The sequence below is a fragment of the Thalassospira marina genome (assembly GCF_002844375.1).
Taxonomy (GTDB): domain Bacteria; phylum Pseudomonadota; class Alphaproteobacteria; order Rhodospirillales; family Thalassospiraceae; genus Thalassospira; species Thalassospira marina.
On record NZ_CP024199.1, the window covers coordinates 3,406,037 to 3,521,379 of the forward strand.

The window sequence follows — 115,343 nt, forward strand, 5'->3', positions numbered from 1 at the left end:
CCTGCATGATTTTGGCGATGTCGGCCTGGCTGATGGTGCCCGTGCCGCAAAAACCGGTTTTGCCTCGATGCGCTGGATGCTTGAAGCCGCAGGCTTTGAAACCGGCGGCATACAGGGCAGCTTGCGAGTCGCCGGTATGGGGGCCATTTATGCCCGCAGTTTTCGCCAATGGCTGGATGATGAAAGCCCCGATTACGGGCCGACAATGGCATTACTGGATAAAAGCCTGAACCAGGCCGGTGGCTGGGATAGCAGGCTGGGCAAAGGCCTTGCCCGTGTTGGCACCCTTCGCAGCAAATTTGCCCAACGCTGCCCCAAAACGGCCACAGATCATGGCGAAGCTGTCGCCGACTAAAAACCAGGGTGCCTTTCCGGGCGCCTTTTCCATCCGCCGGACGATCCCCCAATATCCTGATCGTTCGTCATTTCCCGATGATGCGATCCGCAAACTGCCTGCCTTGCCGGGCTAAAGGTGCAACTGCACCCTTAGGTTACAGCGTGACACAAAAATATAACCCAAGATTTTTTGTGCAGTGCAAAATAACCCTTGACCCACGCGCAGCATTCAGGCACATTGCAGTTGAAATTGTGCGGCGCACAATAGCGCCTCATTAGATAACTCGCCGCATTGAAAATGGAGTGCCACTCAATGACCGCCGCAAAAAAAGCTACCAACCCGTTCTTCGACGTTGATTTCACCAAATTCACCAGCGACTTCAAAGTCCCGGGTGTTGATATCAACGAAATGATGGCCTTTCAGCGCAAGAATGTTGAAGCCCTGACCAAAGCAAACAAAATTGCTTTTGATGGCTTCCAGGCTGTTGCACAGCGCCAGAGCGAAATCTTCAAGACCATGATGGAAAAAGCAACCACTCAGGGTAAAGATTTCTCTGCTGCTTCGGGCGAAACCCCGATGGCTGCTGCTGCCAAACAGACCGCTGCTGCGAAAACCGCCTACGAGGAAGCACTTGCCAATGCCAAGGAACTTTCCGGCATCGTCAGCAAGTCCCAGGAAGAAGCTCTTGGTCTGCTCCAGACCCGCTTCACCGAATCCCTCGACGAACTGAAAGTTGCGATCGAAAAGACCGAAGCCGCAGCGAAGTAAGTTGATCCAAGTTTCTGATAACTTCCCGTTATCAAACTTCCGGCAGGGCCTTTGGCCCTGCCGTTTTTCTTTGTGCGCCTCGAAAGCCCAGTGCCCAAATCGTTCTTGCAATCAGGCGATTGCCTGACAGCACCTGAATTTTGCTCAAACTCCTGTTTATGCCAATCATGACCAAGGGCCTTTGCAGCATGTCACTGCACGCGGTACTTTGACGGCAAACATATGGAGGTCCGCATGAGCGAAATCAGTTTCGATGATTTCATGAAAGTCGATATTCGGGTTGGCACCATCATTGATGCCCAGCCCTTCCCCGAGGCCCGCCGCCCCGCCATTAAGATGTGGGTGGATTTTGGCGCAGAAATCGGTATCAAAAAAACATCGGCGCAAATCACCAAATATTACACGCCCGAAAAGCTTATCGGTTCGCAGGTGGCTGGCGTGGTCAATTTCCCACCCCGCCAGATCGGCCCCTTCATGTCTGAATTTTTATGCCTCGGCTTTTCCGATGGCACTGCGGACAAAGGCATTGTGCTAATCCGCCCGGAACAGGAAGTCCCCAATGGCGAAAGGCTCTGCTAGGCGCAGGCCCCAATATACGCCACGCCGGCAGGATTTTACCGAACAGACAAAAAAACAGGCCAGTGCTTTACGCCCCGGCCTGTTTTCATTTGAAAGCCCTTTGCCTTTAACGCGCCAACACCATCGCGGCTTCACGGGTGCGGCCAACTGACCCGGCCACCTGCATCGATCCATTTTTGATCTGGTTAATCGTGGTCGTAAAACTTTCGACCGAAACCGCCATCGACTGCATATTGACCGACACCTCACCCGTCACCGCACTTTGCTCTTCCACCGCTGATGAAATACTGGTGACGTTATTCACGACACCTTCCACATCATTGCGAATGGCCCCCAGAACACCGGCAACCTCCTTGGCGATCGCCTGCACGCCGCCAATATCTGCCGATATCTGTTCCGTCGCCCGGGCGGCCTGTTTGGCAAGGTTCTTTACTTCATTTGCTACAACAGCAAAGCCTTTTCCGGCCTCGCCCGCGCGGGCAGATTCGATTGTCGCGTTCAGCGCCAAAAGGTTGATCTGGCTGGCAATATTCTGAATCACTTCAATAATGCTGCCCATCGATGAAACCACATCATCCATGCGATCGGTCGAAGCACCAGCCTCAACCGCCTTTTCAAAAACCTGATCGGTAGATAACCGCGCAGCTGACATGCTGCGTGAAATTTCAGTAATGGATGCCAGCAATTCTTCGGCACTCGCCGCTACCGCCTGCACATTGGCCGATGTTTCTTCCGATGTTCTCGATGCAAAGCTGGCCTGATCATCAAGCGAATTCAGGTTCTGGTCGATCTCGGCAAAATTGACATCAATCATCGATTTCAGATCAGACAGAAGCTGGATCTGCTCGGTAATATCAGTTGCGTATTTAACCACCTTATAGGGCACGCCATCGGGGTCGAATATCGGGTTATAGGATGCCTGGATCCATACTTCACGCCCACCCTTGGCAATGCGCTTGAACTGCTGGGCAACAAATTCACCCTGCCCCAGCGCCCGCCAGAAGGCCTGGTAATCGGCACTGCTGGCATAGTCTGCCTCTAAAAAAATACGGTGGCTTTTCCCTTTGATTTCAGCCAGCGAATATCCCATCACCGACAGGAAATTCTCGTTGGCATCAAGGATATTGCCTTTCAGGTCGAACTCGATCACGGCCTGGCTGCGGCGAATGGCATTTACCTTGCCTTCCTGGTCGGCATGGCGTTTCTCGCGCGCCGTAATATCCGTCGCCAGCTTAACAATTTTCAGCACATTGCCATTCTGGTCACAAACCGGGTTATAGCTCGCCTCGATCCAGACCCGGCTGCCATCCTTGGTATAACGGGGAAAGGCGGCCTGCTGAAACCGGCCTGCTTTCAAATCAGCCCAGAACGCTTTGTATTCGGGGGTACGAACCAGCTTTTCATCAACAAATATCGAATGATGTTTGCCTGTAATTTCTTCAAGACGATATCCCATCAGGCCAAGGAAGTTTTCATTTGCCCGAAGGATCCGTCCCTCTACGTCAAATTCAATCACTGCCAAAGATTTCTCCAACGCCAGGAGGGTTTCTTTGGCCAGAGACGCTTTATCGGACGAGAAGAAATTAAAGCAGGACATGACATACCCCATCTACTATCGCGCCGGAGCTTTGGATCATTCCATCTCTGGCAGTGCTATCGCTTGAGGGGAAAGCTAATACAGTTGTATAGATCGCCATATCCGCAAATGGGGATAACAGTCACAATTGCCTGAAAACCGTGGAATTCTTGAGACAAATCGGCGCGTTTTCAAACGGTTATCGCGCATACAAAATGGAAAAACCCGCAAAAACACAAAGGGCGCCGCTTGAAACGACGCCCTTTTGCACTCAAAACAAAGATGTCAGAGATTACTTCTCGACAAACGCCTTTTCGATCACGAAGTGACCCGGCTCGTTCATATTGCCTTCCTTGCCGCCCCATTCCAGAAGCATGGCACGGGTATCGGCAATCATCTGCGGGTTGCCACACAGCATGAAACGATCATTTTCAAGAGACGGCTTTTCCAGCCCCAGATCGTCATAAATCTTGCCCGATTCCATCAGTTCGGTGATGCGGCCCTGATGGGTGAATTCTTCACGGGTGACGGTCGGGTAATACAGAAGCTTGTTCTGAACCTCTTCGCCGAAGAATTCATTGTGCGGCAATTCATTATGGATGAATTCCTGATAGGCCAGCTCGCGCACTTCGCGGCAGCCATGCACCAGAATCACCTTTTCATAACGTTCATAGGTTTCGTAATCACGAATGACGCTCATGAACGGGGCAAGGCCTGTACCGGTGGAAAGCAGCCACAGGTTTTTGCCCGGCAACAGGTTATCATGGATCAGCGTACCGGTCGGCTTGCGCCCGACCAGGATTTTATCGCCAACCTTGATGTGCTGCAGGCGCGAGGTCAAAGGACCATTCGGCACCTTGATCGAGAAGAATTCCAGTTCTTCATCATAATTGGCGCTAACCATCGAATAGGCGCGAACAAGCGGCTTGCCCTCGACTTCGAGTCCAATCATGGCGAACTGACCATTCAGAAACCGGAAACCCGGGTCCCGCGTGGTTTTGAAGGTGAACAGGGTATCCGTCCAGTGATGGACGTAAGTGACGGTTTCTTCGTTAAAATTGCTAGCCATAGCGCTGCATCAATCCGTTTCGACAGTAGCTTTCAATCGACCGTGGCGGGAAAGAAATACACGGTTCCCGGCCCAGTATGGATGCCAAGTTGCCGCGATTTAACATCAACCCACCGTATATCGCAAGAAAACATTCAACACAGGTGTATTTTTATCGAAATCAACTTTGATCCATATCAATTTTATGTAAAATATTGTCTGACAATATTGTAAGTATCAAACGATAAAGCTGCCCGCAATATGTGGCGCACCTGCCGTGATGGCAAGTCAAACCCGGCCCGTCTGGCCCAATTGAATGGAAAAACACCCATGCCCGCACAGAACAGCGCCCCAGCCGTCGCGCAAGTCTGCCAGACAATCACCCGCGCCATTCGCGAAGGGCGCCTTGCACCGGGCCAGCGTTTGACCGAGGCCGAATTCACACAACGCCTTTCTGTCAGTCGCCCCACCGTGCGCGAGGCCTTCCGCCTTCTCTGCAGTGACGGGCTTTTGCTATCCGAACCACATCGCGGGGTTAGTGTCCGCCAGTTAACCCGCCGCGAACTTGACGACCTGTTTGTCATTCGCGCCAGTCTGGAGGCATTGGCCGTTCGGCTTGCCGCGCCGATTTTGCAAAAATCCCCCGAAACCCTGCTTGAAATACAAAAGGGGCTGGATGATGCCGAACAGGCGGGCGATCTGGCAGAAATGTCCAAATACAATATTGCCTTTCACCAGCATTTTGCCGATGTCAGCGGCAATGTACTGCTGCAATCCCTGCTCGGCCGCCTTGCCAATTCCGTTTACTGGCTGCAATTCCGTGTGCTGATCGCCGATGAACAGGTGCTGCACACCAATGCCCAGCATCAGGAAATCACCAAAGCCATCCTTGCGGGCAAAGGCGATGACGCCGCCGATATCATGGCCGATCATATCGACCGTTCCCGCCAGCTTGTACAATGGCTCGACGATTCCTATTTCGCCCCACCGAAATAACCGCCCCACCACTTCCCGTTCATTTAAAACCACACCAGTACTGCCCATGGCGCCCTGCGCCAGCCGCCTGCACTTCTTCTGCTGCCTGATCCTCGGCGATTAGGTCAATAGATGCGATGAACCAGCATCATGTCGCTATCTGATCTCGCTTTGGGCACGAACCTCAATCGACCCGCCTGCCCGTTAATCTTGAGCACTCGTCTATCTACGTGTCTGTAACCTTCCCCCTTCCCCGAACAATCGCCCATGCTGCGCATGTCGCCGCCTGTTCGCGAAAGACAGAAACGCGGTTCACGGTATGACAAGACACCTCAAATACGCCGCGACCTTGCACAAGCCCCGAAAGCCGATTAGGATTGTCAGACAATTTTACATGACAATCAGGATGCGCCATGACCGCCGAAACATCATCGCCCGCATACACCCCCATTCCCCTGCCGGATTATCAGGAAAAACCGCTTGATCAGATGCGCGCGGATGCGCAGGCTTTTTATGATGAAATTCGCACCCGCCACACCATTCGCGAATTTTCGGACCGTCCTGTTCCCCGCGACATTATCGAAACCTGCCTGAAGGCCGCAGGCACCGCGCCAAGCGGGGCCAATCATCAGCCCTGGCATTTTTCCGTCATTGGCGATGCCAGCATGAAACGCAAAATCCGCCTTGCGGCAGAGGAAGAAGAACGCGCCTTTTATGCCGGGCGCGCGGGTGATGAATGGATCAAGGCGTTAGCACCGCTTGGCACCGATGACAGCAAACCGTTTCTGGAAATTGCGCCCTGGCTGATCTGCATTTTCGGCGAGCGCAAAAGCCGTTCGACCGATGGTGAAATGCGCAAAAACTATTACGTGCCGGAATCAGTTTCCATCGCCACCGGCTTTTTGCTGGCCGCCCTGCACCGCGCCGGTCTGGCAACACTTACCCACACCCCCAACCCCATGAGCTTTCTGAGCGAAATCTGTGGCCGCCCCGCCCATGACAAACCCTACATTTTGCTGGTAACCGGCTATCCGGCGCAGAATGCCACCATCCCGCAACATGCAACGCTTAAACGCGACCTGGCCGATATCGCGACATTTTACTGAAACAACAAAGGCGGCACCGCCAATGGCCATGCCGCCTTTGTAACCCGAAAAATAGGGCGTCCGGTCGATCTTGTTAGACCGTGCAGGACCTCAACCGGCCTTAACGATGCCCGATTGGCAACACCAGGCGCACCCGAAGGCCACCACCCGGCGCATCTTCCAGCAGCACATCGCCGCCATGCCCACGGGCAGAATCCCGGGCAATCGTCATGCCCAGACCAACCCCGCCAGTTGCCTGATTGCGCGATTCCTCAAGCCGGTAAAATGGCTTGAACACTTCTTCACGTTTTTCAACCGGAATACCGGGACCGTCATCATCAAACAGCACTTCAAAATCATTGCCGCGCCGCCCGGCCCGGATCGAAAGGTTCGATGCATACCGCCCGGCATTGCCAATAATATTGGCCACACAGCGTCGGACCGACTGCCGGCGAATTTCCATCATCTGGTTATCTTCGATATGAAGGTCAATCTGCTGGCCTTCGCGCAGGGCCTCGCCCACCAGCTCGGTCAGCAATTTACCGATATCGGTTTCAACCGCCTGTTCGCCTTCCTCGCCACGGGCAAATGCCAGATAGGCATCGACCATGCGCTCCATATCCAGCACATCCTGTTTCAGCGCATCAACGCCCGGCGATGATCCCTGCATCGCCAGTTCAAGCTTCATGCGGGTCAAAGGTGTGCGAAGATCATGCGAAACACCGGCCAGAAGGGCCGTTCGTTGCGACAGGTGGCGCTGAATACGATCACGCATCGACATGAAGGATGCAGCGGCCATCCGCACTTCGGATGCGCCCTCGGGCTTGAAATCGTCAACATTCACACCGCGCCCGAACTGGTCAGACGCCATGGCAAGCTTGCGGATCGGCCGCACCTGGTTGCGCATGAACAAAACGGCGACCCCATACAGGATCAATGCCGATCCCGCGATCCACATAAAGAAGATATAGGTCGTCGATGTATAAAGACGCTTGCGCGGCGCAACGACCGAAAGCACCCCGTCCTTCAACTGAATCCGGATTTCAAGCATCCGGTCATCAACCTCAAGATCAAAGTAAAACGGCCGGTCAATACGTTCCTTCAGCGCGGTAAACAGCTCTTCCGATACCAGCCCGTAGGGCGGCTGGGTGATCTGCTTTTCCAGAATCGCGTCAGGTTCAAAAACGATATCAAGCTGCATGCGCCGGCGCGCATTATCCACCATCGCATCAAAATGGCTATCATCGGGATACTGGCCGATATAATCGACCACATAGGCAACATCCCCCGCCAGACCACGGCTTAGCTGTTTGGCAATGGTGTCCCAGTGGCGTTCAAAAAATATCAGAACCGTGACGATCTGCAGCAGCAGCATCGGCGTCATCAGGATCAGCAGGGACCGGCCCAAAAGGCCCGTCGGCAGCAGGGATTTGACCCATCCGGAAAGTGCGTTGCCCAAAACCGTCACCCTTTATCGATTTGATCGACCATTAATCGCTTCACCGCAATGCAGCAGTTCAATCTGTATAAAGGACATATCCCCGACCACGTACTGTCTGCAAGTATCTTGGCTGTTTTGGGTCATCTTCAAGCTTGCGACGCAAACGGGTTACCTGGACATCAATGCTGCGCGAGGCCGCAGGATCACCACTGCCATTGCCCCCCGTCAAATCAAAAAGCTGTTCTCTTGTGGTGGTTTGCCCGGTGCGGCGTGCCAATGCAACCAGCAGGTCCTGCTCGGCTGTGGTCAGGTAAATATGGTCTTCCCCGCGTTGCAGGACCATCTTGTCCATATCAAAGCGAAAATCGCCAAAGGCCACTTCCGATGCGGCATCTGGCGTTATCTCGTCGGTTTCCGGCCGGGTGCTGTAACGGCGCAAAATGGCTTCGATGCGCAAAACCAGTTCGCGCGGCTCAAACGGTTTAGCCAGATAATCATCCGCCCCGGCTTCAAGGCCAGCGATGCGGTCTTCCGTTTCGGAAAGGGCAGTCAGCATCATGATCGGCACGGTCATGCCGCGATCACGAAGCGATTTGGCCAGATCAACGCCCTTTTCGCCAGGCATCAAAACATCAATCACCAGCAGGTCAAATTCCAGCCCTTCCAGGCGGGCACGTGCCTCGGCAGCATCGCGGGCAACGGTAACCATGAAACCGTTTTCACCCAAATACCGTTTCAGCAAATCACGCAGGCGGTCATCATCATCCACGACCAGAATATGCGCAGCCCCGATTTCGACCATTCAATCCATCCAACACGATTACCGCAATGTTCATGCAGCCTGCCCGCACCATACTATCTGGCTGCGAATCCGGTTTTGCAAAAACATTCGCGCGCGATTTAATAGCGATGCCAATATAGGGGCAATGCATGAATAAAGGCTTTGCCCGGCGAAAAATATTTCGCCAAAGCCCGCCTGTCACCCCATCCGGCGGCGCAGGCCATTTGGCAAAAGCTCGTCCTCAAACCGGGCGCGGTCATTGGGCCCTAACATGCCCAGCATCACCTTGCGAAACCCTTCCACCGCCTCGGCACCGGCTTCGCGATAGGCGTTGGCAATCAGCACACGCTGGTTTTCCGAAAGCTTGCGTTCCAGTTCCTCGCCCTTTTCCGTCACGGTCAAAAGCCGCTGGCGACGGTCCTGCACACCGGTTTTCTGTTCGATAAACCCTTCACGCACAAGCTGGCTTAGCACCCGTGACAGGGATTGCTTGGTAATTTGCAGGATTCCCAAAAGGTCACTGACATTGATGCCGGGATTACGGCTGACAAAATGTATGACCCGATGATGGGCGCGCCCGAAATTATATTGCTCCAGAAGCAAATCGGCTTCGGCCGTAAAATCACGATAGGCATAAAACAGCAGTTCCATGCCCTGACGAAGCTCTTCCTCGCGCAGGAAAAGCGGATTGACCTTGCGTGTCGAGATATCTGCCATGCTGTTCCGTTATGTCAGTTATATTGACATATTAATCTATGAATGTTACTTCGGCTACATGTTTAGGGACATAAAGTTACGTTCAAGCGACCCTTTTAAATGGAATTTGGCAAATGACGACTCCCACCTTTGATAACCGCGACGGTTTTATCTGGTTTAACGGCGAACTCAAACCCTGGCGCGAAAGCACCCTGCATGTGCTCAGCCATGCCCTGCATTATGCCAGCGCTGTATTTGAAGGGGAACGTTCTTATAATGGCAAGGTGTTCAAACTTGCTGAACATGGCGAACGCCTGATCAAATCGGGCAAAATCCTCGACATGACCATTCCTTACAGCTCCGCCGAGCTGGACGCCGCCGTGATGGAAACGCTCAAGGCAAACAACATTTCTGATGGCTATGTGCGCCGCATTGCCTGGCGCGGTAGCGAAATGATGGGTGTTGCCGCCCAGACCACCAAAATCAACGTTGCCATCGCAACCTGGCAGTGGCCGAGCTATTTCAAACCGGAAGAACGCCTCAAAGGCATTCGTCTTGACCTGTCGAAATGGGCACGCCCGGCACCAAACACCGCGCCGACCGATGCCAAGGCCGCCGGCCTTTACATGATCTGCACCATGTCCAAACATGATGCAGAACGCAAAGGCTACGCCGATGCCATGCTGCTTGATTACCGCGGTCATGTTGCCGAAGCCACCGGCGCCAACGTCTTCTTTGCCAAAGACGGCAAATTGCACACCCCGACCCCGGATTGCTTCCTGAACGGTATCACCCGCCGCACCGTGATCGACCTTGCCAAGGCACGCGGTATCGAAGTGATCGAACGGACAATCCTGCCCGAAGAAATGGCCGACTTTGAAGAATGCTTCCTGACCGGCACCGCTGCCGAAGTCACCCCGGTTTCGGAAATTGGCCAGTACAAATTCACCCCGGGCCAGATCTGCAAAACCCTGATGGAAGACTACATGGCCCTGGTTACCGGCCAAAAAGAAGCTGTCGCTGCTGAATAAACCCGCGTTTGCCGGTTCCATAAACATCAAGCCCGCCCTGGGATTTCAGGACGGGCTTTTCTTTTTTTCGTCGTAGCTTCTTTATGCCTGCGGCTTGGTGATCAGGCGCTCAATGCCGTCTGATCTTTGGCATCCAGAGCAAAATGCGCTGCCAGATGTGCACGCAGGCGCACCACGTCATTTTCAATTTGCGGTGCCTTGATCACGTCATAGCAGGAAAATGACGGTACGATTTCCGCCCCGCAAAACCGGTAACAGGCGGCGATATGCAAAAAGGCATCATCCGCCGTTTTACCCTGATACAGCACCTGGTCCGGATTCCCAAATGCTGCCTCGGGCGCATTCCAGGTCAGCGACATCATGAATTTTTTGCCCTGCATATTGCCGCCCATCCCATATTGACGCGACGGGTCCTTGCGGCTGCGGCCGTCATCGGTAATCAGCTTTTTCTGCGCCAGCCCGTCATTAAACACCTCATCAAGGTATTTTTTGTGAATCCAGGGCGCACCAAACCAGTTCACCGGGCATTGCAGAACAATCACATCCGCCCAGACATGCTTGTCCACCTCTTCGCCAATGTCATAGCCCCCGTCGATATGTGAATGCAGCACGTCATGCCCGGCACCGGCAAAGCTGGCGTCAATTTCATTGGCCAGGTGCCGGTTCAGCGTCCCTTCGGACCAGCCCTCGTAACGTTTATGCGCATTGATAATCAGAATATTCGCCATGTTTATCTCCATCCTTGTCCGCAACTTGCGGCGATCCGTTGTGATGAAAACAAGGTAAGGGCATTGGCCAAATTCTGTTTGCCGGTTGTGATGCCAGTTTTGCCCAAAACGCCGAGAGTGCAAAAAACACCCTCATCCATGCTATGGTTCGCAGGCAATATCCTTTATCTATGATGGCAGGCACAAAGCAGCGATTACCCTGTCAGGCGCAAAGGAAAACATCATGTCCGAGGATGCCCAAAAGCTGGCAAAAGCCATTGCAAAGATTGCCCAAAAGGACGGGGAATATCCCATCCTGCAATCGCATATGCGGCTTTATCGCAGCTCGGACCCGTCCCGCCCCATGCCCTGCATGTATTTTTTCGGCCTGGGCATCACGGCATCGGGCCGCAAGGATATCATGATCGGCAATACGGTTTATCCAATGCAGCCCGGCCAGGTCATGCTGCCGCCCGCCGACCTGCCGGTTATTACCTCCGTCACCCATGCCACGCCCGATCAGCCCTATCTGGGTTTATGGATCGATCTTGACATCCGCCTGATGGGCGAACTGGCAATCGAAATTCCGGCCCCCAAACCTGCACCGGGTGACGAACTTTCCTGCGTGAATGTCATCACCCTTGATAGCGGCATTAACGATGCCGTTATCCGCCTGCTTGAACTGCATGAAACGCCGGAACTGGCGACGCACCTTTTGCCCGTGATCCAGCGCGAAATCACCATTCGCCTGTTGCACGGCCCGCTGGGTGCCTGCCTGCGCCATCATCTGGCCCAGGAATCACCAATACAGCGCATCACGCGCATTCTGTCCTGGCTGCGTGAAAACTTTACCCAGGACATAACCGCTGCCAACCTTGCCACCCGCGCCAATATGAGCGGCTCGACCTTTCGTCAGCATTTCAAATCGGTCACGGGTATCAGCCCGCTGCAATATCTAAAACAGATCCGCCTGCTTGAAGCACGGCAACTGATGTTGAATGACCGCGTTGATGCTGGCAGTGCCGCATTCCATGTCGGTTATGAAAGCGCATCGCAGTTCAGCCGGGAATATACCCGCATGTTTGGCGCACCGCCCATTCGCGATATTCGCCGCCTGCGCGAAACCGTGCATAGCGCCAGCGAAATTTCCACCCAAAGCGAAATCATCCCTGCGCGACATACTATATAATATAAGTATCACCACATATTGCAGTGCACCGCGCCAAAGCCGACGCCCGGCAGCGCCCCACATCAGTAACGACATGTCTGGACGGACAAACACGGCCCACGCCGCAAACCACATCCGCGCCAGCCTGTTCTCCTATTTGGGTTCAGACCCTACATAAACAGCACGGGGCCGGATCAACTGACCCTGACGGCGCTGTTCAAGGGCGTGGGCGATCCACCCAACGGCGCGGCCCAGCGCAAAAACGCAAAATGCGGCACCTTCCGGCAGCTCCAGATAACGGCGCATCGCGACCAGGGCAAAATCAATGCCCGGTGCCTTCCCGGTTAACGCCGTCATGGTTTCGGAAATATCGGCGGCCATCAGAAATTCAGGTTCAATCAATTCCAGCAGGGCCTTTGCCCGCACATCCCCGGCCGGATAAAGCGGATGCCCAAAACCGGGAAATTCCACCCCGGCTGCCAGTTGGCGGCGCAACTGCGTCGCCATGTCGCGTGGATCAAGGGCCTGCCAGGCGGTTTCTATCCGTTCTGTCATGCCGCCATGCAAACCACCACTCAGGGCGGCAAGCCCGCCAATAATTGCCATGCGTAAACTGGCCTCGGTCGAGGCGACACATCGGGCCGTAAAGCTTGATGCATTCAATTCATGATCAGCACACAAAACAAGCGCACGACGCACCAGATCGGCCCCAACCGCATCAAGCCCCCAGGCGCGCGCCAATTGCATATGCAGCGGGTAACGCCCCGCATCCTGCCCGGTGACACAGGCAAATAACGCCCCTAACAATCGCGCTGCCCCCGCAGCAAGGCGCGTTTCATCCTGTTGCCAAATACCGGTTTCACCATCTTCCGATGCAATGGCAAACAGAGGCAACAAGGCCTCGATCACCGGAATTGTTGCGTAATGCTTTTTTAATGCCCTCCATCCATCGGGCAAAGCTGGGGATGAAACAGAGAATTTGCGAAAACCCGGCAAATCCCAAAGCAGGCTTGCGACCTCTTCCAGGCTGGCCTGGTCAGCAAGCGCGACGGCATTATGGCCGCGATAATAAAGCTGCCCGTCACGGATCAGCGTAATACCCGATTCGAGAACCGGCATCCCCCAATCCAGGGTCGATTTGGCAATATCCACCGGCTTGCGCCCGCGCCTGCGCTTTCCCGCCAGTTCGGCCACATCGCCACGGGCATAACGATGGCGGCGGCTATCATCTGCAACCGGGTGGGCACGTAAAAGACCACGGCTGACATAGGCATACAGCGTTGCCCGCGACACGCCAAGCTGATCAGCCGCCTGTTCGGCATTTATGAAACCGGATGAATCGGATCGTTGTTTTGCCATAACCAATATATGTTGATTTATATAATCAATATTGACGATATATTGAAACTGGCGTGCTGTATAGGCCTGTTTCCCCGGCAATACCGACCGATCAGGAGGCCGCCATGACACCCCCCAATGCGACGTCCCGCGCCGAAACACCCGGCAGCACAAATTCCGTGCAGCCTGATAGCGCACCGGAACACCCAAACCCGTTTGCTGCTTTTGCCCGCGCCATCTGGGCGGCGGTTGGGGGTGATCCGGCCCTTCTTGCCGCCCTGTCACAAACCAGCCCCGGCGCCCTGCCGTCAGCCTTTGCGGTAACAGACCTTGCCGCGGCTTCCGTCGGTTGTGCCGGTCTGGCAATTGCCGAGCTTTCGGGCCTGATACGCGCACAGGGGCGAAATGCCGCACCTGTGACGCCGGTAACGGTTGACCGGCGGCTGGCATCGGCCTGGTTTTCATCGGGTTATCGCCCGGCTGGCTGGGAACCAGCCGCAAAATGGGATGCAATTGCCGGGGATTATCCGGGGCAGGATGGCTGGATCCGCCTGCATACCAATGCCCCGCATCATCGCCGTGCCGCCCTTGCAGTACTGGGCATCACGACCGAGGATGCAACCCGGCAAACCGTTGCCGCCACCGTGGCAAACTGGCCGGTCACGGCCCTTGAAACCGCGATTGTCGAAAAAGGCGGCTGTGCCGCAGCCATGCGGTCACTTGGCGAATGGCAACAACATCCACAGGGCAAGGCCGTTGCCAGCGAACCGCTGGTTCACGCAGACGCCAGCCCCCTGCCCGCCGCAGAACGCGGCGAAAATTCGCAATTCCGCCTGACCGGCACGCGTGACCGCCCGCTAGCCGGGGTAAAGGTGCTGGATCTAACCCGCATCCTTGCCGGGCCGGTAGGCACCCGTTTTCTGGCGGGGTTTGGTGCCAATGTGCTGCGCGTTGATCCGCCCGGCTGGGATGAACCCACAATCCTGCCCGATATTACCGTGGGCAAACGATGCGCCCGGCTTGATCTGATCAATGATCAGGACCGCGAAACATTTCGCAGCCTGCTGGCTGAGGCCGATATTCTGGTGCATGGCTATCGTGCCGATGCGCTGGAACGTCTGGGACTGGGCACCCGGGCACGCCGTGCCCTTAACCCCGGCCTGATTGATGTGGCACTGAATGCATATGGCTGGTCCGGCCCGTGGCAGTTCCGCCGTGGTTTTGACAGCCTGGTGCAAATGAGCAGCGGCATCGCCGATCATAGCATGAAAATATACCAAACTGAAAAACCCAAACCGCTGCCCGTACAGGCGCTGGATCATGCGGCGGGGTATATTCTGGCAACCTGTGCCATCCGCGGCCTGATCGAACGCCACCAAAATGGACATGGCCTGCAATACCGCACCTCGCTGGCCCGGGTTGCGGCATTGCTGTGCCAATATCAGCCCACCTTGGCCAAGGGCACCACACCGCCCGCCTTTACCGACCTTGCCGATGACGATTACAGCCCCACCATTGAACCATCGGGCAGTGGTAATTTGCAGCGATTGCGCCCGCCGCTGGAAATGGATGGCATCCCCATGGGCTGGACGATCCCGGCCGGTCTTTTGGGAACAAGCCCGCCAACATGGTAATAGCAGCCCACATCACATACGCAAAAGGCCTGAATCCCGCAGGCCTTTTGCGTCATTACCCAATAATCAGGATACCCGTGGCTTAGGGCCAGTTGGCCATTGGCGGCAGCGACATCAGGATGGCTTCGGTATTACCGCCCGTCATCAGGCCAAAGCGCGTACCACGGTCATGAAGCAGGTTGAATTCAACATACCTGCCACGTTTGACCAATTGTGCCTCGCGCTGATCCATTGACCAGTCATCGTTGTAATGGCGTTCAACCAGGGCCGGATATACATCCAGAAATGCTTTGCCCACATCCTGGGTAAAGGCAAAATCAGCCTCCCAGTCATTTTCCAGATAATCATAGAAAATGCCGCCAACGCCGCGCGCTTCGTTACGGTGCGGCAGCCAGAAATATTCATCGCACCATTTTTTGAAACGATCGTAATAATCCTCGCCATGCGCATCGCAGGCGGCCTTGAATGCGCCGTGAAAATCGGCGGTGTCGACTTCATCGGGAAAAACCGGCGTCAAATCCGCCCCGCCGCCAAACCATGCCTTTGATGTCACGATATGGCGGGTATTCATATGCACAGCGGGCACCAGCGGTGAACAGGGATGCGCCACCAGCGAAATACCGGCAGCCCAGAAATTGGGACTTTCCGTCGCGCCGGGGATTTCCTTGCGGAATTTTTCGGAAAATTCGCCATAGACGGTGGAAATATTCACACCCACCTTTTCAAAAACGCGGCCCCGCATGACCGACATTTCGCCGCCACCCTGATTTTGGCCACGTTCCCAGCGGGTCCGTTCAAACCGGCCTGCCGGGCGGTCGGCCAGCGGGCCGCCATAGGCATCTTCAAGCTGTTCAAACCGTGCGCAAATCTGGTCACGCAGGGATTTGAACCAGTCAGCGGCCTGCTTTTTACGCGCTTCGGTCTGGCGTGCGGTTTCGTCACTCATTCAGGGCTTCCCGGAAAACTGTTGGTCTGACGCATGGCTTCACCAACGGTCATAGCCGCCGCCATCGCCACATTCAAGGATCGCATGCCCGGACGCAACGGAATAACCACCCGCGCATCGGCCGTTTCATGAACCTGGTCGGGCACCCCGCGGCTTTCCGCCCCCAGCATCAAAATATCGTCAGGACGAAATTCAAAATCGCAATAGGGTACGGCCCCCTTGGTGGTCATCAAAACCAGGCGACCGGGCAGATCGCCATTCTTGCGCGCTTCCTGAAATGCCTGCCAGTCGGCATGGCGCTGGTAACTTGCCGCTTCCAGATAATCCATCCCTGCACGCTTCAAACTGGCCGAAGTCAGCAGAAAACCACAGGGTTCGATGATATCGACGCCAACACCCAGGCATGCCGCCATACGCAAAATTGTCCCGGTATTTTGCGGAATATCAGGCTCAAACAGACAAATTCTCATGATCGATCAACAGACTCGCGCAATTTTGTATAAAAGCGCCATGAAAAATGTTACCAAAAGTTTCATAGCGTTACAGGAGTTTCCCGCTTCTGGAGCCGGGTCTTTAATTAAGTAGCTTGTTATAGCGGGTATCACAAAGTGGTGCCAGCGCTAGGAAAAGCCTTGTTTGTCGTAGGGTTTTTAGAGTGCTTCCAAAACCACAGCGTTTATTAATACGCACCTTTCCCGCCAACTTCTCCTTAACAAAGGCCATTATTGTTAGTATACGAAATTCGATTCAGGCCTGAAGGCCAAGGGGACAGAAAACTTTTTTCGAATTGAAGTAAGTCAATGATCCCGGCGGTAAATTCAGGCATTCCGCATGCCTGTTTTGGGGGCAGAAAGAGGAATACATCATGTCGCAAACGGTGCAATCATCCGGGGAGAACCCGGACGAGAACCGCAGGGATTTCCTGACCCTTGCGACCACAGCGGTCGGTGTCGTTGGCACCGGCATGGCACTGTGGCCGTTCGTGGACAGCATGAACCCGTCCAAGGACGTTCTGGCGCTGGCCTCGGTCGAAGTAAACCTGTCAAATATCCCGGTCGGACAGGCCATCAAGGTGATGTGGCGCGGTAAACCCGTGTTCATCCGCCACCGCACCGAACGGGAAATCAAAGAAGCTGAAGACGTGGCATTGAACCAGCTGGTCGATCCCGAGACCGATGATGCCCGTGTTCAGAAAAAAGAATGGCTGATCGTCGTCGGCGTTTGCACCCATCTGGGCTGCATTCCGATGGGTACCGCAACCGGGGAACCGCGCGGTGACTTTGACGGCTGGTATTGCCCGTGTCACGGGTCGCACTATGACAGTTCAGGCCGTATCCGCAAGGGTCCGGCACCGAAGAACCTGCATGTGCCGACCTATACCTTCCTCACCGACACGTCGGTCAAGATCGGCTAAGGGAGTGTAAGATGAGCGCGCCTGTATGGAATAACAAAGTGGTAAAGTGGGTCGACGACCGTCTTCCGGTCTTCTCGATGCTGCATCATTCCGCTTATGAATATCCGACGCCGAAAAACCTGTCCTATATGTGGAATTTCGGTTCCCTGGCCGGTTTTGTTCTGGTGACCATGATCCTTACCGGGATCTTCCTGGTGATGAACTATACGCCGCATGCCGATATGGCATTTGATTCCGTCGAACGCATCATGCGCGACGTGAATTATGGCTGGCTGATCCGCTATATGCACATGAATGGCGCATCGATGTTCTTCATCTGCGTCTATATCCACATTTTCCGTGGTCTTTATTACGGGTCATACAAGGCCCCGCGTGAAGTTCTGTGGTGGATCGGTATTCTGATCCTGCTTGCCATGATGGCAACGGCATTCATGGGTTATGTTCTGCCCTGGGGCCAGATGTCATTCTGGGGTGCAACGGTTATTACCAACCTGTTCTCGGCCTTCCCGATTATTGGCGATCCGCTGGTAACCTGGCTGTGGGGTGGTTTCTCGGTTGGCAACCCGACCCTGAACCGGTTCTTCTCGCTGCATTATCTGCTGCCGTTTGTCATTCTGGGCCTTGTGGTCCTGCATGTCTGGGCGCTGCATGCAGTCCGGTCGAACAACCCGACCGGCGTTGAAATCAAAACGCCGCAGGACAGCATTCCCTTCCATCCCTACTACACGATCAAAGATCTGTTCGGGATGGGGATCTTCCTGATCATCTATCTGTATTTCGTGTTCTTCGCGCCGAACTTCTTTGGCGAGCCGGACAACTACATCATGGCGAACCCGCTGTCGACGCCAGCCCACATCGTTCCGGAATGGTACTTCCTGCCGTTCTACGCGATCCTGCGCTCGATCGACTTTGAATTCCTCGGCATTCCGGCAAAACTGCTGGGCGTGCTGGCGATGTTCGCGGCCATCATCGTGCTGTTTGTCATTCCCTGGCTCGACCGTTCCAAGGTACGCAGCTCGCGCTTCCGCCCGGTTTACAAATGGTTCTTTGTGCTTCTGCTCATTGACTGCTTTGTACTTGGCTATTGTGGTGCGAAGGCCCCGTCTGATCCGTTCATGGGTCTGCATGGCCTGCAGGTGATCACGGTTGGCCAGTTGGCAACCCTGTATTACTTCCTGCATTTCCTTGTCGTCATGCCTGTGGTTGGTAAATTGGAACGGCCAAAACCGCTTCCGGCCAGCATCAGCGAATCTGTTCTCAAGGGAGGTGCAAATGCGTAAATTTGCTCTCACCGCAATTGCTGCTGCTTTCGCGCTGACCGCTTTTGCCAACAATTCGTCCAAGGCATCCGAAGGCGTGGTTCCGCCGGATATGGAATGGAGCTGGGAAGGCCTTTTTGGCACCTATGACCGTGCGCAGTTGCAACGCGGTTTCCAGGTGTTCAAGAATGTCTGTGCAAGCTGCCACAGCATGCACTATCTGGCATTCCGTAACCTTGAAGGTATTGGCTTTAACGAAGACCAGATCAAGGCGATCGCGTCGGAATATGAAGTCGAAGACGGCCCCAATGACGATGGTGAAATGTTCACCCGTTCGGCCAAACCGTCTGACCGCTTCCCGTCGCCGTTCCCCAATGCCAAGGCTGCTGCCGCATCCAATGGCGGGGCTGCTCCGCCCGATCTGTCTTTGATGGCCAAAGCCCGCCCGCACGGCCCGGATTACATCCATGCCCTGCTGACCGGTTATGAAGAAGAGGCACCGGAAGGTGTCGAAATGGCCGAAGGCAAGCACTACAACCATTACTTCCCGAGCCATCAGATTTCGATGCCCCCGCCCCTTTATGGTGATGACGTCGAATATACCGATGGTACCGAAGCAACGGTTGACCAGGAAGTGCAGGACGTTACCGCATTCCTGAACTGGATTGCCGAACCCGAACTTGAAGCCCGCAAAGCAATGGGCATGAAGGTTCTGCTGTTCCTGATCGTGCTGACCGCGATGCTTTACGCCGTGAAACGCAAAATCTGGGCAAAGATCGAACATTAATTCGGTCCTGATGCCTTGAAAATCAAAGGCCGCCGGCTTCATGCTGGCGGCCTTTTTTATTTTCTTTCAAAAATATAATGCCGTGATAAAGAGGATCGACCCGGTTGCGCGTCCCGACCATTGCGTATCCCCGTCACCTGACGATTGCCTGCTTTATCTATCCAACCAGTTTCCAACCGCCCCAACCCGTTGCCCGGTTTCGGCCCATTTCCACGGTGTTCCATGTCGCTTGACCAATATGGCCTGTATCTTGTTGCTGTTCTGATTGCCGTTTTAACGCCCGGCCCGGCAGTTATGCTCGGTATCACCAACAGCATTCGCCACAACACCATGACATCGATGGTCGGCGCGCTGGGCTGTGTGACGGCGACCGGCCTGATGGGCGCACTATCGGCCATGGGACTGGGTGCCATGATCATGGCATCGGCCATTCTGTTTGATATCATCCGCTTTGCCGGTGCGGCCTATCTGATCTGGCTGGGGATCAAAATGTGGAAGGCAAGCGGCAAGGTTGCGGTAAATGTTTCGACCGAGCAGGCTGTGCCCCATCCCGGCTATATGCGCACCTATCTGCGCGGTTTCATTATTTCGGCCAGCAACCCCAAGGCAATTGCCTTTTTCACGGCTTTGTTCCCCATGTTCCTGGACCCGAATGCACCGCTGATGGCGCAGTTCACCATCCTTGATAGTACTTTCGTGATCCTGTCTTTCTCGTCGATCATGGGGTATTCGCTGCTGGCTGCGCGCAGCAAGGATTTCCTGCTAGGGTCCGCGCGCAAATGGTTTGACCGAGTTGCTGGCAGCATCTTTGTCAGCTTTGGTCTGGCACTTGCAGCCAGCCACCGCTAATCGCCTTTCAGGACAGGCAGGGCTATCGCCGCCGTCAGGCCGCGGCCATAGCCAGCAGCGGTTACTGCGCGCCAAACGCTTAAGTCAGTACATCACGTAATGCTGCAATATCTGGTCGATCACGCCATCTTCGTGCATCTGGCGCAAAACAATATCCAGGGCAGCGGCAAATTCGTCACGATGGGGCCATTTGGCAGTGTCATCGGGTGTATAGGCAATCGCCCCCTGATGGCGCCCCAAAACCGCTGTTTCGGTTAACTCGCGGCGGACTTCGATTGTTTCGGTGCCAATTTCGCCCAGGCTGGTGGCAATGGCCAGCCGGTCATTGACGTAACAATCAATGCGCCCCGCGAGCAAACGGCGCAAATTGATCTCGGTGCTATGCGCCTCTTCCAGTGTGATTTCATGGCGATCGGCCATTTCAAACAGGTCCTTGCCCGCCAGCCGGTAGCCCGACGTATTGCCAAACCGTGCGCCGATATAATCGAACGGGTAGCTTAGCAATGTGCGATGGCTGACAAATTGCCGGGTGCATAACACAACGACGGATTCATCAAGGATCGCTTCGGAATAACGGTCCACCCAGTCGCGTTCGGCATCCATATAGGGCGGGTAAAACGCCATGATTTCCCCACGCTGAAGCATTTCCATGCCGCGTTTGAACGGGACACCGGCAAATTCGATTTCATATTGCGGCAAACGCATTGCCGCCTGGCGCAGAATGTCGGTATAGGCCCCAGCCATGACCGCGCCATTCAAATAGGCGTAAGGCGGGTCATTTTCCTCGCCATAAAGAACAACACGCTGGCGTGGAGTGCCAATGCTGTTTTCAGCCTGTGCCGATACAGGCTTTACGTGAATTAGAAAAACTCCAAGAAGCAGCAAAAAGACAAGCGCAGGGCGCATTGACATGACAATGTCCGATTCCGGTGAAGGGCATATGGGGAAGACGGCGCATCAAATATCAGCAAAACCCGGTAGGGACCACTGCGATCGACGAAACCGAGCCATGCACAACTGAAAGGTGATATGACATAACCACACCCCATATTGCGTCCGGAATTTTAAGGAAAATCCCCTTGCCTGCCCTTGGAAACCGGCCGTTTTACGCCATCAAAATGCAAAACCGTAAGGTGTTAGGGAAAATACGCAGCGGCCAAACTGCCCTGTGCGAACGCCCTTAACATTGCCTGAAAATGGTGCATTTTGCCCCATCCGCATGGTTGCACACCCATGCTGTTTGACCGCTATCAGCCCCCGATAATGCCGCATCACGGCACGATCGGGTAATACATCCAACAGGCTCAGTCACATTTTTTGCGGGAAAAGCATGTACAGCGGTTTGTGGCTGCGGTGTCGTCTGGCACCCCGTCGCGGCGTACCAGCACCTCGTCATGGTTATCATGGCTGGTGCCCACATGGTTGCCATCGACCGGGCGCATTGGCGGCACAGCAACGGGGATATGCACCAGTTTGCGTTTATGCTGCGGCGTCCCTGTGCTGGCATAAAGCTGCTTTCCGGCCTCGACAATGCTTACACCGGCAAAGGCCTTGAACAGCCGTGACCCGACATTTTCAATGCCCTGCGACCAGCGCAGCAAAAAGCGGTTGCGCGTGGGGGGCAAGAACAGGGCGCGGCTATGCTGCACGGGTAGGAACATGTTTTCGCGCATCAGGTTTTGCAACTGGCTGACGCTGTAGGGATGGCCAAACCCAAATGGCGTATTTTCCGACCAGCTCCAAAGCGAGCTTCGATTGGGGGTCAGCACCACAATCCGGCCATTGGGGGTTAGAACGCGCCAGCATTCGCGCATCAGGCGACGTTGCGAGTCGGAATGCTCGACAAGATGCACCAGCAAAATACGGTCGACCGAGCTATCGGGCAAAGGCAGCATAGTTTCTTCGGTCAGGGCGACACAATTGGGTTCGCCTGCGGGCCAATGCACGCAGCCCTGCGGAGCAGGCATAAAGGCCATAACCCGTTCGGCCTCGCCCAGAAACGGGCGAAGATACGGGGTGGCATAGCCAAACCCCAACACCCGCATGCCCCGCACATCCGACCACATCATGCGCAACCGGCGGCGAATAAGCCGTCGGGCGGCCTGACCCAGGCTGGTGGCATAGAACCGGTGTAAATCAACAACATCCTGACGCATGGTCAAACCCTATCATTGTCGGCCAGAAGGGCGAAACAAATTGCAGCACAATTGTCTCCCCGCCACCAGCCTGTTAGGCTTTGGCATATTTTCAAACAAACGAGGCCCAATATGTCGGCAGGTGACATCATCCTGATCCCGAACCGGTCAGACAATTACATCTATCTGCTGCGCTGTGCCAATAGCGGTGTCACCGCTATTGTTGATCCGGGCGATGCAGAACCCGTAATCGAAGAACTTTCCAAACGTGGCTGGTCGCTTGATATCATTTTAAACACCCACCATCACAATGACCATGTTGGCGGTAACGCGGAACTAAAGGAAAAGTTCGGCGCAAAAATTATCGGCCCGGCAGCGGAGGCCGATAAAATCGCCAATCTGGATGAAACCGTTGCCGAAGGCGACGTCGTCCGGGTTGGGGAACTCGAAGCCAGAATCTTTGATGTTCCGGGCCACACGGCCGGGCATATCGCATTTTATTTTCCCGCCGTTTCTGCCCTGTTTTCCGGTGACAGCCTGTTTGCCCTTGGCTGTGGGCGCCTGTTTGAAGGTACTGCCGAACAGATGTGGCATTCGCTGGTCAAATTCCGCACCCTGCCGGTCGAAACCCGGCTTTATTGCGGCCATGAATATACCCTGACCAACGCGCGATTCGCCCTGACAATCGAACCGGAAAACGCCGCCCTTCAGGCGCGCGCCAGTGCGATTGAAACTCTGCGCAAGGCTGGCCGCCCGACAATCCCCTCCACCCTTGGTGAAGAAATCGACACCAACCCCTTCCTGCGTGCAGATGTCCCGGTTGTCTGCCGCGCCATGGGCATGTCCGGCGCCCCGGCGGAAATCGTCTTCACCGAAATCCGCCATCGGAAGGATAATTTCTAATTCCAGGTCGCCGTAGCGAACCAGTGGGAAATTAAGGCTCCACCTGCTTGAACAGAACATTCTGATCAAGCAGGTAGCGCGAAAATAACGGCAGGCTGGCCGCGCCAATCGCGCGTGCGCCACTGCCCACGGCGCCGGGTTCAACGCGGGGCATGGCGATGCCCTGCAGGTCCAGCCCGTTAAATTCGCGGCGAATGGCATTGACGATTTTTTCGCGCACAAAGGCCGGGAAGCCGCCATCAACAATAACGGTTTCAAAATCGATCACGGAACAGACCGACGTGATTGCCAGTGCCAGACTGCGCGCCGCCTGCGCGATCCATTGGTCAAGTTGCAGACTGATTTCGCGCCAGCTTTCGGGGTCACGCCACAGGCGGGTGGGGTCAATGCCCGCCCCGTGCAGCATTTCTTCAAGGGCAAAAAGGCTTGCCTGATCAATCAACTGCGAGGGTTTACCCGCCTGATCAACCACCGGCATGGAACCAAAGGCCCCCGCATTACCGGTGCGCCCGGCATATACCGCCTGGTTTAACACCACACCGCCACCAATGAAGGACCCGATAAAGAAATAGGCGAAGTCGGCATAATTCGCACCCTGCCCGAATACCAGTTCGGCACCACAGGCGGCCGTGGCATCATTTTGCAAAAAAACCGGGAAAGGTACGATTTCACCAATCACCTCGGCCAGGTCGATATCGCGCCAGGCCGCCATGTCCTGTTCCGGCGCGCCCATTTCATCAACCCAGTTCCAAAGTTCAAACGGCACGGCAATGCCAAGCCCGGCGATCCGCCCGCGTTGCGATGGTGTCAAACGGGCAATCAGGCCGCTTGTGGCATTGCGCACAAACTGGCGGATATTATCGGGTGTCGGGTATTTATAGGTTTCAATGCTGCTGTCGCGCACCGTGCCAACAAAATCCATTAACACCAGTTCGGCACTGCGCCGACCAATTTTCAGACCAAAGGAATAGGCCCCATCGGGGTTAAGTGCCATGGGCACCGATGGTTTGCCAACCCGCCCGCGCACCGGTTCGCCGCGCATCAAAAGGCCGTCTTTTTCAAGGGCGCGAATAATCACCGATGCGGTTTGCGCCGAAAGCCCGGAAAGACGGGCGATATCGGCCTTGGACAGCCCTGCTGTGCGGCGCACAAGTGACAATAACAGGCGTTCATTATAGGCGCGGACCCGCACCTGATTGGCGCCACCGCCAGCATGCGTCCCCGCCAAGGCAGGCGGCATCCCCGGTATTTCATCAACCGGATCAATATGTTCGGGCATTAATGGTTCCTCCCATACGGCGCATTGGCCTTTTTATTGTGCTGCGTAGCATCGTCAATTCTAATTAATAAATCAAATGGATTTATTAATTGACAGCCCCCGTGAATTGGTGTGGTGTATAGACAGACGCGCCGCATCAAAGCTGCAAAGAACAGCCGCGACGGATGTCTTTTGATTAAAAATTGACAAAAATGCCAGCAATCAGGGAATTCCCTGGGAGGAAACAGATGAAAAAAGCACTTCTTGGCGCCACCCTTGGTGCGCTTGCCCTTTCCATTGCCGTTCTGCCGACCCACCAGGCCAAAGCCGCCGATATTGGCGCTTGCCTGGTCACCAAAACCGACATCAACCCCTTCTTCGTGAAAATGAAAGAAGGTGCGACGGCCAAGGCAAAAGAACTGGGCATCAATCTTTCGACCTATGCCGGTAAAATTGACGGCGACCATGAAACCCAGGTCCAGGCGATTGAATCGTGCATTGCATCGGGCGCAAAGGGCATTCTGCTGACCGCATCTGATACCAAGGCCATTGTCCCGGTCGTTAAAAAGGCCCGCGATGCCGGTATCCTTGTGATCGCACTTGATACCCCGCTTGAGCCGATTGACGCTGCTGACGCCACCTTTGCCACTGACAATTTCAAGGCGGGCGAGCTGATTGGCGAATGGGCCAAAGCCAAACTGGGTGACAAGGCATCGGATGCGAAAGTAGCCTTCCTGGACCTTTCGGCCAGCGCCCCGTCGGTTGACGTTTTGCGCGACCAGGGCTTCATGAAGGGCTTTGGCATTGATGTTAAAGACGAAAACAAAATTGGCGACGAAGACGATGCCCGCATTGTTGGCCACGATGTGACCAGCGGCAACGAAGAAGGCGGCCGCAAGGCGATGGAAAACCTGCTGCAGCGGGATTCCGGCATCAATGTTGTTTACACCATCAACGAACCGGCTGCTGCTGGCGCCTATGAAGCGCTGAAATCGTTTGGCATGCAGGATGGCGTGCTGATCGTTTCGGTCGATGGTGGCTGCCCGGGTGTTGAAAACGTAAAAGACGGCGTTATTGGTGCCACCTCGCAGCAATACCCGCTTCTGATGGCATCCAAAGGGATCGAGGCCATCAAGGCATGGGCTGATTCGGGCAAAAAACCGGAAAACAGCGCAGGCCTGAACTTCTATAACACCGGTGTTAACCTGGTGACTGACCAGCCGGTTGACGGTGTTGAATCCATCAGCGTGAAAGAAGGCCTGGATCGCTGCTGGGGTTAATCCTGCCTGACTGACCAAATGCCGGGGCAATGGCCCTGCCGTGCCCCGGCCCATAAAAATCAATCCTTACCATGTCAAACGGTCCCGCTGCCATCAAAGACAGGGAAAACCCTGCAAGAATGCCTGTGTGCCTTTGCATCGCAAGGCCACACAAACGGGACCCCGGAGGAAGCGATGAGCGACGAAAACCGTACGCCACGCAAAAAGCAGGATTTCGAAGAAACGCTGGTGCGCAGCGACAAAAATGTCGCATCCTTTGCCCCGCAAAAGCGTAACTTCCTGCAATCAGCCCAGCATCTGTTACATGGTCATCCCACAATGATCCCCGTCATTGTGCTGATCCTGTCGATCATTATTTTCGGTGCCCTTGCCGGGCCCAAATTTTTCTCGCCCTTCAACCTGTCGCTGATCGTGCAGCAGGTATCGATCATCGGTATTCTGGCAGCCGCACAAAGCCTGGTCATCCTGACGGCAGGTATTGACCTGTCGGTCGGGGCCATCATGGTGCTGATGTCGGTTGTGATGGGACAGCTTGCCGTTTCGGCCGGTATTCCCACCCCCATTGCCCTGTTGCTGGGGTTTGCAGGTGGGGCGCTGGCAGGGGGCATGAACGGGTTTCTGGTCACCCGCATCAAACTGCCGCCCTTTATCGTTACCCTTGGGTCATGGAACATCTTTTTTGCGCTTAATCTATGGCTGTCCGATGCCCAGTCCATTCGCAGCCAGACGCTGGATGAAGTCGCCCCGCTTTTGAAATTTTTTGGCGAAAGCATCGCCATTGGCGGCGCACGGGTAACCTATGGGTCGATCCTGATGCTGCTGATTTTTGCGGTATTGTGGTTCATGCTTAATCACACGGCGTGGGGCCGGCATGTTTATGCCATTGGCGATGACAAGGAATCCGCCGAGCTTTCGGGCATTCGCACCAATCGCACCCTGATTTCGGTTTATATCCTGGCGGGTGTTGTCTGCGCGATTGGCGGCTGGGCTTCTATCGGCCGTGTGGGTTCGGTATCGCCGCAAAGCTTCCAGGAAGCCAACCTGCAATCAATTACCGCTGTGGTGATTGGCGGTATATCCCTGTTTGGCGGGCGCGGGTCCATTGCCGGGCCGTTGATTGGCGCGCTGATCGTTGGTGTGTTCAATTCCGGCCTGCGCATGGTGGGGGTTGATGTTCTATGGCAACTTTTTGCCATTGGCTGGCTCACCATCATTGCTGTCGCGATTGACCAGTGGATCAGAAAGGTATCGTCATGACCAACACACAAAGCACCCTTCAGCCGGTTCTGTCCGGGCGCGGGCTGGTCAAGCGTTATGGTCGTGTCACGGCCCTTGATCATGCCGATTTTGACCTCTATCCCGGCGAAATCCTGGCTGTTATCGGCGATAACGGTGCAGGCAAATCATCGCTGATCAAGGCGCTTTCCGGTGCCATTACCCTTGATGAAGGGGAAATTCTGCTGGAAGGCAAACCCGTCAGCTTTTCATCGCCAATGGATGCCCGCGATGCGGGGATTGAAACGGTTTATCAGACCCTTGCCCTGTCCCCGGCCCTGTCGATTGCGGACAACATGTTTATGGGCCGCGAACTGCGCCGCCCCGGCTTTGCCGGCAAGTTCCTTAAAATGCTGGATCATCCGGCAATGCAGCGCGTTGCCCGGGAAAAGCTGAATGAACTGGGCCTGATGACCATTCAAAACATCAACCAGGCGGTAGAAACCCTTTCGGGTGGGCAGCGCCAGGGCGTTGCCGTGGCCCGTGCAGCAGCTTTTGGATCGCGCGTGGTGATCATGGATGAACCAACGGCTGCATTGGGCGTCAAGGAAAGCCGCCGCGTTCTGGAACTGATCCAGGATGTGCGATCACGCGGGATGCCGATTGTGCTGATTTCGCACAATATGCCCCATGTGTTCGAGGTGGCAGACCGCATTCATATCCACCGGCTGGGCAAACGGCTTTGCACCATCAAACCCGATGATTACACCATGTCAGATGCCGTTGCCTTCATGACAGGGGCACTCGAAGCCCCCGAAATGGCCCAAACCGCCTAACCCGTGATCAGGAACCCCGGAAAGAATGACCATCGATCTTGATCAAATCGCTTCGCTTATTGCTGCCCGTCGCTCCGGTGAAGGCCGGATGATGGTGGCAATCGCCGGCGCCCCAGCTTCGGGCAAGTCAACCCTGTCCGAACGGCTTCATCACCATCTGGGGGGTGATGAAGCCGGGGTTGCCGTCGTTCCCATGGATGGTTTCCATTTTGATGATGCCATCCTGCGCGAACGGGGTGACCTTGCCCGCAAGGGTGCGCCCCATACATTTGATGTTGGCGGTTTTGCCCGTTACCTTGCCGCCATTCGCGAAGATGACGAGGATATCTTTGTTCCCGTCTTTGATCGCAAGCTGGAGCTTTCACGCGGCTCTGCGCGCTGTATTGGCAAACACCACCGCCTGATCCTGGTCGAAGGCAATTACCTGCTGTTAAAACAGGCCCCCTGGAACCGCCTTGCCAGCCTGTTTGATTTAAAACTGATGCTTGATGTGCCAATGGGCGTTCTTGAACAACGCCTGATCCAGCGCTGGCTTGATCATGGCTTTGACCAGAAATCTGCCACCAGCCGCGCGCTTGAAAACGATATTCCCAATGCACGCGTCGTCCAAAGCCAGTCCGGCGGGGCAGACCATATCCTGCAGCTTACGCCGGAATATCCGGCGTAAGTTATAGCACCCGTGCTTCACCCAAAGGCCGGGCCAGTGGTTTCATAACATTGGTGACCCAGTCCAGCACTGCGCGAATATGGGGCAAATGCGCCATATCCTGATGCACCAGCAGCCATATTTCCCGCCCGGCCGTTACATCATATTGCGCCAAACGGTGCATACCGGTTGCCTGCGCCCCGATACATACCGGCAAAAGGCAGCAGGCATCGGCTTCCTTTGCCATGCCTGCCAGCATCAGGGACCGGTTGGCACGGCCAATGACCCTGCGATTGCCAAAGGCATTGCTTAGCCATTGCTGTTCGGGTTTGTCGGCAAAACCTTCGGTCAAATCGACCCACGGGGATATATGTGCGTCCATATCCGGCCGTGCGCCATAAATAGCAAATTCCATAAAACCGATCCTGCGGCTGCGAAAGGCACCGCTTTCGGGCAGGGCCAGGCGAATGGCAATATCGGTTTCGCGCTGCGCAATGTTCAGGTTGCGGTTATGCCCCGTCAGTTCCAGTTGCAAGCCGGGATAACATTGATGAAATCCGCCAAAGGCTGGCACCAGCACCCCTTCTAAAATGGCATCCACCGCCGAAAGCCGGACATTGCCCGTAAGCGCGGTTTTATCATCCGCCCCATCCCCTCCGGGCATTTTGCCCATAAAGGCCGCCAGGTTTTCTTCCATCAACCTTGCGGTTTCCAGTAATTGCCGCCCCTGCCCCGTCGGGCTTAGCGCCCCTTCATCACGACGCAATATGGGGTAACCCAGCACTTCTTCCAGCCGGGCGATGCGGCGGCTGACTGTCGTCTGGTTAATTCCCAGTTCGCGGGCAGCTGCGCTCATATTCCCCGCCCGGCATAATACCGCAAAGGTCCGCAGGCCATCCCAGTCCGGTGTTTTCATGCCAATCCCCATATCTGCAATTTTGCAGATTATAGCGGCATATATGCGTATTTAAACTGCATTCATGCAGCGTCAATATCACGGCATCACATATAGGGAACCCAACATGACTGCAAAAACAATCCTGTCGCTGGCCAATGCCCACCCCACCATCGGCACGCCGGAAAATGCCGCACTGATCATTATTGATGCCCAGGAAGAATACCGTTCAGGCGCGTTGCCCCTGTCCGGGCTGGACGATGCCCTGGCAAATGCCGCGTCCCTGCTGGATCATTGGCGCAACAAGGGCGGGATGGTCATTCACATTGTTCATCACGGCGCACCGGGTGGTGCGGTGTTTAACCCCGATGGCGAATATGTTGCCATCCTGCCCGAAGTCCGCCCGCAGGAGGGCGAGGAAGTACTGGTCAAAAACGTGCCCAATTCATTTGGCCATACCGGGCTTGATGACATTTTGAAAAAGGCCGGTTTGAAAAACATCGTCCTGGCCGGTTTCATGACCCATCTTTGCGTGTCCACCACGGCGCGCATGGGGCACCAGGGCGGATATGGCGTTACTGTTATTGCCGATGCCACAGCCACCCGCGACCTGCCGGTTCCGCCAACCCTGAACACAGCGACAAACGCCCATGACCGCGCATCGGTCATTCCGGCCGAAATCCTGCATAAGGCCGAACTGGCGATGCTGGGCGATATCTTTGCCACCATTGCCCGCACCGATGCCGTTATTGCCGCCTGAATTGCGATAAATCCAAACAAAAATGCCGCGCAAAGCATCTGCGCGGCATTTCGTTTTTCTGCATCCCGGCAGCACCGGCCGCCAAGGGTTTAACCTTCGGGATTCAACCTTCAGCAAGCACCAGATCATCGGAATGGATAATGGCGTTACCCCGGCTAAAACCCAGGATAGGTTCGATATCGTGGCTGTTATGGCCCAAAAGTTGGCGGGTTTCCTCGGCGGAATAGGATGAAATACCGCGCGCGATTTCCGCCCCCTCGGCCGAAAGGACACGCACCGCATCCCCTGCCTTAAAGCTACCCTGCAATGAGGCAATACCGGGTGCCAGCAGGTTTTTACCCGCACGAATGGCGCGTTCCGCCCCGCTATCGATCACGATTGCCCCGCGTGCCGAAAGCGATGTTGCAATCCAGTGGCGGCGTGCGGCAAGCGGCGTTTCGGATGGCTGAAACAGGGTATGCGGCCCGCCTTCAAGCTGGGCTTTTAACGGGTGATAAATGGTGCCCCGTGCAATCATCATGCGGCAACCGGCCTTCATGGCAATTTCGGCAGCCTGAAGCTTTGTCACCATCCCGCCAGAGCTATACATGGTCGGCGCAGCACCGGCCATATCCATGATTTCCGGGGTCAGTTCACCCACTTCGGGGATCAGAACGGCATCCGGGTTCTTGCGCGGATCAGCGGTATAAAGCCCGTCAATGTCTGAAAGCAGCACCAGCATATCGGCCGAAATCATATGCGCGACCTTGGCTGCCAGCCGGTCATTATCACCAAAACGGATTTCCGCCGTTGCCACGGTATCGTTTTCATTGATCAGCGGAATCGCACCACGGGCCAGCAACGCGTTCAACGTGCCACGCGCATTCAGATAGCGGCGGCGCGCTTCCATATCTTCCAGGGTCACCAGCACCTGTGCCATCACCAGGCCATTGCGATGCAGGGCTTCCTGCCACACCTGCGACAGCGAAATCTGCCCGGTGGCGGCAGCAGCCTGTTTGTCGGCCAGGCTGATCGTGCGGTGATCCAGGCCCAGAATGCGCCGCCCCATGGCAATCGCCCCGCTGGAAACGATAATCACCTCTGTCCCGCGTTCACGCAGGGCGGCAATATCGTCTGCCAGGGCTTCAAGCCAGGCCCGGCGCAGCTTGCCGGTGGTTTCATCCACCAGCAGGGCCGAGCCAACCTTGACAATCAGGCGTTTTGCATCGGCAAGGCTCAAGGCTGGAACCCCTCATAATCCTGGTTTTCTTCGGCACGGCGCCGGCGCTCGGCGAGAATTTGCTCGCGCAATTTACGGTGAATATCGGTCACCCCCTGCTGGGTCGCGCCCGAAACCACAAACACTTCCTTGCCAATACCCTTTTTCAGAATCTGGCGCTGTTCCTCGACCATTTCCGGCAAAAGCTGGTCTGCCTTCGACAGGGCGACGATTTCCGGCTTTTCGATCAGCTCGTCGGCATAGTTTTCCAGCTCTTCGCGCACGGTGCGATAGGTGCCGACCGGGTCTTCATCGGCACAATCGATCAGATGCAGCAAAACTTCGCAGCGTTCGATATGGCCCAAAAAGCGCGTACCAATGCCCTTGCCTTCCGATGCGCCTTCGATCAGGCCGGGAATATCGGCCAGCACGAACTCGCCATCATCAACGCTGACAACACCAAGCTGCGGATGCAGGGTGGTAAACGGGTAATCGGCAATTTTCGGTCGCGCGGCAGATGATGCCGCCAGGAAGGTTGATTTACCGGCATTGGGCAGGCCGACCAGCCCGGCATCGGCAATCAGCTTCAGGCGCAGCCATACCCACATTTCTTCATTCGGCCAGCCTTCTTCGGCACGGCGCGGGGCCTGGTTGGTTGACGATTTGAAATGCGTGTTGCCACGCCCGCCATCACCACCATGGCACAAAACAAACTGCTGGCCCGGCTCGATCATATCGACAATCAGGGTCTCGCGGTCTTCTTCAAGGATCTGCGTTCCGACCGGCACCTTGATGGTTACCGATTTACCGGCACGCCCCGTCCGGTTGCGGCCCATGCCATGCATGCCGATTTCGGCCTTGAAATGCTGCTGATAACGGAAATCGATCAGGGTATTGAGGTTTTCTTCCGCCTCAAGAATCACATCGCCGCCCCGGCCGCCATCGCCGCCATCCGGGCCGCCATATTCAACGAACTTCTCCCGCCGGAAGCTGACTGATCCGGCGCCGCCGCGACCGCTTCGCACATAAATCTTTGCTTCGTCCAGAAACTTCATAACCAGTCCTTTGGGATCAATTCAATTGGGGATTATCCCCATTTCCACCCGCATGCGGGCATCACAATATTTTGCCTGAAACATATAAAACAGGGGAGGAATGATTGCTCATTCCTCCCCTGAAAATTCTTGGCACGTTGTGCCCGGAACGGGAGGCTTACGCCTCGGCCGGGACGACGCTTACAAAGGTGCGACCCTTGAAGCCCGATTTGAACTGGACGCTACCGCCAGCAGTTGCAAACAGAGTGTGGTCTTTGGCAACGCCAACATTGTCACCTGCATGGAACTTGGTTCCGCGCTGACGAACGAGAATGTTACCTGCAACAACCGCCTGGCCACCGAATTTCTTGACGCCGAGGCGCCGACCTTCGGAGTCGCGACCGTTACGGGAGCTACCACCAGCTTTTTTATGAGCCATGAAACCCTCCTAAAACTGCATCCGCCTGATAAATCAGACGTTGATGCCCGTGATGCGCAGAACGGTCAGGTTCTGGCGATGACCATTTTTGCGACGGTAGTTGTGCCGGCGCTTTTTCTTGAAAACGATCACCTTGTCGCCCTTGGCCTGTTCCAGCACTTCTGCAACAACAGAAGCACCCGAGACCAACGGAGCACCAACCTGCGGCGCACCGTCGCCAGCAACCATGAGAACCTGATCCAGGGTCACGGTTTCACCAGCTTGGGCAGCGATCTTTTCGACTTTGATAACGTCGTTGGCGGCAACCTTGTACTGCTTGCCACCAGTTTTGATGATTGCATACATCGTAATAGTTCCTGAAAAAAGAATTCGGAAACGCAAACGCGCAGCCCGGTGTCGCTGCTAACTGAGACCGGACCGCTGCGAGAGACGGGTGAATTACCTTTTTACCCCTCAAATGTCAACTCCAAAGCGGCCTGATCCCGGCATATCGCTGCGCTTTACACGCATGGCAAACCTGCAACCATCAAACCAGCGATCCCAAACAGTGCCCTTCACCAGCCCCACCAGCACAAACCGCCTTTAACGCAAACCATAGCCAGCCCTGTCAGATCACAACACCAACGCGTCCAGCAGGAGCACATATAACATACGCCGAACCGCCCCGATGCCGACCTCCGCGCCTGCCCAGCCCCGGCCCGGCCCGGCAGCGCCCAAATCAAGATTTTCACATCAAGAATGAAAGTTTTGCGTTTTCTCTCTTGCAATCTCGCGCACAGACCGTTAAACACCGCGTCGAACGCCAGACCACACATGCGGAGAGGTGCCGGAGTGGTCGAACGGGGCGGTCTCGAAAACCGTTGTACTAGCAATAGTACCGTGGGTTCGAATCCCACCCTCTCCGCCATTTTCCGAAGATTACTCTTCCAAAATACTATGCTGCCGCACTTCACCCGACGACTTGGATCGGTGCCGACTTAACGCTGCAGCAAGATATATCCTGACTGTAACGGCGGCAGAAGTTCGGCCATTAGGTATCTCCATAGCCTGAGCAACTATTGCCCTCTCTCGTGGACTCATCACGACAGGTAGACGCTGCTGCCAAAATAAACCTTGACCCGGACGTTACGTCATAGTGCAGACGATCGAGAACCAACATTAAGGGTCGTTCTTGACGGCTCATGACTGGCACGAAGGTTCTGCAATGTCCGGCTCTGATCTCATTTCCATTGAAACGCTGTTTTCTGCGCCAGCTTTTTCCCGCGCGCAAATTTCACCTGATGGCCTCAACATCGCATATCTGGCGATCTGGTCTGGTCGACTGAACATTTTCGTACGCGGCGTTGACGAGGGAAAACAAGAACCTCGCCGGATAACTGCCGACACCCATCGTAATATCGAAAGCTTCTGCTGGTCACCGGACTCGACGACGGTTCTCTTTGTGCAAGACACCAATGGTGATGAAAACTGGCACCTTCATCGTGTTGGTATTACAGACGACAAGGTGCGTCCGACGAACCTGACGCCGTTTCCCGGTGTGCGAGTGATGGAATTCGCCTTCGATCCAGGCAATCCCAAAAAAATCTTTCTACAACTAAATGCTCGAAATCCTGCATTCATCGATTTGCACCGTCTCGATATAGAGACAGGAATTCTTGAAGCCTTGGCAGAGAATCCGGGGCGCTTCGTGCGCTGGCTGGCGATATCAAGCGGCCTGCCTCACGCTATTATCGTGAATACCGAAAAGGATTATGAACTTGCCCGTTTCGAGGACGGGCAATTCACCCCCATCACAACCTTCGACGGAAACGATAATCCGCTCGGTCCCACCCCCTGCGTGCCTACACCTGACGGGAAGAGTTTGTGGATTGGCTCGAACCGTGGAACCGACAGGACTCGACTAGTCTTGCTTGATCTTTCCTCCGGCACTGAACGTGAGGTCGACAGCCACCCCGTATTCGATCTCGATACGCCGCGCCCCGAAGCCGATCCCCGGTTCCCACCATGCCTTATTCTCAATCCTGTGTCAGGCGCGCTGCTGGGCGCACGTTATCTTGGTGAGCGGCAGGTCATCCACGCGCTTGACGCGGATTTTGCCGAAGTGCTGACCAAGCTCAGGGCTTTGTCTGATGCCGAACCGGGATACATTTCCTGCGAAGCACAGGGAAGACGCTGGGTTGTCGAATTCACGAGCGATCGGGAACCAGGTGTGACCTGGTTTTACGATCACCAGACAGGAAAAGCCGAGATACTTGGACGCCGCCAGCCGACGCTTGATCCAGCGCTGCTGGCATCTGTTCGTCCGGTTGCTATCACCTCACGCGACGGACTGCGGATTCCGTGTCATCTGACGCTTCCGCTGAATACACAGCAACGGAAGCTGCCGACTGTTCTGCTGGTCCACGGCGGGCCATGGTATCGCGATAGCGTCTGCTATGATCCTGAGGTGCAGTTCTTCGCCAGCCGGGGCTATGCCATTCTGCAGGTTAATTTCCGCGGCTCAACGGGCTATGGCAAAGCGCTCATGCAAGCGGCGAAAGGCGAATTTGCAGGCCGAATGCATGACGATCTGATTGATGCGGTCGACTGGTGCATTTCCGAGGGGTTTACCGATCCGGACCGCGTGGCCATTTATGGCTGTTCCTATGGCGGATATGCTGCTTTGGTGGGAGCCAGCTTTACTCCAGACCGTTTCGCCGCCGCCATTAGCTATTCCGGCATGTCTGACCTGCGCGTGCTTGTCGAAGGGGCCGTATCGTTTATTCGCGAAACTCTCGTGAACACCTATATCGCCTATATGGGCGACCCCGATATCGCAGAAGAAAATGCTGATATGCTGGCTCGCTCACCAATAAGCCGTCTTGATCAGATTCGTTGCCCACTGCTGGTTGTCCATGGCGCACAGGACGTACGAGTCAGCTTAGAGCAAGCGGTGACTGTGGTTGATACGCTGCGGCTACGCGGCAATGAGGTGGAGTTTTTGCTGAAAAAGAAAGAAGGCCACTGGTTCATCAATCAGGATAGCAATCAGGAACTCTATCGAACGATGGAAGCGTTTTTAGCTCTTCATATTGGTGACCTTCCAAAGCAGAATTCCCAAGCTTCATGACAGGAGTCTCATGCAGAGTAAGGACATCGCGAAACGTGCTGGCGTAACAGCTCGAACACTCAGGCATTATCATCAGATTGGCCTTCTGGCGGAGCCGGTCCGGGCTGCGAACGGTTATCGCCATTACACAATCCAGCACCTGATCCGGCTTTTGCGCATCAAACGGCTTAGTGCTTTGGGGCTTACGCTCAGCGAACTTGCGCCTCTGCTCGAAGATGGCGATGCGCAGCGGTCCGAGATACTGGATCAATTGGATGCGTCGCTCGCCGACAAGATCGAGCGTCTGAACGAACAGAAGCAGCTTATTGCCACATTGCGTGGGGGAACTGGGCCGCTTGATGTTTCGCCGGAACTTGGAGCTGCGCTCTTCCCCCTTGAAACAGGCCGGTCGAACGATGCCAAGAACAGCGGGCGCGAACAGTCAACCCTTATCGACCAAATGGTCAATGCCAAGGGACGTCTAATCCTTTCGGAACTCTATAGCCGTCTAGCTGCTCCGGATATGGCTGAGATCGTGCTAACCCTTGGTCAACGTTTTGATCGTCTCGGTACTGACATAAATGACAGGGAAGTCCTGGAGCTTGTCGATGATTATATCCAGCACCTCGGCGACTGGATGAAAGAGTATAACGCGACGATCAGTCAGTTTGCGCAAGCGGAAACGAACCTCGTGCTCTGGACGCATGCGCTCGAAGCAACCACGCCACAACAGCGCCGCGTGTTGACTGAAATCGGGCTTCGATTGATATCCAACGGTGGCTCGACTGGCGCTAGTGGAAATTGAACGACCCCTTGTAAGCCCTCGTTCACCACGATCGACGTTCTTTTTCTACTGCCTCAATTTTGGAGGAGTTTTAAGAACTCAGATCAAGTGTCGGCAATTTATAATGCGAGCCTCAATAACTCATATCCAGCCCAAACCAGCGGACGAGTGCGAAGGTGACGAGTGCCACGACAAGTGCCGCCAAAATCAACAGCGCGGACATTTTGGCAATTGAGCGCAGGAGCGCTTTGCGGTCGCCCTTTTTGCCCTGATCGTAGTGCCATTTGATGGCAAAAAACATCGCGACACAGAGTGCGACGACCTTGAACGTACCAAAAGCGATCGGAACCCAATCCATTTTTTAAAGACTCTCATGTGCATCCGTTACAGGACTTATGGCCTTATCGTGCGCACCTGCCTACCCTTTATCGTGCAACGCTGATATGTAAGCATCCACAATAACTTAGCACATATACTCCGGGTTGGAGAGGGCGCTTTCGGACACAATTATGGCTTCGCAGACACCTTCCATACAATGCTGTGCACCTTGTAATTCACCCCGTCGAGTCCCGAAAATTCGCCGCTGGAATGCCCCCTATCCATATCCCCACTGGTCATCTGCAATTTCCGGATTAAGTTCGTCACAAGAACGATTTAAACGGGAAACACAAACAGGCAGGTGAGATGTCATGTCCAAGAAGCTGATCAATAATCCGAAGAATGTTGTTCGCGAGATGCTTGAAGGGGTGGTAGACAGCACCGAGGGGCTGGCATTGCTGGCGCACGCAAATGTGGTGTTGCAGGCAGACCTGCCCGAACCTGACCAGCGCCCGGTTGCGATTATTTCAGGCGGGGGCAGCGGGCATGAACCGGCCCATGCCGGATATGTCGGCAAGGGCATGTTAAGTGCGGCTGTGGCAGGTGATGTTTTTACATCCCCCTCGACCGATGCGGTTTTACATGCCATTCGCGCCTGCGCCGGGCCTGCCGGGGCGGTTTTGATTGTTAAAAACTATACCGGCGACCGGCTTAATTTTGGTCTGGCGGCCGAACTGGCGCAGACGGAGGGTATTCCGGTTGAAATCGTCGTCGTTGCCGATGATGTTTCCCTGCATCAAACCGTTAGCGAGGATCGCCGTCGCGGTATTGCGGGCACGGTGCTGATCCATAAAATTGCCGGGGCAGCGGCCGCCGCGGGCAAGTCCCTTGCCGAAATTGCCGATATTGCCCGCAAAGCTGCTGGCGACCTTGGCTCCATGGGGGTCGCACTGGGGGCCTGCACCCTGCCCGGCGCAAAGGAAGCCGGTTTCACCCTTGATAAAGACGAAATTGAACTGGGCCTGGGCATTCACGGTGAAAAGGGCGTGGAACGGCGCAAGATCGCCTCGGCAGATGACCTATGCGAAACCATCCTGAAAACCATTATCGAGGATCGCAAGATTGCCAAGTCTGACCGCGTTGCCCTGCTGGTGAATGGGTTGGGGGCAACATCAGCGCTGGAACTTGCGATTATGGCACGTGGGGCCATCGCCTATTTGCGCGAAAATGGCATTACGGTGGAGCGGGTGTGGAACGGAACCCTGTTAAGCGCGCTTGATATGCCGGGCTGTTCGCTTTCGCTTTTGAAACTTGATGATGAACGCGCAGAGCTACTGGATGCACCAACATCCGCCAGCACCTGGCCGGGACAGGGCCGCATCAGCCAGAAACGCCAAGAAATTGCCGATCCCAAAGGCAGCAGCGATGACATCACCTATCCCGACGCCGGGCCGCTGGCACAGCAGATTGAAACCATCGCCCATGCCGTTGCCCAAAAGCTGAAGGCCGAAGAACCCCACCTGACCGACCTGGACACCAAGGCCGGCGATGGTGATTTGGGTGCCAGCCTGGAACGCGGGGCAGATGCCATTTTGGCCCTGCCAAACAAGGCATGGGCCACCCCGGCCACCGCCCTGATTGCTACGGGCAATGCGCTGCGCAAGGCCATTGCCGGTAGTTCCGGCCCGTTTTACGCCAATGCCCTGATCCGTGCAGGCCGCCATTTGCAGGATGATGCGGAACCAACAGCCGCACAATGGGCCGATGCCTTTGAAACCGGGGCCAAAGCGATTGCCGAACTGGGCGGTGCGAAAGAAGGCGACCGCACGATGCTCGACGCCCTGCTGCCCGCTGCCAAAGCCTTTAACGACGCCACAAAGGCCGGAAAACCCGCCAAAGAAGCCTGGCAGGCGGCCTGTGATGCCGCGCGCAAAGGGGCAGACAGCACCGCCGATATGACGCCGGAGCTGGGCCGGGCAAGTTACCTTGGTGATCGTGCTGTTGGCGTGCCTGACGGCGGGGCCGTAGCTGTTGCCATCTGGATGCAGGAAATCGCCGATAACCTGTAATGGCGGATTTTGCCAGCACCGGCAAATATTACGCAATACCGGGTTGGCTTTGGCATTTTCACCTTGCCAAAGCCGCCCGGATGCCGGTCCGGGAATACGGCACCATCGCCCACATCAGCATCCCCAATTGATAACAGATTGCAAAAACGCGTGACAAACGGGTGATTTCATCGGTTGATAAGGGCAGGAACGTCCAACACACTGGATCAGCCATGAAAATCGCCATTCTTGATGACTATCAGAACCTTGCCCTGCAATCGGCCGATTGGTCGGCACTGCACAAGCAGGCGGAAATTACCGTTTTCCACGACACAATCACCAGCGAGGATGACCTGGCAGCCCGCCTGGCACCGTTTGATGTTTTGTGCATCATGCGTGAACGCACGCCACTGCCCGGCACGCTTTTGGACCGACTTTCAAACCTGAAGCTGATTGTGACCACCGGCAAACGCAATGATGCGATTGATATGGAGGGCGCAACGCGCAACGGCATGACTGTTTGCGGCACCGAAAGCCCGTCTACCGCCACGCCGGAACTGACCTTTGCCCTGATGCTGGGCCTGGCACGCGGCATTGTGCCGGAAAATACATCCATGAAACAGGGTGGCTGGCAGATTGGCCTGGGGCAGGATTTGGCAGGGTCCACACTGGGTGTTATCGGGTTGGGGCGCCTTGGTGGCAAGGTTGCACAAATTGCCCAAGCCTTTGGCATGAAGGTTATTGCCTGGTCAGAAAACCTGACGGCGGATCGCTGTGCTGAACTGGGCGTTACCTATGCCAGCAAGGATGAATTGCTGGCGCAAAGTGATTTCATCACCATCCATCAGCGCCTGTCAGACCGCACGATTGACCTGATCACCGCATCGGATTTCGCCAAAATGAAATCCAGCGCCTTTTTGATCAACACGTCGCGCGGGCCGATCGTCAATGCCGCTGATTTGATTGAGGCTGCCAATAAAGGCACCATCGCCGGGGCCGGTATTGATGTCTATGACGAAGAACCCCTGCCTGCCGACCACCCGTTGCGGACATGCAAAAACCTGCTGCTGACCCCGCATCTGGGTTATGTCACACGCAATACCTGGAAAGTCTTTTATGGCCAGACGGTTGAAGCCGTTGAAGCTTGGCTGAAAAACGAGCCGATCCGGGTGGTGAAATAGCAGGGAACGCAAAATAACCCTGTTAAAACAATAACCTGAAACTGCGTTCTCCATACAAGAACAGGGGGGACGCCAAACGCGCATAGCCGCCGCCAATGCGGCTTGTTATTGTCGCCGCGTCAAACGGCAATCGTTACGAATTCGCGAACGGTTTCAGTATTTTGGCCCATTTCGCCCCCGACCACCGCCCGGTCGGCGCGAAACAGCAGGCCCGGAACCCGACTGCGATATCGCTGATGCCGTTACTGGCAATTGATATGCAGCCATCACTGGCGCAAGACCAGATCAGGCAGAAGGTCGATCCCACCCCGACCTTCTGCCTTTTCTTTGCCTGCATCCCGGCAAAATCCCCCATTGGCGCAAATCAAACCCACCGCAAAAGACGCCGCCCCCACCAATTCAATGACCGCCCCCACAGCCAAGGCCCCAAAGAACGGTCATTTTCAGGCTTTTCCTACCTGCATCCACAAAGCCAAAAAGAAAACCACTTAGAATTTTCTTATACCGTTTGTCATACATTCTATTAGCAGTTTCCGCCGCGATCAGGCAAACCAGACACATAAACAAACCAAAAAATGGCGGTAAACAAGCTTCATCAAAGGGAGTATCGTCGCAGTCAGAACAGCGACAGATTATTACCCGGCGTTTTGCAATTACAAATAACCGCCATACGGAAACGAAAAACTTATGCCTGAACCGCTGTAAGCAAAACAGGCATTGGTTGCCAATCAGGAACAAGGTCATGACCGAATTCGCCGTTACCGGCATGAATGTTTCGGCGCCTGCGGTCGCGCCCCCACCCGCCCTGTGCCAGCAGATCCTGTCGGCATTTTGCCCTGCAGGTTCCCCAATGTGCCTTTCCCTGCCCAACTGCCGGAGCCATTCATGAGCAGCATTATGGATGCCTTCGCCGTTATCTTCAGTTTTTCCGGCCTTGCCTGTCTGATTGCCGGCACCGTTGTGGGTGTGGTTGTTGGCGCGTTGCCGGGTCTTGGCCCGTCTATCGGCATTACGCTTCTTATTCCCTTTACCTATAATATGCCGCCCGAACTTAGCATGCTGTTGCTGGTCGCCCTTTATATGGCGGCGGAATATGGCGGGTCGGTCAGTGCGATTTTGCTGTCAACGCCCGGCACGGCAGCCGCTGCTGCCACCGCGATTGATGGTTACGCCATGACCCGCAAGGGCGAAGCCAACCAGGCGCTGGCCGTATCATTAAATGCATCCTGTGTCGGTGGTCTTGTCGGGGCCTTTGCCCTGCTGGTACTGGCAAAACCGCTGGCATCGGTTGCGCTCGAATTTGGCCCGGCAGCGTATTTTTCCGTCGGTCTGTTCGGCCTTACATCGGTTGCATCGCTTTCTAGCGGGTCGCTGGTCAAGGGGCTGATCGCCGGGGCCTTTGGCCTGGCCATTGCCACGATTGGCATTGACCCGATATCTGGCGTGCCGCGTTTTACCTTTGGTGTGCCTGAACTGTTTGAAGGCATCCCGTTTTTAACTGCACTGATTGGCCTTTTTGCCGTGTCCGAGGCCTTCAGCCTAGCCGAAGGCGGCAAAACCGAAACCCACAGCATGGCCCCCAAAGTGCGCTTTGCCCTGCTGTCGATGACGCAATGGCGCAAACTGGGCAGCACGATTGCCTCGGGTTCGATTATCGGCACGCTTCTGGGCATTCTGCCCGGCGTTGGCGGCAATATTGCCTGCTGGGTGTCCTATGATTTTTCCCGGCGCCGGTCAAAAACGCCGGATGAATTTGGCAAAGGCGCCCCCGAAGGCGTTGCCGCCCCGGAATCTGCCAACAATGCCACGGTTGGGGGTGCGATGATCCCGCTGATGGCACTGGGTGTGCCGGGTTCCCCCACCACGGCGGTTCTGGTTGGCGCATTGATCCTGCATGGTCTGCGCCCGGGGCCGGAGCTTTTTGCCAGCGAACCGGTGCTGGTCAATACCGTGCTGTGGGGCCTTGCCATGACATCGGTCGCCCTGTTTTTCGTTGGCTCCATGCTGCTGCCGGTCTGGGGCTGGGTATTGCGCCTGTCCAATTCCGTGATTGCGGTTGGCATTGGCTGCATGGCGATGCTGGGTGCCTTCGCGCTGCGTAACCTGATGTTTGATGTCTATATGACCATCGCCTTTGGCATTCTGGGTTACATCCTCAAGAAATTCAAAATCCCGATGGCCCCGATCATTCTTTCCATGGTGCTGGGTTATTTGATCGAAACCAATTATCGCACCGCCCTTGTCACATCCCATGGCGATTACGCGATCTTTGTGACCTCGCCGCTCAGCCTGCTTTTCCTAGTGCTAAGCGCCATCAGCCTGTTGCTGCCCGTTTGGGGCAAAATCAAATCACGGCGTCAGGCAACCACCAACCAGTCTGCCTAAAACAAAAAACCGGGAGGAAGAAAACATGTCTTCAAAACTATCGAAAATGCTCTCCACCGCTGTCTTTGGTGCCGTGCTTGGCACCGCGGCCCTGGCCCATGCTGCTGATTTCCCCGAACACCGGGTTAACCTGGTTGTCTGGGCGGGTGCGGGTGGCGCGCTTGATACCTATGGCCGTGAACTTTCCAAACTGCTGGATGAACAGGCAGGCTGGGAAACCAAGGTGGTGAACCGTCCGGGCGGCAGTGGTTCGGTTGGCATGTCCTATGTGCTCAACCAGCCAGCGGACGGTTATAACATTCTGGTTCATACCAGCACGCTGACCTTTAGCATCGCGCGCAACCTGATGCCCTATAAGCTGGATGATCTGCGCTTTGTCCGTGCCATGCAGGGTGAACCATCTGCCCTCGCCGTTCGCAAGGATGCCAAGTTGAATTCGGCAAAGGATTTTGTCGATGCCATGAAAAAAGACCCGAAAGGTCTGCGCGTGGGTGGCTATGGCACCGGCGGGTTCCATCAATATATGCTGTATCAGTTCATGCGCGCCGAGGATTTTGAAGCAGGCTGGATTCCGTTTGATGCATCGGGCAAGGTTGCACTCGGCCTGATGGGCGATCACCTTGATGCCGCGATGATGACACCCTCGAGCGGCCTGTCACAGGTTGAAAGCGGCGATATCCGCCTTCTGGGCATTTCCACCGATGAACGCTCCAGCTACTTCCCAGATGTGCCGACCTTCAAGGAACAGGGCATTGATCTGGACGGCATGGTCTGGCGCGGCGTGTCGGTCAAGGCCGGTACGCCCGATGATGTGGTTGCCAGCATCCAGGCCGCATTGGACAAAGTCCAGGCCAGCGATGAATGGAAAACCTTCATGCAGCAGCAAAAGCAGGAAGACCTTGCCATCAAGGACGGTGATTTCCGTGACATGGCACAAAAGCAGCTTGATACCCAGTCAGCCTTCCTCAAGGAAGCCGGCTTTAACTAAAAGCATTGATCCGCGCTGCGGCCTTCGGGCCGCAGCCTAGCCATGGTGCTGTCATGACCCGATTTTATGAAATCCTCGTTGCCGCCGGTTTTCTGGTTTTCAATGCCGGTTATCTTTACCTGGCACTTGCATTGCCCCAAAGCCCCCTGCCCGATGACGTTGGTCCGGCACAATTGCCCGTGGCAATTGCCCTGTTCGGGCTGGTCCTGACTGTACTGTATCTGGTGCAGGCCTGCCGCCGCACGGAAGCCCGAAAAGGCGGCATTTCGCCGGTTCTTCTGGCCTTTATCGGGCTGGTCGTGCTGGCATCCATTCTATCGCCCCTTATTGGCATGGCGCTGACACTGGCCCTTTTTGCCGCGATTGGCGTGGTCCTGCTTGATGGTTTTACCGCCTGGCGCGGCGCGCTGATCACCGGGGCCTGCGTTTTCATTATCGGCTTTTTCGGCTTTAGCTGGCTGCTTGACCTGCCCCTGCCCTAAACCGTTACCATCCAGGCTTTGGCCCGCTTTTAATCCCACACGATTTTGGGCGCATCCCTGCACATATGCACAAACTGCACCTTTGTACCAAACGATGCCCCAAACAACGCCCCACACAAGGACACACGACCATGACAATAGACCAGCAGGCAGTTGCCTTTTTGGGTTTTGGCGAGGCCGCAATGGCCTTTATCAAAGGCTGGGCCACCAACAGGCCCGCAACAATCAAGGCATTTGATATTAAAACCAATGACCCCGATGTTGCCATTCGCGATGCCAAAAACGCCGATTACCAAGGCCTGAATGTTCTGGGTGCGGTCAGTGCCGCCGTTGCCATGGCCGATACCGATGCTGTGTTTTCGCTGGTTACCGCCGACCAGGCATCCATCGTTGCCGAAACCGCCGCTGCGAACTTCCCTAAAGGCGCGTTTTTCTTTGACTGCAATTCCTGCGCGCCGGGCACCAAACGCCGCAATGCTGAAAAGATCGAAGCCGCAGGCGGACGCTATGTTGATGTCGCCGTGATGGCACCAGTTTACCCGAAACTGCATAAAACCCCGCTTTTGCTTTCGGGGCCCCATGCACAGGCCGGGTTGGAATATCTGCTGGCCCTCGATATGGCACCTGCCATTGTCGAAGGTGATATTGGCGCGGGATCATCGATTAAAATGATCCGGTCGATCATGATGAAGGGCATGGAAGCCCTGTTTGCCGAATGCGTTCTGGCCGGGCGCAAAGCCGGGGTGGAAGAAGCCGTTCTGGCATCCCTTGATAAAACCTATCCCGGTTTTGATTTCCCTGCCAAGGCGGGCTACATGCTTGAACGGTCCATGACGCATGGCATCCGCCGTGCCGCCGAAATGGAAGAAGTCGCCCTGACCGTGCAGGAACTGGGCCTTGCCAATGAAATGGCAACGGCCACCGTGCAATGGCAACGCCGCATTGGCACCCTGAAGCTTGATGCCGGCGAGCTGGAATATCAGGACCGTGCCGATATGATCCTGAATGCGCTTAAGGCCTAAGCAAACACCAACTGACATACCCCCAAATCATACCGGGCGGTGCATTCATTTGCACTGCCCTTCGCATTTTTGAATAGCGATGCCATTCGATATCCGGTGTGCTGCGACCATCACCAGATTTCGTTGGCACGCTGGCCAATATCGCTAAGACGCGCCAGAAAATCCTTCTGGATCGCTGTGGGTGACCAGCCCTTGCGCGTGGTAAAGCCGATAGGCCGTTCGGTATCGGAAAGGGTGATGGGCAGGCGCTTCAGTTCGCCATATTTTTCTTCCTGGGCAATCTGGTGGCGCGAAATAATCGTCACCTGATCGCTGGTCGACAACAACCGGCGGATCAAAATCAGCGAGCCGGTCACAATCACGCTTTGCGGGCGCAGGCCCTCTTCGGGGAACATGCTTTCAAAATACTCGCGTGTTGGTGCGCCGCGACGTGGAACGATCCAGGCGCATTTCGCCAGGTCTTCATGTGTAATAACGTCCTGTTTCATCAGTGGGTGGTTGACCCGCGCCACAATCGCCAGCGGGTCATCAAACAGGGCGGTTTGTTCAATATCATCCACCGGCACCGGGTCACGCAATGCGCCAATCAGAATATCAATATCGCCATGCCGCAGGGCATAAAGCAGTTCACGATAGGGCCCATCAATAATGCTGATGCGCGTATCGGGGGCCTGCCCCAGCAGGTCATTGATCGCGGCGGGCAAAATGGCGCTGCGCGCCAGCGGCATGCTGCCAATTGCCACGCGCCCGCCCCGCCCGCCTTTCCAGGCGGCAATTTCATCATAACCCTGGTCCAGCTCCATCAGGGCAAGCTTGGTATTCATCACCAGCCCTTCGGCCAGCTTGGTCAGCAAAATGCCGGTACTGGCTTTTTCAAACAGCGGTACGGCGCAAAGATGTTCCAGATCACGCGCCGCGCGATGCAATGATGGCTGGGAAATACCGATGGATCGCGCTGCCAGGCTGAAATTCCCGGCTTCGGCAATGGCGACCAGCGCACGTAATTGCACACTTGTCACCAGATGATGCAATTTCGCACTTTGCCCGTGCTGGCGACGCGCACTGCGCATAATTTCGGCCATGCCCTGCGCCAGATAATGCTGCATACGGACAATACGGCTTACAAAAATATGGCCAATTTCGGTGGGAAATACCCCTTCGGGACGCCGGTCAAACAATGTGCTGCCCAGCTGGGTTTCAAGCTTTGCCACCGCCTGCGTCACAGCAGGTTGCGACATAAAGACTTCATCAGCCGCCGCACTAAAACTTCTGGTGCGCAAAACCGCCTCGCAGGCCCGCAAATGCTTGATATTGGGTATGTCCTGCGCCATTGGCCGCCTTTCACATTCAGGGCATTTAAAACAGACTATAGAAAAAAATTATAACCCCTGTCACGGGTTCTATTTCCTCACAGCGGTCAGGACGCTTAGGCTTTGGCCCCATAATCAAAGACCCAAAAGGGAGTCCGAAACGTGAGTGAAACCAAGCCAACCGCCCTGGTGATCAGCGCCCATTCAGCCGATTTTGTCTGGCGGTGCGGCGGTGCCATCGCCCTGCATGCCGCCAAGGGGTATAATGTCAGCGTTGTCTGCCTGTCCTACGGGGAACGCGGTGAATCCGCCAAGCTTTGGAAAAAGGAAGGCTGCACCCTTGAATACGTCAAGGCCGAGCGCAAGCGCGAAGCCGAAAATGCCGCGCGCGCCCTTGATGTCCACGATATCGAATTTATGGATCTGGGCGATTACCCGCTGGAAATTAACCGCGACGCCAAATTCAAACTGGTCGATATCATCCGTCACGTTCAGCCGAAATTCATGCTTAGCCACAGCTTTGTCGACAATTACAATACCGACCACGCCCTGGCCACCCGCACCGCCATTGAATGCCGAATGATCGCGCAGGCCTGGGGCCATAACCCCGGCGAAAAGGTTTTGGGCGCCCCGCAGCTTTACCTGTTTGAACCCCACCAGACCGAACAGATGGAATGGAAACCCGACCTGTTTTTGGACATTACCGATATCTGGGACAAAAAATGGGCTGCCATCCAGTGCATGGAAGGCCAGGAACATCTTTGGCACTATTACGAAAATGTCGCTGAAAACCGCGCCAACCATTTCCGCCGCAATTCCGGCGGGCAGGCTGGTGGCCGGGCCGCGAAATATGCCGAAGGCTTCCAGTCGGTTTACCCGCGCACGGTGGATGAACTGTGATGGGCAAGGTTGTACAAAACATCACCCGGACCGATCTGGCGATTGCGGATGGTTTGGGTAAATGCGGGGTTGCCACCGTACACGAGGCACAGGGCCGCACCGGCCTTTTGCAATCCCATATGCGCCCGATTTATCCTGGCGCCCGTATTGGCGGCACGGCGGTTACGGTTTCCATTGCCCCAGCGGATAACTGGATGCTGCATGTGGCCGTCGAACAATGCCAGGAAGGCGACATTCTTGTCGTAATGCCCACATCGCCCTGTGATGCTGGCTATTTTGGTGAATTGCTTGCACGGTCGTTAATGTATCGCAAGGTGCGCGGCCTGATCATCGAGGCCGGTGTACGCGATGTGCGCGATCTGACGGAAATCAACTTTCCCGTCTGGTCAAAGGCCGTTTCGGCGCAAGGCACGGTCAAGGAAACCATCGGGTCCATCAATGTGCCTATCTGCATTGCGGGCGCAGTGGTTAACCCCGGTGATGTCATTGTCGCCGATGATGATGGTGTTTGTGTTGTTCCGCGCGAGAATGCTGCAGAAACGCTGGAAAAATCCATTGCCCGTGAAGAAAAAGAGGCCCGCACCCGTGCCCGCCTGATGCAGGGCGAACTGGGCCTGGATATTTACGGCATGCGCGAAAAACTGGCGGCCAAGGGGCTTAAATATGTCTGATGGCATTCGCTGCATGTGGATGCGCGGCGGCACATCCAAGGGCGGCTTTTTCCTGGCAGATGATTTACCCGCCAACACCACGGATCGCGACTGTATTCTTTTGCGTGTCATGGGCTCACCCGACCTGCGCCAGATTGATGGCATGGGCGGGGCGGACCCTCTGACATCCAAGGTTGCCGTGGTGAAAAAATCTGCCCGGCCCGGTGTCGATGTTGATTACCTGTTTTTACAGGTTTTTGTTGATCAGACCATTGTCACGGACAAGCAGAATTGCGGCAACATGCTCGCCGGGGTTGGCCCATTTGCCATTGAACGTGGTCTGGTGAACGCAACGGGCGATGAAACCGATGTGACCATTTTCATGGAAAATACCGGGCAAACGGCGGTTGCTACCATTGCCACACCCAATGGCAAACCCGATTACCGCGGGGATGCGCGCATTGATGGTGTGCCAGGTACGGCGGCGGCCATTCCGCTGCTATTTGCCGATACTGCCGGGGCCAGTTGTGGCGCACTTCTGCCCACGGGCAATAATGCCGATATACTTGATGGCATATCTGCAACCCTGATTGATAATGGTATGCCCTGCGTGGTTCTGGCCGCAAGCGACCTTGGCATTACCGGGCAGGAAAGCCGCGAGGAACTGGAAAATAACCAACCGCTTCGTACCCGGCTTGAGAAAATCCGCCTGCTTGCTGGCCCCATGATGAATTTGGGAGATGTTAGCGCTGCATCCGTTCCCAAAATGACGATGGTTTCACCGGCCGTTCAGGGCGGCACCCTATCAACCCGCACTTTCATCCCGCACCGCTGTCATGCCTCGATCGGTGTTTTGGGGGCCGTCAGTGTCGCAACCGCCTGCCTTCTTGAAGGCAGCCCGGCCCATGTCATTGCCAGCCTGCAGGAAAATGCCGGATCACAACTCTCGCTTTCGGTTGAGCATCCCAGCGGTGAGATGGGGGTTATCCTTAACTTTAATGACAAAGGCAATGTCACCCGTGCTGGCACCCTCCGCACCGCCCGCAAGCTTTTTGACGGCTTTGTTTTTGTTGATTGACGGAAAAGCCGCAAACACGACCTAAAACGACATTTCCCGAATAAGGGCCGCGGCCACAGCCTGGTACATTCTGACTGCCAGGCTGCGGGCTGGGGCGTCAATTTCAAGAGTGCCGCGCATTGTCGTCTCAAGGGTGCGGCTACGCGCATCAACCTTTTCCGTCTGTACGTTGCCTGCTGCGCCCCCCTTTGCTGTGTCCATTGGCGACACCACAAATCCGGATACACGATACAGGGCATCAACAGGTACAAATGTTCCGTTTGAGTCGGGCCGGGCGGCCAGTGGCCCCCCATTTGTTGAACTTAAGGCCGGCGTTTCCAGCACGGGCGAATTAAATCGGTCAACACGATCTATTTGAACCTCAAGAACAGGGCGCGTGATCTGGTCTGGGTAGAACCTTGCCTTTGCCGTTTCGGAAAGTTCCATAACATCCTGTTGGGACACATATCCAATCAGGCGGTGCGTTCCGTTCTGATCAACAATTCGCATCAGGTTCTGCCGGCCCGAAACCCAGTTCCCTTCATATACAGCATCGGTAACATCGCGCACAATGCCATCCATTGACGCCCTTATGTCCAACTGGGCCTGGCGTGCATTTACAGCAGCAAGACTGGCCTGCAAGCGCAGAACTTCCTGCATCTGACTTGCGATATCCTCCTGAAGCTGATGATTATTTTTCGCCTGCGTCAGCACAATTTCCGCCTCCCGCAATTGCAATTCAAGATCCCGTCTTTTGCTGATCAGTTCCGGGGATTGCATTTTAATCAGGGTGTCACCGGCCTTAACAATACTTCCCTCATCAACCCGAACATCATCTATCCGGCCATTTGCCGGGCTGATAATTTCTGCCTCTGCGGCGGCCTGCAACTGTGCACTGGCCGATATTGTGGTTCGCCAGGGCACCAGCACAGCAATCACGGCACCAATCAAAACCAACAGCAACGTAACATTGGCAATTGTCCAACGGGCGTGGTCGCGCATTTTCCACCACATCTTGATTTCATTTAAAATTGGCAACGCGATGAACCAAAGAATTTCCACCGCAAACAGCAGGATGCCCAACACCTTGAAAAACAAGTGATAAACAACCAGCGCAATGCCAAGAAACAGAAAGAACCGATAAATCCATACTGCAATGGAATAGGTCACCAACACGCGCCGGCGATGCCTGCTTGCCGGTTCGGGTGCGGGCACATCCATGGCAAACAGCCACCGGCGCAACGACCATTTGGTCATTGCAAATGCACGTGTCTGCAAATTGGGAATCCGCAAATAATCCGACAGCAGGTAATAACCATCAAAGCGCATCAACGGGCTTAGATTGATCAACAATGTTGTGATCCAGGTTGCCGATGCCATCAAAAAAACTGCACTTTGCGCAGGTCCAGGCGGCACCACATGCCACAAAAACGTGGCAATCAGGGCCAGCATCAGCTCCACTCTTATGCCCGCTGCGGCAACACGCAATTTTTCGCTGCGCTTTGTTAACCGCCACGCATCGGATGTGTCGGTATATAAAACTGGATACATCACCAAAAAGGCAACGCCCATGGTTGGCACCCGGCATCCGTAACGGCGGGCTGTATAGGCATGGCCCAATTCATGTAGAATTTTTACTGCCGTCAACGTTATCGCCATCCAGACCAGCCCCTGGAAATTGGCAAAGCCCATAAATGTTGCCAAAAATGCATCCCACTGGCGAATGGTCATAATGATGCCGATAAGGCCAATGGTAATCACCAGCCATTTGACAAAGTTTGATGCAAAAAAATCGGCAATCCACTGTGTCCTGGCCAAAAAGCCATCAGGTCGAAACAGGGGCACACGAATGAACAGGTAATTATGCACCAGCCATTTCCAGAATGGTGGTTTGCCAGCATTGGCAATGCGGGTAAATTCGGCAACAGCTTCCTGCCCTGCCCGCAACAAAAGCCCGCTGCCATGCAAGAAGGTAATCAGATTGCGAATATCGCCATAACCAGGCGTTAAAACCGTCTCGCGCGTTATGCGTTCCAGCAGCAAGGAAGCCTTGCCCACCGACCAGCGATGCAGCATTTCAAACGCGGCATACCCAATACGGAAATAACGGTTACGCACCGGATCATGGATGGTCCAGCACGGTGCCCCATATTCATCATTTTCGGCAGGCAGCAATTTCAAATCCTGTCGCAACGGCGGCAACGGAAAATCATCACTTTGTCCAAAGCCATCTGCCAGCGAAATCATGGCCTAAAGCCCGATCTTCTGGCGTAGCGCCACCAAGGGTCGGCGCAATAAAAACAGGGCAAGTGGCACCTTGTCCCCCAGGACCTTGGCCGATCCTTTCAAACCGATACGTGGCGGAGTTTCGGCTTCATCAAAACGGGCAATCGCCCGATAGGCAAGGACACCATCGGCCGTTTTAATCGGTTGATAGGATGACAGTTCCAACGATGCAGCAATGGAATGCAATGGGTCCACATCCAGAAACAGACGTACTTCTGCACCCGGTTCCAGGTTAATAGCATCGGAAACCGGAATAAAAATTGCCAGTTCCGCCTGATCTGCCCGTGCAAGTGACATCACCTGCTCACCGGTTGAAACAGGGCGTCCCCGCCAGCGGTTCGGGTCTCCAAATACCGCAACCCCATCAATGGGCGCTTTTACATCAACCTGCGAAAGCTGATAGGCGGCATATTGTGCCTGTTCTTTGCGCAGGGCCAGTCTCGCCTGTCGCAGGGCAACCTCTGCCCGGCCCTTTGCGTCGCCAAATGCCTGTTGGGCGGCGCGGCGCAGTTCGGCTTCCGCTTCGTCAACGGACCGCAAGGCAACCTCGTAATTGGCGCGCAGTTCCGCATCTTCGAAAGAAAACAGAACATCCCCTGCTTTAACCTCGGCGTTAGGGCGCACATTTACATCACGGATCACGGCATTGATTGGCGCTGAAACCGGTACCGGGTCGTGGGCGATGACATCAGCAGGGGCGATCACACTTTGATGCACCGGAACAGCCAGAACCGCCAAAATCGCAATAACAGCGGCACAGCCCAGATATTTTCGTAACCGAGGGTGCGGGCGGTGCAGGCGGGTTGCTGGTTTTAACAATGCTTCCCACGCATGCCCGATCGTGTCGGCCAGTTGATCAAGCAAAATCAACTCCGCCTCTTGCCAGGCTGCGGTGCTACGAACAAAGACCATCCCGCCCAGGGAACGGCCATCTGGTGCTTTTAACGGCTGCCACAACACGGCCTCAGGCCAAAATTCCTGCCAATCCTCCTGCAGATTATTGCCTTGCCCTGACACAGTTAAAATTGTGGGTTTGTCTAGCGACTGAAGCTTATCCTGTGCTTTCAGCATCCGTTCTACAAAACGGATATAGGGTGCATTACGATCAATCGTCGGCACGTTGGAAACAGAAACAGCCCGAAAGGCATTTGCACCATTTCTGGCAACCAGGAAAGCCTGCTGATAGGCAATTAAACGACGGGGCGCGCTAACAACAGCAAACCGGAATGACACCATGTCCGGTGCATGCCGAATTTCCCGTTCTATCCCCATCAAAAGCGCCCAAGGGGTATCACGTGTGACTGTTTCGTCTGCCATATGGGGTTTAGCCTGTTCTACAGTCTGATCGTTTGAAAAATGAGGGTTCATCAATGAAGGGATTTTAGGACGGGCGAAAATATACAGCAGAATAAATCGCTCAAAGGCCTAATGCGCCGAGGCATCATCCATCACGGCACGTCCGCTCATTCCCGGCAACAGGCCTTTTCCATCCTCGTTCAAGGTCGCATAGATCTTCACGGTCTGGCTTACCGGGTCAATACGGGCGCCAATACGGGCGACTTTTGCACGAATATCGGCGTCATTTTCCTCGATATGGGCCGAAACACCCTGACCGACCTTCAACCAGCCCAGCCATTGTGACGGCACAATCAGTTCCAGTTCCAAATCACCGGAACCAACAATATCGATCAACTGGTCGCCCGGTGTCGCCGTTTGAAAAGGCTGGCTTTGCCAGTCAACAACAGCACCAGCGTAAGGGGCAACGATTTTGCACCGGTTCAGATAAACATCCTGAAGCTGCAACTGCGCCTTTGCACTTTCCATGGCGGCCTGCGCCATCACCACATCAAGTTCACCAATGGTGCGAAGCTCTGCCAGGCGTTTTTGCGCCTTATAGCGTGCCTCGGCCTGACGAAGGTCGGCTGCGACTGCCGCGCGTTGCGCCCGATAGGCCGCACAATCAAACACAACCAGTACATCACCCTTGGCAAAACGGGTCCCGGGTCGTTTGGGCATTTCTGCAATACGCGCCGAAATCTCGGCTGACAAAACGGCTCGGCTTCGCGTTGCGACCAGCACCCGGGCCGCAGTCCAGTTATCGGCACCATCTGGCGAAGATTGATCAGTGCCATAAGAATCACGTGCCCCTTTGGCCACTTGTCCTTCAAAACCAGTCTGGCCTTCACCCCCGCCACGATAAGGATTGACCAGCACAGCCGTACCGTTTGGAACGGCTGGTCCCTGCTGTGCAAACGCAATGGTGGGCAGCATGACGCCACCCACCATTGCAATCTGAATACCCTGCAGAAATACGCGTCTTATCTTTCCGCCATATGTTCCGCGTGACTTAAGAAAATCGGCAATTGTCATTGCGCCGCCGCTGTCTTGTTTTCAGTCATGACGGTTTCACGTATTTCTGGTGAAACGTCGTCTTCTTTGGTAACGGCAATGCCGCGGGCATCATATTCGCCATTCTGCCACTGGTTCATGACTGTGTGAATGGCGTCTGCAACACTATCAAGCGAATCATCGGCAACATCGTTTGGCAGCGGGTCAACACCGATTGATGCAAAGACCTGCCCATAGGCTGCCTGCAAATCGGCATAGGCCATGTCACGTTGCAGACCCGACAGCAGCGAACGCACTTCCGCGCGAATTTCATCGCTCTCACCTACAGCACTGGCCGAACGCTGGGCCTGCATACTGTTAACAATCCGCCCCTGAACAGACGAAATGCGATCCGCAAGTTTGAAATCATCCACGGCATGGTTAAACCGCAATTGCGCAATATTCACCTGGCTAATAACCGCCATGCTCAAAGCCAAGCTACGAACCTTGGAAAGTTCGATCTGGCTATCAGCAAGCTTCATATTCGCAGGCGCCTTGAATACCTGCATCAGATTCCACGACAGATTAAGCGCCCCATCATACCAGCGCGAATTAACCTTGTAGCTGTCTGTAGTATGATTGATCCCGGCTGAAAAGTTAAGACCCGGAACCATCTGGATCAGCGCGATTTTTGAATCCCGCTGATTGATCCGCAACTGATAGGCTTCTGATCGCAATTCCGAACGGTTATGAAGCGCTTCAAGCTCCAACTGGTCCGAATTCATTGCAATCGATGGCAACGGATGGGCATCCGTATCGCTATCAACCAGCGTAAATTCACTATCAGGATGGATGTTCATCAACACGGCCAGCTCGGTCCGTGCCTCGATCAATTGGCGACGACGTGTTTCAAGTTCACGCAGAGTTACCAGCAGGTCTTCCTGATAGCTCAGCGCATCAAGCTGTCCGCCTAATCCTTCATCAACCTGTTTTTGTGAACGGCCCAATGCGCCGCGCACCCGTTCAAGCACCTGGTCAAAATTCTTGAGCGCCCGATCAGCCGCAACAGCGCGCCAATAGGCACCGCGTGTTTCATTCACAACACTATGAATGACCTGTCGGCGGCGTTCTGCCACGATCAGGGCCATGTCTGCCTGCTGATGGGCGCGCATATACCCAATTGCGAAATCAAGGACATTCCAGCTTACGGAAAGGTCGGATTTACGAATGGACCGGTCAGAACTGACAGATGTCGATGTTTTCTGTTCATTATAGGTGCTGTCGCGATTATTACGCGTGGTCCAGCCAGTTTTGGCCACGACATCGGGCAACAAATTGACATTGGCAACATCAAGCTGCCCCATGGAAACTGCTTCTTCCATCAGCTTCAGCCGATGATCAAGATTGTATTTCAAAGCACGGGCAATTGCGTCATCCAGGGTCAACGGACCGTCAATTTTTTCCTGATTGGCAAAAAGCCGGCTTAAATCCTGCTGCACCCGGCTGTCATTTTCTGCCTGGGTTAATGGTTCAGGTTTCACCGCACAGCCCGCCAATACCAGCATTCCCATAACGGCAACAGGAACCATGCCCTTGCGCATGCGTCGTCCGTTCGCTCCCACAGAACTGTTAAACAATTCCGATCTCCCTATTTTCTGCCCATTGCCATAAACAGGCAGCCCCAAAACAAATCGCTAAATCGCAAGTCCGTTACGCATCAACCCTCAGGCTGCCGACGCATCAAAGTCTGACAACGCCTTGGCCAGCGCACTCGCGTGGCGCTCAAACGCCCCGCCTGCACCTGCAAGCTGATCGGTGAAATCAGCATTTGCCAAAACCGCCTCTTTAAACACAAATGAAGGCAGTGCAGGATTATCCAATGCCCCCTGAATATTATCGTTGCCTTCTGGGGCTGCATCACCATCACCGCCCGGATTTTCAGAGGCAGGCGAAGCCTCACCTTCTCCATTATTTTGGGCATCAACAGGGGCAGCCCGTTCAGGTTGTGCCTCTTCATTTGGTGCGTTTCCAGCCCCAGCAGCGGCACTCCCATTACCGTTACTGGCGGCGCCGTTATCACCACCAGCGTTTTGTGCTGCACCATCAAGGTTTGGGGTGCCAGCCGCCCCTTCATCGGTGCCGGTTCCTTCACCATTGCCGTTGGCCGGTTCAAAGCCTGCATCATTGCCCAGACCTGCGCCCTGGGATGTAATAAGTTGCGTCCGCCCGGCCAATATGCCGGTACCTGCACCAACATCACCGCCAAAAATTGTCTGGCCCGCAGTGTCTCCAAAAATCGACGGCGGGGTTGTAGATTGCAAACCTGCCATAACAGGCGTCGAGCTGTTATCAAGCGGACTGAGACTACCGAGCTGTCCGGTTACCGGCTGAACAATTTCGCCACCATTTCGCCCGCCAAAATCAAGCGCTGATCCAACTGGAGTCCCTGCATCCCCGATGTTCCCGGTACCAGGCGGTGACATAACAGGAGGCACAGGCGCAGGCTCTGGCGGAGAAGCAGGCGGCGTTACGACAACAACCGGACGCGCTTCAACCTGAATGGTCAAATTACTGCTTGCCGTCAAATGTGCCGTTGCGTCTTCTGTTGCTGTGATCCGCACTTCAAGATCACCGATAAAATCACCCGGGACATTCCCGCTGAAGGTAACATTGCTGCCATTCACACTGTAAGACAGCCAGGCAGGCAAAGCAGAGCCATCGGCCAACGTCGCCGTAAAACTCAGATTATCACCATCAATATCATTGAAACCGGCCACCGAAACCACGTAGCTCATCGGCCCGCCATTTTCAATGATCGTCCCCGGAAGGCTTGCAGGGGCTGTCGGCGCATCATTAACGTCACTGACGACCATGCTGGCCGATGCATTCTGACTGGAAAATGCCGATCCACCACCGGATGTTCCGGTGTCAGCCGTGCTTACGGAACCCGTCGTCGAGGCACTACCTGTTGTCTGGTCCCAAGCCTTAAAGGTCAGATTGGCCGTCTCACCATTATTTCCATCGGGGATATATCGTACCTGACTGGTCGATGTCAGCAACACAGCCGCACTTGCCGAAGCCGAATCGATATCCACCCAGTTGGTGCCATCCGCAGAATACTGCCATTTTCCATTGCCGGTCATACCGGTAATGGCAATGCCCGATGATGCACCTGCATCTATGTCACTATATCCGGCACCGCTCAGGATGCTGGAAACAGTGGTTCCTGACGACGTTGTATCTTCGTTAGTTCCGGTCAGCGCAACCGACGCGCCATCGGTCAATGTCGGCGCGTCATTTGTGCCGGTGATATCAATATTGCCATTGGCAACAGTTGATTCGACAGTGCCATCATCGGCCGTGACACTGAAGGTCGCGGCATTATCGCCGCTGGCATCGGCGGCGCTCATATATTGAATGTTACTGGCCGTATCAAGCCAGGTGTTGATCGCGCTCACCGTACCCGACAGCTTCAATGTGCCACTGCCCGTTCCATCAACCGTCACGCCGCCAGACGATGAAGCCGCAAAGGTGCCCGCAGAGGCCGTGATCGTCACGGTCAAACTGCTGTCATCCACATCGCCAAAGGAAATTGCCGAAAGGTCAAAATTGCTGGCCGTGTCTTCAACGACGGTCACATCCGTTGGCACACCACTTATGGTTGGCGCATCATTGACTTCGCTAACATCAATGGAAGCTGTATCTGTTGCCGTTGAAAACGCGGTCGTGCCACCAGTCGAACTAACGGAAACTTTATCACCGGCACTGTTTCCGCCGGTTTGATCCCAGGCATGGTAACTGATCGATGCCGAGGTACCCGTGTCACCATTGGGTACAAAACGCACATAATCGGTCGAACGCAGCAAAAGCGCACCGGCCTCGGCAACCGTACCAACATCAACCCAGCTTGAACCATTATCAAGCGAGTATTGCCACTTGCCATTCCCTGACGACAAACCCGAAATGGCAATGCCCGACAGCGCCCCGGTATCCGCATCACTGACAGAACCGGAAAGGAAGCTTCCAACTGTCTGACCACCATTCGTCGTGGCGTTTTCATCAATCCCCGTCAGGTCCGGATTTGACGGTGTCAGCACTGGTGCATCATTTGTGCCGGTGATATCGATATTGCCATTGGCAACAGTTGATTCGACAGTGCCATCATCGGCCGTGACACTGAAGGTCGCGGCATTATCGCCACTGGCATCGGCGGCGCTCATATATTGAATGTTACTGGCCGTATCAAGCCAGGTGTTGATCGCGCTCACCGTACCCGACAGCTTCAATGTGCCACTGCCCGTTCCATCAACCGTCACGCCGCCAGACGATGAAGCCGCAAAGGTGCCCGCAGAGGCCGTGATCGTCACGGTCAAACTGCTGTCATCCACATCGCCAAAGGTAATTGCCGAAAGGTCAAAATTGCTGGCCGTATCTTCAACGACAGTCACATCCGTTGGCACACCACTTATGGTTGGCGCATCATTGACTTCGCTAACATCAATTGAAGCTGTATCTGTTGCCGTTGAAAACGCGGTCGTGCCACCAGTCGAACTAACGGAAACCTTATCACCGGCGCTGTTTCCGCCGGTTTGATCCCAGGCATGGTAACTGATCGATGCCGAGGTACCCGTGTCACCATTGGGTACAAAACGCACATAATCGGTCGAACGCAGCAAAAGCGCACCGGCCTCGGCAACCGTACCAACATCAACCCAGCTTGAACCATTATCAAGCGAGTATTGCCATTTGCCATTCCCTGACGACAAACCCGAAATGGCAATGCCCGACAGCGCCCCGGTATCCGCATCACTGACCGAACCGGAAAGGAAGCTTCCAACTGTCTGACCACCATTCGTCGTGGCGTTTTCATCAATCCCCGTCAGGTCCGGATTTGACGGTGTCAGCACTGGTGCATCATTTGTGCCGGTGATATCGATATTGCCATTGGCAACAGTTGATTCGACAGTGCCATCATCGGCCGTGACACTGAAGGTCGCGGCATTATCGCCACTGGCATCGGCGGCGCTCATATATTGAATGTTACTGGCCGTATCAAGCCAGGTATTGATCGCGCTCACCGTACCCGACAGCGTCAATGTGCCACTGCCCGTTCCATCAACCGTCACGCCGCCAGACGATGAAGCCGCAAAGGTGCCCGCAGAGGCCGTGATCGTCACGGTCAAACTGCTGTCATCCACATCGCCAAAGGTAATTGCCGAAAGGTCAAAATTGCTGGCCGTGTCTTCAACGACGGTCACATCCGTTGGCACACCACTTATGGTTGGCGCATCATTGACTTCGCTAACATCAATTGAAGCTGTATCTGTTGCCGTTGAAAACGCGGTCGTGCCACCAGTCGAACTAACGGAAACTTTATCACCGGCACTGTTTCCGCCGGTTTGATCCCAGGCATGGTAACTGATCGATGCCGAGGTACCCGTATCACCATTGGGTACAAAACGCACATAATCGGTCGAACGCAGCAAAAGCGCACCGGCCTCGGCAACCGTACCAACATCAACCCAGCTTGAACCATTATCAAGCGAGTATTGCCATTTGCCATTCCCTGACGACAAACCCGAAATGGCAATGCCCGACAGCGCCCCGGTATCCGCATCACTGACCGAACCGGAAAGGAAGCTTCCAACTGTCTGACCACCATTCGTCGTGGCGTTTTCATCAATCCCCGTCAGGTCCGGATTTGACGGTGTCAGCACTGGTGCATCATTTGTGCCGGTGATATCAATATTGCCATTGGCAACAGTTGATTCGACAGTGCCATCATCAGCCGTGACACTGAAGGTCGCGGCATTATCGCCACTGGCATCGGCGGCGCTCATATATTGAATGTTACTGGCCGTATCAAGCCAGGTGTTGATCGCGCTCACCGTACCCGACAGCGTCAATGTGCCACTGCCCGTTCCATCAACCGTCACGCCGCCAGACGATGAAGCCGCAAAGGTGCCCGCAGAGGCCGTGATCGTCACGGTCAAACTGCTGTCATCCACATCGCCAAAGGTAATTGCCGAAAGGTCAAAATTGCTGGCCGTATCTTCAACGACGGTCACATCCGTTGGCACACCACTTATGGTTGGCGCATCATTGACTTCGCTAACATCAATGGAAGCTGTATCTGTTGCCGTTGAAAACGCGGTCGTGCCACCAGTCGAACTAACGGAAACTTTATCACCGGCACTGTTTCCGCCGGTTTGATCCCAGGCATGGTAACTGATCGATGCCGAGGTGGCCGTGTCACCATTGGGTACAAAACGCACATAATCGGTCGAACGCAGCAAAAGCGCACCGGCCTCGGCAACCGTACCAACATCAACCCAGCTTGAACCATTATCAAGCGAGTATTGCCACTTGCCATTCCCTGACGACAAACCCGAAATGGCAATGCCCGACAGCGCCCCGGTATCCGCATCACTGACAGAACCGGAAAGGAAGCTTCCAACTGTCTGACCACCATTCGTCGTGGCGTTTTCATCAATCCCCGTCAGGTCCGGATTTGACGGTGTCAGCACTGGTGCATCATTTGTGCCGGTGATATCGATATTGCCATTGGCAACAGTTGATTCGACAGTGCCATCATCGGCCGTGACACTGAAGGTCGCGGCATTATCGCCACTGGCATCGGCGGCGCTCATATATTGAATGTTACTGGCCGTATCAAGCCAGGTGTTGATCGCGCTCACCGTACCCGACAGCGTCAATGTGCCACTGCCCGTTCCATCAACCGTCACGCCGCCAGACGATGAAGCCGCAAAGGTGCCCGCAGAGGCCGTGATCGTCACGGTCAAACTGCTGTCATCCACATCGCCAAAGGTAATTGCCGAAAGGTCAAAATTGCTGGCCGTGTCTTCAACGACAGTCACATCCGTTGGCACACCACTTATGGTTGGCGCATCATTGACTTCGCTAACATCAATTGAAGCTGTATCTGTTGCCGTTGAAAACGCGGTCGTGCCACCAGTCGAACTAACGGAAACCTTATCACCGGCGCTGTTTCCGCCGGTTTGATCCCAGGCATGGTAACTGATCGATGCCGAGGTACCCGTGTCACCATTGGGTACAAAACGCACATAATCTGTCGAACGCAGCAAAAGCGCACCGGCCTCGGCAACCGTACCAACATCAACCCAGCTTGAACCATCATCAAGCGAGTATTGCCATTTGCCATTCCCTGACGACAAACCCGAAATGGCAATGCCCGACAGCGCCCCGGTATCCGCATCACTGACCGAACCGGAAAGGAAGCTTCCAACTGTCTGACCACCATTCGTCGTAGCGTTTTCATCAATCCCCGTCAGGTCCGGATTTGACGGTGTCAGCACTGGTGCATCATTAACGGGCGTAATTGTTAAATTGATATCACCAAGCAGATTGGACGTTGTCGATGCATCATCAAGATAGACAGAAATTTTCTCGCCCGTACCTGACGCGTCTTGTGCCCCCTGATACCAGATGTTACTGGCCGAATTGATATAATTATTTAAGGCCGTCAAAGTCCCTCTAAGGGTTATGGTCCCCGTATTATTCCCGTCCCAGGTAATATCCGAATCATTTGCAATCGAAAACGTACCAGACGTCGCAACGAGGGTAAGGATTAACTCACTGGAACCGCTATCGGGATCAACCAGATCAATTGACGTCAGATCAAGTTCCTGACCACTAGTATCTTCAGTAAAAGTCGCGTTTATTGGGAATCCGCTAACATTTGAATCCGTCGCACTAACAGACGATGGCGCGTCATTAACTGCGGTTACAGTGACCGTTTTAGTTGCGGTATTACTATCTGCAGTACCGTCATTGACAGAGATCGAAACGGTGCGATCGGCTTCGCTTGGTGCATCAGAACTGTTTGAATAGGTTATCGACCTGATAGCATCCTGCCACTCGGCCACAGAGGCTGTACTGCCTGAAGATGTCAGAGTCAGCACTCCGTTCGAACTGTCATAGCTACCCGTGATATTGCCAAACGAACCGCCATTTGCAAATGACAAAACGTCCTGCCCGCTCGTAAAACCTCCCGTAATCGATATCGTCGCACTTGATAAGGTGGCGTTGTCATTATCGGTTACCGTAAATCCGGTATCAACGACCGTTCCGGTGCCATTCTCGGTATAGGAAACGGAACCACCGGAAGTACCCACCACAGGTGCAGCATTTGATGCTGCCGGGCTGGCAATAATGTTATCGATTTGGTAGGTTCCTGTTCCTGACATTGCCAGCTCAAAACTTGTCGCATTGGCATATGTGCCATCAAATGTGAAATGCCCGGTACTAGAGTCAGCATCTGCATCCGTATTGGCAACATAGGTGATCCCATCGCCTGAGCTGCTTGTCGCCAGATCGAATACAAAAGTTCCAAGCACAGTTAAGCCATTATAGACTGTGACCGTAACCCCCCGCTCCGAACTTGGAGCCTGAACTATACCAAGATCCAACGAGGTCAAGGTAAAGTTACTACCGTCCTTTGCCTCAACCTTAATTGTTAGAGGCAGGGTATTCTGGGAGACATATGGTCCGTTTATTTCAAGAACCTTATCAGTACCGGATCCATCTACAGTCAAACTACTTGGAATAGTGTAATTACTATCGTCACCGACGACAAAACTGGTCGTATGATTAGTAGAATAGGTCCATTCACCGAAATCGATCGTCGTAATACCAGTCTCGATTCCGTATCCCTCAGAGGTCAGGTTATCGTAAGTCTCGCTTGACACAAGCAATGCCGTGAAATCATGTTGCGATGCTTCAGACAGCGCAACAGAAGCTTCAATAGTGCCGCTTGAAACCTCAAGATTCCAGTCACCGCCCATATCAGCAGAACCAGTTGCATCATTGGAAGCTGCTACGTCCGCACCAGTCAAATTTGCCATGGCATCAACGAATGCCATCCCACGCTGATCACCACCAACGTCACACCCGTAAAGCAGAATATCGCCTGTTTCTGTCAGATGAGATCCGATTTCAGTAAGAGCCTCTGATTGATCCGCAAGGTCAGCAGTATCAATGATGGTGCCACCCAGATTGATCGCGCCAATCGCACCATGTGAAACAAGATGAATGGCATCAACCTGACCATAGGAGGACAAAAGGTCCGCTATCTGCGACAAGGAGCCATCGGATTGAAACGTAATTACAGTCACATCTGCTGAAAAACCCGCAGCAAGCGTTTCATAGCCATCTATCGTGGTATCAATAAGCGCAATCTGATGGGGCTGCTGGGTGCTCGTTGCCGGTATCGCATCCGGTGTGATCGCTTCATCTGACGTCTGGCTTCCGCCAGCAGCATTGGCAGCCTCGCCGCCCGCACCTATACCACCTGTATCGCCTGGCTCGGCAATGGTATCAGCACCACCATCATGTGATCCACCATCAGCGGCCGACGCCGCCTCGGCCTGGGCCTGTGCGTCCTGCGCGGCCTCGGCGCCAGTTGCGGCACCGGCAGCATCAAACATGAAACGTGGCTCAAGACAAAGCGGCTGAATTGTTGAAAACCCGCGATCTGCTATTGCCGTCGCATTTTTCAAGCGATCGAGATGTGTCATGTTTACGCTCCCTGTTGCCTTCCTGGCCCCGGATCAAAACACGCGATATAGTTGCACGCACTTTTAAATCCATTTGGAAAATCACTATCCCATGGCATTAAATCTTGCAACCTTTACGAGACAAAAGCATATCTTATTTGCGTCAAACTTGGTTTAAAAACCCCATCACCACCCCTTTTGGATAAGAACCAATCCGAAAGAGTAAAAATATTATCCAGCGAATTTAATTTCAAAAATAAAATTAATTTTATCTTATCTAACAGTTGAAAATTCATGCAAAATCAACTCAAGTAATTGATTAAAAATGATAAAATTAAAAATCCACTCTTCACAAATACCTGACGACTCGCACAATGCTATTTTTTCATTATTTTAATAATAACTCTGAAAAAACCTATCACTCCAAAAAATTTTCCGAATGAAAATATTGGTTTATTGCGACTTTCACTCACAACACAACAATCTTAAATTGACCTTGAAAAATCCCGATGCTGATATCCCCTCCCGAAACCATAGATAGAATCAACCATCACATCACAAGGGGACATCATGGAAGGTTACATTGGGGTTATCCAGGCGTTAGGTTTCGATTTTGCACCACGCAACTGGGCCTTATGCCGGGGTCAATTGATTGCAATTTCTCAAAACACCGCACTTTTCGACTTGATAAAAACCATTTATGGCGGTGACGGAAGAACCTCTTTCGCGTTGCCGGATTTACAAGGGCGCAACCCTTTAGGGTTCGGCAATGGCGCTGGTGTACCCCGTTATGAGATAGGCGAAAAAACAGGTACGGCTTCTACTACACTGACCTCGGCCCACATGCCATCACATACCCATCCGCATACGTATAACGGCGCTCACACCGAGGGGGCTCTCTATGTTTCAAAACAATCTGGCACTGCCCAGATCCCCAGTGATGGCGATTTTATTGGCGTACCCGCAAACAATGTCGGAGCAGTCGGATCATTGTTTGTTCCAGCAGCAGAAGTGTCATCTACTCAGATGGCAGCTATCGCAGGTGTAACGGGATCCGGATTTGACAACAGTCAGTTTATCATTGGCAATTCGGGCGGCAACATCGACTTCAGCATCGTCTCGCCCATTATCGCAATCAATTATTCGATTTGCCTTTACGGCATCTATCCATCACGAAACTGACGGTTAGATTGCGTAGTTGCCTTCGCTGACGACAGTTGGCGAAGGCAAACAAAATCACAAAAAACATGTGTCACATTGGCCCGCCCAGGGCGTCAGTAGTTTGAACTTAAAACTGCAACCACAGCTCGTTCTTGAGGTTGCACGACAAAACCGTCAGACGCATGGGAAAAAACAATGAGTGATGGCTATATCGGCGTTATCTGGGCACTAGGATTTTCATTTGCTCCACACAATTGGGGATATTGTAATGGTACGATCCTGGCCGTAACCCAAAATACTGCGCTTTTTTCACTGATCGGGGCCTATTACGGCGGCGACGGACGCTCCAGCTTCGGCTTGCCGGATTTGCGCAGTCGTGCAGCCATTGGCCAGTTCACGGGCCCTGGCCTTCCAACCTTTACCATCGGAGGCACAACAGGTGCTCCGCTGATTTCTTTGTCAGCGGCACATCTGCCACCGCACACCCATACGCATAGCTATGCAGGTGGAGGCGGAAGCGGCCAATTTGGGGTAATTTTTGAGGCTGCAGCACAAAAAGGCACCAAAAAAACGCCCGATGACGGTGACTATCTGGCCGCGCCTGCATCTGCACTGGCACTAACAGACAACCTTTATGTCCCACAAGCCGACGTAACAGCCACCGCAACGCTGGGCGGGGTAACTGTTGCCTCCTCAGTAAGTGGCTTTGACAATTCATTATTTACTATCAACGACACCGGCAACAGCGCGAGCTTTAGCTCTTATCAACCCAGCCTCGCCATTAATTACTGCATCTGCATGACCGGCATTTACCCTAGCCGCAACTAGTGCAAAGCCGAAAACCATGTCTGCACGGCAATCACAGCCAGCAAATATCGGGACATTGAAAACTTTCCATTATCCCTTAGCAGAGCACGCTGGCCCAGCCTTGCAAACATCGAAAACTACGCAATCAAATGTAGAGAAAAGACATGTATGACACATATATGGGCGTTATCTGGGCCCTTGGTTTTCAGTTTGCCCCGGAAAATTGGGCGTATTGCGCTGGCGGAACACTTCAAATCGCCCAGTTCACTGGACTTTTTTCGCTGATCGGTGTCAATTTCGGTGGAGATGCACGTGTTACGTTCAAACTACCAGACCTCAGAAGCCGAACCCCAGTCGGATTTAATACCACATCAACCCCCCGCTTGACAGAAATGGGGGAACAATTTGGATTACCTTCATACCATCTCAATTGGGATACAATGCCTACCCACACCCACTCACACACATATTCGGGTACAGGCGGCAACGTCGGAGTAACATTTACAGCCGCCGCACAAAAAGGGACCAAAAAAACACCCGATGATGGTGACTACCTGGCTGCGCCGGCATCGGCCTTGGCCCTGACCGATAACCTTTACGTTCCAGAAGCAGATGTAACCGACAAAGCCACGCTGGGCGGGGTATTGTCCGGGGGAACGATTACCCCATTCTCCAATGATTATTTCGCAATTGCCACCGCAGGAACAGGAGAAGCGTTCGAGTTTTACCAACCCAGCCTTGCAATCAATTACTGCATTTGCGTTGACGGGTTATACCCCAGCCGAAACTAACAATGCTTTTGCCCGGAAGTGGAAGTGAGAATGTGCGTTGCACAGGGGATGGAAACCGCCCCCGCCTTGCTATCCACTTCCGGAAATCAATCGATCCAAAACACGTTCAGACGGCCCTGAAGTCTGACGACCCGAAATCGATATAACCGATCACCCCACTAACAAAAAGGCTGCAACATGACAGAGGCAAACACGTCCGATCTGCTCTCCCTGGCGAAATTAACAAGCGATATTTTCACTCCGCACCTGGAAAGCACCTTCATCTTTAATGTCGGAAATACCCGCCTTCCGGTCACACTGGTTAATTGCAGGGAAAACCCGGAAGGTGCTGGCCCGGACAGCAACAGGACACCTTTTTCCCTTCTGTTCCATACCTCAGCAGACCAGAACAATCCCATCCTGGAAGCAAAAGATTTCACTGCTTCAGTACATGGGCTTGAACAGGGCGCAATTGATCTTGTGTCTGTTCAGCGTGTTTTGCGCCCTGCAAGCCATCCTGCGGGCGCCTATTTCCAAATCATCTTTGGCTAAGCTGTTTCGCAAGCCATATCCGTTCATTTAAATCAGGTTCACTGGGGGAAACTATGATCACAGGTACTGTCGCACTACCACACGGCATCACGGCCCGTCCTGTTCGCAACGGCGACAAAAATTTTCTAGCCAAACTATTTCGCGACAATCGCACCGACCTTCAAGCCATTGATGCGACACAGGACTTTATCGACATGACGGTCGATATGCAGCTTGATGCGCAGATCAATGGTTACGGCAGCACATTTCCGAATGCCATTTATCTGATCCTCGAAAAAAACGGTTCCCGGATTGGCCGCGTCACTCTTGATGTCGGGCCGATCGAACTACGCCTGATTGACCTGTCCTTCATCAAAAAAGCACAAAACCGGGGATATGGTTCTGCCATCATTCAATGGGTGATGAATGCTGCCGCGCAAACGCGCCGTCCGCTGGTCGTGCCAGCGCGACGTGATAACAGCATCTTTGTCACCCATTTGATCAAAGCAGGCTTTCAAGAAGATACCAGCATTTCCGACGACGTTATCGCCCGCATGGTCTGGTTTCCAACCAGCGATGAAATGAACGGGATCGGGGCCATCAAGCCCCGCAAAGCGGCATCTGGAAACGTATGACATGACAAATGAACGGGCAGAAAAAACCACCGATCTGATTATTGATTTCCTAAAAGATATAGGCATTCCGGTAACTTTTGAAAAATTACCTGATCCTGGCTTTCTGCCCGGCATTTTTGTTCAAGAGGGTGGCTTGATCATTAACCGTGACGAACTGCTTTTTCCTGGCGATATTCTGCATGAAGCAGGACATCTTGCCGTCATGCCGCCCCAAACCCGAATGCAGGCAAATGGCAATGTTGGCGATGATGGCGGTGAGGAAATGGCGGCTCTCGCCTGGTCCTATGCCGCGGCCTGCGCGATAGGCCTGTCCCCCGACATCGTTTTTCACGAATTTGGGTATAAAGGCAACGGTCCCTGGCTGAGTAAACATTTCCAAAACGGTGGAACCATTGGTGTTCCCCTTCTTGCCGTGTTTGAAATGACTTCTCCCCACATCCCACGCTTACAGCAACCAGACACGCCCATAGATGAGGCAGCAGCTTTTCCAAACATGCTGCAATGGCTACGTACAATACCGGACCTGTCTGAAGAAACATCTCTGCCCACGCAAAGGGCACAGTAAGCCTCTTTTATATAAATAGCCTGTAGGTTCCCTCAGTCAGAGTGAAGCATCCGATGAATCACATGCCAACACTAACAACAGGCTATCAGCATATCCCAACAGTGGTGGACATATGTGACCTGGCTTTTTTGCGCGAAAGATTGGAACATCAGACCAATCAGCTTTTACTGATGCGTGAACGACGCGATCCATCAGCAGAACGCGCCATCTTCCAAACCGTGAATGATGGTGATCAAAGTGCAATCAAAATTTTCCGCATCAACCAGCTTTTAAGCCAGGACCATGAGCTTGCTCTGTATTTTCTGGGTCATCCAACCATTCAGGCGATTGGCCAAAAATTATGTGGCGCCGATGCCGTCCCGGTTTATGTCTCAGCGCAATTTCGCCATATGGGAGAAAGCAGCACTGTCATCTGGCATCAGGATATGGTGCACGACCGCGCAGGGCCAATTTACACCATTGGACTTTATCTGGATGACGCATGGTCGCAAAATGGCGCACTGCGTATCCTTCCTGATACGCAGTATTCCAAGGCCAATATCGAAGAAATCGTCCGCCAGAACGACGGTGCCAACCAATCGCAATCCATTCCGGTCGTAGCGGGCGATGTTATCGCCCATGACGTCATGCTGGTTCATTGCTCGGACGATATGAAGGAAACACAGCAGCGACGCACCCTTTATGTCGAATTCCGGTCACCCGAACGGGCATTGCAAAATTCAACGATGTCCGATGCCTGGATAAAATCACAACAGGGCTTGATGCGACAAGCAGCATGTTTTTATGAACTGGTCCGTAAAACCGGAAATTCTGAGGGCACTGAAATCATAAAGCAGGGCAAAGAATTGCATCTTGATGCAGGCGATATCCGTTTTGAAACGGCAAATTACCTGCATCCTTAAACTAACCGATCCCGCATATAAGCCTGCCACGGACCCGATACATTTGTGAATAACCATTGATACAAAATTGAATTACGCGCTCGCGGCGCGCGATGTCAGCCGCGTGCTTTTCGGGCTTCGGTGAAGGCGCGAAAAACGTCCAGGGTTTCGGCGCTGACATGATGTTCGATGCCTTCGGCGTCGAACTCGGCGATCTGGGCATCAAGGCCCAGCGCGATCAGGAAATCATAGACGATCTTATGACGTTCTCGGCATTTATCGGCCAGTTCCTGTCCGGCTTCGGTCAGGAAAATAGAGCGGTAAGGACGGCTGGACACAAAGCCGTCACGTTCCAGCCTTTTGATCGTATTATTCACCGTCGCCGGGGTTACGCCAAAGCGTGCCGCCAGCGAAACCGCGCGGGCTTCACCTTCCTCGACAATCAGATCGGCGATCATTTCCACATAATCCTCGGTTACTTCGCGTGCATGGGCATCGCGAAGCCGCGCAAAGGTTTCTGCGTGATTTTCCTTGGGTGGAAGCGCCGCCCCGCCGGCCATTCCCGTCTCCTGCTTGTGCGTAATGATTTGTCATACCAATTTTGATCTTAAAAATCAATTTAGCACAGGCTAACTTTTCATCCTAATTGCAAAACCGGCCATCCCCAAACCACCAGCCTTCAGCCGGCAGCTTAATGCTTTACGGCCCGCCAGAAAGTCATAACCAGGCATTCATCCCGCCCCAGTTTACCACTTTTGCGGAAATGCTTGTGCAAGTGGCGATAAGTGGCGGCCTCCGTTGCCGTCCAGCAAAAGATGCTGCGCCCGTCATCAGGCAGGCACACGTCACAAACCATATTTGCAAAGGGCGAAATGCCGTCCTCGTCGGTTTTCGCATCGTCTTTCGCGTTTGGCATCTCGCTGCTGGCTGCGACAAGTTGCGCCGATTGCATAACCGTACCTTCGGGCGCGCTACCATCACGAAAGACCCAGCCGATATCAAATCCTGCATGATGGGGAATATCGATTTTTGCTTGTGGGCCTGAAACCTCGAAAATCACCTGTCCGGTTTTCTCTGCCGGCAGTTCTTCAAGGTAACGACAAATTGCCGGCATGCCGGTTTCATCGGCGGCGAACAGATACCAGTCCGCATTCGTCAGATCATTGCCAATAGGGCCGGTAACGCCCAAAAGCTGGCCTGGTGCGGCATGATTGGCAAATCGCGATCCCGGGCCATTATCGCCATGCACGACAAAATCAATATCCATCCAGCCTTCATCAGCGTTGATCTGGCGAATGGTGTACACACGCGGTTCCACCTTTTTGTCGCCCTGCGGCCAAACCGGCAGGCCATTTTCGCCCATGGTCGGCCATTCGGGCGCGTCATCGCCATGAGGTGGGACAAGTAGGCGCACATGAATGGCCCCACCCAGATAGGGCGCAAGATCATCCCCCGTCAGGCGCAAACGGCGCATATCCGGGCCAAGGTCGCAGACCGAGGCGACACGCAATTCGCGAAAATTGGGCAGCTTGCCGGATTTGGCATCGCCCTGCCCTGCACCCTGCCAGCGACAATCAAGGTCCGCACCAGGTACGAGCTGATCCACCATGGTAATGACACCGGTTTTAAGCTGGCTGATCGCGGTATCATTGGCGGCAGTAATTTCAATGGTCAAGCCATTTTCCTGCTGGCCAACCCGCATGGTGCCCAACCCCACCGATATCACATGATCGCTGCCTTCAAAGGTCACGGCGCAATCATTATCGACATAGAATTTCGACAGAACATTCAGCGCTTCCTGCGGGTCGGGCACGGTAACGCGGGTATGCGCACGAAGAACGGCTGACGTCATGATAATTTCCGCAATTTGTGAAACGGGGATCAGGGAATGGCTTTTAATATTACAAATGAAAATCATTCTCAAATTTTTATTGAGGCGGAGGCCGATATTCTTTTTTTCTGCCCGGCGAAATGCGGTAAACCATCAAGGCACATGCGATATTTTATGGAAGAACGATGACCAATCCCGAAAAAATCCGGCGCCTGCGCGCACATGACCTGACCACCATGCTGCAATGGGCCGCAGAGGAGGGCTGGAATCCGGGGCAGGATGATGCATCGATCTTTTTTGAAACCGACCCGGAAGGCTATTGGGGCCTGTTTGACAAAAAAGGCCTGGCTGCCACCATTTCGCTGGTTACCTATAGCGCCGATTACGCCTTTATCGGTTTTTACATGTGCCGCCCGGACCGTCGCGGTCAGGGGTTGGGCCTGCGACTGTGGAACAGCGTGTTAAATGATGCCGTCGCCCAGACCATTGGCCTTGATGGCGTGGTGGCCCAGCAGGAAAACTATGCCAAATCGGGCTTTGTGCTTGCGCACCGCAATATTCGCATGGCGGGCGTGCTTGCCAATCCGGCCGATTTCACAGCGCCTGCCGACCTTTATGATCTGAAAATTGATGATATCGCCATTGCCGATGCCTTTGAACAAAGCCTGCATCTTTTTGGCGAATCGCGTCTGTCATTCCTGAAAGGCTGGATCGGCAGCGAAAAACACACCGCCCTGGCCCTGTATGGCCCCATGGGCATTCGCGGATACGGGGTCATTCGCCCCTGTCAGGAAGGATACAAGATCGGCCCGCTTTTTGCCGAAAATGAAACCGATGCCGAATGCCTGTTCAAGGCCCTGCTTTCGCGCCGGAAAAACAGCCTAGAAAGCCCGGTTTATCTGGATATTCCCGAACCCAACCAGGCCGCGGCCGACCTTGCCGCCCGCCATGGTATGCGCCCGGTTTTTGAAACAGCGCGAATGTATCGCGGAACCGATCCGAAACTTGACCTGACGCGTACCTTTGGCATTACCAGTTTTGAACTTGGCTAGTCTTCCCTTGCGATAAAATGAAAGATGCCGCAATTTCCAATATGCACTGTTCCGGTTTCCCCGTCCCCATATGGGGATGCAAAAGCAGATATCGTCCCTCCACAATGCAGTCGGGGAATAAAATCGGTTTCCCTATGGAAATCGGATAGTTAGTCACCAATTAGTTCTATATTGGCGTCTGGCCCAAACCATTTAATCTGGCAAAAACCACAGAAGATAGCAGTCATACACGATGGATATCGCAACACTCATTGGAATTATTGCCGGTATGGGCGTTATCGTTGGCGCCATTTTTATGGGCGGCAGCCTGAGCGCCTTTATCGACGTGCCATCCATCATGGTGGTTTTTGGCGGCACGGCAGCGGCCACGCTGATCAAATTTCCGATGCGCGATGTCATGAAATCGATGAAAACCGGCATTGGCATCGCTTTCAAAAACCCCAAGGAAGACCCGCAATCCATTTACGACAAGGCAATGGAGCTTTCGGCATTGGTACGTAAAAACGGCCTTCTGGGGCTGGAAAGTGTCGAAATTGAAAACGAGGTCATGAAGCGCGGCATCCGCATGTGTGTGGATGGTCACAATGGTGATGTTGTCCGCAGCTCGGTCTCGGCGGAGGTTGCCAAATCGATCCAGCGCGACGAACTTGGCGAAGTGATGTTTCGCGGTATCGGCGATACCGCACCGGCCTTTGGCATGATCGGCACCCTTGTGGGTCTGGTGCAGATGCTTGCCAACCTGTCTGACCCGGCAGCAATTGGCCCGGCCATGGCAATTGCCATGCTGACAACCTTTTATGGCGCGGTTCTTGCCAACCTGATTGCATTGCCTATTGCCGACAAGCTGGCGCTGAAGGTTGAACAGCTGCGCAATACCAAGGAGCTGATCGTGGAATCGGTTGTGCAGATCCAGGCCAGCCAAAGCCCGATGGTGATGAAGGAAATCCTTGGTCCCTATCTTCCTGGCGGTATCCCCGCGGATACCGGCGATGGCGGGGACGCTTGACCCGTTAAGCCATTCACGCCAGAATTGTCACCTCTCAACCCCGGATAAATTCACCCCATGGCCAAAAAACCAGCAGCAGGCGCGCCCGCATGGATGGCAACATTTGCCGACTTGATGTCGCTGTTGCTGGTGCTGTTTGTGTTGCTGCTGACCTTTGCTGAAATGGATGTGGTGAAATACAAGGCCATTGCCGGTTCGGTGAAAGCGGCCTTTGGTTTTGCCAAGGATGACCAGCTCGCCGGGGTGATTGAAATGGATGGGTCGCTTCTGGGCAAGGCGATTAAAAACCCGTCGCCCGATACACCGCGTGTCATTACCGAACTGCCCCCGGTCCAGACACCCCAGGTCGATATCGAAAAAAACGATACCGGGCAGGAACGGGCTGAAAAGCTTGAAAACACGATTGAAACCGTGTTGCAGCGCATGGGCCTGACCGAAGAAATCGGCATTGAACGCAAAGGCGACGAAGTCGTTGTACGCTTCCCCGATGATATTGCCTTTCCATCAGGTTCCTCGCAGATCAACGAGGAATTTGGCGCCATCCTTGACCGCGTCCTGCCCGTAATCAACCAAACCGACGGCACCGTGATTGTTGCCGGGCATACCGACAATATTCCGCTTTCGCCGTCGTCACGGTTTCAGTCCAACTGGGATTTGTCGGCTTCGCGTGCAACATCGGTTTTGCACTGGATGATCAATGAGAACCATATGGACCCCAACCGCCTGATCCTACAGGGATTTGGCGACAGCCGCCCGATTGCCGATAACGGCACCCCCGAAGGCCGCGCCAAAAACCGCCGGGTGGAATTGACCATTATCCTAGAAGATCAGCAAGGCGGCGCAAAACCGGGCAATGGCGGATCAGGATCAGGTTCATCTGCACCAGCAGGCCCGTCTGGCAACGGCAGCACTCCGGGCCAGCAGGGAAGCACAGCCACACCGCAAGAAGATAGCGGCCGGGTTGGCACCGGTTTTATCCGGCAGTCCCGCCCCTAAGCCGCGCGGGTGATCCGCGCCAATGATCCACGGACATTGGCCCAACACATAAAGCGTACCGCCCGCGTTCACCCGGCCTGATCACACCCGACATCACCGCACTATATCCATAACAGGCGATTTTTCTGCTGCGGCAAAACCGGCCTGTGCGGCAAACCACCACCAACCACGACCGGGTTTATTTTTCAGATCAGCCATTTGTACAGTTGCGGGCCTATTTATTTTAGAACAACTTTAAAAAGAACAATCCGCACCACCTGCCCTGCAGTTTCCCTGGGAAACATGTCCGTTTACGGGTTAATCGCGGCCAGAAAACACCAAAAATTTGTTCCGAAAAAAATAGATTGCACTTGCCTCTGCACAAAACAGGCATATACCCCATATGCATTAGTATAGGTTTCATTCTGGATACGCTGCCCCGAAATGTCTTCGATGTCTGATTTGTCCGTTTTATATGCTGATTACAGCCCCAAGGCCGCCAGCCTGGTGCGTGAAGCGTTGCAGCCGCTCAATATTGGCGCGTTTTATACCTGTGAAACCCAGGAAGAAACGCTGGCCATGGCGCATCGCTACCGCCCCCGGCTGGTGATGGTCAGCCTGCAGCTTGAAGGATATCAAGGCATCAAAACAATCGGCTATCTGCGCGCCCTTTCTGGCGGGCAGGAGGACCCGTATTTCAACCAGGTGCCCGTATTGCTGGGCGCCAAAACCCTGACGCGCGAAGCCATGCGCCATGCCGTTGCCGTGGGCATCGAAGGCGTATTTCGCCAGCCCGTTAACCCGGACCGGCTGCACCGCATTATCAATACGGTTGTCAAAACCCCGCGCCGCTTTGTGCTGGAGGGGGATTATTTTGGCCCTGCCCGCAAAAAAACCAATAATGCACAACCTGAACCGGCAAATGCCAGCAACAGCGAAGAAGCAAACGCCGAAGAAAACGCAGCACCCAACGCAGGTGCCGATACCGCCAACGACAATGCCAGCACGCCAGCAGATGAAAGCGCCAATGCCAACAATGACGGCAGCAGCGACGGCCTGCAGGTAAACCGACGGTCACGCCAGTCCAATGCCGGAGTCATCCTGCGCCCCGGGGGCAAGACAACATCGGTTTCCCGCCCGCCAGCAGCACGTAGCCGCGCCACGGCTAGCGGCATTACCCTGCCGCGCCCGCCTGCCAAGGGCGACAAAAAAGCTACCGCCATGGCCCTGTCAGACGAAGACCTTGTCGCACCGCCAAGCAAACAGGCCGCTGCAGCCATGCTTGAAGCAGGTGATTTGTTGCGATCCAACCAGGAAGCGGCCAAATCGGTTGCGACCCTGGGCACGGCAGAAACCAAAAAACCGACACCCGAAACGGCAAAACCCGCAGCTGTTGCCAGCAACGCTGCGCCATCATCGGAAACCGAGGATGAAGATGAAGACGTCCTTGCCAATAATGATGAAAACCTGATCGAGGTTGATATCAAAACCGCCCTGCTGACCCATAAAACCTGGGTCGATACCGGCGGCAAGGAAGGGCAGATGGTATCGTTTGAAAATGCCGATCTGCGCGATGAAGACCTTGAAGGCATTGACCTGACACGATGTGTATTGCCACAGGCATCGCTGCAGAATGCCAATTGCGAAGGGGCAGTTTTGCGGCGCTGTGATTTGACCATGGCGAATTTCACCGGGGCCAACCTGAAAAATGCCATTCTGGCCGCCAGCCGCCTCAGCGGTGCGAATTTCAAGGATGCCAGCCTTGCCGGTACCGTATTTCTGGGTGCCGACCTTGCCAATGCCAGCCTGCGCGGGGCCAAACTGATCAATTGCGATTTCAGCGGCTGCAACCTCGTCCGTACCGATTTCCGCGATGCCGACCTGTCATCGGCCAAGGGCCTGTTTTCCGAACAAATCCAGCGCGCGCGCATCAATGCCAATACCCGCCTGCCGCGCGACATGCGACTGAAAACGGTTTAGGGCAAAAAATGCGCCCAGCCCGTTTCCTCCATCACGCTGGCAGTGGCGTGCGATCGGCAAATAAGGTCGATTAATCCGCAGCGTTTTGCCGCATATTCAGCCAAATAAAAACAGGACTGTTGCGATCAGCGCCGTCCGAACATTTTTTCGATGTCGTTTAATTTCAGTTCAACATAGGTCGGGCGACCATGGTTGCACTGGCCGGAATGCGGGGTGGCTTCCATCTGGCGCAGAAGGGCATTCATTTCATCGGCATTAAGCTTGCGCCCTGATCGGACAGAACCATGACAGGCCATGGTGGCACAGACATGCATCAACCGGTCCTTTAACGCCATGCCCTGCCCCAGTTCCGCCAGCTCATCGGCCAAATCGCGCACCAGCGAAGCCACATCCACCTTGCCCAGCATGGCAGGCACTTCGCGGACCACCAGCGCACCGGGGCCAAAGGGTTCGATCACCAGCCCCAGTTCGGCAAATTCTTCGGCCCGTTCGGCAACACGGTCAGCGCCGGATTCATCAAGTTCGACAACTTCGGGCAGCAACAACCCCTGCCGCTTGACGCCGGTTTCGGCCAGGTCGGCCTTCATGCGTTCATAAACAATGCGTTCATGCGCGGCATGCTGGTCCACAATCACCAGCCCGTCGCGCGTTTGCGCGATAATGTAATTGGCATGGACCTGCCCGCGCGCTGCACCCAGCGGATGATCGACAAAACGGGTTTCGTCGGTAACATCAATACGTGCCGAAGGCGATGCACTGGCATAGCCCCCGGCCAAGGCCGCCGCCGCCGCCCCGGCAAAACCGCCATTGCCGCCACCATAGCCACCGGCATCCCCCGCACTGGATGCCCCTGCCGGATGGCCGCCAAAATCACGTGGGCGGTCAAACAACCCGCCAATGGCCGGGCCTGCGCCATTATCAAACGGGGCCTGGGCAGCATAATTGCGTTCAATCGCCTGATGGCCGGGATAGGAAGCCGCACTGCCATAGCCGCCATACCCGCTGATCCCCGGTCGCGCCGCGTTATAACCCGCAGCCCCGCCGGGCAACTCCCCCTCGCGGCGGGCAGCGCCCAGCGCCATATCGGCCACCGTGGTAGATGCCCGGTGCCCGGCGCCGGCCAAGGCATGTTTCAACGCCCCGACAATCAGGCCACGCACCAGCCCCGGGTCGCGAAAACGGACTTCGGTTTTGCCAGGGTGCACGTTCACGTCCACATCGCGTGGCTCAAGGTCGAGAAACAGGGCAAGTAACGGGTGGCGATCGCGCGCCAGAAAATCCTGATAGGCCCCACGCACAGCCCCCTGCAACAGCCGGTCCTTGACCGGGCGGCCATTGACAAACAGGAACTGCATTTGCGCATTACCCCGGTTCAGGGTTGGCACCCCGGCATAGCCGGTCAGGCGGATGCCTTCGCGTTCCGCCTCGATCTGCAGGGCGTTATCCTGGAATTCACGGCCCATTACCGCACCCAGCCGCTTCAGGCGGGCATCAAACAAATCCCCCGCACAGGCCGGGTAATTCAGGATCGATTTGTTGTTGTCCCCGCTTAAGCTAAAGCTGACATCCGGCCGCGCCATTGCCAGGCGCTCCATGATCTCGCGGGCATACATCTGTTCGGTCCGGGCGGTTTTGAGAAATTTCAGGCGCGCAGGCGTCGCATAAAACAGATCACGTACTTCAACCCGCGTACCAAACGGGTGGGCGGCGGGTTCCGGCTCGCCTTTCATGCCGCCTTCGATGCCGAGGCTCCAGGCGTTTTCAGCACCCTTTGTGCGGCTGGTCAAACGCATCCGCGACACAGAGCCGATCGAGGGCAAGGCCTCGCCGCGAAACCCCATGAAGGCGATATTGAAAAGATCGTCATCAGGCAATTTTGATGTCGCATGGCGCTCAACGGCCAGCACCAGTTCTTCGGGTGACATGCCCCTGCCGTCATCGGTGACAGAAAGCAGGGTCCGCCCGCCTTCGCGCAAGGTGACATCCACCTTCTTTGCCCCGGCATCCAGGGCATTTTCCACCAGTTCTTTCAACGCAGCAGCGGGGCGTTCAACCACCTCACCCGCGGCGATCTGGTTTATCAGGTTCTGGGGCAGAATGCGCAGCGACATAAACAAAAGCCTGTGTTGTTCTTCACCCTATATAGAAGGGCGCGGGGCCCAAAAGCAACAGGGGCAGCGAAATCCCTTTCGCTGCCCCTGCTTTGCGTTGGTTTCAAACCGGGAAGGTTGAGCAAACCCGACCTGAAATCAGTGCGGCGTCACATCAAAACCAAACCATTTGTCCGACAGCTTCTTGATCGTGCCATCGGCCTTGGCTTCAGCAATTGCCTTGTTGAACATGTCGCGCAGATCGGTGTCTTCCTTGCGCAGCCCGATCGAGCTGCCACGGCCCAGAATGCCACGCTGGAAGCGCGGACCGGCAACGACCATGTCGCTATTGCCTTCTTTGGCAGCCGCTGTCGAAAGGTAACCCATCGACGCCATGATCACGTCAACACGGCCAGCCAGCAGGTCAAGGTCATGCTGTTCGGTTGATTTGTATTCGCGGATTTCGGCAGTGTCTTTCAGGTATTTATCAAGAAAGACCGACGCGATAGAGGCCGTCTGCACACCAATGATTTTCCCTTTCAGGAACGGCTTGATGTCTTCAACGGCTTTTTCAGCCTGCGGCAATTCGGATTCCAGCGAAAAAACTTCGCCAAAATGCGGCATCTTTTCCAGATCGCTGCCGCGCGCTACGGCAAAGGTCTGGCCGGTGGTGCCATAGGATTCAGAAAAGCTGATGATTTTTTCGCGTTTCGCCGTTGCCGACATGCCCGCCATGATCGCATCAAACTTGCCAGCCGTCAGCGCGGGAATGATGCCATCCCATGCCTGGGTGACCATGGTGCATTCGACATTCATGCGCTTGCACAGATCCTTGTAAAGGTCGATTTCATAACCTTCCAGGGTGCCGTCCGGCTTGGTGGCGTTCCACGGGGGGAAGGCACCTTCGGTTGCGATCGTGATATGTTTCCATTCTTTGGCTTCTGCCTGGCCCAGCATTGCCAGCCCCATGCAAACGGCCAGAACCATTTTACCAAATTTCATTTAGACCTCCGTGATCTTGATTGTGGCGTTATCCCGCCAGCCCTGTTAGTGCGGCTGCGCCGCGATGAATTGCCGGAACCTGGCCGAACGGCTGGCCCCGAACACCGTTTCCGGTGTGCCGTCTTCCTCGATCCACCCCTGTTCGAGAAAGATCACCCGGTTGGAAACCTCGCGGGCAAACCCCATTTCATGCGTCACCACCAGCATGGTCCGGCCTTCATCGGCCAGCGCACGCATCACACGCAGCACTTCGCCCACCAGTTCGGGGTCCAGCGCCGATGTCGGTTCATCAAACAGCATGACTTTGGGGTGCATCGCCAAGGACCGGGCAATGGCAGCACGCTGCTGCTGCCCGCCTGACAGATGTGCAGGATAGGAAAAACGTTTGTCGTAAATGCCAACCTTTTCCAGATAGGCGCAGGCCTCGTCATGGCATTCGCCAGCCGGGCGCTTCTGCACAAAAACCGGCGCTTCCATCACGTTTTCCAGAACGGTTTTGTGCGACCACAGGTTAAAGCCCTGAAAGACCATGCCAACATTGGTGCGCAAACGGTTAAGCTGGGCGATATCGGCGGCTTCAAGGTCGCCAGTGCGGCCCTTGCGGGTACGAATGGTTTCACCAGCAATGGTGATTTCGCCCAGCGTTGGTGCCTCAAGAAAATTCACACAGCGCAACAGCGTTGATTTGCCCGAGCCTGATGACCCCAGGATCGACACCACCTGCCCTTCGGCCACATCAATGTCGATGCCCTTGAGAACTTCGACATCGCCAAAGTTTTTGTGCAGGTTGCGAATGCTAACCGCGACATTTTCGGCGGGTTTCGCGTGGGTGGTGGCGTCGGACACAAAATTGTCCTGAAGGATTGCTGATTGTGACTGTGCCATTATGCGGCCCCCCGGGCGGCGATACGGGTACTGGTGGGTCGTTCGGCTGCGACATGGCGCATCAGCCGTTTTTCCAGCACGGCAACCGCGCGCGACAAAATGAAATTGATCAGCAGATAAAGGCTGCCCGCGACAAGAAAGACTTCAACCACACGGTAGGTTTCCGAAATCATCTTGGCGGCCAGACCGGTAATTTCCATCAGGGTAATGATCGATGCCAGCGAGGTTGCCTTCAAAAGCAGGATCACTTCATTGCCATAGGCCGGCAGCGCCTGGCGGATGGCGAGGGGTAAAATGATGCGACGATAGATCATGACACTCGACATACCGCAGCTTCGTGCGGCCTCGATCTGCCCGCGCGGAACCGAAAGCAACCCGCCCCGCACAATCTGGCTACCATAGGCGCCGGTATTGAACATCAGGGCAAAAATGGCGCACCAATAGGGTTCGCGCAGGATCGGCCACATGAAGCTGTGCCGGATAAAATCAAACTGCCCCATGCCGTAATAGATCAGAAATATCTGGATCAGAAGGGGTGTGCCGCGAATGCAAAACACATAAAAATCGGCAATCGAACGCAGGATCACGCTGCGCGAAAGCTGCATCAGGGCCGCAGCAAGGGCAAAAAATACCCCGAAACCCGATGCGATAAAGGCAAGCTGCAGGGTCATGGGAATGCCCGGCAGAAGGCGCATCAGCGCCTCGTACATGAATGGGAAATCGATCATCTTGCCCCCCGAACCCCGCGTGAGAAATGCGCCTCGGAGAAACGGAACACCCGGTTCGAGACAAATGTAATCGCCAGAAACAGGATGGCGGCGGCAATAAAGAAATAAAACGGCTGGCGCGTTGACCCCGCCCCGATCTGGGCCTGCCGGGCCAGTTCAATCAACCCGGTTACGGACACCAGGGCAGATTCCTTCAAAACCACCTGCCAGATATTGCCCAGCCCCGGCAGGGCATGGCGCAGCAACAGGGGAATAATGATGCGGCGAAGCATCAGCATCCGGGTCATGCCTGCGGCACGCGCGGCCTCCAGTTCGCCACTATGGATGGCGTAATAGGCACCCCGGAAAACTTCGGTATGCTGGGCACCCGATGTCAGGCCGATTGCCATGGCACCGGCGGCAAAACCGGGAAAATCGATAAAGCCATCACCGCCAAAGGCACGATAAATGGCCGATAGCGCCAGGCTGCCGCCAAAATAAAACAGGAAAATAATCAGAAGATCAGGGATGCCGCGCAAAATGGTGGTGTAGGCATCGGCGGCAACACGCACCGGGCGGTTACCGGCAATTTTGGCCCAGGCCCCGAAGGTGCCAATAACACCACCCAGCATAAACCCGACCAGCGCGACCATGACAGTCATGCCCGCCCCGCGCAACATTGACCAGCCCCAGCCATCGGGGCCAAAATTCATCAATTCCCAGAAACTGGCATGCGACATTAACGCATCCTTTCGTGGTGGTTGGCGGGCATACCCGGCCAGAATGGTGCGGTAAACCGCCCCGTTCCGGCCAGACACACCATCATTTCACCGCCGGATCAAAACCGGGGATCGGCGGGTTCACATCATCAGGGATCGGATTAACAAACGGGCGACCCGCCAGACGTTCGTCAAAATCGGCTTTTGCCTCGGCGATCAGGCCGGGATTGGCAAAAAGTTCGGATGCGGTTGCCGCCATAACCTTGGCGGCATGGACCATGCCCTTATGTGCGGCAGGCATTTTGCCCTGTGCCACCAGTTGCCAGCTATGGCCCGGTGTTCCGATGGCATAGGTGGCACCACGCATCTGGACTGTCGGCACAACCCAGCTAACGGTACCGACATCGGTTGACCCGACATGGCGGCCATCGCCACTTTCGGGCGGGAAGATGGTGTCACACAGGGGCACATCAAGCTGCGGCTTCAGGCCAAAACGCGCATAGGCGGCGCGAATGTCCTTTTCGCTTAGGGTTGCCTGAATTTTGCGGGCAAAGTCGCGGTCGGCCTCGTCAAATTCGGGCGGGCCAAGGGCTTCAAGCTTGCGATGCATCAGCTGTTCCAGGGGGGTATTGCCAATCAGGTTGGCATCCCCGCTGACCACCACATGCTCGACACTGGTTTCGGTCATCAGGGCGGCACCCTGCGCAATCTTTTTAACCCGTTCGACCAGTTCGATCAGTTCATCGAGTTCACGTGCGCGGATCAGGTAACGCACGGTGGCATTGGCCTGCACCACATTGGGCGCGACACCGCCGGCATTGATCAGGGCATAATGCAGGCGCGCCGTGCTGGGCATATGTTCGCGCATGTAATTGGCACCAACATTCATCAGCTCGACCGCATCCAGCGCACTGCGTCCCAGTTCCGGCGAGGATGATGCATGTGCGGCCCGGCCCTTGAAATGGAATTCCAGTTCATTGCAGGCCAGCGAAATGGGGTTATTGACCCCGGCAAACGGGGCGGGGTGCCAGGAAATGGCAACATCAACATCATCAAAGGCACCCGCACGGACCATAAAGCCCTTGGCTGATCCGCCTTCTTCGGCGGGGCAACCATAATACCGGACCCGGCCGGGCAAATTGTTGCGTTCAAGAAAATCACGCACGGCAATTGCGGCCAGCATGGCCCCCGCGCCCAGCAGGTTATGGCCGCATCCATGGCCATTGCCGCTGTCATTGCGTGGTTTCTGTTCGGCAATGCCTGCTTCCTGGCTTAGGCCCGGCAGCGCGTCATATTCGCCCAGAATGGCAATAACCGGGCCATCTTCGCCAGCTTCGCCCAGCACGGCAGTCGGGATACCGCCGACATTTTCGGTAATGCGAAACCCCTTTTGCGCCAGCATGTCGCGGTGGCAGGCAACGCTTTGCACTTCGGCATAATTCAGTTCCGGCATTTCCCAGATCTGGTCACTCATGGCGCATAATTCGGGGCTGTGCCCATCCACCATTGTCCAGATTGCGTCGGCATTCGACGTGGCTGCCATGTGATTTTCCTTGTATCCGTATTCATCATCTATAAATTGGTGCCAATTTTGGCGCATATTTTTCCAATGTAAAGAACAAACCGAATTTTTTGCTGGAAAATTACGCACTACGCAAAACTGCGTATTAATTACGCACACCAATGCTGCTGGCATGTTTTTGCCAGTCCGCTATACAATCGGGCGCAACTTCCGAGCGCCAAGGCACCCAAGCACCCGAGGAAACGTTGAAACCAGCAAGCAGTGATAGTGAAAACAGCCTGGTCGACCAGATCGCAACCGACATCCAAGCGGGTGCCTATGCACCGGGATCGTGGTTAAAGCAGATCGAACTGCAACAGCGCTATAAAACATCGCGCCCGATGATCCGCCTAGCGCTGGACCGGCTGGCACAAAAACGCCTGATCCGCCACGAACCCAATCGCGGCTATTACGTTTATGAAGCCGATGGCGATGAAGTACGTGACCTGCTGGATTTACGTGCCATGATCGAATGTGCAGCCGCTAAGCGCATTATCCGCCACGGCACCGGGCCGGAATGCGACCACCTTGAAGAACTGGCGCAAAATTTTGAACAGCTGATCGATACCGGCAGCATCCTGCAGCAATATGAAGCCAACCTGGCCTTTCACCAGCAGCTTTTAAGCATGTCGGGCAACCCCCAGATCGCCGTGATCATCGATGATTTGCGCCATCGCATCCCATCGGCCCCGGCGGGCCAGTGGCGCACCTATCAACGGGTCAAACAATCCAGCGCCGAGCATTTTGAAATGGTTGCCGCCATTCGCAACCGCGATGCCGATGCCCTGGGCGACACCATCCGCCGCCACATCCAGCAAACCCCATAAAAAAACACGACAGGTTCCCCCGCCGTGTTTCTTGTCATCTATATGCTGTATCAGGCGCACAAACTAGAAGGTCAGTTTGCCCTCAGGCTTGCCCACCACAATCGCCGTTACATGGTCCGGGTCCATCAATTCGCTGGCAACACGGTTTACATCCTGTAGCGATACGGCATTGACGTAATCATTCCGCTTATCAAGGAAATCAATCCCCAGATCCTCGGTCTGCATGCCCACCAGCATGCCCGACAGGTTGCCAAGGCTGGTAAAGCGCAGCGGAAACGCCCCGGTCAGATAGGATTTGGCGTTATCAAGTTCATCCTGGGTGATGCCGTCTTTCTGCATTTTCTGCCATTCATCACGAATAACCGACAGGCTTTTGCCAATGGCATCATTGCGGGTGGCAACACCCCCCATCATGAAATCAGCCTGGTCCAGATTGGCAAGATAGCTGTAAACGCCATAGGCAAGACCGCGCTTTTCACGGACTTCTTCGGTCAGGCGCGATGAAAAACCACCCCCGCCAAGAATGTAATTCATGACATAGGCGGCATAGAAATCCTTGTCTTTGCGCGCGATACCCTTCTGGCCCCAAATGGCCTGGCTTTGCGGGTTATCCTGCGAAATGACCTTCACATCACCACCAAATTTCGGCGTAACGGCCGGAATTTCCGGCAGCCTGCTTTTTTCCGGCAGGCCGCCAAAGGCTTCGTCCAGCAGCGGGCCAAGTTCCTTGGCACTGATATCACCGGCAACACCAATCACCAGATTGTCACGCGCCAGCGACCGTTTCACGAAATCGCGCAAATCGGCCACTTTCAGGCCATTGACGGTTTCAAACGTGCCTTCTACCGGGCGGGCATAGGGATGTTCGCCAAAAACGCTTTTGAAAAAGGCGCGCTGCGCCATTGAACCGGGGTCGGTTTCTTCCTGTTTCAGGCCCGCCACAATCTGCGAACGAATACGTTCAACCGCTTCGTCATCAAAACGGGGCGATGTCAGCGACAGTTTCAGCAGGTTAATCGCGGTGGGCCGTTCGCGCGTCAATGTTACCAGCGACCCGGTAAAATCATCGCGCCCGGCATCATAGGCCAGGCTGATGGATTTGTTTTCCATCAGGCCCCGGAAGGTCTGGCTGTCCATATCGCCCGCACCTTCATCGATCAGCCCGGAAACCATATTGGCCCGGCCCAGCTTGCCATCGGGGTCGGTGGCGGCACCGGCCCCCTTGAAGGCAAAATCAATGGTCAGAAGCGGGTTTAAATGATCTTCGATCAGCCAGGCTTTGATCCCGCCTTTGCTGACCACTTCCTGCACTTCAACAGCCTTGGCCGAACCAACATCAAAACCGGCAATTGCGACCAGCGCAACCAGGCCAAAGGCAAACTGGCGGGATGTGTTTTTCAATGAAAATGCCATGATCAATGCGTCTCCATCTCGCCGGTTACGGGGGCTGTGGGCATGCCGGGGCCTTTTGCCCCTTTGGGGCGCAAAAGCCAGCCGGTGACAGAACGTTTGTCGTCCAGCACCGCACGCGCAGCGGCATTAACCTGATCAAGCGTTACAGCATTAATACGGTCGGGCCAACTTTCAACCTGATCAACCGTCAGGCCAACAGCCAAAGCCTCGCCCAGGGTGCGGGCCGCACCCGAAAGGGAATCGCGGGCAAAAACCGCACTATCAAGCAGGCGCTGGCGGGCTTCATCAAGTTCCTTCTGGGTGATGCCGTCTTTCAGGGTTTTGGCAATTTCATCATCCAGGGCAGCTTCCAGGTCGGCCATCTGCACGCCATCGCGGGGCACGGCATAAAACCCGAAGGTCGATAAATCCATCGCCACCGGGTCATAAAAGCTGCCTGCCGTGGTTGCCAGTTTCTGGTCCACCACCAGCGATTTATAAAGGCGGCTTGTGGTGCCCGATCCCAGAATTTCGCTAAACACTTCCAGCGGCGGCGCCTGATCGGCATTTTCGGTATTATAGGACGGTGCCAGATAATAACGCGACATGGATGGCTGGCCGACGCGGGCATCGGTCAGGGTAACCTTGCGCGGGGCATGCTGGGTGGGTTCTTTTACGCGGACACGCTTGGGAACATCATGGGCCGGGATGCTGCCGTAATATTTTTCGGCCATCGGCTTAAGTTCATCCATCGTGATATCGCCAGCCACCACCAGAATGGCATTATTGGGCGTGTACCATTTTTTGTACCAGTCCATCGCATCCTGGGTGGTCAGTTGCTGCATTTCATGCAGCCAGCCAATAATCGGCCGCCCATAGGGATGCTGCATGAAAAGAGCATTGCGCATCTGTTCGCCCAGCAGGGCGCTGGGGTTGTTATCGGTACGCATGCGGCGTTCTTCGATGATCACGTCGCGTTCCGGCAAAACGACCTTGTCGCTCAGTTGCAGGTTCTGCATCCGGTCGGCTTCCATTTCCATGACCATGCCCAGGCGGTCCCGGGCGATATTCTGGAAATAGGCGGTGTAATCCCATGTGGTAAAGGCATTGTCCTGCCCGCCATTACGCGCCACGATCTTGGAAAACTCGCCCGGGGCAATGGTTTTGGTACCCTTGAACATCAGATGTTCAAGAAAATGGGCAATGCCCGACGTACCGGGGATTTCATCGGCCGCACCGGCCTTGTACCACACCATATGGGTCACAACCGGGGCCCGGTGGTTTTCCACCAGCACCACCTGCATGCCGTTCGACAGGGTTGTGGTCTTGGGATTAAAAACGCCTGCCTGCGCAAAGGGGGCAAACATCAGCAGCACCAGCATCAAAACCGGAAGCACGACCGGGACGCGATGCAAAACACGTTGGGACGAAAATTTCATGCTGTCTTCCTTGGGGAACAGTCCGGGAATTAAGCGAATTATTTTTATATAACCCTGCCTTTTCATGGAATTGGGCAGGATGTCCTGATTAAGAACCGATTATGACAGAACAAGGGCGCGGAAGTTCCGCGCCCTTGTTTTTTCGATCACAATTTGGCGAGCAGCCCACCCCTGCCGGGGCGAATTGCCAATCCTAGAAAATATCTTCGAGAATGCCTTTTTTACGGCGTTCAATCGTCGGCGTGTCGCCTTCGGTAACCGGGTTACCCAATGCCTGCTGGTCGCGAATGCGCTTGGCTTCTTTTGCCGGGTCAACCTGGCTGCCAAATGCCGGTTTTTCCTGCCAGAAAACCAGGCGATCAACGACGCTTTCGTTTTCCTTGATCAGGATCGATGTTTCGCGATCCACTTCGGTACGGATATCGGGGTCGGCATATTGTGCGCCACCCTTTTCCAGAAGGGCGACTTCGCCGCTGCTGCGGTCGGCCGAATTAAGATCACGCGCCACCGGGTTCGGTGTTTCACCGGTCAGCAGGCGACGGGCCTGTTCGGTGGTGGTGCCTGTCTGCGGCCGGGGTGCGCCCGGATCGGGGGCACGCAGGTTATATTCCGGCGGCAAACTCAGGGGGGCGCGCGAAACCACCTGAAATTCGTCAGGGGACTGTTTGTTCAGCCCGAAGGTTTCCTTGGTTGATTCACAACCGGTCACGGCAAGCGCCAACCCGGTTAGCGCCACAATCCTGATCAGATGAGATTTCCGGGTCATTCACGCCTCTTGCAAGTCTGTCATCGGGGCCCCATTTGGCCCGACCAAAATTATCGCGAAGTTTTTTTACCGCCAAACAGGGAATCGATCAACAGCAACGCGGCCCCAATCGTAATTCCTGTATCGGCGATATTAAATACCGGCCAGTGATAGCCCGCAACATGCAAATCGATAAAATCCGTCACCGCACCGTGGCGCAGGCGGTCTACCAGGTTGCCAACGGCCCCGCCAACCACCATGGCAAGGGCAATTCCCAGCACGCGATCACGGGTTCGCCACATCCAGACCAGAAAGCCAATTGTGATAATGGCGGTGCCAAAAATCATCACCCATGGGGCCTGGCCCTGAAACAGACCAAAGGAAACACCCGGATTCCACGCCAGAACAAAATTCATGAACGGCGTAACCTTGATGTAGCGTGCCGGATCGGACAGCGCATCAATGGCGATCTGTTTGGTCCACTGGTCAAGGATAAACACAACCGCCAGAACCGGCAGGCCCAAGGCAAAGGCGCGATGTTTCATCAATTTTCTTTCCGTCTGCCCATATGACAGGGCCGGACATCCATGCCCGGCCCGATTTTTCGTTTCATGCTGCCCGTTATTGCGCGGCACCCATTTCATCAACGGCGTCGGCACACCGGTTACAAACGGTCTTATGTACCGGATGCGATCCAACTTCGGGCAGGATCTGCCAGCAACGCTCGCACTTCTCGCCTTCGGCCAGTGCCGGCACCACGGCCACACCTGCCACATCTTCCAGACGATAGGCATCTTCCGGTCCCTCGCCTGCAATCAGCTCGATATCCGAGGTAATGGCAATTTCCGCCAGGCTCAGACCATCAAGGGCGGTGATATAGGCGGCGTCGGCATAAACCTTCGGTGCGGCATCAAGGCTGCCACCGATACGTTTTTCCGCACGTTCCACTTCCAGTGCGCCGGTCACAACACGGCGCAGCTTGCGGATTTTTTCCCATTTCGCGGCCAGTTCATCATTTTTCCAGCCATCGGAAACGGTGTTGTAGGTCTGCGCATGGACCGAGCTTTCGGTGCCATAACGGGCACGCCAGGCTTCGTCGGCGGTAAAGCACAGAACCGGTGCCAGCCAGCGCACCAGGCAATCAAACACACGGTCCATAACGGTGCGTGCTGCACGGCGGCGCAGGCTTGAAGGCGCATCGCAATAAAGCGCATCCTTGCGGATATCCAGGAAGAAGGCCGACAGGTCCTGGGCACAGAAATTGTGCAGTTCGATGAACAACTGGTGGAAGTCAAACGCCGCCGTGGTTTCACGAACGGTATCGTCCAGCATGCTCAGACGGTGCAGAACCCAGCGTTCAAGTTCCGGCAGTTCGCTATCGGCGACTTTTTCTTCATCGCTGAAGCCCGCAAGGTTGCCCAGCAGGAAGCGCAGCGTATTGCGCAGACGACGGTAAATGTCGGAATGGCGCTGGATGATCTCGTCGGAAATGCGCAGGTCATCATGATAGTCAGAACTGACAACCCACAGACGCAGGATATCGGCACCGAATTTGTTGATGATATCCTGGGGCGCGACCACGTTATTGAGCGACTTGGACATTTTATAGCCCTTGCCATCCAGAACGAAACCGTGTGTCAGCACCGCATCATAAGGCGCACGGCCACGCGTGCCGCATGATTCCAGAAGCGACGAATGGAACCAGCCACGATGCTGGTCCGACCCTTCAAGATACAGGTCAGCCGGCCATTTCAGGTCCGGGCGTTCTTCAAGAACGAAGCTGTGTGTCGAACCGGAATCGAACCACACATCAAGAACATCCATGACCTGTTCGTAATCATCGGCATTGTAATCATTGCCAAGGAAACGCTGCGGGTCCGATGTGAACCAGACATCGGCACCTTCTTCACAGAAAGCGGCATAGACTCGGTCCAGCACGCCCTGATCACGCAGTGGTTCACGGGTTTTCTTGTTTACAAACACCGTGATCGGAACACCCCAGGCACGCTGGCGCGATACGCACCAATCCGGGCGGTTCGCAATCATGGAATGCAGGCGGTTACGGCCTGCTTCCGGGACGAAACGGGTATCGTCAATTGCCTTGAGCGCGGTTTCACGCAGGCCATTTTCCGTCATGGAAATGAACCATTGCGGCGTGGTGCGGTAAATCACCGGTGCTTTGGAACGCCAGGAATGCGGATAGCTGTGCTTGAGACGGCCACGCGACAGAAGTGCGCCATCTTCAATCAGCTTGCCAATGACGGTTTCGTTGGCATCGCCTTCCTTGCCATTGGCATCATAAACGGTACGGCCCGCAAAAAGCGGTACGTGATCGTAATATTTGCCTTCGGCATCAATCATTTCCGGCACTTCCAGCCCGTATTTCAGGCCGGTCACATAGTCATCCGGGCCGTGCGTGGGGGCTGTATGGACAAAGCCGGTACCGGTATCGGTCGTGACATAATCGGCCGCCAGCAACGGCACATCAAAATCATAACCCTGACCGCGGAACGGGTGGGCCGCAATGCCGCCTTCCAGATCACGCCCCTTGAAGGAACCGACAACCTTATGGCCCAGAATACGGCCATTCTTGCACATATCTTCGACCAGATCGGCACAGACAGCCAGCTTTTCGCCGACCTTGGCCCAGCATTCCTCGGCGGTTTCGGTAACTTCGATCACGACATAGTCGATATCATCGCCATACGAAATCGCACGGTTGCCCGGGATGGTCCAGGGGGTGGTCGTCCAGATAACGATGCTGGCACCTTCAAGCACCCCGACCGATGATTTCACCACCGGGAAGCGCACATGAATGGTCTTGCTGGTATGGTCGTGATATTCGATCTCGGCTTCGGCGAGCGCGGTTTTTTCAACGACCGACCACATCACCGGCTTTGACCCGCGATACAGCGACCCGTTCATCAGGAACTTGCCCAGTTCGCGGGCAATGGCGGCCTCGGCACGGTAATCCATGGTGATATAGGGGTTATCCCAATCGCCCATCACGCCAAGGCGCTTGAATTCCTCGCGCTGGATATCCAGCCATTTCTGGGCAAAGTCGCGGCATTCCTTGCGGAATTCGGCAACCGGAACCTCGTCCTTGTTTTTGCCCTTGGCGCGATACTGTTCCTCGATCTTCCATTCGATCGGCAGGCCGTGGCAGTCCCAGCCGGGAACATAAACCGCATCCTTGCCCATCATCTGCTGGGACCGGGTGATCACGTCTTTCAAAATTTTGTTCAGTGCATGGCCAATATGCAGATGGCCATTGGCATAAGGGGGGCCGTCATGCAGCACGAACTGTTCGCGCCCCTTGGAAATGCCCCGAATGGTGCCGTAAAGATCGTCTTTCTGCCATTGCTCCAGCAATGTCGGCTCCATTTTCGGCAGCCCCGCCCGCATCGGGAAGTCGGTCTGGGGCAGGATAACGGTCTTTTTGTATTCGACGCTCATCGTGACAGTCCTGTCGTCTTGCACTTTAATTCACAGGCAAACCCCGGTCCGGGCCGCACCCTTTTGAGGCGCGCGGATCATAGCGGGTTCGCAACCAATTTCAAATCCCGGGATTGACCGGCGGGTTTGCCGCCAGAATTTCACGGGCCGTTTCAACATCACGGCCAATCTGGGTCTTTAGGGCATCAAGCCCGTCGAACTTCTGTTCGCCACGAATAAAGCCGATCAGGCGAACCCGAACAGCGCGATCGTATATGTCTCGATCAAAATCAAAAAGGTGGGCTTCAAGGCCCGCTTCAGCATCGCCGCCAAAGCTGGGGCGCACGCCGATATTGGCGACTCCGTCGATCCAGCATTCAACGCGGTGCGGGTCATCCTGTTTGACCAGCCCCAGGCGAATGGCATAAACGCCAAATTTGGGGCGCAGATGCAGGCCCAACGCCACATTGGCGGTTGGAAACCCAATGGTCCGGCCCCGTTCATCGCCATGAATGACGATGCCGCCAATTTCCCACGGCCGCCCCAAAAGGGTGCGCGCATCTTCCGGCCGGCCTTCACGCAGGGCCTGGCGGATCGCGGTGGATGAATAAACAATGCCATTGTCATGGGTTACCGGCTCGACTGCCGTAACACCAAAACCGGCAACATCCCCCATCGCTTTCAGGGTATCGACATTGCCTGCCCGGCCCTTGCCAAAACAGAAATCCCAACCGACCACGATATGCCCCGCACCCAGCCCGTCAACCAGCACCCGGCGGATGAAATCTTCCGCGCTCAGGCTGGCAAATTCGGGGGTGAAGGCAATTTCGTAAAACAGGTCGATGCCCAGTTCCGATGCAGCCGCCAGCCTGTCCTCTGCCGACGTCAGGCGAAAGGGCGGCTCTCCCGCACGAAAGATGGTGCGGGGATGGGGTTCAAAGCTCAGAATGGCAAGGGGAACATCAAGGCGCTCGGCAATGGCACGGGCTTCCCCCAGAATGGTCTGGTGTCCCAGATGCAGGCCATCGAAATTGCCAATTGCAACAACAGCGCCACGCGCATCGATGGGCAAATTTTCAAAGGATCGAAAAACGCGCATCAATGCCGTTCTCTCTGTTTTGCTCGCAAAATGATTTCGATAACGGGCTTTTCGCAAAAAGCCCGGCAGGCAGCTATAAATCGGCCAAGGCCGCACCGTAAAGCCTTTTCCTGCTTATAACAGTGCAAAACAGCCATGCTGGGGGTTTATTTTACCTGCATTGCCATTCAACACCACCGCGCAACGCGCAATTCGGACCAATCCACCTGGTACCGGCAGATGGCCCTGTAGCCACAAAAAACCAGGGTGGGCTGCTCCCTCCCCGGTGATTTCGCGCCTAAAAGCCAGCGTATTTTTGCGTGATATGTAATGATGGCAACAGGACAGGCAGGAAAAGCCCGCCTGCGGGAAAACCGCTGCGAATGCCGGCTTAACCGCGCGCTGGCACCATAACGGTTGCTTCGCCGGAAATGACCACGCGATCCCCCACGGTGCAGGTGGTATCAAGGATAATACGTTTTTTCGCAGCGATAATTTCGCGAACCTTAACCGTGGCCGTTACCGTATCACCAATGCGCACCGGCGCACGAAATTGCAGGTTCTGCGACAGGTAAATCGTGCCCGGGCCAGGCAGGCGGGTGCCAAGGACGGTTGAAATAAAACCGGCCGAAAGCATGCCGTGCGCAATGCGGCCTTCAAACATGGTGGTTTTGGCGAATTCTTCGTTCAAATGCACGGGGTTGCTATCCCCGGAAACACCGGCAAACAGGATAATGTCCGTCTCGGTTACGGTTTTGGCATAGCTGCCTTCCATGCCAACTTCCAGATCTTCCAGATAGTAACCTTCCAGACCGTCACGCTTCGTCATCTTGTCGATCCCCGTACAGTTATATTTGTGCATTGCAATATTAACAAAGTATCATCATCGGATGGCCGTTTCGCAATGCCATTCTGAAAAAATCGGTGAAATGTCACATTCTGCTGCCAGACACCCGATTGCAACGCACAATCCACCGCCCTGGCGGCACTTTCGCCGATCATTTGCTAAATGATTGCATTTATTACGTTAATGTCCATTGCTTTGTCCCCATGTGCAATCAATATTAAGCGGACCTTCAATCACGGGGGCGTGCTGCAGGCTGCGGGATGATATTTCCAATCCCTGCCCCGGCGATGCCCTTTTGCCAGTTCCGGATTAAAAGCATGACGTCATCTGCTGCCGATATTTACGAAATCGCCATGGGCCGCTGGAGCCGCCGCCTTGCCCGCGCGTTTCTTGCCTTTGTCGATGCACCCGCCTGCGGCACGCTGCTTGATGTTGGTTGCGGTACCGGAAGCCTGACATTGGCGGCAGCAACGCGCTATCCCTCGGCCAATATTACCGGGATTGACCTGATGCCCGATTATCTGGGCGAGGCCCTGTTGCATGCGGCCCCCAACGTAAAATTTGAAACCGGCGATGCCAGCGCCCTGCCCTATGGCGATGCCAGCTTTGACACGGCCTTTTCCCAGTTGGTGTTAAACGACCTGGCGGAACCGCAGCAGGCCCTTGGCGAAATGCTGCGCGTGACGCGGCCGAGCGGGGTTATTGCTGCCACCGTATGGGACCGTGCCGGGGGGCTGGCCTTTTTGCGCCTGTTTCTGGATGCGGCGGCCATCCTGTTTGATGGCGAGGGCGAGGCCCTTCGCGCCCGCATTTTTACCGTACCCTACGAAGATGAAGACGCCCTGCTTGATTTATGGGCCGATGCCGGCATGACCGAAATTGGCACCGCCACCCTTTCCATCCGCATGGATTTCCTGGATTTCAACGATTACTGGCAATCGCTTTTGGGCAGCCACAGCCTGATCCGCGAGTTTTTCACATCCCTTGATGCCGAAAACGCCCATAACCTGCAGGCCACTGTTCGCCGCGCCTATATCGGCAGCGGCAATGATGGCAGGCGATCACTTGTGGCATCGGCACTGGCCGTGCGCGGCATCAAACAGGCCTGATCGCGAGCACACATCACTGAAACCAAAAGGGGGATCAGACAGCGCCGGTCTGATCCCCCTTTTTACGGGAATATTTAGCCTTCTACAAAGGCCCGTACATTCAGCCTGCAATGGCTAGCTGCCGGACTTTCCCGGTTCCTGCTGGTTGCCGCGTGCAGGTTCACGCCGGAAAGGCAAAAACAGGCTACCCGCCAGTGACTGGCTTTCACTGTCACGAAACTCGATCAGGCCGATCATCATGTCGCGGTCATCCTCGCGCGTTTTTTCGCGGTAGCTGGCAAAGACCCGATCCCACACCGACAGGATATTCCCGTAATTGCTATTGGTTTCATCCATCACGGCCGAATGATGAACGCGGTGCATATTGGGCGTTACAAACAGGCCGCGCAGGGCCTGGTCAAGCAGGCGGGGCAATTGCACATTGCCATGGTTAAACACGGCAAAACTGCTTAGCAGGGTTTCATAAATCACCACTGCCCAGGCATCGGCCCCCAGGATAACCACAAAACAGGCCTTGTATGCTGCCGATATGGCAATTTCCAGCGGATGAAACCGCACTGCTGTTGAAATATCAAAGCCAGGGTCAACATGGTGCACCCGGTGAAACCGCCATAACACATCAAACATATGGGTAAAGCGATGCTGCCAATAAACCGCGCAATCAAGCCCGATGATCGCCAGTAAAACCGCCACCGGGGCGGGCAGATGTAACAATGGAAGCAACCCCCAGCCCCGCGCCTGGGCATAGGATGCGGCAATGATCATCGCAGCACCGGTGGTAAACCGGCTTAACGCCGCCCCGCAGATCATCAGGGCAAAATTCGTCAGCCAGCGCCCGGCACGGGCCTGCCCCTCGCCCCGGCGATAGGGCAGGATTGCCTCCCATGTCCCCATCACAAGTAACAGGGTGGCAAAAACCGCCAGACGAAAAAGCACCGTTTGATCCATGACCGTGATGAATTTCCTGTTTAAAAATGCGTTTGAACTGTTCCTGCCGCCCGTATACATATGGCAGTCACGGCGTCAGGGACGTGGCGCCATATTTGCGGTATCGTAGACAAGGGACGACGATGCCGTTGGGGTGTCCATGGGGCGTGACAACCACAATATTGTTTCCCCGCGACAAGGCAATCAGCAAGGAGACCTTTATGGGTCACAAAATAGTGTTTTCCGCAATGTGTGCCATCGGCATTCTGGCGGGGGCGCTGTATTCGGCACCGGCACGCGCTGACGGTCCACCTTTTGATCTGCCCGTCGATTGCCCCTATGGCGAATGCGATATCGTTCATTATGTCGATCATGATGCAGGCCCCGGCATTCGCGATTTTGCCTGCGGCACCAGCACCTATGACGGCCATCGTGGCACCGACTTTGCCATTCCCGATGAAGAAGCCATGATCAGCGGTGTTGCTGTTCTTTCTGTCGCGGATGGGGTGGTCAGTGCCACGCGCGACGGGGTCGAGGATATTGATGCCGGCCGCCTGAACAAGGATGCGCTAAACGGTATTGAATGCGGCAATGGCATTCTGATTGACCATGACGATGGCTGGCAAAGCCAGTATTGCCACATGCGCCGCGGATCAATTGCCGTGCGCAAGGGCGACCATGTTACCCGTGGGCAAACCATCGGCCTCGTGGGGATGTCAGGCCAGGCCACATTCCCGCATCTGCATTTCAACCTGCGCCAGCATGACCAGTTGATCGACCCGTTTAGCGGCACCAACATGGCCGCTGCCGGGACGGATAATTGCAGCACCAACCAGTCGGTTCTGTGGACGCCCGAAGCATCGGCACAGATGAATTACCGCCCGGTCCATTTATATGCGCTGGGTTTTTCATCGGGCCGCCCCAATGCCACCGATATCAAACGCGGCTATGACCGTGGCGATACCCTGCCTGCAACCAGCCCGTCGCTGTATTTCTGGGGATATCTGATTGGGGTTAATGATGGCGACATCATCACCCTTAATGTTGCTGGCCCGCGCGGCTTTAACGGCAGCCGCGATTTCACCATCAAACTGCCCAATGACAATGGCCCGCGTGCCAAATGGTTTTACGTCAATGCCGACCGGCCTGGCGACCAATGGCGCAGCGGCACCTATCAGGGCCGCATCCTGTTTTCGCGCGATGGCAAATCACCGGTCGAAATCGGTACCACCGAACTGCACATCCCCTGATCCGGTAGCACGCACCACATCACGTCGCGGTGCATGCTGCGTGCTCCTGCAAACCAGCCTGTACCTGCCACATCCCGCCGGATGCGCGCGGAATGATAAAGGCATGACGCTTCACTGTTCCGCCAGCAAGGCAGCTACGGGCCTGCGCGGCTTGTCGCTAGCAGTGGCGGTAGCCCTCGCGCAAAGCTGTCCCGCCTGCATTGCATTGGGCGAGCGATGCCTGTCAACATCACCTGCCTTCATCACTAGCCTTCCCGCCCTGTTTGAAATAGGCATACAGTTTACGGACAATTCCGTGCGCCCGGCATGAAACATGTTTTGCCGTTACGGAATCCTTTTCTGATGATCGGCAGACTCGCTTTTGCGATCCGCGATCCTTCCCCCAAACTGGCATTTCAGGGTTTTTCCGGGGCTGAATCGGGAGCCGCGAACCTTCCTTTTGGTTGCAATGCACCAGCGAATCCCGCCACAGGGTGGAACAAAATTGCGAATGGACTGTTTTATGGAGGCTGGAACTATTAATTTTCAGGCCGCAAACCCGCAGAAAACCTTATCTATTCCACCAGGTTGAAGGTTTTTTGACGTTTTTGACTGCAGAGCACTTGTAACCTGCGCCAATGCCTGCCTATATTTCTTTTGTGCGCTGAGCAGTGCATGAGCCTGTCACTTAGACGGAGAAAGATGATGAACAAACGCAAAGCTGTTGCTATCGCCATTGCCCGCGAACAGCAAATCGCCCGCTCGATGGAAATCCTGTTTGCCGGGACCATTCTTGCCCTCATCGCGTCGATCCTCGTTCTCTAAGGAACGATCTGTTTTTCATCTTTTGGGCTTAGGCCCGATTTTCTCTGCCCGGCGGCACTGAAAAGTGCCGCGTATTTCCAGACAAGCATGACCCAACACCACATCACTGCCATTCAGATTACGCGAATTATTCGCCCGGTGGTCTAAGGACCCCGGGAAAGTTCTCGTTTTATCTGGATCACAGTAGATGTGTGTGCAAAGTCATGACAAATCATGCCCTTTTGGCGCAGGATGCGCCTGTTCAATCCCTTAAATCCGTTTATTGTTTTGCTGTTCACGCGGTTGCCGAACCCGACGTGATGCCCCGCGTGCTGGAGCTGTTCGCCAAGCGCAACCTGATCCCGACCAGCTGGCATTCCATTGTTGCAAGCGACCGGCAGGGCAACGAAGAACTGCAAATCGACATCCAGATCCAACAGCTTGAAACCCGCATTGCCGAACATATCGCGCGCTGCCTGCGCCAGATCGCCAATGTGCAAACCGTGCTGACCTCGGAAAAAGGCTATTCCAATTCCGCCATCGGTGCCTAAGCACCCGCTTATCGGACACAGACATATCCGGGAATGGACTGGCAAATTCGGGCAGGTTTCCCCCTGCCCGATGCCTACAGTTATTCCGGTTGTCTTAAACGAAACAGCCTTTCCTCACATCCGACGAACCCTCAACGCGCAGCAGGCAGAGGTGTCAATGTAAAGCCTTCAGGGCTTAAACCTGCATACGCTAACGTTGAACCAGACAGCACCGCTGCTGCGTAGCCAGGGTATTACGGATAAGTGGGCACGGCCACGCGAAGCAGCGGCAACATGTCACCGTTGCCTCCCACCATTTCCACAGCGGCTTAAAGGCAGCGCATACCTAGCTAGCAAAATCCAGCCGCACCTGGTTGCAGTCAAGGTTGCTCCCAACACCAGACCAGTTTCATCAAATGGCAAAAACAGTGTTTTCAAATCCATGACCATTTGATGATGGCCAGCATTGCGCCCGCCAAAGGATATGCGCTAACACTGTAGGCATATTTGAAGCGGCACATATATTTATGCGCCGGGAACCAGTCTGAGGAGCAGCCCTGATGGCTTTTATCGACCATATCCATGCCTGTAATTCGGCCCGGCCGGAGGATTACACGCCGTTTTGCATGGATGGTCGCATCATTGGAGGCACCCGCCCGGCATTTGCCGATGCCCTGCTGGCCCATCCTGCCAATATGGTCATTCGCCGGGAAGATACCGGGCATTTGCATCTTGCCCCCGAAATTGCCAGCCATAGCGAACGGTCAAATGCCTTTGCCGATCTGGTGGAGGATTTGCACCGCGATGGCGTGATCAAAAGCCTGCATGGTGAAAAATTCGATGTCCGGCCGACATTGGGTGATGCGCCCCTTTGTGTGATGGACCGTTCCGCCATGTCCTATTTCGGTTTCCGGTCCTGGGGCGTGCATTTAAACGGTTATGTCCGCAAGGCAGATGGTATCCATATGTGGGTGGCGCACCGGTCAAAATCCAAACCAACCTATCCCGGCCAGCTTGATAACATGGTCGCGGGTGGCCAGCCCACCGGTTACAGCTTTCGTCAGAACATGATCAAGGAATGCGCCGAAGAAGCCAACATTCCCGAAAGCCTGACAGCGGACATGAAAGCTGTTGGCACGGTTTCCTATGTTCATCAAACGGAAAAGGGCTTAAAGCCCGACGTGATGGTGAATTATGACCTGGAACTGCCGCAGGATTTTGTGCCCCGCCCGGTGGATGGCGAAGTCAGCCATTTTGAATTGCTGCCGCTGGCCGAGGTCGCCGAAATCGTCCGAACCGGGTTTGATTTCAAATTCAACTGCGCCCTGGTGATTATTGATTTCCTGATCCGTCACGGCATCATCACACCCGATAACGAACCCGATTATGCCGAACTGACCATCGGCCTGCATCGCGACATCAAACGTTAATCACCTTCGTTCCTGCGCCCGCAGGCGATAAAGCGGCATCATTGCCGGGCATAAAACGCGCCCGAACACACCCGTTTGGAAAACAGGTCGCCCTTGTTAAAACGGAAATACTGCGTCCAAGCAGTTTTTCTTAATGCCCGGCCTTGTCATTGCCGCCCATGCCAAAGGCGCTTAGCGCCATCAACGTCAGCTTCATGCGGGCATCCGGGTCAAGGGCATCAAGATCGGCCTGTTTCTGGCGCATGGTATTCAGGGCGTCGGAAATCAGCTTTTCACGGCCCGGTGCCTGCCCGGCCTTGGCGTAACGCCCTTTTTCCAGCCCAAGCTTGTTATCTGCAGCATTCAACGCGCTAAAGGCCGCGGATGACGGGTTTTGGGCCTCGATCAGGGTTTCGGCCAGGGCCTGGGCGCGGGCTTCATCGGTGCTCATGCCGGTGGCTTCATGGGCCAGGGCACGGTCGGCAATACGCCGGGCCTGGCGGGCCTGTTCAGCCTGCTGTGCCGGGGTTTGCACACGGGCAGTAGTCCCTGCCCCACCGCCATAGGCAGCACTGGCCGCAGCCCGGTTGGCTGCACCGGGGCTTCCGGCTGCTGTTGGGCGGGCATCCAACGGGTCCACCGGCAGCGACTGCGCATCCTGATAGGCGCGCAACGCTTCGCGTCCGCTTTTGCCAACAAAAACGCGCAGAAGCGTTTCCTTAAGCATACCCATTGCACTTCCCTTCGCACATCTACCTGACGACAACCGGGGTCAGTCACCCAGCGGGGCTGGGCGCGCCATCTACCTTGCGCATCCCGGATAACCATCATGCCGCAATAACGGCGAAAAATCACCGGCCTTTATGAAACCATCACAATAAACCAGTGATGCATGCCCCTAGCGCGTGTTTTTCGCGCCCGGTTCCATACGGCTTTCTTCAACCAGCAGCAAAAAACGCATCAGCGCGCCAATATCGCCAGTCGCGAAATGGTTCACATCAAAAACAAAATCGACATTATCGCGCGCCGGGTCTTCAGGGTCGCCAATAATGCCAAACTGCACATATTGCGCCCCCTGGGCATCAAGCGATGAAATCAGGTCGGCAACACGCACGCGGTCATGCCCCTCGGCTTTCAGGCGGATCAGGGCAAGAATATCGGCATCACAATCAATCACCTGGCGGGCAATCGATGCTTCGTCAGACATTGCCGGGGCAATATCCACATCAAAGCCGCCATCGGCAAACAGTGTTGCCACCGATTTCAAAAGCCTTTCTTCATCATGCGAGGCAGCAGCAATCAGAATGCGGGGATGGCGGCCTTCGATTTCGGCAAATCGCGACAGCATGGATGCAAGTTCACTAGAGGTCATGGCACCTCGCAAAATAGCCCGGCAGAAAAGCCGCCGGTTCAATCAGAATCATCAGCCCCCAATCAGGTGCCTGATGACAAAAGCATCCTATCACAACCTGCCCGCCCCAAAGCAAGGCCGGCAGGAAAAGCAGCCAGCACGTACAGGGTGCCGCTGGCAACAGGCATAAAGAAGGTGGAAATGACGCCCCGGATAAGGAAACGCCCCTTAAAACGCCAAAGGATCGCGACCAAGAACCAGCGGATGCAACGCCAGGATCGCACCATATAATATGATACCCCCAAGCACATCGCGCCAGTCCAGCCCGCCATTAAAAAGCCCGGCCAAGTCAAACCGCCGAGTCCCGGCTGATAAACGTGCAAATTCGTCCGCACCAAGGTGGCGAAGGCGCATTTTTTCCATTCGGGCCATTCCCAGCAGGGCAAAAAGCGCACTGCCGCCAAAAAAGATCAGGGCCGCCAAATGGCCATTGGGGAACAGATGCGCGCAGCCCCAAATGAACACCCCCAGCAACAGGGGATGGCGGGTAAAGCGGTTAATGCCGGGATGGGTGCGGTCATAACCGCGCGCCCGGCCAATTGAAAGCGGGCAAGGCTGGCGAATGGCTGCCACCCACAACCAGCAGACAGGCAGCATTGCAACCAGCGGAACCCAGTGTGCGCGCGGGTCATAGGGCCAAAGGGCAATATAATCGGCCTGCAATTCCGCCCCGATCACCCAAACCAGCAGCCCTATTGAAATTATCGAAAAAGCGAACAGATAAAGGGTCGATCCCAACCGGGCGACAAGCTGGCGGCGAAACATGCCTGGCACCATATGACCGGCCAGAAACGCAAAAATGGAAACGAAAAACCACTTCAAAATGCGATCACCTCTTTACTTTGACGGCGCAACATGCAAATTGCCCACCACGTTTCGCGCACCCTGATCGGGCAGCCTGTCGGCTTCGCCCCTTGCGCCGCGCGACTTTAGCGGATACCTCTTTATCCCTAATTGACTTTACGCAATAAAGCTGGGTTCATCCCAAACATCGGAACACGGAATATACTCGAAATGAGCTGGACACCGGAAAAGATTGAATTGCTGACTTCGCTCTGGAATCAGGGTTGGACCACGGCACGCATCGGTGAAGAGCTGGGTGTGGGCAAAAACGCCGTCGTTGGCAAGGCACACCGCCTGGGCCTGCCCAAACGTCCGTCCCCGATCCAGCGTCGTGCTGAAGAATCTGAAACCAAAAAGGCCCCTGCGCCCAAAGTTCTGTCCAAAGGCATCAGCATCTATGACCTTGGACCGGGCATGTGCCGCTGGCCGTTTGGTGATCCGGGTGACGATGACTTCCACTTCTGTGGCAAGAAAATCATCCCTGGCAAACCCTATTGCGACGAACATTGCGCTGCGGCTTACCTGAATGGCAAAAGCCCGCGTGAAGATAATCCGCGCAATCCGAACAATGGCGGCCCGAACAACAAGCGTTAATCACGCCCTGTTCACCGACCCAAAATTCAAAAAGCCGTCCTTCGGGGCGGCTTTTTCATGTGCGCAATGGCAGTTCAATGTGCAGGGCTTCCGCCCGCACCCTACCTTGCCGCCAAAACAAAACCCCGCCCAAAGGGCGGGGTTTGCAACATCATCGACACCGGGCACGGATACCCCCCGCGCCCAAAAGCCGTCGATTATTTCAAAGTCGTCAGCACATATTGGGCGAACCCTTCCTGGGTTTCACCGATAAAACTGATATTGGATGGTGCATTTGCCGCATCCGATGCTTTGGGGCTGGTCACGAAAGTCACCTTGTCGGCATTGCCCACCGGGGCAAGATGCCAGTTCCCATCGGCCTTCGGGTCGATGTTTTTTTCATCAAGAATGTAGTTTGCCAGAACCGTGCGGTTTTCATCCGGTGCATCAACAATGATGGTTGAACCATCCAGCCCCGGAAAATGCCCGCCGCCACTGGCACGGTAATTGTTGGTCGCCACCACAAATTTCTGGCTGCCATCAATCGGTTTGCCACCGAACTGCAAATTGGTAATGCGGTGGGCATCCTTGTTCACAACCTCGCCTTCCTTGTTATAGCGGGCAGGTTGCGTCACATCGATTTCATAGGTCACCCCATCGATGACATCGAAATTATAGGTCGGGAAATCCTCGTTGATCAGCATCTGTTCCTGATCACTGTTGGGATCAATTCGGTTAAACTGGCCTGCCGACATTTCCAGCCATTCCCGCACCTGATCGCCCGTCAGCAAAACGGCACGGACGGTGTTGGGGTAAATGTAAAGATCGGCAACGTTTTTAAGGGCGATCTGGCCTGCCGGAATATCGGTATAATAATCCGGGCCACCGCGCCCGCCCGCCTTGAAGGGGGCCCCGGCTGAGAGGATCGGCAAGCCATCATATTCCGTGCCCGCCAAAATCTTTTTCAGATACCAGGTCTGGGCATTGGTCACGATCTGGATCGAGGGGTCATCTGCCACCAGCGCAAAGAAGCTATTGATCGGGGCTTCGGTGGTGCCAACACCTTCGCGCATATAATCAATCGTTGCCTTATGTTCGGTATCGACTGCCTTTAAAATTTCCGGGTCGGCATCGACCAGCGGCACAATATCGCGGCCTTCACGATGATAGATCGGCTCGGCTTCCGACAGGGCGTCAGTTACGCTCCAGCTTCCGTCATCCTTCACATTCAAGCTTAAATCGATCACGCCAACATGGCTGCCCCAAAAGCCCGGCATCACGGCAGGAACACCGTTGATCGTGCCCTTCGACAAATCCACACCTTCGATATCGGCAAATTTGTCAGACGGGAAAACACCATGCGAATGCCCAAACAGGATCGCATCAATCCCCTTAACCTTGGACAGGTAATAGGTGGCGTTTTCTTCCATGCCCTCGCGGGTTTGGGTGCTCATGCCGGAATGGGCCACGGCAACCACCAGGTCTGCGCCCTTTTCGCGCATTTCCGGCACGTATTTTTCCGCCATATCAACGATGTCCTTGGTGATGACATGGCCTTCAAGATTGGCCTTGTCCCACTGCATGATCTGGGGCGGGGCAAAACCGATCACGCCAATGGTGATCGGGTGTTTTTTGCCGTCCTTGTCCACCAGTTCACGCTGCAAAAGCTGATAGGGCGTGAAATAGGGTTTGTCGTTATCAGGATTATCATCGCCATCCGCGACAAAGATATTGGCATTCACATAGGGGAATTTGGCACCCGCAATAGCATTGGCGAGAAATTCCAGCCCGTAATTGAATTCATGGTTGCCGACATTGCCAACGTCGTAATCCATCAGGTTCATGGCCTTGTAAACCGGGTGAATTTCGCCCTTTTTCAGGCCATGGCGCTTTGCCATATAATCACCCAGCGGGTTGCCCTGGATCAGGTCACCATTGTCGATCAGGATCGCGTTGTCGGCTTCGGCACGCGCCTGTTTGATCAGGGTTGCATCCTTGGCAAGGCCGACACTTTGGGACGGCGCATCGCGGTAATAGTCGTAATTGACCAGGTGCGAATGGATATCGGTGGTTTCAAGAATTCGCAGCGATACGGTGCTATCGGCAAGGGCGGTGCCCGCCATCAGGCTGACGGAAAGGCCCATAATCACGCTGGCCAATGGACGGTAAAAAGTCATTTATTGCATCCCTGAAAATTGGTGGTCTATCTGACAAATGTATTGTTGATTGCATGGTCAGGATTTGAAGATTTTGCGAAAATAGATGCGTTCACGCAAACAAAAACGCCCGTCCACAAGAACAGGCGTTTTCGAATTTGAATGTTTGCGCCAGAAAACCCAGCGTCGCGAATGGCTTACGTAAAATTACCGAGCAGCCTGCCCAATGGCGGCACCATCTTCGCTGCCACCAAAAACCACTTCGTTACCCGGTCGCGGGTCATTGGGTACGTTCAGCGACAGGATAAGCGAACCAAGCGCCAGCACCGCCCCGGTCAGGAACACTGCACTGGGCGACACCAGCCACAACAAACCAAATGCTGCAGGTAAAAACACAGCCGCAATATGGTTGATGGTAAAGCTGACCCCCGCCGTCGAGGAAATATCGCGCGGGTCGGCGATTTTCTGGAAATAGGTTTTCATCGCAATCGCCATGGCAAAGAACATGTGGTCCACCACATAAAGCCCGGCAGCGATATGGGCATTCTGCACAAAGGCATAGGATGTAAAGACGATAAACAGCCCGCAATATTCAACAATCAATGCTCGCCGTTCGCCCCATTTGCCAATCAGGCGGCCAATTTTCGGTGCCAACACCATATTGATGGCATGGTTAAGCAGGTAAAGAATGGTGATGGTGCCCACGTCATAGCCAAACTTTTCCACCATCAGAAAACCAGCGAAAACGGTAAATATCTGGCGGCGTGCCCCGGCCATGAAGGTCAGCGCGTAATACAGCCAGTAACGGCGACGCAGGATCAGCTTGCGTGTTTGCGGATGGGCATCCTTGAATTTGGGGAACACCATCCAGGCGATGATGGCCAGAATAACGGTCAGCGCACCGCCCACCACATAAACCCCGCGATAGGGCATCTGGAAAATTTCCATCAAAATCCAGACACCGCCAAACATGAAAAGCGACGCAATCGACTTTGCCGAAAGCTGCCGCCCCATCACCATCGCCGTTCGGTCCTTTGCCACCCATTGCAGGGATAGCGCCTGTTGCATGGTTTCAAAATAGTGAAAGCCAATCGACATCAGGACCGTCGTGCAATAAAGCCCGATCACGGTGGGGAAATAGCCGCTGATTGCCACGCCAAGGCCCAGGACCAGCAGGGAAATGACCGCAAAGGTCTGTTCACGGAAAATCAGCAGGGCGAAAATGGCGGTAAAGGCCAAGAAGCCGGGAATTTCGCGCAGGGACTGCAAAATGCCAATTTCACGCCCGGTAAAATCGGCCATTTCGACCGAAAAATTATTCAAAAGCGCCATCCAGGTCGAAAATGAAAGCGGCATTGCCGCTGCCATCAGGATCAGCAGAACTTCCGGGTTATTGCGCCATCCCGTCGGGCTTGCGCCGGGGCCAGTGGCAAAGGCCGTCTGGCTGGGGGCTTCACCGCCCAGATTACCCGGTGCGTGGGCATCCGGCTCGGTCGGGTTTTGGGCTTCGGGCATATCGGGCTGCCGCGGTGTCGGGTAAGGAGTAGGCATTCAAACGCTTCCTGATATGTCATGAACCCGGCGGGAAAGGATGGGAACGGGCTCATGGGGTTTACCCCATTACGTGTCTTCAAGTTTTCTGTGGGTTGTCTGTATTGCTTCCAAACTAAACTTGTCATTCCCGTCTGTCTCACGGTAATCTGCCATTGAATACGGCAAACAGGACATTTTCATGCTAAGACCGGAAAATTCACCGCCGCCACGCCCCCGGCCCGATGAACTGCCCCGCCCGGTTTATGTCCGCATCAGCGACGTTCCCGCTGGCCATTGCGTGGGCATGCATCATCATGACTGGTATCAGCTGATCTATTCCATCGAAGGCACCATGACCGTCACGACCGAGGCCGGCATCTGGGTGGTGCCGCCCCAGCGCGCGGTATGGGTGCCGCCCGGGCTTGACCATGCGGTTGCCCATGCCACCTTTTGCCGGTCACGCCATGTCTATATTTCGCGCCATGCACCAACAACCCTGATCGACCGGTGCATCGTGCTGGAAGTCAGCCCGCTCCTGCGGGAACTGATCCGTGCGGCAACGCAAATTCCCATTGAATATGACGAAGAAGGCAGCGAAGGCCGCCTGATCCAGGTGCTGCTCGATCAGCTTGCCGCACAGGCCCATACCAACAACCTGCATCTGCCCGCCCCCAAGGACACGCGGCTATCGCGCATTTGCCAGCAATTGCAAACCGACCCCGCCGATAACCGCACCCTTGAAGAATGGTCACGCGACTGCGGGGCATCTTCCCGTACACTTGCCCGCCTGTTTTTACGCGAAACCGGTATGCCCTTTCGCGAATGGCGGCAAAAATTACGGCTGCTCTATGCCTTGGAAAAACTCGCCCATCACCGGCCGGTCACCGAAATTGCGCTGGACCTTGGCTATGACAATACCTCGGCCTTCATCGCCATGTTTCGCAAGGCAACCGGCAAAACACCGGGCACCTATTTCAATACGCCGCTGTGATGGATTGCAAAGACCCTGACGTCATCATTGGCGAAGGCCCCACCCGGAAACAGCCTTAACAGCATCTTCCCCCGTAACTGAAAAGCCCGCGACACGCCCGTTGCCCGTTGCCCGTTGCCCGTTGCCCGTTGCCCGTTGCCCGTTGCCCGTTGCCCGTTGCCCGTTGCCCGTTGCCCGTTGCCCGTTGCCCGTCAAAGACACCCGTTTTTCCGGTAATATGACAAGCATTTTTCCGCGCCACAAAGCCCCATAAGGTGGCCTTGCCGCGGGAAAAAACGGCACTGTATTGATAAAAGAAAAGCCGCCGATCGCAGCTATGTCAGTCCAGTCTGAATGATCAAAGGTCAGTCAAACCTGCGCCCGAACAGGAAATTGGGCGGCAGAATATCGTCGTCATCCGTTCGTTGACGGGTTTGATAACGCGATGTTGCCTGTGGCAGGTTTCGGCCCGTGCGCCGCGTTTCCGAACACAGATTATGAATTTCCACCGCATCATCAATCGTCCAGTCCCGGCCCTGCGGGCGCGAAGGCGCACGGTCATTTGCACGGTCACTAGCCCGGCGATTATGGCCACTTGAATTTGACGGTACAGACATTTCACGTTCCGCCAAAAGGCGCAATATGCGCGCCAGATCCGGCAAAGCTTCGATCACATTATGCAGCGATGCCAACCCTTCGCTCAGCGCACCAATCATCGCGGCGGCATCTTCGGGTGAAACGGCAGCAACGGGGTTTTCGGCACCTGATGACGATGCATCCCGCAAAACAGCAGAACCAGCACCATCAAGCTCCCGCCCCTCACCCGCAATACCGGACACAGGCGAAGAACTCCCCGGCATGCCAGCCCCAGTCACGCGATCAGCATGGGCTGAGGATGTGGAGGGTGCGGAGGATGCCGATAATTTGGCAAACGAGGATTGCAATGCAGCAGCCCCCTCGGGCGTCAAAACTGACGCCACAGGCGATACTGAAGATACTGGCGACATCGAACCGGACGGCGATGAGAACGAGGATGCCTTTAAAGAAGGAATGGCAGCAGAAACAGGAGAAGAAGACAGGATCGGTGATGCTGTTCGCGCGCGGGCAATAGCCTCGCGCCGCTCACCCTCCGGCTCTGAAACCAGATTCAGAACCTGGAATTTTTTCCATGCTTTATGGTTCGGCTCACCGCGTCTGCGGCCCGGGCTGATGGCTGATTGCGCCTGACGGGTTCCTTGATAATTCTCCTCGCCCTTTCTGCGGGCAGGGTGCATATCACCGACCGTATGCATTTCCTCCTCCTGAGAAGCCGCAATACCTTGTGTTTACGGAGTTTTTCCGAAACAGCAATTTTCTTACTACCTATAAGACGACTCAGATTAGCAAATTTCCCGCTTTCTGGATACAGGCAGTTTTCGGCAATCCTGATTCATTTCAACAGGCTAGCGATGTTTCCAGGCGGATGACATAACGGCCAATATCGGGATTCAGCATGGTATTCACCCAACAAAAAACCGGAGGCCACCGCACGGGCCTCCGGCTTTGTGACGGGCAGGATATGGCTCAACCTCCCCCGAGCGGCCATACCCTGCCAGTCTGGCGCGGACAGCCTGCCACAAGGCAGCATCGCGTCGCGCCACGAAACATGAAATGATCAGATATTAACTGCGCCATCGTCCTGCGGCCCTGCGATCCTGACCGGAGCGCCGCTCGACCCTGGGCATAAGGGCATCATAGTCATCGCCCTCGTCAATTTCATTGATCTCGCCCAAACGGGGCGGGCGCACACCGCGCGGACGGTCTTTGCCAACATTGACCAGCGCGCCGGTAAAGGCTTCCAGCGTTGCGGCCAGAACCTGGTCAAAGGCAAGATCGGTAACAGCACAGCCATGGAAAAAGAAAAAGGCGTCATTGGCCAGCCCGTCGCGCCAGCGGCGGAACGGTTCCGGGTGGCGTCGCAGACAGGCCGCATCAAGCATCGACATGCCCAGAAACATGCCGTGATTACACGCACGGCCAAAAACATGCACCGTTTGCACATGTTCGCGCTGGCCCAGAACATTGCCGATCACGGCAAGGCCATCCTGTGCGCCACCAATCATGAAAATTTCGGCAATTCCGGCATAGCGCCAGACAATGGCTTCAATGTCAGCAAGCGACTGATCAATGAAAACAAGACAGGCCGCACGTCCCTGACGCGCCCCAAATCCGGTCTTGCGTACTGAAGCCGACAATCTCCCTACATGAGAGCTCGGCCAGAGATTAACGGCATAATTTCCGTTACTCATAGATGCCCCCTACCTGTGGTCATCCTGGGTTATGATAAATGTCCCATTGCCGCGCATTCATGCACGCGACTTTTATGTTACTTATACTCCTATCTGTACCGGAAACTATACGACTCGTCCAGTTATAAAGACTTACACCTAAGAATCGGACATTTATCCTCCTTCCGGCAAATGCCCGACTTTGGTGTAGGATCAAGCTCTTAAGCCCGCATCCATTCAGCCCTGACCACAACCGGCAAATTACCCGCCGCGGTCAAACCGTACCTTCCTGCCCGGGCCGCATTTCAAGCAGCTTGACCATGGTATAAAGCACCTGGTTGGCGGGCGTCGCAATACCAAGTGCGCCGCCCTTGCGCACGATATAGCCGTTCAAATAGTCAATTTCGCTGGGTTTGCCGCGCATCAGGTCCTGCGCGGTCGAGGAATATTGCGCGGGCATGGTTTTAATAATGCCTGCAACAGCGGCCTGAACATCGCCCGGCACCACCACATTGATCGCATTGGCAACAGCCAGGCATTCGGCGACAACATTTTCAATCACCGTCATCACCCCCTCGCCTTTGGCAAGTTCGCCATAAGGCAGGCGGGAAACGGCAGAAAGCGCGTTATAGGCACAGTTCAAAATCATTTTGGCCCACAGGGCCCCGGCGGCATTTTCCGAAATATCAACCGGGATTGCGGCCGGGCGTAAAATACTGGCAACCTTTTCACTTTGCGCACCAGGGCCAATCACAAGTTCACCCCGGCCAAAATGCGCAACATGCCCGGCCCCTGCCATGCCCACCGCAACATATACAACGGCAGGCAACACATTGCGCCCGATGACGGTGCCCAGCCGCTCAGCATTATCAACCCCGTTTTGCAGGCTTAGCACAATCGCGTCCGGCGAAAGGTGCGGTGCCATGGCTTCGCCTGCACTTTGGGTATCGGTTGATTTCACACAAAACAGCACAATATCCGCCCCGGCAACAGCCGTCGGATCAATACTGGCAGAAAGCGCGATATTCAAAACCGTACCGGCACTTTCAAACACAAGACCGTTTTTATTGATGGCCTGAACATGCTGGGGTCGGCCGATCAAAACTACATCATGACCATGCTGTGCCAGCCTGGCACCGTAATAGCAGCCAACGGCACCCGCACCCATCACTGCGATTTTCATGTTCGTATCCTTTGCATCATCCGGCATCACCGGCATTAAAATCCATGATCAAACCATAATACCGGTTGCACGCTTGGCAAAGCGGGTCAGCATCATTTCAACATGTGCCGGTGCAAAAACACCCTCCAGCGCCAGCAGGGCCGCGCCATAAAGCTCGCTTTGCTGGGCGGGCTGCGCCCGGCAGATGACCAAATCCTGGCTTGCAACAGGCAGGCAGCGTTTACGCACCTGATCACGGATCGGGATCAGCAAAACATCATCGGCAGCAGCCAGCGTGCCGCCAATCACGATCCGCGCGGGGTTCAAAACACTGATCATTCCCGCAAGAACCGCACCTATCGCAGCCCCGCCCTGCGCCAGCAAGTCGCGCGCAACCGGGTTGCTCGCCGTAAATGATGCCATCACATCGCGCGCTGTTTTCAGAGATGGGGCATTGCCCGCCCCTTTGCCGGGCAATGCCACCGACAAATCACGAGCCAGCGCCCAGCCCGCGGCATGGGCCTCCAGACACCCGGTTTTACCGCAACGGCATTGGACCGGTGCTTTGCCTGGCAATGAAAAGGATGCATCAATATGGCCAATATCACCCGCAACCCCGCGCGCCCCGCGCAACAGCCGGTTTTGCGAGATAATACCACTGCCAATCCCCGTGCCGACCTTGACAAAAACCAGATCACGATCATCGGGGAAATGTACACGATGCTGATGCAGCGTCATGGCATTAACATCATTTTCGCCGTAAACCGGCACATCGAAACGGGTTTTGAAATAACCTGCAATATCAAAATCTTCCCACCCTGCCAGAACCGACGGCCCAAAAACCCGGCAATTTTCATAATCCACCGGGGCAGGCAGGCTAAGGCCGATAGCCAGCAGCACACTTTGCCCAAGTTTTTTGTGATGCGATTTACACAAGGCATCAAAGCCATCGGCAATCTGGCAAAGGGTGCCTTCCGGGCCGAAATCAATATCGGGATCACGCACAATCCGGCTTTGGCCAATCATGGTGGCGGTTGCATCAAGCAGGGCAAGCTGGATTTGCGTTTCGCCAATATTGGCAACCAGAACATGCCCAAATCCCGGGCGGATCGCCCATATCCGGGACGGACGCCCCCCTGTGGCGCGGGTATCATTACTTTCAAAAATAATTCCCGCCGCCTGCAGGGCGGAAATGCGGTGTGTTACCGTAACCCGCGAAAGCCCGGTTTGCGCCTGTAATTCAGGCCGCGAAACGGCCTTTCCTGTCGCAATCAGCGATAAAATCTGCCCGGCATTTTCAAGGCCCGGGGGATTATCGGAGTCTTTTATGACCGGGCGTTTCGCCACAACATTTCCTTTGCGTCATCGTCGCCACAAACAGGGCATTTGGCATCTCAGCCTTTTATAACCCACTGTTTTAAAATGGCAAACCGGGTGCCTGAGGGTACAATCAACACTTATGTATAAATTTATACATAAGTGAATTGACTTTGTCGCGAACAGTTTGGAAACTCCGCCCCATAACAGAAACCACACCAGGCAGGCAGCGACAGGATGGCATCTTTTATCATTGGACTGGATTACGGCACGGAATCCGCGCGTGGTGTTTTGATTGATGCCACCAGCGGCACCATTACGGCCAGCCACACCCATGCCTATCGCCACGGCGTCATGACTGATGCCCTGCCTGATGGCACCCCCCTGCCGCAATCCTGGGCACTGCAACATGCCCCGGATTATACCGAAGCCTGCCTTGCCATTTTAACCGCCCTTGGCAAAGGGCGGGACATTGCCGGTATCGGCATTGGCTTTACCGCCAGCACCCCCCTGCCCGCAACGCAGGATGGAACGCCGCTTTCATCCATCCTGCCCGGTGAAAAACATGCCTATGTCAAATTATGGAAGCATGGGGCAGCCCAACCCTGGGCCGACCGGATCAATGCCGGGGGTGGCGATTTTCTGAAACCCTTTGGGGGCAAACTTTCGGGTGAATGGCTGATTGCCAAGGCCGCGCAGATTGCCGATGAAGCCCCTGACATATGGGCAAAAACCGATAAATTCATCGAAGCTGGCGACTGGCTGGTCTGGCAATTAACCGGGCAGGAATGCCGCAGCCTGGGCCTTGCCACCTACAAGGCACAATATGACCGTGAAAGCGGCCAATATCCCGACCATCTGGTAAATGGACTTGATGAAAGGCTTGGCACACCACACCGGGTCGGCACGTCGGCCGGCAGGCTGTGCCGCGAATGGTGCGAAAAAACCGGCATCCTGAACCAGCCCGATATTGCCGTTGCCGTAATTGATTCCCACGTTGTTTTGCCTGCCGTTGGCGGGGTGACATCGGGCTGCTTTGTCGGCGCGCTGGGGACATCGGCGGTATATCTTTATTTAAACGAAACCGCACGTGACCTACCCCCGGGGATCGAGGGGATGGGCTTTGATGGTTCCATGCGGGATCTTTGGTGTTTCGAGGCAGGGCAGGCCGGCTTTGGCGACACACTGGCATGGTTTGTCAAAACCTTCCCCCTTGCCCGTGACCGCAATGATCTGACCGAAAATTTCCGCCTGTATAACCAGCTTGCCCGCGAAATGGCACCGGGCAGCAACCACCTTGTCGCGCTGGACTGGTGGAATGGCAACCGGGTGCCCCATGCCAGTTCGGCACTGGCCGGGGTTTTAATGGGGTTACGCACCAACAGCACCGCCGCAGGCATTTATCGTGCCCTTCTGGAATCACTTTGTTATGGCGCACGGTCCGTTCTGGAACTGTTTCTCGCGGGCAATTTCCCCATCAACCGCGTGGTCATGACCAGCGGCCTTGCCCAAAACAACCCGCTTCTGGTGCAAATGATGGCCGATATTTTGAAATACCCCATTGAAGTCCCGGAAATTGACCATGCCACCGCCGTTGGTGCCGCCATTCATGGGGCTGTTGCCGCCGGGCTGGTCGATGATTACAGCCAGGGCACAAAACGGTTTGGTGCCCGTACCAGCCGCACCATCATCCCCAATACCGATCATAGTGCCGTTTACGACCGCCTTTTTGCCCAATACCGGGCCATGGCCGCCAACCCGGCCCTGCATCAGGCCCTGCAACAGATTGACGATATTTCACGCCATAACCCGGCATAAAACCCACCGGATTCACCACAACCTCGCCCTTACACTGACCCCAACATTGCCCTTCGCACAGGAACACCACCATGGATTACATGAAGCAGTTTCGTCTTGATGGCCGCACCGCCTTTATCACCGGGGCAGGCCGTGGTATTGGCCTTTGCACCGCCGATGCGCTGGCACAGGCCGGTGCCGATATCATCATTTCCGGTATCGACCAGGCCGACCTGGATGCCGCAACCGAACAGCTTGCAACGCAGGGCCACAAGGTCCGGTCCTTTTTGCTTGATGTCACCAATTCCGCCGCCACCACGGAAATTGCCGACAAACTGGCAAGCGAAGGTATCGAGGTTGATATCCTGATTGCCAATGCCGGCATTGCCTGGCCCGACACCCGGGCAGAAGACATGGATGATGCCGCCTGGGCCAAAGTGATTGATGTGAACCTGACCGGCGCGTTTTATTCCTGCCGTGCCTTTGGCCGCCATATGCTGGAACGCAAACGGGGTGCAATTGTTACGGTTGGTTCCATGTCGGGCTTTATTTCCAACAAGCCGCAAAACCAGGTGCATTACAACGCATCAAAGGCGGGTCTGCACCATATGACCAAGTCGCTGGCGGGTGAATGGGCAGACCGCAATGTACGCGTCAATAGCGTTGCACCAACCTATGTCAACACGGTCATGTCCAATGTAACCGCCAAAAAGCCGGAATATTTCGGCCCCTGGATGGAAAACACACCCATGAAACGCATGATCGAACCCGAAGAAGTCGCCACCACCAACCTGTTTCTGGCATCCGATGCCTCAAGCGGGCTGACCGGCTCCATCGTGATGGTCGATGCCGGTTACACCATCTGGTAAATCCGGGCCAATCGCCACATACGGCGTATAAAACCATCAAAGGGCCGGTGATCCCGGCCCTTTAGCTTTTTTTGTGCGATTATGAACGCTGCCGTTGCCGCCCCTACATCAGAAGGGCGGTATTTTTTTCATCAAATCCGACCCGCCCTAGCGGAATGGCACCGCCAATTGCGTCACTTATCCGGGCGTAATCCTCATCGTTAAAGCCGCCACACAATTCAATAAGCTGCATGCCTTCGGCCACCATCGCCATGGCCTCGGCGACCAGGGCATCAATATCGCCGCTAGCAAAGATCGTGGAATTAAAACCGTCTCCGGGAAGGGTTGTACGCAAACCTGCGGGGGGATACCCGCCTGCCTTGATCAGAAAAGCGTATTTTCGCAATACCATACGGGTTCCTCTTAATCCGGCTATTCGCACGAATTACATTGTCAGGGAACGCTGCAACGCACAAGCCCGAACGGCATTTTTTAATCACTCTAATTTGATTAAAGATTTGAAATAACGCGATAAATGTTGCCCCATCGCCGCCAATGACAAACAAAATCCCGCTATTCGCGTGGTTTTCAAAACAGGCAATAAATCATGCCTGACTGGCACCCTATTTCCTGCGGATCGCGCTGATAGGCGCAAACCCCAAAGCCATCAGCTCGCGCCTGGCAGTTTGCAGCAAGCCAATTGCGCATTGTTAATTTCACATCACAACCATTGCGGGAATACGTCACCATCCCATAACACGCACATATTTCGTGCCTGTGGCGAACCCCCGCAAAAACGGGGCAACTGGTTGGGATCGAAAAACAGCAAACAAGGGGAACTTTGATGCACGGCACCTGCATTTCGCAGTCCAGATGTGACAGGGGCTGAACAAGACCAATATCAAAGCGACCCGCACTTCTTTGCCAAAATGCCTGATTCAGGCAAAGGCATTTTTCAACTTAAACGACAGCAACTGCATTTACCCGCGTCCGCATTACGGCACGGCAATAACCAGGGCTGTCTGCAATCGAAACATCAGGAGAAACACCATGCCGATTACCAATTTTGAAATTCAGTCCATCACCACCCCTGGCCCGATTTACCAGCAAGGCTGGGATTTTTTCCCGACCGACCTGAACGCCACCGTCCGCGGTAATTTTATCTATTGCGGGTATCAGGAAGGCACCAAAAACCCGGTAACCGAAGTCAATTTCATTGCCTATGACAACCCGCAGACCGGACCGATTGAAGGCTGGGAATGGTCAAGCGAGGACCTGAACAAAGGCGCACGGGGCAAGTTCATTTACATGTACTGGCGCCGCGCTGCGGGTCACAAGCCCATCACCAGCATGACCTTTCTTGTCACCTCGGCTTCCAATCCGCCGTCGATTTCGGGCTATACCCCGGTAGGGTGTGACCTGAATGAAGGTGCCGGCGGCGATTACATTTGGGCCTATTACTCCAATTCCGCGCAACCGCGTGCTGCCAAGACCGAAATGTTTAACCGCGATTAAACCTGAAGGGTAACGCATTGCCATAACCGGGAAATGCGTTACCCAACCCTCCCCTGCTGACAGGTTGCTGTCACCAGGGCTGTGGCAGGATGGGGCATCACTGGAAACAGAATGCCATGTCAGTATCAGCCCCATCACTGCAACGCGCCCCGGTTAGCGGCTTTCAACTGGTGTGTCTTTCGGCCGTTCTGTTCAGCACGGCAGGCGTCTTTACCAAGGGTGTTAATGCCGACGCCTGGAGCATCATTTTCTGGCGCGGACTGGCCGCGGCGGGCATTGCGCTGGTTTTGCTGCTGTTGCGTCGCGAATTTTCGCGCGAAATCCGGCAATTTCGCCTGCCTGCCATTTTGGCAACGCTGTTAATGGCCAGTGGCACAGCGGCGTTTGTACCGGCCTTCAAGCTAACCACTATTGCCAATGTCGCGCTGATTTATGCCGCAGCACCGTTTATCGCAGCCCTTTTCGGCTGGCTGTTTTTGCGTGAAAAACCCACCTCTACCATCATGCTGGGCAGCGTAAGCGCCCTTATTGGCGTTACCCTGATTTTCGGGGGTATTTCAACACAGGGGGATTTGTGGGGTAACCTTCTGGCTGGCTGGATGACACTGGTGATGGCGGGCATCACCATCATTTACCGCCGC

At 55.0% G+C, this 115,343-nt stretch carries 105 protein-coding genes and 1 tRNA gene (2 of these 106 running past the window's edge); 56 read left to right on the forward strand and 50 right to left on the reverse strand.

The genetic code is table 11. The features are described from left to right. From CSC3H3_RS15550 to CSC3H3_RS15560, 3 genes are all read left to right on the forward strand, one after another. A protein-coding gene (locus tag CSC3H3_RS15550; protein WP_101285433.1) for a TetR/AcrR family transcriptional regulator crosses the window boundary here: on the forward strand, positions 1-355 show its 3' portion. 308 nt of this gene lie to the left of the window's left edge; only the last 355 of its 663 coding nucleotides appear in the window; the start codon falls outside the window, past its left edge; the stop codon is at positions 353-355. A gap of 294 nt (positions 356-649) precedes the next feature. After that, positions 650-1,105 (forward strand): phasin family protein, encoded by a 456-nt coding sequence (locus CSC3H3_RS15555; RefSeq protein ID WP_101285434.1) that lies wholly within the window; start codon positions 650-652, stop codon positions 1,103-1,105. Positions 1,106-1,339: 234 nt separating this feature from the next. Continuing rightward, entirely contained in the window at positions 1,340-1,684 is a 345-nt protein-coding gene (locus tag CSC3H3_RS15560; protein ID WP_101285435.1) for a tRNA-binding protein, read from the forward strand. Positions 1,685-1,790: 106 nt separating this feature from the next. Here CSC3H3_RS15560 and CSC3H3_RS15565 read toward each other — a convergent pair whose 3' ends face one another. Next, on the reverse strand, positions 1,791-3,293 hold the full coding sequence (locus tag CSC3H3_RS15565; protein ID WP_342751343.1) for a methyl-accepting chemotaxis protein: 1,503 nt from the start codon (positions 3,291-3,293) through the stop codon (positions 1,791-1,793). A gap of 259 nt (positions 3,294-3,552) precedes the next feature. After that, positions 3,553-4,329: a ferredoxin--NADP reductase gene (locus CSC3H3_RS15570; RefSeq protein WP_101264958.1), complete on the reverse strand. Its 777-nt coding sequence runs from the start codon at positions 4,327-4,329 to the stop codon at positions 3,553-3,555. Between the two features lie 309 nt (positions 4,330-4,638). On the opposite strand from CSC3H3_RS15570, the gene CSC3H3_RS15575 reads away from it, so the two are divergent. After that, positions 4,639-5,304, forward strand: coding sequence for a GntR family transcriptional regulator (locus CSC3H3_RS15575; protein WP_101286265.1), 666 nt, complete (start codon positions 4,639-4,641; stop codon positions 5,302-5,304). A gap of 392 nt (positions 5,305-5,696) precedes the next feature. After that, on the forward strand, positions 5,697-6,389 hold the full coding sequence (locus CSC3H3_RS15580) for a nitroreductase family protein (protein WP_101285436.1): 693 nt from the start codon (positions 5,697-5,699) through the stop codon (positions 6,387-6,389). Between the two features lie 100 nt (positions 6,390-6,489). On the opposite strand, the gene CSC3H3_RS15585 is transcribed toward CSC3H3_RS15580, so the two are convergent. From CSC3H3_RS15585 to CSC3H3_RS15595, 3 genes are all read right to left on the reverse strand, one after another. Beyond that, on the reverse strand, positions 6,490-7,827 hold the full coding sequence (locus CSC3H3_RS15585) for an ATP-binding protein (protein ID WP_425444964.1): 1,338 nt from the start codon (positions 7,825-7,827) through the stop codon (positions 6,490-6,492). A gap of 58 nt (positions 7,828-7,885) precedes the next feature. Continuing rightward, on the reverse strand, positions 7,886-8,611 hold the full coding sequence (locus tag CSC3H3_RS15590; protein WP_101285437.1) for a response regulator: 726 nt from the start codon (positions 8,609-8,611) through the stop codon (positions 7,886-7,888). Positions 8,612-8,788: 177 nt separating this feature from the next. Next, positions 8,789-9,307 (reverse strand): MarR family winged helix-turn-helix transcriptional regulator, encoded by a 519-nt coding sequence (locus tag CSC3H3_RS15595; protein WP_101264960.1) that lies wholly within the window; start codon positions 9,305-9,307, stop codon positions 8,789-8,791. Between the two features lie 113 nt (positions 9,308-9,420). On the opposite strand from CSC3H3_RS15595, the gene CSC3H3_RS15600 reads away from it, so the two are divergent. Further along, positions 9,421-10,317 (forward strand): branched-chain amino acid aminotransferase, encoded by an 897-nt coding sequence (locus CSC3H3_RS15600; protein WP_101264961.1) that lies wholly within the window; start codon positions 9,421-9,423, stop codon positions 10,315-10,317. A 101-nt stretch (positions 10,318-10,418) separates the two neighbouring features. On the opposite strand, the gene CSC3H3_RS15605 is transcribed toward CSC3H3_RS15600, so the two are convergent. After that, a complete protein-coding gene (locus CSC3H3_RS15605) occupies positions 10,419-11,045 on the reverse strand; it encodes an NAD(P)H-dependent oxidoreductase (RefSeq protein WP_101285438.1) in 627 nt (208 codons plus the stop codon). A 223-nt stretch (positions 11,046-11,268) separates the two neighbouring features. Between CSC3H3_RS15605 and CSC3H3_RS15610 the strand changes: the two genes are divergently transcribed. Further along, complete coding sequence (locus CSC3H3_RS15610) at positions 11,269-12,213, forward strand: AraC family transcriptional regulator (RefSeq protein WP_101285439.1); 945 nt, start codon at positions 11,269-11,271, stop codon at positions 12,211-12,213. A gap of 132 nt (positions 12,214-12,345) precedes the next feature. Here CSC3H3_RS15610 and CSC3H3_RS15615 read toward each other — a convergent pair whose 3' ends face one another. Beyond that, positions 12,346-13,551 (reverse strand): citrate synthase family protein, encoded by a 1,206-nt coding sequence (locus CSC3H3_RS15615; RefSeq protein WP_101286266.1) that lies wholly within the window; start codon positions 13,549-13,551, stop codon positions 12,346-12,348. Positions 13,552-13,655: 104 nt separating this feature from the next. Between CSC3H3_RS15615 and CSC3H3_RS15620 the strand changes: the two genes are divergently transcribed. Then, positions 13,656-15,164, forward strand: coding sequence for a CoA transferase (locus CSC3H3_RS15620; RefSeq protein WP_101285440.1), 1,509 nt, complete (start codon positions 13,656-13,658; stop codon positions 15,162-15,164). A gap of 82 nt (positions 15,165-15,246) precedes the next feature. Here CSC3H3_RS15620 and hemF read toward each other — a convergent pair whose 3' ends face one another. Both hemF and CSC3H3_RS15630 read right to left on the reverse strand, forming a co-directional pair. Further along, the gene (gene hemF, locus CSC3H3_RS15625; RefSeq protein WP_101285441.1) at positions 15,247-16,110 is read right to left on the reverse strand and encodes an oxygen-dependent coproporphyrinogen oxidase; all 864 of its coding nucleotides are present in this window, start codon (positions 16,108-16,110) and stop codon (positions 15,247-15,249) included. Next, complete coding sequence (locus tag CSC3H3_RS15630; protein ID WP_101285442.1) at positions 16,107-16,580, reverse strand: tRNA (cytidine(34)-2'-O)-methyltransferase; 474 nt, start codon at positions 16,578-16,580, stop codon at positions 16,107-16,109. Before CSC3H3_RS15630 ends, hemF begins: the two co-directional genes overlap by 4 nt. Before the next feature lie 395 nt (positions 16,581-16,975). Here CSC3H3_RS15630 and petA point away from each other — a divergent pair, with 395 nt between their 5' ends. The 4 genes from petA to CSC3H3_RS15650 all read left to right on the forward strand — a co-directional run bounded on the left by petA (position 16,976) and on the right by CSC3H3_RS15650 (position 20,419). Further along, positions 16,976-17,524 (forward strand): ubiquinol-cytochrome c reductase iron-sulfur subunit, encoded by a 549-nt coding sequence (petA, locus tag CSC3H3_RS15635; protein WP_101264967.1) that lies wholly within the window; start codon positions 16,976-16,978, stop codon positions 17,522-17,524. Between the two features lie 11 nt (positions 17,525-17,535). Continuing rightward, positions 17,536-18,804, forward strand: coding sequence for a cytochrome b (locus CSC3H3_RS15640; protein WP_101264968.1), 1,269 nt, complete (start codon positions 17,536-17,538; stop codon positions 18,802-18,804). After that, entirely contained in the window at positions 18,797-19,570 is a 774-nt protein-coding gene (locus tag CSC3H3_RS15645) for a cytochrome c1 (RefSeq protein WP_101264969.1), read from the forward strand. The genes CSC3H3_RS15640 and CSC3H3_RS15645 overlap by 8 nt, the downstream gene beginning before the upstream one ends. A 222-nt stretch (positions 19,571-19,792) precedes the next feature. Next, complete coding sequence (locus CSC3H3_RS15650; protein WP_101264970.1) at positions 19,793-20,419, forward strand: LysE family translocator; 627 nt, start codon at positions 19,793-19,795, stop codon at positions 20,417-20,419. A gap of 84 nt (positions 20,420-20,503) precedes the next feature. Here CSC3H3_RS15650 and CSC3H3_RS15655 read toward each other — a convergent pair whose 3' ends face one another. After that, positions 20,504-21,331 carry a substrate-binding periplasmic protein gene (locus CSC3H3_RS15655; RefSeq protein WP_101264971.1) on the reverse strand — a complete coding sequence of 276 codons (828 nt, stop codon included), beginning with the start codon at positions 21,329-21,331 and terminating at the stop codon, positions 20,504-20,506. A gap of 392 nt (positions 21,332-21,723) precedes the next feature. Beyond that, entirely contained in the window at positions 21,724-22,575 is an 852-nt protein-coding gene (locus tag CSC3H3_RS15660; RefSeq protein ID WP_245881142.1) for a class I SAM-dependent methyltransferase, read from the reverse strand. A gap of 111 nt (positions 22,576-22,686) precedes the next feature. Between CSC3H3_RS15660 and gloB the strand changes: the two genes are divergently transcribed. Beyond that, the gene (gene gloB, locus CSC3H3_RS15665; RefSeq protein ID WP_101285443.1) at positions 22,687-23,457 is read left to right on the forward strand and encodes a hydroxyacylglutathione hydrolase; all 771 of its coding nucleotides are present in this window, start codon (positions 22,687-22,689) and stop codon (positions 23,455-23,457) included. Between the two features lie 31 nt (positions 23,458-23,488). On the opposite strand, the gene CSC3H3_RS15670 is transcribed toward gloB, so the two are convergent. After that, positions 23,489-24,736 (reverse strand): ROK family transcriptional regulator, encoded by a 1,248-nt coding sequence (locus tag CSC3H3_RS15670; protein ID WP_215907513.1) that lies wholly within the window; start codon positions 24,734-24,736, stop codon positions 23,489-23,491. A 227-nt stretch (positions 24,737-24,963) separates the two neighbouring features. On the opposite strand from CSC3H3_RS15670, the gene CSC3H3_RS15675 reads away from it, so the two are divergent. The 4 genes from CSC3H3_RS15675 (at position 24,964) to CSC3H3_RS15690 (ending at position 28,713) form a co-directional block, all read left to right on the forward strand. Beyond that, positions 24,964-25,995: a sugar ABC transporter substrate-binding protein gene (locus CSC3H3_RS15675; protein WP_101264973.1), complete on the forward strand. Its 1,032-nt coding sequence runs from the start codon at positions 24,964-24,966 to the stop codon at positions 25,993-25,995. A gap of 174 nt (positions 25,996-26,169) precedes the next feature. After that, entirely contained in the window at positions 26,170-27,252 is a 1,083-nt protein-coding gene (locus CSC3H3_RS15680; protein ID WP_101264974.1) for an ABC transporter permease, read from the forward strand. Beyond that, entirely contained in the window at positions 27,249-28,046 is a 798-nt protein-coding gene (locus CSC3H3_RS15685; protein WP_101264975.1) for an ATP-binding cassette domain-containing protein, read from the forward strand. Before CSC3H3_RS15680 ends, CSC3H3_RS15685 begins: the two co-directional genes overlap by 4 nt. Before the next feature lie 25 nt (positions 28,047-28,071). After that, positions 28,072-28,713 carry a nucleoside triphosphate hydrolase gene (locus CSC3H3_RS15690; RefSeq protein WP_101264976.1) on the forward strand — a complete coding sequence of 214 codons (642 nt, stop codon included), beginning with the start codon at positions 28,072-28,074 and terminating at the stop codon, positions 28,711-28,713. 1 nt (position 28,714) lies between these two features. Here CSC3H3_RS15690 and CSC3H3_RS15695 read toward each other — a convergent pair whose 3' ends face one another. Continuing rightward, entirely contained in the window at positions 28,715-29,608 is an 894-nt protein-coding gene (locus tag CSC3H3_RS15695) for a LysR family transcriptional regulator (RefSeq protein ID WP_101285444.1), read from the reverse strand. 106 nt (positions 29,609-29,714) lie between these two features. Between CSC3H3_RS15695 and CSC3H3_RS15700 the strand changes: the two genes are divergently transcribed. After that, positions 29,715-30,347 (forward strand): cysteine hydrolase family protein, encoded by a 633-nt coding sequence (locus tag CSC3H3_RS15700; protein ID WP_101285445.1) that lies wholly within the window; start codon positions 29,715-29,717, stop codon positions 30,345-30,347. Positions 30,348-30,450: 103 nt separating this feature from the next. Here CSC3H3_RS15700 and proB read toward each other — a convergent pair whose 3' ends face one another. The 4 genes from proB to rplU all read right to left on the reverse strand — a co-directional run bounded on the left by proB (position 30,451) and on the right by rplU (position 33,363). Next, positions 30,451-31,566, reverse strand: coding sequence for a glutamate 5-kinase (proB, locus tag CSC3H3_RS15705; protein WP_101285446.1), 1,116 nt, complete (start codon positions 31,564-31,566; stop codon positions 30,451-30,453). Next, a complete protein-coding gene (gene obgE, locus CSC3H3_RS15710) occupies positions 31,563-32,600 on the reverse strand; it encodes a GTPase ObgE (protein WP_101285447.1) in 1,038 nt (345 codons plus the stop codon). Before obgE ends, proB begins: the two co-directional genes overlap by 4 nt. 157 nt (positions 32,601-32,757) lie before the next feature. Further along, positions 32,758-33,018 carry a 50S ribosomal protein L27 gene (gene rpmA, locus CSC3H3_RS15715; RefSeq protein WP_073955689.1) on the reverse strand — a complete coding sequence of 87 codons (261 nt, stop codon included), beginning with the start codon at positions 33,016-33,018 and terminating at the stop codon, positions 32,758-32,760. Between the two features lie 33 nt (positions 33,019-33,051). Further along, positions 33,052-33,363: a 50S ribosomal protein L21 gene (gene rplU, locus CSC3H3_RS15720; protein WP_085582812.1), complete on the reverse strand. Its 312-nt coding sequence runs from the start codon at positions 33,361-33,363 to the stop codon at positions 33,052-33,054. A gap of 472 nt (positions 33,364-33,835) precedes the next feature. Here rplU and CSC3H3_RS15725 point away from each other — a divergent pair. The 3 genes from CSC3H3_RS15725 (at position 33,836) to CSC3H3_RS15735 (ending at position 36,911) form a co-directional block, all read left to right on the forward strand. Next, positions 33,836-33,925 (forward strand) — tRNA-Ser (locus CSC3H3_RS15725). 297 nt (positions 33,926-34,222) lie between these two features. Continuing rightward, on the forward strand, positions 34,223-36,127 hold the full coding sequence (locus tag CSC3H3_RS15730; protein ID WP_101285448.1) for an alpha/beta hydrolase family protein: 1,905 nt from the start codon (positions 34,223-34,225) through the stop codon (positions 36,125-36,127). Between the two features lie 10 nt (positions 36,128-36,137). Then, positions 36,138-36,911 carry a helix-turn-helix domain-containing protein gene (locus CSC3H3_RS15735; RefSeq protein ID WP_101285449.1) on the forward strand — a complete coding sequence of 258 codons (774 nt, stop codon included), beginning with the start codon at positions 36,138-36,140 and terminating at the stop codon, positions 36,909-36,911. A gap of 112 nt (positions 36,912-37,023) precedes the next feature. Here CSC3H3_RS15735 and CSC3H3_RS15740 read toward each other — a convergent pair whose 3' ends face one another. After that, positions 37,024-37,248: a hypothetical protein gene (locus CSC3H3_RS15740; protein WP_101264981.1), complete on the reverse strand. Its 225-nt coding sequence runs from the start codon at positions 37,246-37,248 to the stop codon at positions 37,024-37,026. A 331-nt stretch (positions 37,249-37,579) separates the two neighbouring features. Between CSC3H3_RS15740 and CSC3H3_RS15745 the strand changes: the two genes are divergently transcribed. The 8 genes from CSC3H3_RS15745 to CSC3H3_RS15775 all read left to right on the forward strand — a co-directional run bounded on the left by CSC3H3_RS15745 (position 37,580) and on the right by CSC3H3_RS15775 (position 45,314). Continuing rightward, positions 37,580-39,277, forward strand: a complete 1,698-nt coding sequence (locus CSC3H3_RS15745; RefSeq protein WP_101285450.1) for a dihydroxyacetone kinase family protein — start codon at positions 37,580-37,582, stop codon at positions 39,275-39,277. Continuing rightward, positions 39,277-39,408, forward strand: a complete 132-nt coding sequence (locus CSC3H3_RS25110; RefSeq protein WP_281262532.1) for a hypothetical protein — start codon at positions 39,277-39,279, stop codon at positions 39,406-39,408. The genes CSC3H3_RS15745 and CSC3H3_RS25110 overlap by 1 nt, the downstream gene beginning before the upstream one ends. 81 nt (positions 39,409-39,489) lie before the next feature. Beyond that, positions 39,490-40,437 (forward strand): D-2-hydroxyacid dehydrogenase family protein, encoded by a 948-nt coding sequence (locus tag CSC3H3_RS15750; RefSeq protein WP_101285451.1) that lies wholly within the window; start codon positions 39,490-39,492, stop codon positions 40,435-40,437. 95 nt (positions 40,438-40,532) lie between these two features. Then, on the forward strand, positions 40,533-40,964 hold the full coding sequence (locus CSC3H3_RS15755) for a hypothetical protein (protein ID WP_101285452.1): 432 nt from the start codon (positions 40,533-40,535) through the stop codon (positions 40,962-40,964). A 358-nt stretch (positions 40,965-41,322) separates the two neighbouring features. Beyond that, positions 41,323-42,822: a tripartite tricarboxylate transporter permease gene (locus CSC3H3_RS15760; protein WP_101285453.1), complete on the forward strand. Its 1,500-nt coding sequence runs from the start codon at positions 41,323-41,325 to the stop codon at positions 42,820-42,822. 25 nt (positions 42,823-42,847) lie between these two features. After that, on the forward strand, positions 42,848-43,810 hold the full coding sequence (locus tag CSC3H3_RS15765; protein ID WP_165791790.1) for a Bug family tripartite tricarboxylate transporter substrate binding protein: 963 nt from the start codon (positions 42,848-42,850) through the stop codon (positions 43,808-43,810). A gap of 53 nt (positions 43,811-43,863) precedes the next feature. Next, the gene (locus CSC3H3_RS15770) at positions 43,864-44,292 is read left to right on the forward strand and encodes a tripartite tricarboxylate transporter TctB family protein (protein ID WP_157831926.1); all 429 of its coding nucleotides are present in this window, start codon (positions 43,864-43,866) and stop codon (positions 44,290-44,292) included. A 131-nt stretch (positions 44,293-44,423) separates the two neighbouring features. After that, on the forward strand, positions 44,424-45,314 hold the full coding sequence (locus tag CSC3H3_RS15775; protein ID WP_101285455.1) for an NAD(P)-dependent oxidoreductase: 891 nt from the start codon (positions 44,424-44,426) through the stop codon (positions 45,312-45,314). 110 nt (positions 45,315-45,424) lie between these two features. Here the strand turns inward: CSC3H3_RS15775 and CSC3H3_RS15780 are convergent, their stop codons facing one another. Continuing rightward, positions 45,425-46,645, reverse strand: coding sequence for a LysR family transcriptional regulator (locus CSC3H3_RS15780; protein ID WP_101285456.1), 1,221 nt, complete (start codon positions 46,643-46,645; stop codon positions 45,425-45,427). Between the two features lie 141 nt (positions 46,646-46,786). Between CSC3H3_RS15780 and CSC3H3_RS15785 the strand changes: the two genes are divergently transcribed. From CSC3H3_RS15785 to CSC3H3_RS15795, 3 genes are read left to right on the forward strand one after another with little or no spacing between them, the layout of a single operon-like run. Further along, on the forward strand, positions 46,787-47,524 hold the full coding sequence (locus CSC3H3_RS15785; RefSeq protein ID WP_101285457.1) for a PIG-L deacetylase family protein: 738 nt from the start codon (positions 46,787-46,789) through the stop codon (positions 47,522-47,524). Continuing rightward, positions 47,524-48,195: a 4-carboxy-4-hydroxy-2-oxoadipate aldolase/oxaloacetate decarboxylase gene (locus tag CSC3H3_RS15790; protein WP_101285458.1), complete on the forward strand. Its 672-nt coding sequence runs from the start codon at positions 47,524-47,526 to the stop codon at positions 48,193-48,195. The genes CSC3H3_RS15785 and CSC3H3_RS15790 overlap by 1 nt, the downstream gene beginning before the upstream one ends. Next, positions 48,188-49,252, forward strand: coding sequence for a 4-oxalomesaconate tautomerase (locus tag CSC3H3_RS15795; RefSeq protein WP_101285459.1), 1,065 nt, complete (start codon positions 48,188-48,190; stop codon positions 49,250-49,252). Before CSC3H3_RS15790 ends, CSC3H3_RS15795 begins: the two co-directional genes overlap by 8 nt. 21 nt (positions 49,253-49,273) lie before the next feature. Here CSC3H3_RS15795 and CSC3H3_RS15800 read toward each other — a convergent pair whose 3' ends face one another. The 5 genes from CSC3H3_RS15800 to CSC3H3_RS15820 all read right to left on the reverse strand — a co-directional run bounded on the left by CSC3H3_RS15800 (position 49,274) and on the right by CSC3H3_RS15820 (position 63,402). Next, positions 49,274-51,478 (reverse strand): site-2 protease family protein, encoded by a 2,205-nt coding sequence (locus CSC3H3_RS15800; RefSeq protein WP_101285460.1) that lies wholly within the window; start codon positions 51,476-51,478, stop codon positions 49,274-49,276. Between the two features lie 3 nt (positions 51,479-51,481). After that, a complete protein-coding gene (locus CSC3H3_RS15805) occupies positions 51,482-52,834 on the reverse strand; it encodes an efflux RND transporter periplasmic adaptor subunit (RefSeq protein WP_172963436.1) in 1,353 nt (450 codons plus the stop codon). A gap of 108 nt (positions 52,835-52,942) precedes the next feature. Next, positions 52,943-53,887 carry an efflux RND transporter periplasmic adaptor subunit gene (locus CSC3H3_RS15810; protein WP_101285462.1) on the reverse strand — a complete coding sequence of 315 codons (945 nt, stop codon included), beginning with the start codon at positions 53,885-53,887 and terminating at the stop codon, positions 52,943-52,945. Further along, positions 53,884-55,446, reverse strand: a complete 1,563-nt coding sequence (locus CSC3H3_RS15815) for a TolC family protein (RefSeq protein ID WP_101264995.1) — start codon at positions 55,444-55,446, stop codon at positions 53,884-53,886. Before CSC3H3_RS15815 ends, CSC3H3_RS15810 begins: the two co-directional genes overlap by 4 nt. Before the next feature lie 123 nt (positions 55,447-55,569). Further along, positions 55,570-63,402 (reverse strand): DUF4347 domain-containing protein, encoded by a 7,833-nt coding sequence (locus tag CSC3H3_RS15820; protein WP_101285463.1) that lies wholly within the window; start codon positions 63,400-63,402, stop codon positions 55,570-55,572. 549 nt (positions 63,403-63,951) lie between these two features. Between CSC3H3_RS15820 and CSC3H3_RS15825 the strand changes: the two genes are divergently transcribed. From CSC3H3_RS15825 to CSC3H3_RS15855, 7 genes are all read left to right on the forward strand, one after another. Further along, the gene (locus tag CSC3H3_RS15825; RefSeq protein WP_101271650.1) at positions 63,952-64,563 is read left to right on the forward strand and encodes a phage tail protein; all 612 of its coding nucleotides are present in this window, start codon (positions 63,952-63,954) and stop codon (positions 64,561-64,563) included. A gap of 174 nt (positions 64,564-64,737) precedes the next feature. Beyond that, the gene (locus CSC3H3_RS15830; RefSeq protein WP_101271652.1) at positions 64,738-65,370 is read left to right on the forward strand and encodes a phage tail protein; all 633 of its coding nucleotides are present in this window, start codon (positions 64,738-64,740) and stop codon (positions 65,368-65,370) included. Between the two features lie 143 nt (positions 65,371-65,513). Then, positions 65,514-66,140 carry a phage tail protein gene (locus CSC3H3_RS15835; protein WP_101271654.1) on the forward strand — a complete coding sequence of 209 codons (627 nt, stop codon included), beginning with the start codon at positions 65,514-65,516 and terminating at the stop codon, positions 66,138-66,140. A gap of 177 nt (positions 66,141-66,317) precedes the next feature. Then, positions 66,318-66,671 carry a DUF6916 family protein gene (locus CSC3H3_RS15840; RefSeq protein ID WP_101271655.1) on the forward strand — a complete coding sequence of 118 codons (354 nt, stop codon included), beginning with the start codon at positions 66,318-66,320 and terminating at the stop codon, positions 66,669-66,671. 53 nt (positions 66,672-66,724) lie between these two features. Next, the gene (locus CSC3H3_RS15845; protein ID WP_101285464.1) at positions 66,725-67,285 is read left to right on the forward strand and encodes a GNAT family N-acetyltransferase; all 561 of its coding nucleotides are present in this window, start codon (positions 66,725-66,727) and stop codon (positions 67,283-67,285) included. Between the two features lies 1 nt (position 67,286). Next, a complete protein-coding gene (locus CSC3H3_RS15850; protein ID WP_101285465.1) occupies positions 67,287-67,850 on the forward strand; it encodes a hypothetical protein in 564 nt (187 codons plus the stop codon). A gap of 62 nt (positions 67,851-67,912) precedes the next feature. After that, a complete protein-coding gene (locus CSC3H3_RS15855) occupies positions 67,913-68,752 on the forward strand; it encodes a phytanoyl-CoA dioxygenase family protein (protein WP_157831927.1) in 840 nt (279 codons plus the stop codon). A 95-nt stretch (positions 68,753-68,847) separates the two neighbouring features. Here the strand turns inward: CSC3H3_RS15855 and mntR are convergent, their stop codons facing one another. After that, positions 68,848-69,291, reverse strand: a complete 444-nt coding sequence (gene mntR, locus CSC3H3_RS15860) for a manganese-binding transcriptional regulator MntR (protein ID WP_101285467.1) — start codon at positions 69,289-69,291, stop codon at positions 68,848-68,850. Positions 69,292-69,422: 131 nt separating this feature from the next. After that, positions 69,423-70,583 carry a siderophore-interacting protein gene (locus CSC3H3_RS15865; RefSeq protein ID WP_172963437.1) on the reverse strand — a complete coding sequence of 387 codons (1,161 nt, stop codon included), beginning with the start codon at positions 70,581-70,583 and terminating at the stop codon, positions 69,423-69,425. 164 nt (positions 70,584-70,747) lie between these two features. Here CSC3H3_RS15865 and CSC3H3_RS15870 point away from each other — a divergent pair, with 164 nt between their 5' ends. The 4 genes from CSC3H3_RS15870 to CSC3H3_RS15885 all read left to right on the forward strand — a co-directional run bounded on the left by CSC3H3_RS15870 (position 70,748) and on the right by CSC3H3_RS15885 (position 75,575). Beyond that, positions 70,748-71,614, forward strand: a complete 867-nt coding sequence (locus tag CSC3H3_RS15870; protein WP_101285469.1) for a GNAT family N-acetyltransferase — start codon at positions 70,748-70,750, stop codon at positions 71,612-71,614. Between the two features lie 232 nt (positions 71,615-71,846). Then, positions 71,847-72,620, forward strand: coding sequence for a motility protein A (locus tag CSC3H3_RS15875; protein WP_101271666.1), 774 nt, complete (start codon positions 71,847-71,849; stop codon positions 72,618-72,620). Positions 72,621-72,677: 57 nt separating this feature from the next. Then, entirely contained in the window at positions 72,678-73,616 is a 939-nt protein-coding gene (locus CSC3H3_RS15880; protein WP_101285470.1) for an OmpA family protein, read from the forward strand. Positions 73,617-74,048: 432 nt separating this feature from the next. Continuing rightward, the gene (locus CSC3H3_RS15885; RefSeq protein ID WP_157831928.1) at positions 74,049-75,575 is read left to right on the forward strand and encodes a pentapeptide repeat-containing protein; all 1,527 of its coding nucleotides are present in this window, start codon (positions 74,049-74,051) and stop codon (positions 75,573-75,575) included. A gap of 125 nt (positions 75,576-75,700) precedes the next feature. Here the strand turns inward: CSC3H3_RS15885 and mutL are convergent, their stop codons facing one another. The 6 genes from mutL to CSC3H3_RS15915 form a co-directional block, all read right to left on the reverse strand. Next, on the reverse strand, positions 75,701-77,686 hold the full coding sequence (gene mutL / locus CSC3H3_RS15890; RefSeq protein WP_101285472.1) for a DNA mismatch repair endonuclease MutL: 1,986 nt from the start codon (positions 77,684-77,686) through the stop codon (positions 75,701-75,703). A 138-nt stretch (positions 77,687-77,824) separates the two neighbouring features. Further along, entirely contained in the window at positions 77,825-78,667 is an 843-nt protein-coding gene (locus CSC3H3_RS15895; protein WP_101271674.1) for a transporter substrate-binding domain-containing protein, read from the reverse strand. A gap of 45 nt (positions 78,668-78,712) precedes the next feature. Beyond that, positions 78,713-79,552: an ABC transporter ATP-binding protein gene (locus CSC3H3_RS15900; protein ID WP_101285473.1), complete on the reverse strand. Its 840-nt coding sequence runs from the start codon at positions 79,550-79,552 to the stop codon at positions 78,713-78,715. After that, positions 79,552-80,280, reverse strand: a complete 729-nt coding sequence (locus CSC3H3_RS15905) for an ABC transporter permease (RefSeq protein WP_342751344.1) — start codon at positions 80,278-80,280, stop codon at positions 79,552-79,554. Before CSC3H3_RS15905 ends, CSC3H3_RS15900 begins: the two co-directional genes overlap by 1 nt. Next, entirely contained in the window at positions 80,277-80,999 is a 723-nt protein-coding gene (locus tag CSC3H3_RS15910) for an ABC transporter permease (RefSeq protein WP_101271678.1), read from the reverse strand. The genes CSC3H3_RS15905 and CSC3H3_RS15910 overlap by 4 nt, the downstream gene beginning before the upstream one ends. Before the next feature lie 82 nt (positions 81,000-81,081). Continuing rightward, the gene (locus tag CSC3H3_RS15915) at positions 81,082-82,521 is read right to left on the reverse strand and encodes a M20 family metallopeptidase (protein ID WP_101271679.1); all 1,440 of its coding nucleotides are present in this window, start codon (positions 82,519-82,521) and stop codon (positions 81,082-81,084) included. A gap of 224 nt (positions 82,522-82,745) precedes the next feature. On the opposite strand from CSC3H3_RS15915, the gene CSC3H3_RS15920 reads away from it, so the two are divergent. Then, positions 82,746-83,366 carry a GntR family transcriptional regulator gene (locus CSC3H3_RS15920; RefSeq protein WP_172963438.1) on the forward strand — a complete coding sequence of 207 codons (621 nt, stop codon included), beginning with the start codon at positions 82,746-82,748 and terminating at the stop codon, positions 83,364-83,366. 63 nt (positions 83,367-83,429) lie between these two features. Here the strand turns inward: CSC3H3_RS15920 and CSC3H3_RS15925 are convergent, their stop codons facing one another. The 7 genes from CSC3H3_RS15925 to CSC3H3_RS15955 all read right to left on the reverse strand — a co-directional run bounded on the left by CSC3H3_RS15925 (position 83,430) and on the right by CSC3H3_RS15955 (position 92,284). Next, a complete protein-coding gene (locus CSC3H3_RS15925; protein WP_101285475.1) occupies positions 83,430-84,779 on the reverse strand; it encodes a M16 family metallopeptidase in 1,350 nt (449 codons plus the stop codon). Positions 84,780-84,781: 2 nt separating this feature from the next. Then, positions 84,782-86,197, reverse strand: a complete 1,416-nt coding sequence (locus CSC3H3_RS15930) for a M16 family metallopeptidase (protein WP_101285476.1) — start codon at positions 86,195-86,197, stop codon at positions 84,782-84,784. Between the two features lie 193 nt (positions 86,198-86,390). Continuing rightward, positions 86,391-86,963: a DUF3035 domain-containing protein gene (locus CSC3H3_RS15935; protein ID WP_101271687.1), complete on the reverse strand. Its 573-nt coding sequence runs from the start codon at positions 86,961-86,963 to the stop codon at positions 86,391-86,393. Positions 86,964-87,013: 50 nt separating this feature from the next. Further along, complete coding sequence (gene lspA, locus CSC3H3_RS15940) at positions 87,014-87,487, reverse strand: signal peptidase II (RefSeq protein WP_101271688.1); 474 nt, start codon at positions 87,485-87,487, stop codon at positions 87,014-87,016. 76 nt (positions 87,488-87,563) lie between these two features. Beyond that, on the reverse strand, positions 87,564-90,398 hold the full coding sequence (gene ileS / locus CSC3H3_RS15945) for an isoleucine--tRNA ligase (RefSeq protein ID WP_101285477.1): 2,835 nt from the start codon (positions 90,396-90,398) through the stop codon (positions 87,564-87,566). Positions 90,399-90,498: 100 nt separating this feature from the next. Continuing rightward, on the reverse strand, positions 90,499-91,476 hold the full coding sequence (locus CSC3H3_RS15950; protein WP_101271691.1) for a bifunctional riboflavin kinase/FAD synthetase: 978 nt from the start codon (positions 91,474-91,476) through the stop codon (positions 90,499-90,501). Between the two features lie 370 nt (positions 91,477-91,846). Further along, on the reverse strand, positions 91,847-92,284 hold the full coding sequence (locus CSC3H3_RS15955) for a MaoC family dehydratase (protein WP_101271693.1): 438 nt from the start codon (positions 92,282-92,284) through the stop codon (positions 91,847-91,849). A 335-nt stretch (positions 92,285-92,619) separates the two neighbouring features. Between CSC3H3_RS15955 and CSC3H3_RS15960 the strand changes: the two genes are divergently transcribed. Continuing rightward, a complete protein-coding gene (locus CSC3H3_RS15960) occupies positions 92,620-93,411 on the forward strand; it encodes a class I SAM-dependent methyltransferase (protein WP_101285478.1) in 792 nt (263 codons plus the stop codon). 114 nt (positions 93,412-93,525) lie between these two features. Here CSC3H3_RS15960 and CSC3H3_RS15965 read toward each other — a convergent pair whose 3' ends face one another. Next, positions 93,526-94,359, reverse strand: a complete 834-nt coding sequence (locus tag CSC3H3_RS15965) for a sterol desaturase family protein (RefSeq protein ID WP_101285479.1) — start codon at positions 94,357-94,359, stop codon at positions 93,526-93,528. Between the two features lie 200 nt (positions 94,360-94,559). On the opposite strand from CSC3H3_RS15965, the gene CSC3H3_RS15970 reads away from it, so the two are divergent. The 4 genes from CSC3H3_RS15970 (at position 94,560) to CSC3H3_RS15985 (ending at position 98,331) form a co-directional block, all read left to right on the forward strand. Then, the gene (locus tag CSC3H3_RS15970) at positions 94,560-95,588 is read left to right on the forward strand and encodes a M23 family metallopeptidase (RefSeq protein ID WP_101285480.1); all 1,029 of its coding nucleotides are present in this window, start codon (positions 94,560-94,562) and stop codon (positions 95,586-95,588) included. Between the two features lie 654 nt (positions 95,589-96,242). Then, positions 96,243-96,392: a hypothetical protein gene (locus tag CSC3H3_RS24460; RefSeq protein ID WP_157831929.1), complete on the forward strand. Its 150-nt coding sequence runs from the start codon at positions 96,243-96,245 to the stop codon at positions 96,390-96,392. Positions 96,393-96,595: 203 nt separating this feature from the next. Beyond that, positions 96,596-96,922 carry a hypothetical protein gene (locus CSC3H3_RS15980; protein ID WP_101271701.1) on the forward strand — a complete coding sequence of 109 codons (327 nt, stop codon included), beginning with the start codon at positions 96,596-96,598 and terminating at the stop codon, positions 96,920-96,922. A gap of 539 nt (positions 96,923-97,461) precedes the next feature. Next, positions 97,462-98,331 carry an NUDIX hydrolase gene (locus tag CSC3H3_RS15985; RefSeq protein WP_101285482.1) on the forward strand — a complete coding sequence of 290 codons (870 nt, stop codon included), beginning with the start codon at positions 97,462-97,464 and terminating at the stop codon, positions 98,329-98,331. A 130-nt stretch (positions 98,332-98,461) separates the two neighbouring features. On the opposite strand, the gene CSC3H3_RS15990 is transcribed toward CSC3H3_RS15985, so the two are convergent. The 3 genes from CSC3H3_RS15990 to CSC3H3_RS16000 form a co-directional block, all read right to left on the reverse strand. Further along, positions 98,462-99,043: a hypothetical protein gene (locus tag CSC3H3_RS15990; protein ID WP_101285483.1), complete on the reverse strand. Its 582-nt coding sequence runs from the start codon at positions 99,041-99,043 to the stop codon at positions 98,462-98,464. A gap of 165 nt (positions 99,044-99,208) precedes the next feature. After that, the gene (locus tag CSC3H3_RS15995) at positions 99,209-99,682 is read right to left on the reverse strand and encodes a hypothetical protein (RefSeq protein ID WP_101285484.1); all 474 of its coding nucleotides are present in this window, start codon (positions 99,680-99,682) and stop codon (positions 99,209-99,211) included. A 207-nt stretch (positions 99,683-99,889) separates the two neighbouring features. Further along, a complete protein-coding gene (locus CSC3H3_RS16000; RefSeq protein WP_101285485.1) occupies positions 99,890-100,543 on the reverse strand; it encodes an NnrU family protein in 654 nt (217 codons plus the stop codon). Between the two features lie 192 nt (positions 100,544-100,735). Here CSC3H3_RS16000 and CSC3H3_RS16005 point away from each other — a divergent pair, with 192 nt between their 5' ends. Beyond that, positions 100,736-101,158: a GcrA family cell cycle regulator gene (locus CSC3H3_RS16005; RefSeq protein ID WP_101271711.1), complete on the forward strand. Its 423-nt coding sequence runs from the start codon at positions 100,736-100,738 to the stop codon at positions 101,156-101,158. 197 nt (positions 101,159-101,355) lie between these two features. On the opposite strand, the gene CSC3H3_RS16010 is transcribed toward CSC3H3_RS16005, so the two are convergent. Continuing rightward, the gene (locus CSC3H3_RS16010; protein WP_101271713.1) at positions 101,356-103,314 is read right to left on the reverse strand and encodes a bifunctional 2',3'-cyclic-nucleotide 2'-phosphodiesterase/3'-nucleotidase; all 1,959 of its coding nucleotides are present in this window, start codon (positions 103,312-103,314) and stop codon (positions 101,356-101,358) included. 186 nt (positions 103,315-103,500) lie between these two features. Beyond that, positions 103,501-104,844: an MFS transporter gene (locus tag CSC3H3_RS16015; RefSeq protein ID WP_245881143.1), complete on the reverse strand. Its 1,344-nt coding sequence runs from the start codon at positions 104,842-104,844 to the stop codon at positions 103,501-103,503. Between the two features lie 181 nt (positions 104,845-105,025). Here CSC3H3_RS16015 and CSC3H3_RS16020 point away from each other — a divergent pair, with 181 nt between their 5' ends. Further along, positions 105,026-105,817, forward strand: a complete 792-nt coding sequence (locus CSC3H3_RS16020; RefSeq protein WP_101285486.1) for an AraC family transcriptional regulator — start codon at positions 105,026-105,028, stop codon at positions 105,815-105,817. 344 nt (positions 105,818-106,161) lie between these two features. Here CSC3H3_RS16020 and CSC3H3_RS16025 read toward each other — a convergent pair whose 3' ends face one another. Beyond that, positions 106,162-106,635 (reverse strand): hypothetical protein, encoded by a 474-nt coding sequence (locus CSC3H3_RS16025; protein ID WP_157831930.1) that lies wholly within the window; start codon positions 106,633-106,635, stop codon positions 106,162-106,164. Positions 106,636-106,654: 19 nt separating this feature from the next. Between CSC3H3_RS16025 and CSC3H3_RS16030 the strand changes: the two genes are divergently transcribed. Beyond that, a complete protein-coding gene (locus CSC3H3_RS16030) occupies positions 106,655-107,023 on the forward strand; it encodes a hypothetical protein (RefSeq protein WP_101285488.1) in 369 nt (122 codons plus the stop codon). Positions 107,024-107,457: 434 nt separating this feature from the next. Here the strand turns inward: CSC3H3_RS16030 and CSC3H3_RS16035 are convergent, their stop codons facing one another. The 3 genes from CSC3H3_RS16035 to CSC3H3_RS16045 form a co-directional block, all read right to left on the reverse strand. Next, on the reverse strand, positions 107,458-108,030 hold the full coding sequence (locus CSC3H3_RS16035; RefSeq protein ID WP_157831931.1) for a DUF4347 domain-containing protein: 573 nt from the start codon (positions 108,028-108,030) through the stop codon (positions 107,458-107,460). A gap of 307 nt (positions 108,031-108,337) precedes the next feature. Further along, a complete protein-coding gene (locus CSC3H3_RS16040) occupies positions 108,338-109,246 on the reverse strand; it encodes a ketopantoate reductase family protein (protein WP_101286268.1) in 909 nt (302 codons plus the stop codon). A gap of 48 nt (positions 109,247-109,294) precedes the next feature. Beyond that, positions 109,295-110,572 (reverse strand): ROK family transcriptional regulator, encoded by a 1,278-nt coding sequence (locus CSC3H3_RS16045; protein WP_101285490.1) that lies wholly within the window; start codon positions 110,570-110,572, stop codon positions 109,295-109,297. A 207-nt stretch (positions 110,573-110,779) separates the two neighbouring features. Between CSC3H3_RS16045 and CSC3H3_RS16050 the strand changes: the two genes are divergently transcribed. Together CSC3H3_RS16050 and CSC3H3_RS16055 are read left to right on the forward strand one after the other, a co-directional pair. Next, positions 110,780-112,360 carry an FGGY-family carbohydrate kinase gene (locus CSC3H3_RS16050; RefSeq protein ID WP_101285491.1) on the forward strand — a complete coding sequence of 527 codons (1,581 nt, stop codon included), beginning with the start codon at positions 110,780-110,782 and terminating at the stop codon, positions 112,358-112,360. A 71-nt stretch (positions 112,361-112,431) separates the two neighbouring features. Continuing rightward, on the forward strand, positions 112,432-113,208 hold the full coding sequence (locus CSC3H3_RS16055) for an SDR family NAD(P)-dependent oxidoreductase (RefSeq protein ID WP_101285492.1): 777 nt from the start codon (positions 112,432-112,434) through the stop codon (positions 113,206-113,208). Between the two features lie 103 nt (positions 113,209-113,311). On the opposite strand, the gene CSC3H3_RS16060 is transcribed toward CSC3H3_RS16055, so the two are convergent. Next, positions 113,312-113,599: a DUF6506 family protein gene (locus CSC3H3_RS16060; RefSeq protein ID WP_101285493.1), complete on the reverse strand. Its 288-nt coding sequence runs from the start codon at positions 113,597-113,599 to the stop codon at positions 113,312-113,314. A 638-nt stretch (positions 113,600-114,237) separates the two neighbouring features. Here CSC3H3_RS16060 and CSC3H3_RS16065 point away from each other — a divergent pair. Then, positions 114,238-114,702 carry a hypothetical protein gene (locus CSC3H3_RS16065; RefSeq protein ID WP_101285494.1) on the forward strand — a complete coding sequence of 155 codons (465 nt, stop codon included), beginning with the start codon at positions 114,238-114,240 and terminating at the stop codon, positions 114,700-114,702. A gap of 116 nt (positions 114,703-114,818) precedes the next feature. Beyond that, a protein-coding gene (locus CSC3H3_RS16070; RefSeq protein ID WP_172963439.1) for a DMT family transporter crosses the window boundary here: on the forward strand, positions 114,819-115,343 show its 5' portion. 363 nt of this gene lie beyond the right edge of the window; 525 of the gene's 888 nt are visible here — the first part of the coding sequence; its start codon is at positions 114,819-114,821; its stop codon lies off the right edge, out of view.

Excerpts from the sequence above, each read along its gene's own strand:
- CSC3H3_RS15555 (WP_101285434.1), top strand. The coding sequence starts at position 650 with ATGACCGCCGCAAAAAAAGCTACCAACCCGTTCTTCGACGTTGATTTC.
- CSC3H3_RS15560 (WP_101285435.1), top strand. The coding sequence starts at position 1,340 with ATGAGCGAAATCAGTTTCGATGATTTCATGAAAGTCGATATTCGGGTT.
- CSC3H3_RS15565 (WP_342751343.1), bottom strand. The coding sequence starts at position 3,293 with ATGGGGTATGTCATGTCCTGCTTTAATTTCTTCTCGTCCGATAAAGCG.
- CSC3H3_RS15570 (WP_101264958.1), bottom strand. The coding sequence starts at position 4,329 with ATGGCTAGCAATTTTAACGAAGAAACCGTCACTTACGTCCATCACTGG.
- CSC3H3_RS15575 (WP_101286265.1), top strand. The coding sequence starts at position 4,639 with ATGCCCGCACAGAACAGCGCCCCAGCCGTCGCGCAAGTCTGCCAGACA.
- CSC3H3_RS15580 (WP_101285436.1), top strand. The coding sequence starts at position 5,697 with ATGACCGCCGAAACATCATCGCCCGCATACACCCCCATTCCCCTGCCG.
- CSC3H3_RS15590 (WP_101285437.1), bottom strand. The coding sequence starts at position 8,611 with ATGGTCGAAATCGGGGCTGCGCATATTCTGGTCGTGGATGATGATGAC.
- CSC3H3_RS15595 (WP_101264960.1), bottom strand. The coding sequence starts at position 9,307 with ATGGCAGATATCTCGACACGCAAGGTCAATCCGCTTTTCCTGCGCGAG.
- CSC3H3_RS15600 (WP_101264961.1), top strand. The coding sequence starts at position 9,421 with ATGACGACTCCCACCTTTGATAACCGCGACGGTTTTATCTGGTTTAAC.
- CSC3H3_RS15605 (WP_101285438.1), bottom strand. The coding sequence starts at position 11,045 with ATGGCGAATATTCTGATTATCAATGCGCATAAACGTTACGAGGGCTGG.
- CSC3H3_RS15610 (WP_101285439.1), top strand. The coding sequence starts at position 11,269 with ATGTCCGAGGATGCCCAAAAGCTGGCAAAAGCCATTGCAAAGATTGCC.
- CSC3H3_RS15615 (WP_101286266.1), bottom strand. The coding sequence starts at position 13,551 with ATGGCAAAACAACGATCCGATTCATCCGGTTTCATAAATGCCGAACAG.
- CSC3H3_RS15620 (WP_101285440.1), top strand. The coding sequence starts at position 13,656 with ATGACACCCCCCAATGCGACGTCCCGCGCCGAAACACCCGGCAGCACA.
- hemF (WP_101285441.1), bottom strand. The coding sequence starts at position 16,110 with ATGAGTGACGAAACCGCACGCCAGACCGAAGCGCGTAAAAAGCAGGCC.
- CSC3H3_RS15630 (WP_101285442.1), bottom strand. The coding sequence starts at position 16,580 with ATGAGAATTTGTCTGTTTGAGCCTGATATTCCGCAAAATACCGGGACA.
- petA (WP_101264967.1), top strand. The coding sequence starts at position 16,976 with ATGTCGCAAACGGTGCAATCATCCGGGGAGAACCCGGACGAGAACCGC.
- CSC3H3_RS15640 (WP_101264968.1), top strand. The coding sequence starts at position 17,536 with ATGAGCGCGCCTGTATGGAATAACAAAGTGGTAAAGTGGGTCGACGAC.
- CSC3H3_RS15645 (WP_101264969.1), top strand. The coding sequence starts at position 18,797 with ATGCGTAAATTTGCTCTCACCGCAATTGCTGCTGCTTTCGCGCTGACC.
- CSC3H3_RS15650 (WP_101264970.1), top strand. The coding sequence starts at position 19,793 with ATGTCGCTTGACCAATATGGCCTGTATCTTGTTGCTGTTCTGATTGCC.
- CSC3H3_RS15655 (WP_101264971.1), bottom strand. The coding sequence starts at position 21,331 with ATGTCAATGCGCCCTGCGCTTGTCTTTTTGCTGCTTCTTGGAGTTTTT.
- CSC3H3_RS15660 (WP_245881142.1), bottom strand. The coding sequence starts at position 22,575 with ATGCGTCAGGATGTTGTTGATTTACACCGGTTCTATGCCACCAGCCTG.
- gloB (WP_101285443.1), top strand. The coding sequence starts at position 22,687 with ATGTCGGCAGGTGACATCATCCTGATCCCGAACCGGTCAGACAATTAC.
- CSC3H3_RS15670 (WP_215907513.1), bottom strand. The coding sequence starts at position 24,736 with ATGCCCGAACATATTGATCCGGTTGATGAAATACCGGGGATGCCGCCT.
- CSC3H3_RS15675 (WP_101264973.1), top strand. The coding sequence starts at position 24,964 with ATGAAAAAAGCACTTCTTGGCGCCACCCTTGGTGCGCTTGCCCTTTCC.
- CSC3H3_RS15680 (WP_101264974.1), top strand. The coding sequence starts at position 26,170 with ATGAGCGACGAAAACCGTACGCCACGCAAAAAGCAGGATTTCGAAGAA.
- CSC3H3_RS15685 (WP_101264975.1), top strand. The coding sequence starts at position 27,249 with ATGACCAACACACAAAGCACCCTTCAGCCGGTTCTGTCCGGGCGCGGG.
- CSC3H3_RS15690 (WP_101264976.1), top strand. The coding sequence starts at position 28,072 with ATGACCATCGATCTTGATCAAATCGCTTCGCTTATTGCTGCCCGTCGC.
- CSC3H3_RS15695 (WP_101285444.1), bottom strand. The coding sequence starts at position 29,608 with ATGAAAACACCGGACTGGGATGGCCTGCGGACCTTTGCGGTATTATGC.
- CSC3H3_RS15700 (WP_101285445.1), top strand. The coding sequence starts at position 29,715 with ATGACTGCAAAAACAATCCTGTCGCTGGCCAATGCCCACCCCACCATC.
- obgE (WP_101285447.1), bottom strand. The coding sequence starts at position 32,600 with ATGAAGTTTCTGGACGAAGCAAAGATTTATGTGCGAAGCGGTCGCGGC.
- rpmA (WP_073955689.1), bottom strand. The coding sequence starts at position 33,018 with ATGGCTCATAAAAAAGCTGGTGGTAGCTCCCGTAACGGTCGCGACTCC.
- rplU (WP_085582812.1), bottom strand. The coding sequence starts at position 33,363 with ATGTATGCAATCATCAAAACTGGTGGCAAGCAGTACAAGGTTGCCGCC.
- CSC3H3_RS15730 (WP_101285448.1), top strand. The coding sequence starts at position 34,223 with ATGTCCGGCTCTGATCTCATTTCCATTGAAACGCTGTTTTCTGCGCCA.
- CSC3H3_RS15735 (WP_101285449.1), top strand. The coding sequence starts at position 36,138 with ATGCAGAGTAAGGACATCGCGAAACGTGCTGGCGTAACAGCTCGAACA.
- CSC3H3_RS15740 (WP_101264981.1), bottom strand. The coding sequence starts at position 37,248 with ATGGATTGGGTTCCGATCGCTTTTGGTACGTTCAAGGTCGTCGCACTC.
- CSC3H3_RS15745 (WP_101285450.1), top strand. The coding sequence starts at position 37,580 with ATGTCCAAGAAGCTGATCAATAATCCGAAGAATGTTGTTCGCGAGATG.
- CSC3H3_RS25110 (WP_281262532.1), top strand. The coding sequence starts at position 39,277 with ATGGCGGATTTTGCCAGCACCGGCAAATATTACGCAATACCGGGTTGG.
- CSC3H3_RS15750 (WP_101285451.1), top strand. The coding sequence starts at position 39,490 with ATGAAAATCGCCATTCTTGATGACTATCAGAACCTTGCCCTGCAATCG.
- CSC3H3_RS15755 (WP_101285452.1), top strand. The coding sequence starts at position 40,533 with ATGCGGCTTGTTATTGTCGCCGCGTCAAACGGCAATCGTTACGAATTC.
- CSC3H3_RS15760 (WP_101285453.1), top strand. The coding sequence starts at position 41,323 with ATGAGCAGCATTATGGATGCCTTCGCCGTTATCTTCAGTTTTTCCGGC.
- CSC3H3_RS15765 (WP_165791790.1), top strand. The coding sequence starts at position 42,848 with ATGTCTTCAAAACTATCGAAAATGCTCTCCACCGCTGTCTTTGGTGCC.
- CSC3H3_RS15770 (WP_157831926.1), top strand. The coding sequence starts at position 43,864 with ATGACCCGATTTTATGAAATCCTCGTTGCCGCCGGTTTTCTGGTTTTC.
- CSC3H3_RS15775 (WP_101285455.1), top strand. The coding sequence starts at position 44,424 with ATGACAATAGACCAGCAGGCAGTTGCCTTTTTGGGTTTTGGCGAGGCC.
- CSC3H3_RS15780 (WP_101285456.1), bottom strand. The coding sequence starts at position 46,645 with ATGGCGCAGGACATACCCAATATCAAGCATTTGCGGGCCTGCGAGGCG.
- CSC3H3_RS15790 (WP_101285458.1), top strand. The coding sequence starts at position 47,524 with ATGGGCAAGGTTGTACAAAACATCACCCGGACCGATCTGGCGATTGCG.
- CSC3H3_RS15795 (WP_101285459.1), top strand. The coding sequence starts at position 48,188 with ATGTCTGATGGCATTCGCTGCATGTGGATGCGCGGCGGCACATCCAAG.
- CSC3H3_RS15800 (WP_101285460.1), bottom strand. The coding sequence starts at position 51,478 with ATGATTTCGCTGGCAGATGGCTTTGGACAAAGTGATGATTTTCCGTTG.
- CSC3H3_RS15805 (WP_172963436.1), bottom strand. The coding sequence starts at position 52,834 with ATGGCAGACGAAACAGTCACACGTGATACCCCTTGGGCGCTTTTGATG.
- CSC3H3_RS15810 (WP_101285462.1), bottom strand. The coding sequence starts at position 53,887 with ATGACAATTGCCGATTTTCTTAAGTCACGCGGAACATATGGCGGAAAG.
- CSC3H3_RS15815 (WP_101264995.1), bottom strand. The coding sequence starts at position 55,446 with ATGCGCAAGGGCATGGTTCCTGTTGCCGTTATGGGAATGCTGGTATTG.
- CSC3H3_RS15820 (WP_101285463.1), bottom strand. The coding sequence starts at position 63,402 with ATGACACATCTCGATCGCTTGAAAAATGCGACGGCAATAGCAGATCGC.
- CSC3H3_RS15825 (WP_101271650.1), top strand. The coding sequence starts at position 63,952 with ATGGAAGGTTACATTGGGGTTATCCAGGCGTTAGGTTTCGATTTTGCA.
- CSC3H3_RS15830 (WP_101271652.1), top strand. The coding sequence starts at position 64,738 with ATGAGTGATGGCTATATCGGCGTTATCTGGGCACTAGGATTTTCATTT.
- CSC3H3_RS15835 (WP_101271654.1), top strand. The coding sequence starts at position 65,514 with ATGTATGACACATATATGGGCGTTATCTGGGCCCTTGGTTTTCAGTTT.
- CSC3H3_RS15840 (WP_101271655.1), top strand. The coding sequence starts at position 66,318 with ATGACAGAGGCAAACACGTCCGATCTGCTCTCCCTGGCGAAATTAACA.
- CSC3H3_RS15845 (WP_101285464.1), top strand. The coding sequence starts at position 66,725 with ATGATCACAGGTACTGTCGCACTACCACACGGCATCACGGCCCGTCCT.
- CSC3H3_RS15850 (WP_101285465.1), top strand. The coding sequence starts at position 67,287 with ATGACAAATGAACGGGCAGAAAAAACCACCGATCTGATTATTGATTTC.
- CSC3H3_RS15855 (WP_157831927.1), top strand. The coding sequence starts at position 67,913 with ATGCCAACACTAACAACAGGCTATCAGCATATCCCAACAGTGGTGGAC.
- mntR (WP_101285467.1), bottom strand. The coding sequence starts at position 69,291 with ATGGCCGGCGGGGCGGCGCTTCCACCCAAGGAAAATCACGCAGAAACC.
- CSC3H3_RS15865 (WP_172963437.1), bottom strand. The coding sequence starts at position 70,583 with ATGACGTCAGCCGTTCTTCGTGCGCATACCCGCGTTACCGTGCCCGAC.
- CSC3H3_RS15870 (WP_101285469.1), top strand. The coding sequence starts at position 70,748 with ATGACCAATCCCGAAAAAATCCGGCGCCTGCGCGCACATGACCTGACC.
- CSC3H3_RS15875 (WP_101271666.1), top strand. The coding sequence starts at position 71,847 with ATGGATATCGCAACACTCATTGGAATTATTGCCGGTATGGGCGTTATC.
- CSC3H3_RS15880 (WP_101285470.1), top strand. The coding sequence starts at position 72,678 with ATGGCCAAAAAACCAGCAGCAGGCGCGCCCGCATGGATGGCAACATTT.
- CSC3H3_RS15885 (WP_157831928.1), top strand. The coding sequence starts at position 74,049 with ATGTCTGATTTGTCCGTTTTATATGCTGATTACAGCCCCAAGGCCGCC.
- mutL (WP_101285472.1), bottom strand. The coding sequence starts at position 77,686 with ATGTCGCTGCGCATTCTGCCCCAGAACCTGATAAACCAGATCGCCGCG.
- CSC3H3_RS15895 (WP_101271674.1), bottom strand. The coding sequence starts at position 78,667 with ATGAAATTTGGTAAAATGGTTCTGGCCGTTTGCATGGGGCTGGCAATG.
- CSC3H3_RS15900 (WP_101285473.1), bottom strand. The coding sequence starts at position 79,552 with ATGGCACAGTCACAATCAGCAATCCTTCAGGACAATTTTGTGTCCGAC.
- CSC3H3_RS15905 (WP_342751344.1), bottom strand. The coding sequence starts at position 80,280 with ATGATCGATTTCCCATTCATGTACGAGGCGCTGATGCGCCTTCTGCCG.
- CSC3H3_RS15910 (WP_101271678.1), bottom strand. The coding sequence starts at position 80,999 with ATGTCGCATGCCAGTTTCTGGGAATTGATGAATTTTGGCCCCGATGGC.
- CSC3H3_RS15915 (WP_101271679.1), bottom strand. The coding sequence starts at position 82,521 with ATGGCAGCCACGTCGAATGCCGACGCAATCTGGACAATGGTGGATGGG.
- CSC3H3_RS15925 (WP_101285475.1), bottom strand. The coding sequence starts at position 84,779 with ATGGCATTTTCATTGAAAAACACATCCCGCCAGTTTGCCTTTGGCCTG.
- CSC3H3_RS15930 (WP_101285476.1), bottom strand. The coding sequence starts at position 86,197 with ATGAAATTTTCGTCCCAACGTGTTTTGCATCGCGTCCCGGTCGTGCTT.
- CSC3H3_RS15935 (WP_101271687.1), bottom strand. The coding sequence starts at position 86,963 with ATGACCCGGAAATCTCATCTGATCAGGATTGTGGCGCTAACCGGGTTG.
- lspA (WP_101271688.1), bottom strand. The coding sequence starts at position 87,487 with ATGAAACATCGCGCCTTTGCCTTGGGCCTGCCGGTTCTGGCGGTTGTG.
- ileS (WP_101285477.1), bottom strand. The coding sequence starts at position 90,398 with ATGAGCGTCGAATACAAAAAGACCGTTATCCTGCCCCAGACCGACTTC.
- CSC3H3_RS15950 (WP_101271691.1), bottom strand. The coding sequence starts at position 91,476 with ATGCGCGTTTTTCGATCCTTTGAAAATTTGCCCATCGATGCGCGTGGC.
- CSC3H3_RS15955 (WP_101271693.1), bottom strand. The coding sequence starts at position 92,284 with ATGACGAAGCGTGACGGTCTGGAAGGTTACTATCTGGAAGATCTGGAA.
- CSC3H3_RS15960 (WP_101285478.1), top strand. The coding sequence starts at position 92,620 with ATGACGTCATCTGCTGCCGATATTTACGAAATCGCCATGGGCCGCTGG.
- CSC3H3_RS15965 (WP_101285479.1), bottom strand. The coding sequence starts at position 94,359 with ATGGATCAAACGGTGCTTTTTCGTCTGGCGGTTTTTGCCACCCTGTTA.
- CSC3H3_RS15970 (WP_101285480.1), top strand. The coding sequence starts at position 94,560 with ATGGGTCACAAAATAGTGTTTTCCGCAATGTGTGCCATCGGCATTCTG.
- CSC3H3_RS24460 (WP_157831929.1), top strand. The coding sequence starts at position 96,243 with ATGAGCCTGTCACTTAGACGGAGAAAGATGATGAACAAACGCAAAGCT.
- CSC3H3_RS15980 (WP_101271701.1), top strand. The coding sequence starts at position 96,596 with ATGACAAATCATGCCCTTTTGGCGCAGGATGCGCCTGTTCAATCCCTT.
- CSC3H3_RS15985 (WP_101285482.1), top strand. The coding sequence starts at position 97,462 with ATGGCTTTTATCGACCATATCCATGCCTGTAATTCGGCCCGGCCGGAG.
- CSC3H3_RS15990 (WP_101285483.1), bottom strand. The coding sequence starts at position 99,043 with ATGGGTATGCTTAAGGAAACGCTTCTGCGCGTTTTTGTTGGCAAAAGC.
- CSC3H3_RS15995 (WP_101285484.1), bottom strand. The coding sequence starts at position 99,682 with ATGACCTCTAGTGAACTTGCATCCATGCTGTCGCGATTTGCCGAAATC.
- CSC3H3_RS16005 (WP_101271711.1), top strand. The coding sequence starts at position 100,736 with ATGAGCTGGACACCGGAAAAGATTGAATTGCTGACTTCGCTCTGGAAT.
- CSC3H3_RS16010 (WP_101271713.1), bottom strand. The coding sequence starts at position 103,314 with ATGACTTTTTACCGTCCATTGGCCAGCGTGATTATGGGCCTTTCCGTC.
- CSC3H3_RS16015 (WP_245881143.1), bottom strand. The coding sequence starts at position 104,844 with ATGCCTACTCCTTACCCGACACCGCGGCAGCCCGATATGCCCGAAGCC.
- CSC3H3_RS16020 (WP_101285486.1), top strand. The coding sequence starts at position 105,026 with ATGCTAAGACCGGAAAATTCACCGCCGCCACGCCCCCGGCCCGATGAA.
- CSC3H3_RS16030 (WP_101285488.1), top strand. The coding sequence starts at position 106,655 with ATGCCAGCCCCAGTCACGCGATCAGCATGGGCTGAGGATGTGGAGGGT.
- CSC3H3_RS16040 (WP_101286268.1), bottom strand. The coding sequence starts at position 109,246 with ATGAAAATCGCAGTGATGGGTGCGGGTGCCGTTGGCTGCTATTACGGT.
- CSC3H3_RS16050 (WP_101285491.1), top strand. The coding sequence starts at position 110,780 with ATGGCATCTTTTATCATTGGACTGGATTACGGCACGGAATCCGCGCGT.
- CSC3H3_RS16055 (WP_101285492.1), top strand. The coding sequence starts at position 112,432 with ATGGATTACATGAAGCAGTTTCGTCTTGATGGCCGCACCGCCTTTATC.
- CSC3H3_RS16060 (WP_101285493.1), bottom strand. The coding sequence starts at position 113,599 with ATGGTATTGCGAAAATACGCTTTTCTGATCAAGGCAGGCGGGTATCCC.
- CSC3H3_RS16065 (WP_101285494.1), top strand. The coding sequence starts at position 114,238 with ATGCCGATTACCAATTTTGAAATTCAGTCCATCACCACCCCTGGCCCG.